We start from the raw sequence: 115,343 nt of genomic DNA on the forward strand, positions 1-115,343 counted from the left end.
TGGTGAAACTCTTTCCTACGGTATCATTCAAAAGCTGCGACAATTGATGCGCCGGCACATTGATCTCAACAGCTAAATCGTGAAGCTTAAGGTTCGCATTCTTGAAAACGGCTTTCTCTTCCATCACGCGCTCAAGTCTGAGTAACATGAATTGGGCGTCCTCTGCTTTGATTTTCTTGTTGGCATATTTCGCGGATTTTGATGAAGCGACATCATCTCCCTGGCGTTTACGCAACAAAATAAATCCACCAGCATAGACCACAACTGAAAAAATAACTGCGCTGCTGATGTACACTGCGCCTGAATGACCTAATAATGCCGTAAGGTAGCACGTGAAAATAATGACGTTTACGAGCAACGCCACCATCGGCCACTTTTCAGATAAATTCCACTGCTTAGATATAATGGCATCACGGATAGTATTCTTCAACGTCACTACTGACATCACCAAAAAAATTCCCCACTGGGCATAAATGATCTTTACCAGATATTGATTCCATACATCCGGACGCTGTTGATATGGAAACACTAAACCAACTGCTAGAATGGAAAGTGCGATCAACGAGATCGTCCATATCCACGATCGCGGAACGTTTTTGACTCGCTTCACCTCAGCTTTGATGTAAAAAAATAACGACGGCCCAATAAACCAACAAGCAGAGAGACCGACTTGCAAATAGATCAGCAGCAGACTCGTGTCAAAATAATACAGCACAGATTTCCCGATTCGCAGACTAAGGGAAATAAAAAGCGCCCCCAAGAAATAATTGGAAAGTTTCTTGGTCCTCGGAAAGAACAAAAAGTAAATCCCCAATACGATACCATTGAATGCCCCTAAGCAACTGATAAAAAACAACACTTTGTTACCCATGTCTACCTGTTGATAAATTCACTAAACTATTTTGCTTTACAAAACTCGACCACAATCCTTTGTCTACCGGAGAAACCAGGTATTTTACAGTTCGCTTCCGAAGTAAGAATTGAAGGCATTCTCATTTTTTAGTTGTCTAAACTCTTAGTAACCTTATAGTCTCTGCCTAAACTAAAGCGCTATGAATCAGGAACCAAGCAGTCCCTTTGTAACAAAAGTATTGTTACGGCTATCGATCGGATCTGTGCGTTTGGTCATTGCCCTGTTCACCGTTACGTCGGCGATCACCAAGCTTCTCTACAACCAGTTTCTCCCAACGATGAAGGATTTCGATGCCATTCGATGGACCATCATCATCCTTGGTGTTGTCCTTTTTATAGCGACCTTTTTCCATTTCAAGCGCAGGGTCATCGTCTCGTACTTTTCACTATTCCTTTATTTGTCTACGTTGTTGTACGTGATCGCGTTTGTTACGGTTAACCATTTCGATCCAAATGCCGTCGTGCTTTTAATTCTTGTCTACGGCGCAAGTTCGGTGATCATCAATAGCCTGTTTTATTATGGTGTGCAGAGCGCTATTACCATACTTGCTTGTATCGTCGCCTATTCGAGTTTGGGGGCCGGTGAGAAAAACATTATTGGGTTCTTAAATCTCTTGCTTGGCATCGGTGTATTTGGTGTCGTTATGACGATCAGATTGAAACTTATTTCGGATATTAAAAACTCCTACGCTAACCTGGAAAAACTCAATGTCCTCTCCATCGTGGCCAACAAATCCGGCGATATTGTCTTCGTAAGTCCTTCTGTAAAATCTTTGCTTGGATATGCTCCCCATGATTTAATGCGAGACGGTTGGTGGCTCACAAAAAATCTCCATGAAGGCTGGATCAGTCGTGAATATATTCTCGATTATCCCAACATCATTCCGAAGGAAATCGAGTCGATGGAAAGTTGTCTTATTGCAAAAGATGGCAGGAAACTTTGGTTCAGCTGGGTGAACTCCATGTTGCCTAATGGCAATTACATGGGTGTTGCGTTGGATATCACGAAGTACAAACAAGGCTGATTTTATCTCGCCCTTCGATATGGAACGAATCTTACAAGGACTTCGCCTGCCAGAACACATGGGCGTTAAGATACAATTCGGCAAATTTGTTTGATTGATGAACAACGATATGATGGCAATAAAAAACCCATCTCAAAATTGCTTTTGAGATGGGCTTCATATTTGACTATGACCAGATCTTAATCCTCTTCAGGAACAAATATCCAAGTCCAACCTGAAGTACAGCTAGCATCAGGAATATAGAGTACCAATCTTTCGGCAGTCAATTCAACAATTGTGAATTGTGCAAATGAGCCCAGTGATTTCGCACATCCGTTCACATCAGCCGTTCCATCAGCGCCGAGAATATTGATTCCCCCGCCGATATTAAACTTCGTGAAATCTCCATTAAAGCTAAACGTACCTGTGGCAGTAGGCTCTGCGTTGTCGGCATCAGTATAGTAGGAGTAGTTTGCGCCGCCATCTAAATCAAAAACCATTTTACCTGCTTGATCACTTGGCGCGCAACATTCGGAAGCATTCCACCATACACCGAACGGGTTTCCACCGTTAGCTGGGTTAGGCGACATATACCACCAGTTGGCGCTACCTCTATCGAACACCCAAGACTTACCTTGTAATTGAGCCCCTACGAGATCATAATAATCTGCTGGTAATTCCTGATCAAGCTCTTCGATGGTTACCTGAATCGTTTTGCTTACCACCTCACGGTCACTTGGATTACCACCTTTAATTAAGGGTGTTGTTACATGATAAGTAAAAGTATGCGTACCGGGAATCGGGAAAATTACTTTCACTTCGTCAGTGAACTTTTTATCGATCAGATAATCCCAGTATCCGATCACACCAGGTGTGTTCATCTTCAGGGTCAATCCATTTCCTTTTCCGTTCGCCGTCTGAATTACTTCCAGCTGAATATCATCGGCTTCATAAGTATTCTTTAGCTTATCCCTATCTTCGATTGGTTCGCAAGCGCCAATGAAAATCATGGCTCCCGCTACAATAAGCGTCGTTATATTTCTTATAGCTTTCATATCTGTTACTTTTTTAAAGTTTAGCCCATCTTACCAGCCCGGGTTCTGTTTATATACACCATTCGAAAGTCTGATTTCAGATTCAGGTATTGAAACCAGTCCTTTCGTAGCCGCCGGATAGTTAATTTTATAGGAGGCTGGTACGCCTGAATTACGCACCGCAACCGTATTATCGTAGAAGTTTTTAGCTGGATCATCTACATCTCCCCAACGTACGAGGTCAAACCAGCGTAACCCTTCAAATGCAAATTCATGAAGGCGCTCTTGTTTTAGTGCATCCAGTGAATACACAACATCATCCAAGCCAGCTCTATTTCTTACTTGATTCATGTATTGAGCATCTTCGGTAAGCTCTGAAAGCATCAATAGCACATCTGCGAATCTCATATAATAGAAATCCTGAGCGTGTCTGAGCTGCATGTCTGTGTCTGTCCAGCCATATATATAATTGAACAAACCTTTCATGTCTGGCCCAACAGTGTACTGAAGGTGCATGTATTTTTTATTGAAGAGACCAGTTTCGTTGTCACCTTTATCCTGCACATAGCCAGCGGTACCTTCTTCAGCAACGTTTGTTCTCAGAACCGAACCGAGTTTTCTTTCGTCATCATCATTCCATTGTTCGAAGAAATCTGGGTGAACAGTACCCCATCCCCATCCTTCGCCAAATGGCTGAAGCGAAGAGTTACCACGAAGACCGAAGAACAGGGATGCCCTGTTTGTCGTTCTTTGGCCTTTTACCCACTGCCAGTTACCGAACGTATATCGGAGAGAAAACATTACTTCTTTGTTTCCTGAGCCCACTGTACTGTTGAAGCCGTCTTGACCAGCCCACTGCAATCCTTCATCAGCAGCCCAAGGATATTTTTCCGTGCCTGCGCTTGTATTGACGTAGCTGTAGGGCCACAGATTACGGAAGTCGCTCTGTAATTCATAACCGCTGTTGTTTACGCAGTCAGTCAATTCATCGATTACATTTTGCTTCGTTAGGGAACCTCCTGTAGGAAGTGGCAATTCTGATGTAGACTGTCCTTCGATGTTCGTCATATAACCTGTATAGAACAGATAAACGCGCGCTAGGTAGGCCTGTGCAACCCAGTGATTAGTATGACCGAACTCTGATTCTGGGATAGATGCAGGGTCGATTTCAGGAAGGAGCTCAATAGCTTGCTTGATATCAGCAGCGATTTGCCCGAACGTCTCAGTAAAGGAGGCACGTGGCGTAGTCGTCGGCGTTGATGTAGTAATCATCAAAGGCATGCCGCCGAAAAACTTCGCACCGCGGAATAACAAAAAGCCACGCATAAAGTACATTTCACCCAAAACTTGGTTTTTGTAAGCAGCTTCGTCCTCTGCGTTAGCAAAATCCTCGGAGAGATCAGTTTCTGCCAGTCTTTCGATGATATTATTCGCACGGAACATACCTCTATACGTCTCCTTCCAAAGATCACCGTAAGTATCGTCGTTTGGATCAACGAAGTTATCCACGTTCTTCGCACCCTGGTCGTCAGGACCACCACCGCCGAGCATTACATCATCGAGCAACGATGCTGAAATATGCTCTTCACCAAACACGTTACCACCGGCCAAATACAGCGTATAGTAGACGCCACCAAGTGCTGCATCGTAATCGGCCTTCGTTTTGTAAAATGTATCGGTACTTGACCCGAAACGATTCGTCATATCAATGTAAGAGTCGTCGCAGCCAGCCATCGCCAAAAGCGACAGGGCTAATACTATAAATCTTATGCTTTTCATTGTTTTCATTGTTCAAACTTTTTAGAAAGTAAGGTTAACACCAAGCATTACAGTGCGTGGGAGCGGATAGAGACCAAGGTCAATTCCTGACGCCCAAGCTGCTTCTCCTCCGTATGCCACTTCAGGATCCATTCCATCATATTTCGTAAAAGTGTGAAGGTTATTAACGGTCATATAAACTTGCGCTCCTGAGAAGAACCCTACTTTTTTAGCAATTGCGCCAAAGTCATATCCCACAGTAAGATTGTTGATCCTTACAAAATCACCATCGTACATGTAGATATCGGATATGTACTGTTGGTTTCGGTGAGATGTTGCACTCAAACGTGGAATGCGGCTAGACGTTCCTTCACCATGCCAACGACCAAAGATTTCGGTAGTATAGTTTTGCTCAAATTGATCAGCGAACGATCTGTATGAACGCATGATCTGATGTCCGAATTTACCGGCGAAGGTAACATTCGCATAGACACCCTTCCACGACGCGTTAAGCTGTAAACCAAGTTCAAAATCGGGTATCGCGTTCCCTAGGAAAACCTTATCAGATTCGTCGATACGACCATCGTTGTTCTGGTCAACAAAACGGACGTCACCAGGACGAAGACCGTTATTGTCATCAAATTGCATTGGATCTCCTTCTGGCCCTACATAAGCATCTACTTCCGCTTGATTTTGAAGAATTCCCGCAGTTTCAAAGCCATAGAAGTAGCCTATTGGCTTACCTACCTGGACACGCGATACAAACGCTGTTCCTTGTGACAAAACGTTCGCGGGTCCGTTATAGGTTTTTTCCGCATTCGACAATTCCACTACTTCGTTTCTCGTAGTCGCACCGCTCAGGGTTACACCATATTGCACATCGCCTACCTTGTCTTTCCAAGCAAATGCGAATTCAACACCTGTGTTTTTCACTTCACCCCCGTTGATCCATGGCGCATCAGCTCCAGCAGTACCCAGGGCGGGTGCTTGAACCAACCAATCTTTCGTCAATTTTTGGTACCAATCTAATGTCACCGATAATCTTGAATTCAAGAAGGCAGCATCCAATCCTATGTCAAACTGTTCTGAAGTCTCCCAGCCAATATTCGGATTCGGGGTATTCTTCGGAATATAAGTCGTCGCTGAGCTGAGTTTGTTAGAACCGAAGTAGTAACCTTGAGCTACTGGTTCAATGTTCGTCTGGTAACTGAAAGGAACGCCAACATCTTCATTGCCGTTCTGTCCCCAACTCACACGTAGCTTACCATAATCGAAGATGTTATCAAGACTAGACATAAATTCTTCTTCCATAAAATTCCAACCTCCTGACACCGCGAAGAAGTTACCGTATTTCTTATCACCATAAAAATTCCCTGAACCGTCGCGTCGGGCTGTGAAATCCAACATATAACGTTCTTGGTAGTTGTAAGAGAGCCTTCCGAAGTATGAGAATATACCGCCTCCATTGGCCGCACCATCTCTACCCCACACGCTAAGATCTGATATAGAAGTCGCAGGAGCAGTGTTGTCCAAATATCCATAATCAGGATTGCTATATAATGGCTTCAGTCTGCTTCCACCAACATTGAATCCCAAGATATTTTTGATCTGCTCGTTACCAATCATCGCCTGCAAGTTATGGTCACCAAAACTTCTTCCGTACGATACCGTTGTTGTCCATGTTGAAGCAGCACCCTGGTAAGCGCTTTGTCCTACAGAGACCGCTGATTCGGGTCTATTGTATTGCGAGCTTAATCCATAGGCCGGCGCAAAAGAGCGACTATGTCCGAACCATGAATTAATACCGTACGAAGATCTAATTTTTAAACCTTTGATCGGCTCCAATTCAGCATAACCATTACCTATCAGATTGTTTCCCTTGCCCCAATTGAAATTATGTCTATAAAACATTGTGGCAATAGGATTCGCTTGTCCAAGATTGACGCCTTCTAATGTCGGTGCAAACTTGTATTCACTAGGAGAAAACTCATAGTATGCCGGCATCAAGGGATTAATTACTAAACCATCATGCAAGTCATTCCAATAGATAGTTCCGGTGCCTGTGCCGCGTACTTGAGAATTTGTAAGCGTAAAGTTTTCACCAATCTTTAAGATCTTACGACCGCCTATTTCCCAAAGCTTGATTTCAGTATTAATACGTGCTGTAAGCCTTTTCATACCGGCATCGATAATATCACCACCGATCATACCAGTTTGATCAATATAGGAGAAACCTGCACCATATGTAAAGTCCTCTGTTGCACCTGTGATGTTAAAGGCGTGGCTTGAAACAGGCGCATTCTTCTGCGTGATTTCGTCAACCCAGTCAGTGCCTTTCCAGCCACTTTGGAGCTTATCCCAAACGTATTGACCATATTGTGTGCCAAGGCCAGTTTGTTGGTTATTCAACCAAGTATTGTTCTTGATCTCTGCTTCCCAGTTTGTAGGCGTAAGTCCGTCGTTTGTACGTCCTTCGTCCATAATGAACATGTACTCCTGTGCATTCAGCGTAGGGGGCTTCTTATAGATATTCTGAACACCCACATAGCCATTATAACTAATCTGTGTTTTTGACCCCTGCTTGCCTCTACGGGTGGTAACAAGCACTACACCGTTTGCGCCACGCGCTCCGTAGATCGCAGCTGAAGCTGCGTCCTTAAGCACGTCAATAGATTCGATGTCCGATGGCGCTAGGTAATTGATATCGTAGCCAACAGGCACGCCGTCAACAATGTAAAGTGGGTTAGAATTACCAATGGTACCAATACCACGGATCCGCACTTTTGTACCGGCACCTGGCTGTCCACTATTTCTTTGGATACTTACACCTGGCGTGATACCTTGAAGCGCTTCCATCGCACTACTTGTATTAAGTGCTTGGAGTTGTGCACCATCTTGGTGGATGTTTGCGCCGGTGAGGAGCGCTTTCTTCTGCTCACCATATCCAATTACAACAACTTCGTCGAGTGACGTGATATCCGGGGTCATATCGACATCAACAACAGTACGCGAGCCAACGGTTACTTCTTTCGCCAAATATCCGATAAAACTGAAAACAAGCACAGAGTTATCGTTTACGCCTCCTAACGAGTAAGCCCCATCTCCATCTGATACAGTACCAGTTGAAGTTCCTTTGACTAACACGTTTACACCGGGCAAAGGCTGCCCGCTTTCATCGACAATTTTACCGGACACTGTTCGGTCCTGGGCCATCGCCATCGATGAGCAAAACCACAGCAGTAAAGCTGCGGAACTCAATTTTTTGTAGAGTTCTTTCATCATCATTCTTGGGTTTATTGTTTTGGTTTATTAGTGCGTACCGAACATTATTATGCACGAAACGCAAACGGAAGGTAAAAATTTTGCAAATCCGTTCAGCTATTTCCCCAATAAAACTTATCGCAATCGTTAACACAATCGTTTGTGATTGCGTTTGCGATGGCGTTTGTCGAGAACTTTTTCGCTAACCTGAATTTTCCGGTCGCCGCTCGGTTACCTTTTTTCGTAATCCTTTGAATTCAAGCGGCGTTCACGCCCACACATTTTTTAATCGTATCAACAACGATTATTTGAGCTTGTCCAATACGCGCGTTGACCGCTAGGTTTAATGTACACTTTCAAAATTTAAGATTTGCTACACCGAATAATCGTCGGCGCTAAACAAATTAGCTGCCAGCCCCACACCATAGAAAAGGTCCCAGAAAGATTTAGCTTTACCAGACGTTAACTCACGCGTATAAAGCCTTTCCCCGGTATGTCCGATTCGCCATCCAGCGATAGCCAATTCATCGCTCAGCTTAAAACAATCATTCAAAGTAACATTGCCAATGACTCATTCGGTGTCTCCGAATTGTCAGACATCATGAACATGAGCCGATCCAATTTGCTTCGAAAAGTGAAGAAAGAAACGTCACTCTCGGTAAGTCAATTCATCAGCCAGGTACGCTTGAGAAAGGCACATGAGATTTTACTACAGTCGCCATTGAACGTTTCTGAAGTGGCCACTCAGGTTGGATTCAATAGCCCGTCCTATTTCATCAAATGCTTTCGGGAATATTATGGCTATCCCCCGGGTGAAGTAAGTCAGCACGCCAATGAACAACCGCAACCAAATACCCTTCAAAAACAAAAGAGAAACCTTCCCCTACTGGTAAAAGCGATTGGCGCTACAATTTTACTCATCAGCAGCACTGCCGGGTACCTATACTTCTTCCCAGTAAAATCATTCCCTCAAGAAAAATCCATCGTAGTCTTACCTTTCAAAAATGAGAGTACCGACTCCGCAAATACTTACCTCGTCAACGGCCTGATGGAGTCGACATTAAATAAACTACAACTGATCAATGAGCTGAATGTGCTGAGTAGAACGACAGCAGAAAAATATAGAAACACGTTGATGTCTATACCTGAAATGGCAGCGGCGTTGAACGCACAATATTTTATTGAGGGAAGCGGTCAAAAAATCGGCGATCGAATCGTCCTAAACATCCAATTGATTGAAGGCTCAACAGATAAGAACCTTTGGGCTAAACAATATAGACGGGAAGCGAAAGACATCTTTCAACTCCAACAGGAAATCGCCAAAGATATTGCCGATGAAATCGAAGTTGTTATTTCGCCGGAGGCAGCGGAAAGTATGGATAAAGTACCGACGCGCGATTTAGCCGCCTATGATCTGTATTTAAAAGGAAGAGAATTGTTTCACCACTCGGGAACGCGAAATCTTAACGACGCAATTCCGTATTTCACGAAGGCAATTGAAAAGGATAACGAATTTTCGCTCGCCTACGCTAACCTTGTGATGATTTATTATTACCTCGATCTTTTTGCGTTCGAAAAAAAATACAGCAGTCAAATATCCCAATTCGCCGACAAGGCCATGTTGTATGATGCCAAGTCGGCAGAAAGTCTCATTGCAAAAGCATTATCATTTGCCGTTGAAAAGGATTTCAAATCAGCGACACTGTTCTTCGAACGTGCACTCACCTACAATAAAAATCATACGTTGGCGATCCACTTCCTGACAGAATTCCATAGTCTACACGTACATAACGCACGCAAGTATCTGAAGTATGCAATCCTCGGCGCGACCATCGACATCCATGCGTTAGATTCGATCGCGACAAGCACCAAGTATTTTCACCTCGCTAACGGCCTACTGCAAAACGGTTTCATCGATGACGCGCAACGCTACATGGAAGCTTCGCTCGCCTTCGACCCTAATAATTTCTTCGCCTGCTACGTAAATGCCTATGTACGCTTCGCGCAAACCCATGACTTTAAAGACGCTCAAGCTTTACTCAAGCAAGAAGTAAAGAAAAAACCGATGCGCTTCGACATCATTCAAGAGCTCGCCAAAGTAACTTTCTATCTTCACGACTATAAGGAAGCATACACCCATTACGAAAAATTCCTTCAATTAAGCACGCTATTTAAAATGGAAGTTTTTCAATCCGAAGAATTGAAGATCGCCTTTACATTAAACAAGCTAGGACGTCACGATGAGGCAATTCCGCATTTAAAAAACTATAAAGCGTTTGCAGAAAAAGATCAATCGATGTATCGCAGCCTTTACCTTGCGGCCTACCACGCCTATCAACATGAAAATAAAGCAGCACTGGACTACCTAAAACAATTTGCTACAGAAGACAGTTATCCATATTGGATTTTATTCCTGGACAACGATCCGATTTTTGAGAACGTCAAGCATCTTCCCGCTTTCAAGGATATCATGAACACCGTTCGCCATAAATTTCAAGACACACATGACGAATGGGCATTTATCTTTGATCGATCGCCACTTCCTGTGATCAGCACAGATGCACCGCGATAATGATTTCATTTTCGGCAATCGTTAATACGGTTATCATCATCAGAAAGTAAATTTTTGGTAAACGAAAAATACACATCTGATAGATGTAATAATAAAAAAACAGCCGCGCAAAAATACGCGACTGCTTAAAGTGCTTTTAGTTAATTCGAATGTCGTTTCAAGTAAAGCATGTGCGCTTGATTATGCACCAGCGGAATATATTCAACCACAACGTCGCTCTTATCCAATCCAAACGCTTTCTCATCGTTTAGACTTATAGATTTCAATGCAAAGTAACTGTTGAGTATGACACTTTCTCTCAAAGAAAAGTCATTTTCCACCGATATAAACTTTTCAATAACCACGAACTTAAAATCTGGCTCTGGATTATATTTCGTTGACCCATCGGGACGGATGTGAAGGTTCAATTCTTTATTCTCTACTAGTTGTTGTACTATCCTTTTAAAGAACATCTCAGATTTGGGGTGAATGCGAAATCCGACGTAAATATTCACCTTGATAATTTTATCATCGACAAGTTCCGAAACATTATAGTGAAGTGAATACGGTTCATCGGTGCGCTCGATATGTAAAAACCAATAAACATCAGCTCGCTTGGGCTTTTTCGAGAATATCGATTGAATAATTTTCTCTTCAACCTGCTCCCTATGATTTGCCTTCGTCAAGAAAATGAGGTGCGTCGAAAACTTAGGAATACTGTCATCGTTGCTCAAATCACGAATGAGTGAAGCATATTTTCCAAGCGCGACAAACTTAACAAATCGATTATTAATTTTCCGCGCGTAGTACCAAACATACATCACTGCAAAAATGATCACTTCAAAAAATAAAAACATCCACCGTTCTTTAATCTTGACCACATTGGTGACAAAGAATGATAATTCGATAATTCCAAAAACTAGCGCAAATAAGATCACCCATACGACATTCCATTTTAACCGGTAAATCATAAAATAGCATAACAAAATTGTGGTCATCATCATTGCGACGGTAATGGAAAATCCGTACGCGGCCTCCATGTGCGTTGAATTTTTGAAATACAATATCATTAACACACACCCAAGCCATAGAATGATATTGATACTTGGAATATAAATCTGTCCCTTCAAGTTTGTGGGCTGACGAACCGCTACCCGTGGCCAGAAATTTAGACTCATTGCTTCGCTAATCAACGTGTACGATCCACTGATTAACGCTTGAGACGCGATGATGGCTGCCCCCGTCGCGATGACAATTCCCGTTAGCAAAAACCATTGGGGCATCATTTCGAAAAATGGATTTCGCCCATCTAAAAATTGTTTTCCTTGGTGCATTAACCACGCTCCTTGTCCCATGTAATTTGTCATTAACGCAACTTTCACGAATACCCAAGTTATCCTGATATTTTTTCGACCGCAGTGACCGAGGTCAGAGTACAGGGCTTCCGCTCCAGTAGTCGCCAGGAACACCGCGCCCAACAACCAAAATCCGTGCGGATAGTTCGCCAACAACGCATATGCATATTTCGGATTCAGTGCTCTAAGTACGTCTGGAAAGAGAACGATTTGGCTCACACCGATCACCAATAGCATGGAAAACCACACCAGCATAACAGGACCGAAAGTAATACCCACAGCAGCTGTGCCAAATCGTTGAAAGAAAAACAACGCTGATAAAATCACTATCACAATGGGCACTGTTGGAAGTCCCGGAAAAACTAACTCCAATCCTTCTACAGCAGATGCGACAGAAATCGGCGGCGTAATAATTCCGTCTGCCAACAAAGTTGTAGCGCCAAGAATGGTAGGAATAATCAAACGCTTTCCGAATCTCCGAACAAGCGCGTAAAGTGAAAAAATTCCACCCTCACCTTCATTATCAGCGGTGAGTGTAATGATGATATACTTGACAGTCGTTTGCAATGCGAGTGTCCAAAAAATACAGGATATCCCACCAAGCACCAATGCTTCCGAGATGGGCCTATCACCGACAATTGCTTTTAACACATACAGTGGACTCGTACCAATATCGCCATAGATGATGCCAAGGGCTACGAGCAAAGAGGCAATAGTGATCCTGCTCGAATGATTATTCGATTTCATTTGAAATAAAATTGTTTATTAGTTTAGCTTCCTACGAATCTGTACCCAACACCAGACTCGGTGAGAATATATGCGGGTTTGTTCGCATCTTTCTCAATCTTCTTTCTAAGCTGTGCCACAAATACGCGTAGATATTGAGACTCATTGATGTAAGATGGTCCCCACACTTTTTGCAGCAAATATTGATGCGTGAGCACCTTACCTTCGTTGCTGGCCAACAAAATCAAGAGTGAATATTCCGTTGTGGTGAGTTTGACTAATTGACCGCTTCTTTTCACGGTACGCTGTGCAAAATCAATTTGAAGATCATTAAAACTCACGACGTGATTGTGATCATCCACAGCATTTTTTCTCATGGCAGCTCTAATGCGCGCCAACAACTCTCCCGTTCGAAAAGGTTTCACGAGATAATCGCTGGCGCCACGGTCTAACGCGAGCACGATTTCGCTTTCACTATCTTGAACGGAGAGAATAATAATGGGATTGCTATACCACTCTCGTAGATGCACGAGTACGTCTTGACCATTTTGGTCAGGCAACCCTAAATCTAACAAAATGAGATCAGGCGGATGATTGGCAACTTGCGCCAACGCGTCTTTACCGCTCTGAGCCTCGACAATGTTATATCCGTTGGACTGAAGTGTAATGGTCAGCATCCTTCTGATCTGCACTTCATCATCGACGATAAGAATTGTTCCTTTATTCATTTTTTAATCCGCTTAAATATGAAAGCTCGGTTGGAATATGAATTGTAAACTTTGCACCACAAACTGGTAGATTCTCTAATGTGATCGTACCACCATGAGCTTCCACAAAGCCTCTCGCGATAGAAAGTCCTAAACCAGTTCCTCCCGGCTTTGCATCTTTTAACCGATAAAATTTATCAAAGACCTTATCCATTTCATCTTGCGGAAATCCTGGACCATTATCGGCTACGATCATTACTAGCTGATCATTTTCAACCGCTGCTTGAATTGTGATCTTTGAATCTACCGGTGTATGATTGGCGGCATTGCTGATCAAATTAAAAAGCACATGCTCCATGATCCCGAAATCTAATTTTACTAGCGGTAGGGTTTCAGGAATAAAAACCGCGACTTTAAAATATTGCAATGGTATCTCAAGTTGCCCAATGGTTTTATACACCAAATCGTGAACATCGCACCAATCCTTTTTTAGTTGTAAAAATCCAGACTCAAGGCGCGACATACTCAATAAATTTTCAACCTGTTGATTGAGGCGCAAACCCGCGATCGAAATCTCACCAATGAGTTCTTGTTTATCTTTTTCGGTCAACTGCGTGTTCGCTGCCTGCAGGTTATCGGCCGCGCCTACAATTGTTGTTATGGGTGTCCGAAGCTCATGTGACAGCGAGTTGAATAAAGTGTTATAGAATTTCACGGCATCTGCCCTCGCTTCCTTTCGCCGTATCACTTTCTGCATCTCTCGGATCTTGTACGTTGCCACACCGTTAATAAGTGCGATAACAAAATACATCACAAATAACAAACGATCTTCTGCATCACCGACAGCGAGCGTAAATCGCGGCGGTATAAAAAGAAAATTCCAAAGGAGTGCGCTTAGTGATGCCGCAAGAAGAACGGGAACGATATCAAGAAAGATTGCCAACACAGACACAGCAAGCATCAACACCAACGCTATCACACGATATCCAACATAATCTTGAACCAAAAAGCCAATTCCAAGAAACAATACAATCGTGCCAATACTCACAAAATACTGAGTCCTACGATTGGGACGATGAAACAGGTATACTTTCAGTGCTCGATGGTCCATGGCTTCCCTTTGATGACGAAGCAAAGGTAGTTGTCGCTTCATAAAGAAAGTATCAAAGCATGGCCAGTACGCATAAAGATTTTATAAAGAATTGAGCGCTCATCAAAGAACATCCATGCAAACGTTGTATAACTTCATGAGCGGTTAAGGAAACTTATCGACGCATCGCCGTTGAATTACAGGAGGTGATTCCTAAATTTGTTAACTACCACTTGCCGACTATTGTTCTGTCACGCGCAAAACCAAAGGAATATGTTGCATCAATACCGATCACCACACAACGTCATTGTTTTCATTGCATTTCTAATATTAAATAATGTGATGTTACGCGCCCAGGATAGCCAAGATCTCGTGCGCCTAGCCTCCGTTAAGGTTGATAGCCTGCAGATCAATGAGTATAATCAGTTCTTAATGGAAGAAATTGAAGCCTCAATTCGCCTAGAAGCTGGTGTTATTACTTTATACGCCGTGGCCTCGAAAGAAAGCCCCAAGTTCGTTACCCTATTTGAAACATACGCAGACTCAATGCAATACAAAGCGCATCTCACGACGCCACATTTCCAAAAATATAAACAAGGCACAGCAACAATGGTAAAACATCTTGCGCTCATGGTGGCTAAGCCAATTATCTATGTTCGAAAGGATGCGCTTTCGAATGCACCTAGCCAAGATCTATTTCTTAAACTCGTTGAAATTGAAATTAAAGAGAAAGGGATCGATGATTTTTTAATGCTATCAAAGAACACCGTGCTCCCAGGCATTCGGAGTGAGCCCGGGCTACTGATGATGTACGCAATTTCCCTGAAGACAACGCCAACGCGTGTGTATGTTTTAGAAGTATACGCCAACGAAGATGCATATAAACGTCATCTCATAAGTAGTCATTTTTTGGAATTCAAAAGAAAATCAAAGAGAATCATCAAGCGCCTGAAGATGACGAACGTCACGCCGATCTTACTTGGATCAAAACCACAATAAATATGGCGAGAATATTCATAACAGGATCAGCAGACGGTCTTGGTCAAATGTCGGCACAACTTTTAATAACGCAAGGGCATGAAGTAGTACTTCACGCGCGGCATGCGCAACGCGCAAGAGAGGCTGAGGAGAGAATTGTAGGCGCAGTCGATGTACTCGTCGGCGATCTGTCGAACCTCGAACAAACAAAAGAATTAGCCCGAAAAGCAAACACGCTCGGAACATTTGACGCCGTGATTCATAATGCTGGCGTTTATCAAACAACGGCGGAACAAATTTTCTCCGTGAATACATTGGCACCGTACATTCTCACAAGTTTGATGTACACACCCAAGCGTTTAGTTTACCTAACATCCGGAATGCACCTTCAAGGGAGAGCAACCTTGTCGAGCTTAAAAAAAGATGACATCAAGCGCCTCACGTATTCGGATTCGAAGTTACATGTGATGATGCTTACAAAAGCCGTAGCCAGAAAATGGCCAGCCGTGTTTGCGAACGCTGTAGATCCGGGATGGGTGCCAACAAAAATGGGCGGACGTAATGCTCCAGATGATTTACAGAAAGGATATGAAACGCAATCATGGTTAGCAAGTAGCGATGATGCAACCGTAAAAGTTAGCGGTCAATATTTTCATCATCAACAAGCGCGCGTCTACAACGCGGCCGCCGACAGCGTCGAACTTCAGGAACAGCTATTGTCTACATTGGCGGATATTACTGGTGTGCCCCCGCTCGCAGCGCCGACATTTTATAATCATAATTTGTACCATTAAATCACTATTCTGTCCTGCACTCTTTTTTTACGGGTTGCGTTAATTTACAAAAACAACGTACGATATGAAAAACAGATCAGCTATTTCCGGCATATTGCAAATGAGATGTCCCCAATGCCGTGAGGGGAAGATGTTTCCTGCGAACACACTTTATACGACGCAATTCATGAAAATGAACGATCGATGCGCGTGTTGCGAGCAACCGTTTACGCCTGAACCAGGCTACTACTTTGGCGCCATGTTCGTAAGCTATGCGCTCAATGCCGCATTCTTTATCATCGTTTGGTTAGGCATGTATTTGCTCATGGACAACATTACTGTTACCGATATGATTATTGCGTTATTGATTGTCGTTCTCGGATTACTACCGATAACATTCAGACTTTCACGTGTGCTATGGATATACATTTTCGTTCGATATGACGAGCGCGAAAACTACAAGCACGAACTAAACTCCTAGGGTTTATTCAACATTTCATCGACGACCATCTAATAACTTATAGGCTACAGCAGCGGTAATTCCAAAAACGGCGTGGGCGGCGATTAGATGCAAGTAATATCTTGTATAGTCAATTTTCGGAGGATTGGGATGCACGTTAAAAACTGTTTTCCAGACGGCGGCGCCCGCAATACCGCTTGCACTGCCAATCAATGTTCCGTTCATCATTGAAGGTGACATCTCTGTATTTTTCCACACTTCACTATAAGCTGCCGTAAACAAAAGTCCGACCCCGTAGTGCAACGTCCATCCTGCAACTTCTGCTTTTGAATCGGTTGTCTGCGGGGCCACCCGCTTTAACAAATCTCTCAATAGCGCTGGCTCTCTGAACTGTTTGTTTTTCTTTTCCGATACAGCATAACTAAAAGCTGTCATCGCCGATGTCGCTGCAACACTCGTCAGCACTATTTTAAAAAAGTTATTCATGACGTTTTTTTTGTGTTTCGTCAAAAAGAAAATGCCAATGCATATCATTACTCCGGCATTTCGTCCATGGCCGAGGATAAAGTTCCTCAACGTAATCTGAGAACACCTCACTATGGATTGTGTCTACTATGGCACACGTTTCGTGCCTTCTGAAAAAATTCAACACTATGGCAAAGCAAGCGCAATCTAAACGCGGTCCGAAAGATCGGAACTACGTGAACAAAGAGCAGCAGCACGAAGTAAAGTACGAATCCAAACGGAAGACACCGGCAAAAAAATTTGGTAGCTCAAAGAGTAAATAAACGAGCCTCCGCAATTACCGAAACACATGCATCAATGTAGGAGACGTGAGAAGATCGAAAAGGTTAGCACGTCGTTAGAACTCGATGAACATATCGAGATGCAGAAGCGCGGATGGCGTGTGCAAGCTATCGGCATGATGCTCGTATTGACGCTCGTCGTGTTAGCTTCAATCGGTATGTTTGGCAACGGAATGATTAGCAAAGAAAATATTCGCATGAACGGTGTGATATTGAATATCAACGGTTCTACCGCTTCGAATCCCGCATGACGCTCACCATTGATATTGCGCAGACAACAGGGGGATCAACAATATCCTTCCCCAATGCGTATTTAAAGTTTTTTAAAATTGAATCCACAAACCCGACACCGATAACGAGTAGTTTTTCCAATGGCAGTGTCGCGTTCCAATTTAACGGAAAGGGTCCCGTAACCATTCAGTTTTATGTTATACCCCTCGAAATAGGTCGAACAGAAAGTGAAATTTATGTGAATAACGATCGCTTCATATTGAAACAATTTATCTTTCTTTGATATGAATCCAGTTGTGAGAGGTCTTGCAGTATATCATTTTCCGCATACTGGGAAAACGAAGCCTTGCAGAGATCACCACTTTCGACTTTGTATTATTGTTGATCATTAGCGAAGCCACAACAGACGCTTTGATTGGTGAAGACTACTCGCTCATATGGTGCTTCGTTATGGTAGGAACGTTGGTTGGTATCGACTATATTCTTTCGTTGTTAAAAGAAAAGTCTAAATGGTTCCAAGTTGTAAGCGAGGGCGCGCCGCTGGTGATTGTAGAAAAGGGTCGGCCTTTGGTGAAGCGAATGCAAAAATCGAAAGTAGATGAAGAGGACGTGCTCGAAGCTGCGCGCGTCACGCATGGGCTGGAGCGTATGGAACAGGTCAAATACGCAGTACTTGAACGTGACGGCAGTATCTCGATTATTCCTTCGGAAAAAAACGCTAATAAATAAAAAAGGAACCAGTAACCTGGTTCCAGATAAATCCCCTCAGCGAAGTCCGTTTACGCGAATAGGAAGCAGCGCGAGTCGCTTCTTTTTCTTTACCTGCCAATACGCTAATGCACCCACCGCTATGCAAACAGCCGTAACGGTAAGAATTTTCGCTAGCGACGGTGTCGTTGCTAAAGCCGGTGGAACATACACCACACCCCTATTATTTGTAACGGCAGGTTGATTCACGTAGCGACCTTGTTTAGGAACCGCTACATCGTCAAACTTGCTTAACAGTTGTTGTAATGTATTTGTAAGATGCTCACCTTCCATTGGATGACCATGGCCTGAAGCAACGATATTAGGATTCAACCCGGCAATTTTCATAACCGACATTTTCGCAGAGGCCCAATTGCAAGTCATATATTTGGGAGGCCCTGATAACTTTTCTTTATAGGAAAGTGCATCGATCGCCGACTCGGCCTGAGTTGTAACAATAGCATCACCGGCGATTAGGAGTTTGTCGCGTTCCCTGAACAAGCTAATATGTCCAGGGGAATGACCTGGCGTGTCAATCACAAGCCACTCTTCAAGCCCAGGTATTCGTCCACTAATCGGGATGGGACGAAGATTTTCTTTGATGTCGATCGGGCCTGTTGGATACATCCAAGACATGGTGGTCATCATGCCACCACCCGCTGTTGGGTCTGCCGGCGGATAAGAAGCCTCACCAGAGAGATACGGAATTTCCATTTCATGCGCATATACTGGAACATTCCATTCGCTTAACAACGCTTTCAATGCTCCCACATGATCAAAATGCCCATGTGTCAAAATGATACCAGCAGGTTTACTTCCAGCGCCGAATAGTTTCCTTGCCGTCATCCGGATTCTTGATGCTGACCACTTCAATCCTGCATCGACCAAAAACCAGGCATCGGACTCACCAGACTTTATAAAATAGTAGTTCACAAAAACATCCTTTTTTCCCCACACACCATCAGCGATGGGCTGCTTTTCTCCTAACTGTATATTATTCATAAGTCCCTAATTTTTGATATCGTAATTATCAGCTTTACTTGACACGCAAACTGAAAACTCGATGCCAGTGCACATATTGGAGAGCAAACACACGAGCACGCTCATGCATGTTATCGAGGCAGCACAACGCAAATACCCCATCTGGATCATCCAAACTCAAATAAAATCCATATATTGACGAGTAAACCTTTACTTTGCCAAAAACAGTTATCATAATTGATGATGATCAGGACGACCTCGACGTCATAAAGGATGTTATCAAACTCATTGATGATTCGATTTTGTGTATCACCTTTACGCATCCGGAAGAGGCACTTCGTGTGATTACGAAGGAATTAATCTTTAGTCCAGACATTATTCTTTCCGACATCAACATGCCGCGGATGCATGGTGCCGTGCTGCTCAAGAAGCTGCGAGAAACGCCAGCCTTAAACGACACCATCATTGCTATGTTAAGCACGTCGATGGCCAACCCGCTCGCAAACACGCTTACAGAATCAGGTGCTGACTTCGTACTGCAAAAGCCCGTGAAAATGGACGACTACCACGCCATGCTACACCGGATTTTCCTGATGCAACGAAGCTCCGCTCAAAATCAAACGCCACCTCATGATCGCGGCGTCGCGACAGCACCCATGAGTTTTGGCGACCTCATACTAGACGATCTCGTGCATGAAAAAGCCTCAATCTACATTATTGATTACGCATGGAATTACCTCTTTGCGAACACTACAGCGATCAAAAAAGTAAACGGTTATGGCATTGTAGGAAAAAACATTACCGACGTTTGGAAGGAGCTACCACAATTTAATTTCGAGCCAGTGTACCTGATGTTGAAGGATAAGGTGAATAATCGTGTTTCGATGGAGATCAACCAACGATCACCATTGACGCGTACGTCGATCAAAATTACAGGCAAGCCATTAGCGGATTGCTACCTCTTTAACATTTCTGAAGTACCGGAAGACAGCACGAAGTCTATATGATGACCACAACGGACTGACTATCCGCGCCGACGCATTCCAAAAGGTACGTTACCCTACACCGGACAACATCGTCCTATGATAGTTTTTAATCATTCCTTCTATCTTTGCCCAAGGATGAAAATTGAAGGACTCATAACGATTATAACGCTCATTGTTGCCGTTGCAAGCATAGCGTTGCTCTTCAGATACGTTGTCACCTTAAGGCAGCAGGTTAAAGACCAGGGACTCACGATAAAACAACTTCAAACGCAGCAGTACGACAAACTCAATCTCGTAGAGACTACGTTGAGTCCGCACCTCTTTAAAAACATTCTGAACTCGATACAGTCACACGCATACCAAACCTACTTTGCACTCGACAAATTAGGAAACGTACTGGACTACATCCTATATGATAGTCGTCAAGATTTTGTTACGCCGAAGGAAGAAATTGTTTTCATTCAGAATCTCATCGAGATCAACAAAATAAAACTCAGTCCGCTGTTTGAACTTCAGGTTAAAACGAAGATAGATGAGGACGAAGAATACTACACAAAAAAAATACTGGCACCATTAATCAGCATCGACTTGATTGAAAATGCATTTAAACATGCGGACATTCAGAGTGCCGACTCGTTTATCAAAGTGGTTATTGAATTGCACGGTGGCATGTTTTCACTTGTCGTTGCCAATAAAATATCACAGAAGCCACCGCTTCTCAAACAAAAAAGTGGCCTTGGTATTAAAACATTGGATCAGCGATTGCAACTCATCTACGGCGCTTATGCAACAATAGACCGAATACAAGAAGGCGATCAATATATTGCTCAACTTAAAATCAAACTGCGTGATTACAAAATTGAGATGCGTTCTGCTTGACGATGAGTTGCCAGGTCTGGCGTATTTAAAAATGCTTTGTGAGCAAATTGCAGAAGTTGAGATCGTCAAGGCATTTAATGATCCGCAAAAATTCATGACGGGCATTTCGTCGTTAGACTTCGATGTATGCATCCTTGACATTGAGATGCCTAAGATGAGTGGGATGCAGGTTGCTCAATTGCTGAAAGATAAATTAATCATCTTCGTTACGGCCCACAAACAATATGCTGCCGATGCATTTGATCTCGATGCTACCGACTTTGTTGGAAAGCCAGTAACGAAAGAACGGCTAGCAGTAGCCATAAAGAAAGCATACGAAAGAAAGAAGATAAGATCGCATGAACGACACATAATCCAGCTAAACACCGACAAAGGCAAAGCCCTGATCGACATTACAAACATTGCCTATATCACAACTTCGGAGGTTGATAGCCGCGACAAAGTTGCAGTAATGATCGATCAATCATCTACGGTATTGAAGAACATTTCTTTCGAAGCATTACACGATCAACTTCCGCGAAGTTTATTTTGCAGAATTAGCAAGAAGCAGCTCATCGCATTAAAAATCGTGACGTCATACACACACGCTGAAATTTCGACAAACTTAACACACGGCGGAGTTATTGTGACGCTTGCGCTTAGCGAATCTTATCGCCAGGACTTTCAACATGCCGCGAAGGGAATTTCGTAGCAAAAAAATTCCGTTTCATTACATTTAACCTTTGTAAGGCGAAATATGTCTCGCTGTGTTCATTATCATTGGATTTTCATTTTCAGACGATCAAAAAAATCGGGGGTAGCGGGGTCGGATTGAAAGAAATGATCCTGCTTTCACCCGGCCAATGTTATGGAGCGTAGCCTTTCAACGAACAGCAGTTACAAAAAAGCTGGATTTTACATCGCCGTAATCGGAGCATTTGCGTTTTTTATCTACTTCATCTTGCAGCGTGGATCCGCCCTCGAGGAAGGACGCGATATCGCGACGTCCGTTACAGACACAAATTACTGGACCGAGTTTATTGTTTCACTCAAGCATAGCTTCTCGCATCCACTTGCAATTCTTCTGGGGCAGATTGCAACCATCATTATCGTTGCAAGATTCTTCGGATACCTTGCCGGAAAAATTCGCCAGCCAGCCGTTGTTGGAGAAGTCATTGCCGGGATTATCCTCGGGCCATCGCTGCTCGGATTATACTTCCCCGAATTTACCGCTACCCTTTTCCCGAAACAATCGCTGGGCAATCTTCAATTTCTTAGTCAGATTGGACTAATCCTATTCATGTTTGTGGTTGGAATGGAGTTAGACCTAAAAGTACTCCGTAACAAAGCACACGATGCTGTAGTAATCAGCCACGCGAGTATCATCGTTCCTTTTGCACTCGGCGTTGGATTTGCCTTCTTCACGTACGAAACATTTTCACCGCCCGCCATAAACTTCACATCATTCGCTTTGTTTATGGGGATCGCGATGAGTATCACGGCATTTCCCGTGTTGGCGAGAATCGTGCAAGAACGCGGACTTCAAAAAACCAAACTCGGCACAATTGCGATTACATGCGCAGCAGCAGATGACATTACAGCTTGGTGCATCCTCGCCGCCGTTATCGCTATCGTAAAGGCCGGATCATTTGGCAGTGCCATCTTCAGCATCATCATGGCGGTAGGTTATGTTTTCGCGATGCTAAAAATTGTCAAGCCATTCTTAAAACGCATCGGCGACTTGCATAGCTCTCGTGAGAATCTCACGCAATCCATTGTCGGAATATTCTTCCTCACGTTAATCCTGTCAGCATACGTCACAGAAGTCATTGGCATCCACGCATTGTTCGGCGCATTTATGACGGGCGTGATCATCCCTGATAGCAGTAAATTCAGAAGCATCTTCATTGACAAGGTTGAAGATGTTGCCGTGGTACTTCTCCTTCCGTTGTTCTTTGTGTTCACCGGTCTTCGCACGCAGATCGGTTTACTCAACGATGTGTCATTGTGGGCCACCGCAGGAATTATTATCCTAATCGCCGTCACCGGAAAGTTTGTTGGCAGTGCGCTCGCAGCAAAAATGGTAGGTCAGAATTGGAAAGATAGCTTGTCTATTGGCGCACTGATGAATACTCGTGGCCTCGTGGAATTAGTAGTGCTAAACATCGGCTATGACTTAGGTGTACTAACACCAGAAGTATTCGCGATGCTTGTCATTATGGCGCTGGTCACAACGATGATGACTGGACCAGCACTCGACTTGATCAACAAAATATTTAAAGATCAACCAGAAACAACCGTGACACCAAACATAGCCAAAGCCGCGCAACATAAGATCCTGATTTCGTTCGGCAATCCTGAAACCGGAAGATCAATGTTCAGGCTTGCAAACTTCTTCACAAAAAACTTAAATGAAAATTCGCACATCACCACAATGCACTTGACGCCCGGAAGTGATTTGCATTCTTTCAACATTGACGAATACGAGAATGAAAGCTTTCATCCGATCATTGAAGAATCGCACGCTTTAACACGAAAGGTAAGTACGTTGTTCAAAGCATCAACCGACCTAGAGAGTGATATCGCAGAGGTTGCGAATAAGGGCGACTACGACCTTCTCCTTGTTGGGGTTGGTAAATCCATCTATCAGGGAACATTATTGGGTAAAATATTGGGCTTTTCAACCCGCATTCTTCACCCCGAAAAACTTTTCGAAAAAGTATCTGAAGCAAATCCTTTCGTTGATTCGGCGCTTGACGACCGAACCACAACCATACTCTCGAAGACAAAAATTTCAACGGGCGTCTTTATCGATAAAGATTTCACAAAAGCAGATCGGATTACAGTCGTGATGAATGGACAACAAGACGCGTTTTTATTAGACTATGCACAACGATTCATTTCCAACAACCAATCTCAAATTTTGCTTGTACAAAAACAGGACAGCACGGGTTCAGATAATAGCGTAAGAGAACGGATGCGTCTGATTAAACAAAATGCACCTAATCATTTATCAGATTATATAGCGAATGAATTATCCGTTTCACATTTCGAAGGTGTAGATCTGATGATTACGAGTTATCCAACGTGGACCGCGATGGTACGCAATCAAGAGAAAGCGCTCGTCGACGCTCCTTCAACGTTGATTATACGAAACACACGCATTTAGCTTTTCTAGGTTTACATCCACAGGTCTACTCATCATCACGAATAGACCTGTTTTTTCTTCTTGAAGCCGTGAAACATTAGTCGGCGTATTGCCTTACTTCTTTCTGATCAAACACTACAATTCGATCGTCGATGGTGAGGGGATCACCTCTGCCGTCTTGATTACTAACGGCAACATATATCTTTCCATCGGGACCTTCTGCCACATTACGAAGTCGTCCGAGCGCGCGATACAAGTATCGCTCCACTTTATCGATCTGAGTTGCATCGTCCGACTTAAACACAACACGATACAACGCTTGGCCACGTAGGCCAGTGAACAACATCGATCCTTTCCACTCGCCGTGCACAAGGAATATTCCACCAGTTGGTGCCCACGTAGTAGTATCTCCGCTATGATACACTGGCGTTTCTAAACCGGCTTGCTGCTGACTTCCGCGTATTAGCGGCCATCCATAGTTATGTCCTGCTTGTATTAAATTAATTTCATCCATGCAACATCCCTGTTGCTCCGACGGGCCATGCTCTGTCGAAAAGAGATTGCCCGTGCCCGGTTGAAAGGCAAGTCCTTGTGGGTTTCGATGTCCGAGTGAAAAGATGTAGGACCCGGCAATCGGATTATCGTCGGGTACGCCACCATCACGTGTCATGCGAAGGATTTTTCCATTGAGCGAAGATTTATCTTGTGCTAACGCTGGCGCAAACACCTCTCCGACTGTGACGTACAGCATTTCGTCGGGCCCGAATTCAAACGCACCAACGTTGTGTAAATGGTTACCGCGAATATTATCAAGCAACACTTTGTCAAACACAGGTTTTCCATCGTCGTTCTTGTAGCGAACTATCTTATTGGTCAGTTCTATCGGCGATATCTGACTTGCGTAGGTGTATCCAAAGTAGACATAGTGATTTGATTGATAATCCGGATCCAATGCAATTCCGAAAAGTCCCGACTCTCCCACTTCCTCAACAACAGAATCCAAACGTAGCCACGGTTTCGCGTTCCCGCTTGCATCTACGATGCTGATTATTCCTGGTCGTTGCGATAAAAACAAGCTGCCATCGGGCGCGAACTGCATTTCCCATGGCGTATCCAAACCCTTTGCAAACGTTCGACCGATGTTTTTAGTATCGTCGTGATCATCGTCATCATCATCGAACCAGTCGTCGCATGCACTTATTGCGAACGCAAACAAGATGAGGGCACACGGGTACTTGAGGCGTTTTAAAATATTTTTCATACGTGTGTATTTAATTGACTTACTGCACGAGCAACGTAACCTTCTATACCAACGATAATTCAATGCCATTGTCGTTGGGCTGTACATGAAGAGGTCATCAAAAAAAGTGGAAACATCTCGGGCATGTTCTTTTGCCACCTTTGAATTTAAACATGACTGAAATCCAACGGCGTCGCTATGCGTAAACAAAAATCGATTGGCAAATTTTTCGGCGGAATTAGCGGTTTAATCCTTCCAATGCCTAAATACAGATTTCCCGCTCCATTTCAACACAGTTCACGCCTGACTTATTACGCTTCGATTTTCAACAGTATCGAGATTAACCGTTCATTTTATATTCTGCCGAAGGGAAAGACAATGACGAAGTGGTCGCATGAAGTAGAACAAAATTTCAAATTTACGTTCAAGCTATGGAAGGAGATCACACACGCCAAGCACCTAAAGTTCCGAGAACAAGATGTCGTACAATTTATAGAGTCTATTGATCATGTCGGTGATAAAAAAGGATGCATATTGATCCAATTTCCTGCAAGCATTAACGCGCAATACCTCGATCAATTAGTGAAGCTTTTCAACGTCATCCAAAAACATAATCACAAAACAGCTTGGCGCATTGCTGTCGAATTTCGAGACATCACATGGTATGCGAAAGAAACTTATAAGCTCCTTAAAACTTACCATGCCGCGCTCGTCCTTCATGACAAATCAAAAGGAAGCTCCCCTCATATTACAACAGCCAAGGATGTATATGTGCGCTTTCATGGTCCGGGAGGAGACTATCGCGGTTCGTATCCAGATTCCTTCTTGCGTGAATATGCGACCTATATCGTCGAATGGTTAAACATCGGAAAGTCTGTCTACGTCTATTTCAACAATACCATGGGAGAAGCCTTTAACAATCTACAAAAGCTTAAGGAGTACATAGCGGAAGAAATGGAAATGGCTTAAGGGTTTAAAGCATTGAATACGTATGCCTCTTAACGACGATAGGGCAATCTCAAATTACTCTCTAACCAAAAACGTTTTGAATACATTTCTGCAAAAAAAATCCTTCTCATTCGCTGGCAAGAAGTAAAATAGCCGGTTGTCTCCGAAAATAGGATTAGAATGAGAAGGAATTAGTAAACTCACCGTCGTTTTTTTTACTTTGTTTGGGAAAACAGTGAATAAACCCTATTTAAGTAGAATGCAGGGACACGTGTTGCGTTTCTTTTGGAATTTTGAAGGTATGTATCAGTCAAAAAGAGAATTTTGGTGTATTTTCTTCGTTTTTAGCTTTATTTCGCTGCAAGCATCGCAACCAGGAGGCTTAAAATTTCATGGCAGTGAACAACCAATAAATCAGCGGACTTCATATAATGTTTTCGGCAACAAGACTGCAGAATTCGCCGACTATTACGCGATCGAATTTAAGCTATCACTTTATCCCACAACTGAATTCGGGTACATTTTACGTATCAAGAATAAAGAGAGCAATCGCATCTACAACTTATTTTACGATGGGCAGGGAGACCGACTCACTTTCAAATTCAACGAAGAAGGTAAGAATAACCTTATCGTGGCAAACCTAAACAGAGAAAAACTCTTAAACATGCATTGGTTTAAGATGAAAATTCTGTTCGATCAAAAGGGTGATTCGATAAAACTTACGATCAACGACCAAACATATAGTGTCGGTAATGAGAAGCTACCTGAGACTTATTACCCTGTCATTTTGTTTGGAAAAAGTGATCACATCATTGACGTACCATCATTCGCCATTCGAGATCTGTCGATTGGCAATCAGGAAAAGTATTTCTTTCCACTCAATGAAAGCAAGGGAAACGCTGTGCATGACGCCAGTGGAAATACTTTTGGGGAGGTCTCAAATCCTGAGTGGCTCGTGAACGATGCGTACCATTGGCGATACAAAACATCATTTAAATCGCAGTCCGTTGCTGGCGCGAATTACAATCCTGAAAAGAAAGTATTGTATTACTACAATCGCGATACATTGTATATCTATGATGTTCGCTCCGGAGAAACTACGTTCAAAATTTTTGATCAGCAGTGTCCCGTGAATCTCACACTCGGCATGAACTTCATCGATGCAAAAAAGAATAAACTGTATTCATACGAAACGTACTACGCCCCACCGAAAGACACCTATGAAGGCCCAACGATTGCAAGCTTAGATTTGGAGACCTTCCAATGGACAGCTGAAAACTATGAACAACTTCCAAGTCCATTACATCACCATGGTTCTTACTTCAATTCCGCGACCAATCAGTTTACGTTATTCGGTGGATTTGGAAAAATGCGCTACAGCAAAGATTTTTTCACCTACGACATCAGCACGAAGACATGGGATACGCTCTCAGGATTTACGGGAGATTTTTTATCACCACGCTACTTCTCGTCTGTGGGGTATCTAAAGAAGACTAACTCCATTTACATATTCGGTGGAATGGGTAATGATTCTGGTGAACAAACCGTTGGAAGAAAATACTACTACGATCTCTACAAAATAGATCTAAATACAAAGAACGTTACGAAGTTGTGGGAGATTCCGTGGGAACAAGACAACATGGTACCTGTTCGGGGAATGGTAATACTCGATGATTCATGCTTCTACACCCTGTGTTATCCAGAACACTTTTCAGAATCGCTTCTCAAGTTATACCGCTTTTCGTTGAAAGATGGTCAGTATGATATTTTAGGTGATTCAATTCCTATCCATTCTGACAAGATCACTACGAATGCAAATCTATACTATGACAGCACGCTCAATAACCTCTTTGCTGTTGTACAGGAATTTGATAACGACATCTCCTCCGATCTAAAAGTCTATTCATTAGCCTTCCCTCCGCTTACGGTTGAAGAATTAGCGACCTATTCAAAAGACAAAACCAGTTACGCTGCATTTGTGATCTTACTTTCTTTTTCTTTGGCTATTGGCATCGGCTATTTAATTTACAGAAAGAAGAAAACGGGCACTGCATCGCCGGAAGACACTTCAAAACAAGAGTACGTGCCGAACGCTAAGGCGGAAGTCGCGATGCGCGCGAATGCTATTTATCTTTTCGGTGAATTCACAGTGCGCGACCGAAACAACAAAAACATCACGTACATGTTCAGTGCGCAGCTGAAACAAATTTTCTGTCTGATCCTACAATACACCACCACAGAAGGCGGTATAGCATCTCAACGTCTTAGTAACATCTTGTGGCCCGACAAGGCTGCCGATAAAGTCAAAAACTCCCGCGGTGTTACAATCAACCATTTACGCAAGGCATTGAGTGAACTCGACGGTATAGAGCTCGTGTATGACAAAGGATACTTTAAGATTGAGCAAAGTGATGCATTCTATTGTGACTACGAGAGATGCATGTTCATCATTTCCACCAATGACATCGAAAAACACCGGGATGAGCTGATCGAAATACTTTCGCGTGGAAAATTCTTACAACTCTCCGACCACCCGCTATACGATTCACTTAAAGAAGAGTTAGAAAAGAAATTAGAACCGGTACTGCTCTTAGAAATGGAGAAAAGTTTCAACGCTGAACTCTATCCTACGACGATTGTATTTGCAGAAGCCATTTCAAACATCGACCCGCTCAATGACACAGCGCTGACCTTTCAAATTAAAGCGATGCAGCGATTAAAAATGACTGACGAAGCGCGGATCAGATATCAAACTTTCATTATTGAGTACAAAAAAATAATGGGGACTGATTATCCCCATCCTTATAAAAATATTATTGGCTAGATCATCATCTCCATTTCAAATCGAGAAGGGAGATGATGATGGTTAACGCTATTCTAACATCTTAATGTAGTATCCACCAACAACAGATCGCGCTTGAAATCCGACTTGCGTAGCGTCTGGTGTTTCATACCAGTCGCCCATAGGTACGCGATCCGGGGTTTCAGTAACATAACCGTAAAGCGGATCAATGAACTTTTTGAAAGTAGTTGAATCATTCGCCAAGGTTGCTGTCCAAATAATCCAATCTGACTTCGTATACGTTCTACGGTTGTCTAACGGCAAACCATACTTATTCTGTTTGGTCAAGTAGTAGGCAATTTCTTTCTGCGTTACTTCTTTTGGGAAGATATCAAGTTTCAAAAGTTTATCCCAAACAAGGTTATACTTCTGGCTCCATGTTCCTGTTTGATCGAAAGTCAACTTGAAGTGATCGCCATCATCCGCCATCTTGATCCACTCTTGCGCCATTTGTTTCGCTTGCGACGTATACTTTTCAGCGATGTCTTTTTTACCAAGCATTTCTGCAAGCTTACCATAACCGGCAATTCCCATAATAGCCTTTGCCGAGAGGTTCACATTGTGCGCAAAGTGTCCAGCGAAGTCATCTGTGCAAAGTTGGTTTTCGGGATCAAGTCCATTTTCAAGAAGATAGTTTGCCCATGTCGTCAACGCGTCCCAATGTTTTTCAGCATACTTAGCATTACCTTCAACATTGGCAATCGCTGTTGTCAGGATCAGCATATTTCCACATTCCTCTACTGGCATATCACCACCATATGTTTGACCATTAGCAAGTGGATATGTTCCTACATCATGAGCTGCAAATGGTTTTGTCCACTTTCCGCTTTCGGTGTAATAAAAGATGGGATTCAACATGCCCTTTAATAATTCAGGATTATACTTAAGGAAGAGCGGTGCCGATGGATAAGTGACATCAACGGTACCAATTGAGCCATTGCTGAAATTCTCCTTTGACAGGAACAATGTATTGCCTTGCGGATCCTTCACGAGTTTGTGCGCGGCAATCGCCTGACGATACGCCAACAAGCAAAGACGCGCGTAGTTCTCTCCGCCAGCACTGAGCGCTTCTTGATAGATTTTACTATCGAGTGCATCACAACGTTCGATAATCTTCTCATAGTCCGCAGCCGCAGAAGTCAACGCATTATCAAAACTCACTTGACCATCTTTTGTCCACCACGCTTTTAAATTCTTTCCGAAATATTGAATGGACTCAACATCATTATACGCTAACATCACATACCCCTTCGCTGGTGTTGACGATACTTTATGAAGATTATCGGTGTACGCAAGCACAGGCATTGCGTTAGACATCACGGCTGTGATCTCTTTATCCGAAGATGTTACCGATCCGCCTTCCACAAAAGATTTCTTCATTGCTGAGAAATCGCCAATAGCCACCGCGTTGTTTTCAGACGATGTTGCCGCCAAATAGAAATGCCCCCAATCAATACGCACGTTATCGCCCTTCTTTTGTAAAACCGGCTGTTCTGTAGTTCCTGCTTTCGCAAAGTTGACGTTATCGCTTTTACCCGTCGTCAATTCTACTTCCTGGTTTAATTCATTGACAGCCCACTCAGGTGTAGCGTCGAAATAAACTTCAACATCATGTGACTGACCATCTTTCGACACAACTTCATAGCTCACGTAATTCACAGGGCGTGAAAGTAAATCTAAGTCGTCCATAAGCAGTGGCGACGCAAATTCGACATGTAGATCTACTGGCCCACACGTGAAATCATATTTTGTTTGCGTCGCTGTAATCTTAGCACTTTTCTGAACCGCTGCTTGCGCAAATACAGGCTTGATGTCGCTATCCTTAAAAATACCAAAGTCAACATAAGCTAATCCACCGCGATCAAGACAATGTGCGGCAATCACATTTTGGCCATCGGACTTCAACAGACTTTTATCCAACTTCAATGTTACATTCGTCTTCGCACGGTTACCGGTGTTAACGATCTGCATTCCATTCAGGTACAATTCGAAATCGTCGTCGTGTGAATAAATCAGATATAGATCGCCTTCATTGTTAATGGTTGGCATCGTAAACGTACGGCGTACCCAAATCTCCTTGGTTGTCCAGGGCGTTTTAGTCTCTCCTGTATTCGGTGTGCCAAATGCAGCTTTGCTAGTTTTCCAAGACGCATCGTTGAATTCCGACTTCTCCCACCCCTTTGATGGCTGTTGTGTTACAAACTTCCCGTCCCAGGCTTCGTACTTCGCATTCGGCAACACTGGCTGCAACGGGATCTCTTCCTTTCCAAGAAAGCGATACGTTTTACCGTCAACACGAATAGCGCCGATCAAAGAATGGTTCTTTCCCGTCCAGTGTTTTACGGGAGAGTCGAACAGTTGATCTGATGTAGACCACGCGCTTGTATAGGGGTCTATAGTAATGAGCGGAAACGCAGGAGCGCGAAACGCAACGCCAGCCTCTTCTGTGCTTTTTCTCTCTTGTTGAGTACAAGAACCAAGAACGATTCCCACTACTACAAGTGACAATATTTTATTAAAGGATTTTGTGAACATATTATTAACGCTTAACATTTTTTGTTACCACTATTTTTCGTTCGAGAAAGAATACGGAAAGTCACTCTTCTCTATACCCCGTTTCTTATTTGGTACGGCACTCATCTTGAATTCAATTTTCGCACCTTTCATCAAATCATCGTGCGTTAAATAGTTTTTAGAATAAGGCTTTCCATTTACTTTCATCTCAGCAACGTAACGATTTTCTTTCGCATTATTTGCCGCGTTGATCGTGATTTCTTTTCCATTATCAAGTTTGATCTTTACAGACTTGAATAACGGAGATCCCAAGATATACTCATTGCTACCCGGACACAATGGATAAAAACCGAGCGCAGAGAAAACATACCACGCTGAAGTTTGGCCATTGTCTTCGTCACCGCAATATCCATCTGGCGTTGGCGCATAAAGTTTATCGACAATTTCGCGTGACCAATATTGCGCCTTCCACGGTTCGCCTGCGTAGTTGTATAAGTAAACCATGTGCTGAATCGGTTGATTACCATGCGCATATTGCCCCATATCCATTACCTGCATTTCACGCATTTCATGAATCATTGAACGACTCTTCATTCCTTCCGCGCCAGGAATTATAAACACAGAGTCTAGCATGTTTACAAATTGCTTTTGACCGCCCATCAATTGAATTAGTCCCGCGGGATCGTGAAAGACAGACCACGAATAGTGCCAGCTGTTACCTTCCGTAAAATCACGTCCCCAATCGGTTGGACTGAAAGCATTCGAATATGATCCTTGGCTAGATCTTCCGGCCATGAGCTTGCGTGGAGCATTATACAAATTCTTATAATTCATGGCGCGCTCCGCATAGATTGCTATTTCTTCCTGCGGCTTGTTCAATGCTTTACCCAATCGATAGATCGTCCAATCATCGTAAGCATACTCCAACGTACGCGCAACGTTTTGATCTACTTCAACATCATTCGGGATATAGCCATGCTTGTTGTAATATTCGAATCCTTTTCTACCCGATGCTGACACTTTCGGGTGCACACTGTTTGCTCCATGCTTGAGCGCCTCCCACAACGTTTCAATATCATACCCGCGCAAGCCTTTCAAATAAGCATCAGCTACAACCGATGCTGAGTTGTTTCCGACCATGATATCACGGTGCCCTGGACTTGCCCACTCTGGTAGAAAGCCACTCTCTTTGTACGCATTCGCGAGGCCTTCCTGCATTTTTGTATTCTCCGCTGGGTAGAGAAAATTTAAGAATGGAAAGAGGCTGCGGAAAGTATCCCAAAAACCAGTATCCGTAAACATATGGCCGGGCAACACGTTTCCATTATAAGGACTATAATGAACGACATTCCCCTTCGCATCTATCTCTGAAAAATTCCGCGGAAACAAAACCGATCTATAAAAACAAGAATAGAAAGTTCTCAGGTTATCAATATTATCATCCTCGACTTTGATTTTTCCAAGAACATCGTTCCACCGTTGCCTTCCTTTATTCACAACTTTATTGAAGTCAGCATCACCAAGTTCCTTTAAATTACGCAAAGCTTGTTCTTCGCTAATGAAAGACGACGCTACGCGTGCATGCACTTGCTCGTTGTTAGTCGTATGAAAGCCAATGATCGCGCCCGCGTGGTTTCCAGAAAATTCTTTCTCGCCGTCTACAATCTTTCCATCCTTCACAATAGAAAAACTTGCAAACGGTTTATCGAATACAATCACGAAATAGTTTTTAAAATTTGAAGGAACGCCGCCACTATTACGGGTTGTATACCCTACGATCTTCTTTTCTTCCGGGATTACCTTCACAAAAGATCCTCTATCAAATGCATCTGTCACGATGAATGCGTCCTTGCTTTCAGGAAAGGTAAAGCGAAACATAGCAGCGCGTTCTGTCGGTGTGATCTCCGTTGTTACATCGTGATCGGCCAAATGAACGCTGTAGTAGTATGGTTTTGCAACTTCCGCTTTATGTGAAAACCAACTTGCGCGTTCGTTCTCGTCAAATACAGCTTTGCCCGTGATTGGCATAATCGAGAATTGACCGTAGTCATTCATCCAAGGACTAGGCTGATGGGTTTGTTTAAATCCCCTGATCTTATCCGCGGTGTAGGTATACATCCAACCATCACCCATCTTTCCAGTTTGAGGTGACCAAAAATTCATACCCCATGGAAGTGCTATCGCGGGATATGTATTTCCTGTCGAAAGCTCATACTTAGAATTCGTCCCTACCAATGTGCTTACATAGCCAACAGGATCAGAAACCTGCGCGTGCACGTTCAGCATCAGAACCCACAAAAAAAACGTCGATGCTAATAATCCAATTTTCCTCTTCATTGTTCTTACTAATTTATTTCTATATCAATTCAAGTCTTTACCAGGTCAACTTTACAGTCACGCCATCCGGATCGTTCTCAAAACTTAGGAAGCAAGTTTTACTTGCTGCATCCCAAGATGTTTTCGTATCGATCATGTTTCCATGACCATTAACAACTTCAATTTTATTGGGTTTCGCCGGCATGTACACGCGCATAACATTCAGCGTATTTCGCGGACTCTTTACCACAAAAGCATACGTGTTTTTTGAAACCTTCTCTTCATAAACGCGTGATGCCGAGACGAGCACTTGTGGCGTCTTTACATTTTCTATGCGACCAATGTTATATAAAAACGCTTGTTCTCCTGGGTTCACTTTCTTTGTATCGAGTACAGGTATTTCCGGATCAAAAAGATCAATCAATTTTCCATCTAGCGTGTATGTACTTTGATCTGGGTTCTCATCGACAACGGAAATTATTTCATACGGTCCCCGCGTCAGCGTAAAGTGATTTTTAAACGTAAGCACACCACCTTGCTCCTCATAAAGCTTCTTCACCGTATTGATGTAAGCATGATCGCGATTTTGCGCAAGGACGAATTCTTTTGGATCGCTTCGGATGATACAAACCTTCCCTGCACCGATCTTATATTCGCCCTCAGAAAATGGTGCTTTCACACCAAGCTTCAAAAACAGATGTTCCGAAGGGGCATTAAATTTCTCCTCACCTGTATTCCACCACTCTTGCACGCGCTGAAACGCATCGTCATCTTTTCCACAGTATACCAAAACGCCACCTTTCTTCACCCACGCAGCAAGGAAATCGTGCGCCAACTTATCCATTGGCTTCATATTCGAATAAGACATCACCAATACCTTCACATCTTTCAATGTATTCTGAAAAGAAACATTCTCGATGTGAACTGTTTTTACAGGCACACCGCGTTTGATAAAAGGAAATGCTTGTCCATAGAAATTTGATAGCTGCGGATCATCGTATCCTTGGTGGGTAGGGAAACGCTGAAACATGAGCGTATTCGACATTAACACCCCAATACCATGCGCACCGCTCACTTTATTTTCAGAACGCGGCATCGTGTTCAACGCGTTGACCATGACTTGCATCTGCGTTGAGTAGAATCTCGGGATGCGCTCTTTTTTTTCGTCGTTTGCACGCGTACGATAAAGTCCTTCGTAGATGCGATCGGGCCAAGGCATTACTTCATAGTCGGCGATCATTGGATACAACAGTTGCGCTGTAAAAGTCGCCTGATAATTTCTTTTGTAATCAGCCCAATCACGTGGCCAATCTTCAATCGGATCCGTAAGAAAAAACATTTTCCTACCCGTCGGTGCTGTCATTGATTCCATCGAACCATATTCCAGAAATGCCGTTTCGAATACGCGTTCTTTCTTATTGCCATCAAAATAATTCGGTTCGCGCGATGTTCCTGTCCACACCTGTGCGATGTATCCATCAACACAAGGCAAAGACGCTAAACTTGCTTCTGGACTTACAATCATCCATTGCGCGTAATTCACAAGAGAATGCGTTGGCACATAGCAACGTATATTCATGCCTTTACTTTTGCCGTATGTTTTTGCAAAAGTGAAACACTCGTTCAGGGCACGATAGTAGAGATGGTACTTTAACTTGCTAGACAAATATGTATTCTCAGCGGATTCGTGCTGCGGTCTCCAATCGAAACCATAGTAGGAATTCCATTCTCTTTTGAATGCTTCGCTGTAACCAGCCCTAGCCCAGAATTCCGGTTCTTCCAAATAAATTGCATCGATACCTGCATCGATTACGCGTTTTATAATTTTCTCCTTCATGTACGCGATGAAGTTCATCGAAGGCACGATGTACGGAACCATATGCCCATGCCACAGCGTGTCGCCCTTTTGTGTTACTTGCCCTTCATCGAGGTGCATTTTACCATCCCACTTTCCTGTGAAGTAATCTTGATATCCTCCCCATGCTATGCCGGTCATGAAATGCGTTGTATAACCACGGTCACGCCAACTTTTAACGCGCTGTTCAAACGTCATGGTACCGCGATCTTCCACGCCATAAACAATCGCGACATCGGCCCGCACATCTGTTACTGGTTTCCATGGACCTGCGGTTTGAAAGGTCGTTTTTTCTGCTGCCACATTTTTAGCCTTTTCAACCTTTTGCTGTGCCAACGCCTCACAACACAGTAGCGTCAACATCGCTATACACAGTTTCTGCATTCGAATCAATATTGTTTTTAACAAGCGCCTTTACATGTTGCATCACAAGTATGCAACGGTTGGCCTACACTAAATTTGATACTGCCTAAATAAAAAAAGGAAAGGCTTAAAGCCGTCTCCGAAGAAACGACTCTAAACCCAACCTGTAATGATTTTTAAGGAATAAGAAGTTGCAGTGGTTCGTTGTAGTTCCATCTTCTAGTTCCACTACCCTTCGGGGTATCGTAATTTATGCGCGCTGCTGCACGAATAAACACGGCTCTACCTGGTGGTATAGTTCCACTTGACTCGATGTTGATCGTTTCACCCAACAATGCATTGAAAGCAGAACCTGTGTATTCGATCTTGTTCGACCAACGCTCATCACGCGCACGATACCCAACGGAAGAAGAATAACTCACGAACAATTGAATGTCGGTCACATTCAAGAAACTTCCGTTGTAACCACCCATCGGCTCAACCTTTGCACGGAATATTTCTGGTGATACCCCGCGTGTAACACGTACTTGTGCTTTTACTTTTCCGTTTACAACCTGAGGCTCGCCAACCCATTCTACATTAAGAAATGGTTGCACTTCGAACTTCACAGCCTTCACACCACTCACGTCCACGATTTGTGATTCATCGGCGAGCGGAACACCGCGCTCGTCTTCGCGCACAAGTGGAATAAATGGTCCATCAATTCGTACGTAGTATGTTCCTTTAAAAAGTTTAGTATTCTGAAATTTGCCATCGGGCATGCAAAAGAAGTCAGGGTTTGGCGTTGCATTTTCGCCCCAGCTGTCTTCAATCAAGCGTACGCGAATACCTTCGCTACCTTGATCTGTAAGCACAGGTTCTCCGGTGGCAACATCGACCACTTCGCCCTGCAATGTTTCACCTGGTTCCTCTTTGTTATCAATTTCAAACAGGCTGCATGAGGTGAAGGACGACAGCGCTACCAGTGCTATATAAAATGATACCTTCTTCATTTTCGTAATTTCTAAGTGTTAAATAATTCTTATCGATTCGGTTGTTGATCGATTACTGGGCTCTTCGATACCTCGCCACCAGGGATAGCAAAGTAGTAGTCCACCACGTTGTATTCGAATGTCTTCAAGCTTACCCATTGAAAACGGGCGTCGAAGAAATACTTTCCACTTTGTGTCGAGAAGAATGGATACAGTCCGCGGAAGCGATAGCGTGCACTGCTGCTGAAGGTATCTTTATTTCTAACTTCGCCCCAGAAGCCATCGCGTTCTTCATAGTGCTGCACTCTCCAGCGACGGAGGTCCCATTTCGTTTTATGCTCAAGCGCTAGCTCTTTACGACGTTCCTTACGAACGAGGTTACGTCCGGCAATCGTGCTTGTAATGTTTCCAACAAGTGGCTCCGCTCCTGCTCTTTCTCTGATTTCGGTAATCGCAGAAGTCGCTGTTTGCATCATGTCTGATCCATCGGGAGACGCTTCACCTGCTAACGATAACTCGACCGCTGCTTCCGCGGCATTGAGCAATACTTCGGCGTAACGCATCAACACAAACGGTTGTGCCGATCTTCCTTCTCCCGCTTGAAATGCTGGATCTGGATTCAACCACTTCCGACCATACAACCCTGTAAGACAACCTTCTCCGTTGTCGTAAAATGGACCGTTAGCCCCAGCTGCCGTGATGTTGTTCCCTTCATACGAAACAATCTCTTGACCATTACCTTCTCTTGGACTGAGATAAAGTGTTTTCGATGCTTGTTTGTAAGCGGTCAAATTCTGATAGCGATTTTCCGCATCAGCATAAGAATAGTTATTGAAGAGCGGACTGATTGGTGTCGCACCTGTGTATACACCCGCACGAATTTCCATTTCCTTGCCTTTGAAAACATCGCCAGGAAAAATCACGTAAGCACGAAGACGTGGTTCAGCATTCTCAAAGAAATCCATTGGAGAGTCATACATCAAATAGGTCCCTTCTGTGTTGGTAGAACCTGATGTGACCTTAATTGTTCCATCAGGATAACGATCGAATCCGTCGAACAATTCCAAGAAGTCAAGTGTAGGACAAGTACCAGACGCCAACGGTGCTTTAAACACGAACGGTGCGCTGTAGGCATCATACCCATGTGTAAATGTCGGATAGCCGTACTCTTTGATGTAGATACTTTCTGGACTAGTTAAATCACTAAACATGTCGACCATGTTCTGATACTGTGCTTGCGGGTCATTTGCAGCCCATCTTCTTTTATACAAAGAATATTGTCCGCTGTTTATTACAGCACGCGCAGCAAGGTAGGCTTCTCTGAAATATCTCTTCGACGCTATTGCGGCTGTTGTTTCCGAAAAACCAATCACACGTACACCAGTTTTTTGACCGAGGCCAGTAAGTCTACCGGGAACTGTTTCATTGTATTTCGCAACACTGCCTGCATACAACATCGCCTCCGACTTGAAAGACAGGGCTACATACTTATTTCCGTACCCTTTTTCTGGACTTATTGGTTGCATAAGCGAGGCAGCCTGATCAAAATCAGCGGCAACCTGATTCCATGTTTCTTCTTCTGACGCGCGTGCAACTTCGGCGTTATCTCGTTCTTGCGGATAACGAATCACACGTGTCACTAATGGGACACCACCGAAACGTTTTGCCATGGAGTAAAACACCATTGCTCGTGCGAAGTAAGCTTCACCTAAATAATGGTTATAGGTAACTTCAGGGAAATTGCTTTTGAAATCAGGAAGCGTCTCAATCAAATAATTTGCATCGCGAAGCAACACAAATGCCTCAGACCAATAGGGTGTACGCTCATTTGTGAACGCCGAACAAATACCGTCGCGATTCAACGCTTCTCCGGTTCCTTCAATGCCCATAGAGCCAAGCCATGAGTTATATTCGAAACCCCACTGCGCCATGTATTTAAAATCTTCAAACGGCATGCGGCTATACATGCGCGCCATATAAACACGCATCCCAGCTTCATTCGTGAAAAGCGTTTCATCGCCAATCACATTTGTCGGCGGAACATCCAGCTCCGCACAACTTGAGAAAGTGAATAAGCCGATCAGGAATAAGATATATATCCTTTTCATAGTGTAATCTAATTTGATACTGTAGTCTTCATTAAAACCTTGCGGAAACACCGACTGTATATGTCCTATTCAGCGGATACAATCTTCCAAGATCATCGTCTGGATGTTCCGGATCTACAAACTTCACACCGGTGATGGTAAACACATTGTACGCATTGGCAAATACACGCAAGTTCATGGCCGACAAAGCTTTGATTTTCTTCGGAAGTGTGTAGCCAACCTCGATGCTCTTCAAACGGAGGTAAGCGGTGCTTACGCGATTGAAATCCGAATTCTCACGTGGATATCTTCCTGTAAATCCATAGTAGCCGCCAGTCCATTCCGTGTTTACGTTGTATGGATCGGCCGTCGGATCTACGGGATGCCAACGGTCGGTATACTGCTCCAATGTACCACCACCGTTTGTTCCCCAGATGGCGTACAATGGTTCTTTATATTGCATTGATCCTAACGCTGTTCCTTGAAACAAGAAATTCAAATCAAAATTCTTGTAGGTCGCATCATATCCCAAGCTAAAGTTTAACCATGGTGTTTGATCGTATGCGTATGGATGTTCATCCAAACCGCTGATCTCTCCGTCACCATTCCAATCTTCGTACTTGTAATCACCAGGTAAAACGTCGCGGTCTTTATAGATTGGATAAGACCAGATATCTTCCCAGTTCTCGTAACGCCCCGCACCTTCATAACCAAATTGTACACCTTGATAGCGGTAGCTCAAGTTGTCATTACGCCACCGGTCGTAAGAGTTACCCCATGGACCTTTTTCACCGGCATACAAATATTTGTTACGCGTGATGGTAGCAATCGCTTTCACACGGTAAGCAAGTTCTCCGATTCTATTGCGATGTGATAGTTCGAGATCCAAACCGAATTGACGATCGCTATTGAGATTTTCGCGTGGTGCTTCTGTGCCGACAACAGTAGGTATTCCGCCTTGGAGACGCGCATGAAGTCCTTCACGATAACGCTCAAAGTAGTCTACCGAAAATCCGAAGAGGCCATTCCATCCTTCAAAGTCAACACCGACGTTAAAAGTAGAAGCCGTCCACCACGTGATCTGATCATTGGGAACGATCAGCGTAGCGCTATTGACGAACTGTCCGCCCAACACATAACCTGGCGCGTAGTGATTGTAATAACCTTGACTGGCGTTCGTACCCACTGCTGGATAGATGTATCCCGGATACCATTCATATCCAAGTTTATCATCATCTGCAGTTTGACCGTAGCTAGCACGGAATTTTAATTGATCTACAAACGAAAGCGCCGAAACTGATTTAAAGAAAGGCTCTTCTGAAATTCTCCATCCTATCGATCCTGAAGGGAAGAAACCCCACTGATCATTCTTCACAAATTTCGATGACCCATCATAACGAAACTGAAACTCTCCGATATAGCGATCTGCAAATGTGTAATTCAATCTTCCGAACACAGCTGTGTTGGAAATAGTATACAGATCATCTGTGCTTGATAACATCCCGCTCATTTGATTCTCGGTAACACCACCCAATAGATAATCTATTGCAAAAGCTAAATCACGCTGTGCATAATAGTTATCGCCTTGTTTTTTTTGTGTCTCACCGCCCAAAAGTGCCGTCACATTGTGAACACCGTTAAAAGTGCGTTTGTAATTCAATAGAAACTGCCCCAACAACTGTTGTCTATCGAACATTTCGCGGCGCAGCTGATTGGGTGAACTTGAATTATAAAGCTTGGATTCATAGACCTCCGTGATCGGATTAAAAGCGTATTGATAATACTCTCTTCTAAAAATCGTGTTGTCATCATGACGATAGTCGTAGCTGATCAACGCACGCGCCGACAAACCTTCAAGCGCAGGATTTAACGTTTCGAAATCGAAGTCTAATGCCGCCGATGACTGAAAATATTTTTGCTTAAACTTTCTATATCCAGAAATATCTGATGACATCTTTGCGATAGTATTCTCTTCAAGATCGAGGCCTTCGTAGCTCAACATCGTGTTTTCCGGATCTGCGTAAGCTGGGAATAGTACGCCTTGTCTCCAATAGTTTCTGATGATATCCACAGAACTTGAGTACGGCGTGTTACGCTGATCAGCGACACCGCTGAGGTTAACGTTGAACTTCAGCCCCTTTACAAGCTCTGTCGTGATGTTGGTTCTTAAATTATACTTGTTATAATTCAAATCGCCAGACTTGAAGATACCTTCCTGGAAGAGATATCCTCCAGCGATGTAGTACTGTGTTTTTTCCGTACCACCTGTGATGCTTAAATCGTGCTGCGTTTGAGGAGAAAAATCAGAGATGAGTAAATTATTCCAATCCGTTGAGCGGCGTGCACCCGTACGGAAAGCTTCGAAATCATCTTCTGTGTAGATGATACTTCCGCCGTTGATATTGTTCATCGAGCGCTCGTTGTAAAGCGTCATTGTCTGATATGGATCAGCCAGGCTCGGCAATCCTGCGGGACGTTGAAATGTAAACGATCCATTGTACGCAATTTCTGTTTTGCCTGCCTTACCTTTCTTCGTCGTTACAAGCACCACGCCATTCGCTGCGCGCACACCGTAGATTGCTGCTGCTGCATCTTTCAATGCAGAGATGTCTTCAATGTCGCTAGGATTCAAGCGTTGAAAATCGGCCATGGTACGCGGCACGCCATCAATTACAACGAGAGGGCTACCCATGCCGCGGATATCGAACGTGTTGTTGAATGTACCGGGCTCAGAACTCTTTTGCCATACACGCACACCGGCAACGCGACCTGTGAGCATGTTCTGCGGGTTCTCATTCTTCGTTCTCATCATCTCATCGCCTTTGATGGCTGCAACCGAACCCGTGAGCGTTACTTTCTGCTGCGTACCGTACGCAACAACTACGACTTCACTGAGTTCTTGAAAATCGGCAACCAATGAAACGTTAATGGATGTTTGCGCTGCGACTGGAATTTCCTGTGTTGTGTAACCAATAAAGGAAAACAACAACACCGCATTGGGATCCGATACGGCGAGTGAATAGTTTCCATTTGCATCCGTGGTTGTACCGCGGTTAGTACCTTTAATCACGACGCTTACGCCCGGTAGATCAGAGCCATCTTCTGAAGTGGTCACTTTACCGGTTACTGTTATCTCCTGCTGTTGTACTGCTCCAAACACCAAAGCGGGAGCAAAAACAAAGCACTGTATAATCATTCCGAATACGGAATATCTTATCAGGTTTAATAATTGCTTATGTGTATTCTGCATCATACTCAATGACTTTATCATTTTTGAAGTTCATATCGTGCGAGTACGGCGTACTCTGCTGCGAAAGCAAAGATGAACATGCCTTCGGTGTTATTCTTCCCTCTATCACGATTCCAACCCACGAGTAAATTTGTCGGAAGAAAACCTTTGTATAAAAAGTTATCATATCCGTAATCCAGATTCTTTTGGAATGAACTGATATAATCCGACACATTTTGATATGATGGATGCACATCCACATAGCCGCGCATCAACACACCATTAAACCAATTTCTAAAACCACTGATATCGTATGTATAATATCCTTCTTCTGTCTGACCGAGCTTGGCAAAGTATTGAAAGCTTGCATCCGACAATTTCTTATTGTCTTCATCATACATGTCGTCACCCGTTGCGCGCAACAGATCAGCACCACCTGAAAGCATTGAGCCGGTGTTGTACGTGATCGCTGGGCCCACGCGGTCCTGGCAAGAAATTCCTTTGCGATAAACAGTACCGTTAACGTTCTCCGTTTGCGGACTTCCCGGTGAGCAACCACCTCTCATGTCATCGTACACACCATCTGCGCGTAACAACTGGCTCTTTTGCCAATCATAAATTCGCTTTGCAAAATTAAGGTAGTAGTCGCTCTTCTTCACCACTTCGGTGAGTCGTGTTTGCTTATCAGCCGCATCAATATAGCGATGTGTTATTTCATCATTTTTACCTTTGTACAATTCATGAAGCCATACTAATGGGCTCACCATCGGTCCGTTGCTACAAGCGTGCTTCGTCACATAGCCTGGTCCCCATGTAATACCACCGCGTTCAGCGCCACTGCCGTCACGTGTGCAATCCCATCCGTCGAGAACATATTCTGTCAGATATTCAGCGCGCGCAAGATATGCTTGCTTGCCGGTGAGTTTGTATGATTCGAGTAGTTCGCGAATAAGCCACATCTGGTCATCGTAAACATTCTCGATTCCTGCCACCTGCGCAGTACCTTTTCCACCACCACGGTTAACACCATACACAGACCATTCTTTCGTTTGCGTGTAGGACACCAGTTGGAACGTTCCTTTGTAGAAGTCGGCGTTGTCGATCAATCGATCGAGTAGTTGCGTATACCTTGTGAAATGCTCATTGTGAAGTGTAGCATTCCCTTCTTCTTTCTGCACTTCAAGAGCATGAAGAATAGCATTGACCGCTTCAATTGCACTCGTGTACATCCACACACTTCCCTTTTCATCAGACCGCACGTTCGTGTAAGGATTATAGTAGCGGGCCATGGCCATCCCGTCTCCTGTGAAGTAAGACGCGATGGCGTTATCGGTAAGCGCGATAGCACGGCGAAGATTTTGATCTGCAACGTTGACTTCCCCAGGAGGATCAACAGGACCATTTTCAGATGAATCACTGCATGCTGCAATGATGGTCATCAAAATGAGAATGCAGGTTGTAATGGTTGTTCGAAATAAGATCATTGTATAATTCATTCGTTTAGTTCAAATCAATACGATGGAATACCAATTTATTTTCACCAGAGCTTGCCGCTCCGTTGTATACACCGATCGCAATTGTCACATCTTTACCATCAAACTGTGATAAGTCATAGACAAATTTCGCGTATTGCTCAGGTGTTCCTGCGCCGCCAGCGTCATGCTTAAACTTCCAGCATCCATCGTCGGCAGCACTCGCATCTTGTGCGGTATTCGACTGCGGCGCCACGTGTATAACATTACCGTCATTGTCTATCGCCGTGAGCTTGAAGAATGTATAGTTACCACCGAATGTGCGCGTGCTTAACGTGAGTTTGTTACTGCCTGCAGCGATTGAGAATTTCGAATAGAGATATGCTTCTGGCACCGTGGTGCTCACATCTGGTGTGTTACGTGTTTTGATCAAGTATCCTTCCGAAGGGAATACTTCCGGGTCTTTTTTCAATGGAACAAAAGACCACTCCGCCGCGATGTGCGCAACGTCACGCCATTTGCGATAGGCTCCCACATAGTTGCCACGATCTCCTGATTGCGGGCTAAGACCGGTGAAAGATTTTTTAGTGTGCGGCATCGTAGAGCGCGCTGTTTCATGCGTCAATTTCCATCCTGTAACCACTTCGTTACCAGGAAGCCAATCCCAGTTTTCAACTTTTTTATCCGCGAAGCGAATGGCACGGAGAACGAGTTGCTTCCAATAGTCGCCAGTTGCTTGGCGATATGTACCGATCGCAATAACAACCTCTTTGCCGACGTAGTTACTCAGATCGAATTCAAAATCAGTATAATTTTCTGATGCAAAAGTTTTGTTGTCGCCGATTTTCACAGCTGCTGGTTGCGCCGCAGAAAGGTCAACGACTTGTACACCGAAATGCACTGGGCTTCCAGCGTCAGCACTGTGTGTACGAATTCTCAACGACATGATTTTGTTGTCTTGTGTAATGCGCTTACTTCCGAATACGAAAGAGTCGAATACATTCAAGTCGGCAGGGTTACTACGATCGCCTGTGCTGTTACGAATCTGAAGTGTTGTACCTTCATTCTGTTCTTCCCACGCGCCGCGGAAATCAAGCGTCGACATGTAGTTACATGCCCAATCCCAGTGTGGATAGGCATCTGCATTACGACCTCCACGATATTCGTTGTAGTACCACTTCTCTGCACGTGCGAGATCATCGGCTGTAAGGCCACGTAGCAGTTCTTGTCCACCCATGGTTAAGTTGATGGTCACAACGCCGTCAACGAAGTCTGCTTTCGTTACATTTTTTGTAATCGTGACATAATTATCTTTCGTAAACGTTACGGTGTATGCGTCCGGCACTAGATTCTCGATCGCAAAAGTACCTTCGGCCGTTGTGGTTACTGTACCTGCAGCACCAATGGTGACCGTTACGCCCGAAAGCGGAGCCCCCGCAGCCTTGGCATCTGAAATAGTACCGACGATTTTTGCAGAAGCGTTTTGCAACGTGACGTCTACTGTCGTCGACTTATTCGCGTCGAAATCTGTGGCCGACACTGATTTGCTTACGGTTAACCAGCCAGTTTTGGAAAACGTAATGGCGTGCAACTTCACGGAAACATTGCCGACGGAGTATTTTCCGTCTGCGCCAGTCATTACGACAACATCTTCTTCATTCACGCCCGAAACGGTGACTTTTACATCGGCAATCGGTTCGCCTGAGTCGTCCGTGACGGTACCACTCACAGTACCGAAGTTGCTATTGGAGGGATCGTCATCTTTATCGCACGAATTAAGAGACACCAAGAAGGTGCCTAGCAAAACGATGAACGAGAGCATTCGTAGAATTTTAAACATTGGTTTTATGGTTTTTGGGTTTGACATGTTTAAGTCGTGTTGCGATGTTGAACTTGTCGGTCCGACCTCACAACTATCGATTGCAAATTCGACTGCAAACGTTAACGCCATTTGGTTAAATCGAGGGTTAGAACAGGGTTAATGAGAATAAAAAGTTATTAATCAGTCTAAAAAGGCGGTTTTTGACAGCGTTTAACAGGGAGCGGCCAAGAAAAAAAATTGGCGGAAACTCAGCTGCACCATTGGTTATTCCGTGTCCGTGTTCTTTTGCAAAAGGGAATTGGTGACAAATATTGAAGTATCAGTGTCCGCAAAGAGTTGTTTCATCTCGACCCCACAGCCAGACCGCTCTTTGTTATCAACTTGATGTTGTTTTTTACTCAGTCCGGCAAATCAATTCAGGCATCATCCTCTTCTTACTTTTCTTTTTGCGTCCCCAAATAGAAAAGTAACAAAAAGAAAAAGGGAAACTTAAACATGCTGCCCATCGTACATGCCGGGGCTCCCCCGCGTTTAAGTTGGGCCACCGCGCGCACGGTCTATTAAAATTTGTTTTTTTTCAACACGCCACCCCTTTTTACGCACTTTAAAAGGATCAATTAGCGATTAGACACGCTGGTAATTTGCAAAGCGAAAAATTCCCCAACACCAGTAATACTGAAAAAATTAACCGCTAAGCGAGCTCACCTGTTGGTGCCGTGCGTTTAGATGGGGTGATCAAAAACCAACAAACTTACGCCGAAGATTTTTTGCAAGCGAATAGAGACCAACGACTCGCGGCGGAAATGCGTGAGACTTCGATCAGTCCGTATTCAAGAAATACACGATCGTTACGCGTGTCGTTTCTCCATGCTGCTCGAATACAACTTCATTTCCATAATTTTTGTGTTGAAAGCTTATCGACGTGTCGCGTGAAAACACTGACGGCATCGAAGGAAGGTCGCAGGCTAATTTGCGCAATACCTTCGTTTTGTTTTTGGTGACATACGCCGCGCTATATGACACTAGAATACTGTCTGTGAAATTCAACTCCTCGTCAACGCGCCTTCCTTGCAGTTGGAAGAAACTTCTGTAAACCCTGTCTCCTTTAGGATCGTCGTGCGCACTGATATAAGGAAATTCTTCAACGACATAAAAATTAACATCCGACTTCCGCTTTGATAGAACAGTACGCAGTTTGTCGCCTAACCTTAAGTCGCGATCTGGCAAAAAGCAGATGCCTACCGAGATCGAGGGATCTATTACTAGCTTTTCATCCTCGGTTGTACTTGTTTGAGAGCAGGCACAACTCATTATGAGTAAACAAGCAATTATGAATCTCATCCGCAATGCTTTATATTTCATTTATCCGTTAAAATAAATAATGACACACACAAAAAGCACCTTCGCCGCAATACTATTGATGAGCATGACACAAGCCTGTTCACAGCGCCCAGATCAAAAATACTTTAATGAAACAACACCCGGTACGACACCGGCTATTTTTGCACCACGCAAAATATCAACCCCAGAGATTTTTGAATTCGGCGCTGTTTTCTCCGACGATCAACATGAATTTTACTACAGTACGGAAATCGATGGCAAAGCGGAGACGTGGGTGATGGAATTTGCCGCTGGCGAATGGAGCACACCCAGCAAGGTTCTCACGCACGAAACCTATAGCTTCAATGATCCGATGCTAACCCCTGATGGTAAAAAGTTATTTTTCATTTCGAACAGAACGCTGACCGGTACAGGCCCTAAGAAGGATTACGATATCTGGTATATCGAACGCGACGGCGGAAAATGGTCTGAACCCAAAAACGCAGGACCAAACATCAATTCTCCACAAAACGAGTATTACATTTCCTTTACACGCGCGGGAAAAATGTATTTCGGTTCTAACCGTGAACAAGACAACTACGACATCTATTCAGCGGACATTAAGAATGGAAAATTTGAGACCGCCACAAAGCTTGGACCTGGTGTGAACACATCTTCCTACGAAGCAGATGTTTTCGTATCACCGGACGAGTCTTATATCGTATTCGCTGCTAACCGCCCGGGAGGTCTTGGCGTTGGAGATCTTTATGTTTCTTTCCGACAAGAAGATGGCACATGGGGTAATGCGAAGAGCTTAGGAGATTCGATCAATACAGAAACCGACGACTTCTGTCCGTATGTAACGCCAGACGGAAAATATCTTATGTATGCGAGTCGCGGCGATATCTATTGGGTATCGACAGAAATTATTAAACAGCTACGATAACCCATTCGCGATCACATAAAAAAAAACGTGAGCATATTAAATACGCTCACGTTCATATCATTTGATTTACGGTTTGCTTCTAAAGTTTGATCCATTTCTCGTAAACCGTACTTGTTTTTCCGAGAGCCACCTTGATCAAATACACGCCCGATTTAAGTTTATGCGTATCGACCGGTACGGCAAGTGTTCTTGTATTCTTATGGCTATTTAACGTTTGATACACTTCGTTTCCAAGAACTGATTGAATTTGCAGCTGTACGTCGCCGGTATAAGCATTCTCGATCGAGATCGTTACACCATCTGTTCCAGGATTCGGATACATCGACACTGGCGATGCATTCAATTCTTCATCCGCACTCAAAACAATTTCATGTTTCAATGTCGCATAGGCCGTGTCGTAACAATTGGTAGTCTTGTCTTGTACCAGTACGGAATAAGTTCCCTCACCAAGTTCCGATAACGTATGACTCGTCCCGATAATATCACCGACAAGCACTTCTTCGCCATTGTACCACGCATAGGTAAAGTTGTTATGCGGATCCCCTACGCCATCATGATCTGCATCATTAACAATAACGGAAAGTTGTCCCGTTGGATTTTCGTCGTCGATGATTTGATCGATAATCATTTCCGCGTCGACTTCCGACTCTGTTTCAGGTAAGGCTATCGCAACTGAATCGGAACTACATTCGCGTGTTTTATGAAGTGCGTACACGGTGTAAACACCCGCAGGCAAGGCCGTGTAGTTAGCCCCAGTGTAATCAATTTCGGCAAGCGGTTTAGGCGTTGGGCCATTCGACCAATAGAAAGTAAAATTGGTTAAGTCAGGCGAACCATCTACTAATACCATTGCCTCTATCGCCCCAGTATTCGCAGTGGTCGGAACACCTGGCGCAATAATGCATTTGAGATTATTGGTGAAGTCAAAAACCAATGGAACAGCTTGTGGCACGAGGGCTGCGTTCATGATATTATCATTGTAGTCACATTCCGTTATTCGACTTAACTGTTGGATTATATCCAATGGCGCTGTAGTACCCGCATCGTTAATGACAATATATAAATCTATTGTACCACTGAGGTAATCAAGTTGTGCAGTGAACGTAGCCGTATCTCCCGGATTAATTTGAAGATCTGAAAACTCTTTTGTCGCGAGACGTGTCGCAGCAGGTGATGTTAGTCGTGGATCGCCATTGTAAAAGGTAATGTTGATTGGCGTATTCACTACAACGCTTCCAATATTCTTGTACTTAAAACTTACCTCCACCACATTGTCTGTACATACAAACGGCGTGTAGTCAATAACATTTTCCGCATCGAACGACACCGGCGTTAGATTGGCTACAGGATAAATTGGGCAACCTGATGAAGACAAGAACGTTGTTTGATTTAAGAACCCATTGAAAGGCCTGCTCAATCCACCCTGACGGCATTCGGCATTTTCTGCATACGGCAAATGATGAAGTTGTTGTACACGTGGGATTGTTAAATCATCATTGACATTGGTAACCATATATCCATGTTGGTTCCAAACTTTGCGTGCAGGCATCCAGGGAATATTGGCGGATTCATAAACGCGAATTTCACCAGCCGCAAACATCTGTTGATTTTTTCCTAACGTGGATTCATCAGCACTACAGGTTACGCAAATTTCTGCTGCGCCATCCCCATCAACATCAACGACAACAGGGTATTCGTAATGCGTTCGCGATGGACAACGAACAGGCGGACTCTTCACCACACCGATGTCGGTCGTATTAAAAATATAAAAGTAATCCTCATCACGGTAAATAACTTCTGCGTGGTTATCACCGTTGAGATCGAACGTTGTGCACCCAGTGTATCCTGAGGTTTCTTCAACCACATTCTCTCGCCACAGTAACTCCAAATTTCCGTTAGCTTCTTTTAACGCATACAAGTATTTACCGGATACGTAAACAGCGTTCATCAACGTGTCACCATCGATATCAGCAATATTGATTCGACCGGCGCCATTCTTCCAGCCGTTTTTGTAATCGCCAGTGCCTATAGGATCACTAAATGTTTTGACTACGTTGTTGTGTACATCCCAAAAGAAAATAGTTGTGTTTGCATTATAGGCACCCAATGATCCAACGGCCAGTACATCAAGATGACCATCTTGATTAAAATCGGCCACACTCGTTCCGCTACCGGTGGTCCGCGCCGTGCGCGTAGCATACCTAGGGTCTTGCTTGACCAACGTTAGCGTTGCAGACTTCGAAGCGCGATTAATCGAAACGGTGTATATCCGACAACCTGCCACAAGTTCCAAGTTATTATTGAGCGGTATAATATCAACGGCAACCGGGGCGTTGCTATTCATTCCCCAACCATTTACGCCCGCGTGTATGCCTGTGTTGTCGTTGTCAATATTATTCTCACCTAATACCGCCCCCGTTTGCGCATCATAAATTCGCGTTCTCCAATACAGTTCAACTATTCCATCACGATCAAAATCTGCAAGGCCCATTAAGCCAGGGTTACTCACGAAAGTAATTGGTGTTGCCCATATTGAATTACCTTCACAGTCAAATGCATGGGCGGTATATTGGGTTCCCTCTGTTTTTGTAGCCACTATAAAAATTTCAGCACAACCATCACCATTGATATCTGCAATAGCGATGTCTTCATAGGAAGCAAAGCCAAGCGCAGACAACGCATTAATCGATTTATTTAACACGAGATCGCTTCCAGATTGTGGCGCGTTAAAAGCATTGATCTTAACTAAGGGTGCCATCTTGATTAGTGTATGTCGCGACCAAGTCGTTAACACCATCGGAATTAATATCGCCCGCAACGATACGACTCACATGATTCGCTCCACCGGGTGCAGACTTGTACTTCAATTTTAATTCCAGGGGAGGAAACTGTATAGGTGATTCACTACATGCATCGCTACCAATAAAAAATCCATCGCAGACAGTATTCTGACTACAGTCTTTATCGTAACAGTCGATAAAACCGTCGCCATCATCATCAATACTATTGTTGCAAATTTCTTGTGCGCTCAGAGCATGCGCGAAAAGCGTGAGGCACAACGTGACAGGAATCATCAGTAGCCGTTTCATATTGGATAACAGTTTTTTGTATAGGGGATCGTAAACTCCTGTAAATATAAGTGTCACCTTCAACAAAAATGGAATTTCAAAACGAATCCACTCCGCCAAACCACCAGCATGTAAGATTTCGCGGAAGATTCAACTAAAAAAGTATCTATAGATAAGCGTAGAGGACTCTACCAGATCACTGCTCTGTTGGTAAGATCCGAAGCTTTGCATAAAACGTCAATGAAATCAATAGGAGTACGACATAAAATAGCGGCATCAGCACTGTACTGATGGAGTCGCCGACACATGCATGAGCAATGGCGGCAGACCCAAACGTAAAAAACAATCCAGCATAAACTGTTATCTTAAGGTAGATGTTGTCGCTGGGCATGATGAGCAACCAGCATGCAATCATTTGACAAATGGCCAACTCTATTCTGAAATAGTTCGGAAAACCAAGGTGTACAAATCCCTGCTTCATCTCGTCGTTTGTTAAGTACAATAACGCGCTATACAGCAACGAGCATCCTATAACAATCGTCGTGGCCCAATAAATAAGTTTGTCCTTTTTCATAAACTTTTTACTGCAAAGAAGGTCGGTTGTGATGGGATACAACAGGGCTATTTAGTACTAATATTTAAACATAGGCTGGCAAAGCATACATGACACTTTTTTTATGACGCGCTGCGTGGCCAGTACTATACGAGATTAGTACTTTAGTACTACGCATTCTACAAACCTAACCGCTCCTATTTCCGTATTTTTACAGCATAAACACGCCAACTACAATGAGCAATATTGCAAGCCAACAGGCCGACGCCAAAGAGTTCTTTCATGTTGAAACAGACCTGAACATGATTATGGAATACACGCAGATGCTCGAGCAATTCTATCCAGATAAGGTTGTGCAAATTTGCCGAAAACATCACCAAGGCGCGTTCTATGTGAGTGAAAACTGCAAAGACTTTTGGGGCGTACCTGCAAAACGGATGAAGTTCTTTACCATGGAAGAATACCTGGCTTTAATTCATCCCGATGACGTCGCCAGTTTGTCTAACATCTACGCATTGATCAATAGCCATACCGTTGATGTCGACGACCCTACGCAGATTCGGTTTACACTCGTTTATCGTATGAAAGGTGGCGATGGCGAATATCACACCATTGAAGATGAAAAAGTAGTATTGAAAACGAAGACCGGTAACTTCGCACACTTTTGTACATACACTAAAACAACAGATAAGCTCACCGTCGCCCTTGAAATCTACAGGATCGTAAACAATAAGAAGACGAAAGTAAAAAGCTATCTACAACGGTCTCAGACCAACACGCTCTCCGCACGGGAAGTCGAGATCATCAAACTTATCGACAAGGGCTATAGCAACGCGGAAATCTCGGCTCAGTTGTCGCTCAGTATCTTCACGATCAAAAACCACAAGCAACGACTCTTCAAGAAAACGCAAGTAAAGAACTCAATTGAGTTATTGCGTTTAGCGAGAGACAGAAACTTGATCTAACACGTTATTTGATTCTTTGGGGCTATAGCAAACGGGTCACATCTCTCCAATCTTTGGAAGAAAAACACGCTAGCCATGAAGAAATTTCACCATGTGTTGCCTATGTTTTGCGGCATCATTATCATCTGTATCTTCTTTTCTTTCACAGCCAATTTATTTACGATTCCCAAAACGTGGGATGTCGACGCACTTAAAGCCCATTCCCTTCCGCCACCCGACACCACAGCATTCGTCGATTACGCGCCTGAGTCTTATTACGATTCAATCCCCACGCATGTGATCTATAAGACTTTTCCTGTATACCTGCGTGAATATGAACGAAAAGGATACCTTGATTCACTAAGAAACCTCAAACCAGAAATAGCGTTCGATGAAACTCAATTTAAGACGCAAGCCGACTGGATACGCGCCGGTGAAATGGTTTTCAACTGGCCTGTAGCGTACACCGTTGTCAAGGATTCGATATCATCGCTCACCGCTCAAGACTTCAAAGGACAAACAAGAAAAATCACGGATGATGGTCGCTATCCCTTCAACCGTTATGTTATCCTTGAGAACGGAACACTACTAAAAGGGTCGCTCTCATGCGCTTCGTGTCACACGCGCGTGATGCCCGATGGAAAAGTAATCCAGGGGGCGCAAGGAAATATTTTCAATAACAGTCGGTTTGCGCAAGCTGTGAGAAGTGGTCGTGTTCCATTTGCATCTATCGTCGACGGAACGCAAAAGCTATACTTCACCCCTTGGGCACCATCAACGCACCAAATGACACCCGCAACATCTGATGAATTCGCTGACGCATTGGAGCTGGCATCAAACGGTGTCGCACATCGGCAAGGAGGATCATTCGAACGCGCCTTAAAAATACCATCGCTCTTCGGTGTGAAAGACTTAAAGTACCTTGATCACACAGGACAAATGATCAACAACGGTCCAGCAGATCTGATGCGCTATGCTGCACTAAATCAAGGTGCTGACATGCTCACGTCTTACAACGGATTTGTTCCTGCAGGTATTGATGGCCATACAAAACGTCCAGGGTCTGCGGAATGGAAACATCCTTTCGGGTATGCAGCCAAACGATACAATGATGCGCAGCTTTTTGCATTAACGCAATACATCTATTCACTGAAGGCCCCGCGTAACCCCGAACGAAGTTCCAAAGCTGTACTGAAAAAGGGAGCATCAATATTCAAGCGAGAAGGATGCGTCACCTGCCATACGCCGCCATTGTATACCAACAATAAACTGACACCGGCAAATGGATTCGAGCCGCCCGTAAATCATTTCAAGAAATACGACATCTTCAATGTATCGGTCGGCACCGATTCAACGAGCACATTATATACGCGTCGTGGTACGGGCTACTACAAGATTCCATCGCTCCGGAACATTTGGATGCACGATGCATTCTTTCACCACGGCGAGCTGTCTACGTTGGAAGATGTATTCAATCCTGTACGATTAAATCGCCAGGTTAGACCTGTCAAAGGACATCCCTTCGGACTTTCGCTCAGTGAGGAAGATAAAACAGCGCTGATCGCCTTTCTTAAAAGTTTATGATTGCCAGCATTTCCTTTTCATTCTATTGTGCCCTCTGTTTACTAAGTGCAACCATCAAAACACCAACGAAAGAAACGCGTGTACAATTCAGTATTAACAACGCCGGTTTGACAGTGACCGGAAGTATTGACTCGGTTATTGTGAATATTGCGTTTGATCCAGAGCATCTTTCGAACGCAACCATCGAGGGCATCGCGTTTGCATCATCTATCAACACAGGTATTGACATTCGCGATCGACATTTACAACGTGATGACTATCTGCACACTGCGTTATATCCTGAAATACGACTCGTTTCTAAAACATTAAAACGTGTTTCGAAACACCGATTCACAGGAACATTTGATTTGACCATCAAAAACACAACGAAGCCGATCACGATACCGTTCTCTGTCAGTTACCTGAATGGCCGCCAACGATTCAACGCGAATTTCAAGATTAACCGTCTTGATTACTTGCTTGGTGATCCGAGTCCAATCCTTGGCAACATCGTAACGATATCAATCACCAGTATCGCGGAGTAACAAAAAAAGCCGTGGCGTAAACCTACACCACGGCACACTCAATCATCCTATGACGGCCCGTTCCTACTGTTCTATGAGACCGCCATGCCTTTCATTACTCGTCCTTACCAGCCTTTATCATCATGACAAGCACAAGTACAGCCTGAGTAATTTCCAATACAATACGTCCCCAATTTGTCGTCATTACTTTTTCGATCAGCACCACATCTTTGCCATTGTTCAATTCCAGGTTCATCGGAATCTGCACAAAGATCGACGAAGCCCAATCGAGTAAAAGACAAGTCATTGATACCGCAACGATCGTCAATGTTACAGATTTCGGACGCTTCCAGAACAGCAAAGCATTCTGGATTGTGATTAGAAAAAACGGCAATACGCTTACAGGCAAAATCGCCGCTTCCAGCAAGGCATGATATTGGATGAACTCATCCTCACCAACAATCATTCGCGACGGATAGACAAGAAAGTAGTCCATCATGGCCGTGCCACAGCTGAAGAAAGACAACGCACAAAAGAGATGAAAATTTACTTTAACGAATCGATTCATATTTTTTATTACAAAGAACAAGCTGATCAGGTATTAGCTCAATAGCACTTTTGTGCCTATTCTTTAAACTTTCCTGGCAATAAAATCGATGAGCCACCTTTACGCCCAAAATGAATATTGAGCGCTCCCTGCTTTGCATCCTTGATACTTTCAGTGGACACATTTTTTCCGGAGCCATAATTCTTCTGAAATCCAGCCTCATTAATAATGCGCACAGTCACGCGAACAAACGATCCCTTCGCAATGCGCTTCGCCATGAAGTACGCATTATCGAAATGGAATTCACGTACGCGACCCTCATCCAACAATACACTTCGTTTGTCGTCGATTAAACTCAAGCGCTGCGCTACAACCGAAAGCTCATAACTTTTCCCTTCCGTGGTCACTTCATAATAACGAACCTCTACATCAGCATCCTTGATACCCTTCACACTCATATTCATGACACCAACAGGAGAACCGATCAGATCAAACGCTCGATCAAATTTTGGCGAATCAAAAACAAGGATGGGTGTTTGATTAAGATAATTTTCGTTTCCGTCAACCACCGTAGAAAACTCGTCGGTATGGTTAAATGGAGCTGCCGTTCTGTACGTAAGGCGCGACGTAAGGGTATCGTTGATTACACGTGAATCAAAAGGCAGTGCACTTTTCGACTTGCGCTGCACTTGTTTTGAAAGAACACCTTCTCCCAAATGAAAGCGAATTGTATCAGCGGCCAAATCCCCCAATGATTTTGCATATCGCCAACCATCGCCGATCACAAATACATTTACTTTGTCCTTGATTTGCTCGGGCAGCTTTTCATTTTTTAACACATGATTATACCACTTTGCCGCCAGCGCAACCTTGTTGACGTATGCCGTCGTGTCAAACCTGTAATAATGGTGTCGTGATAAGTGCTTCTGATTTTGGCCCGTTGCATGATCATAAGGACCTATCAACAAATAGTGATTATGCTGCGGATTACTTTTGGTATGCATGTTATAATAATACAGTGCGCCACGTTGATTGGAATCAAAGAAGCCTGTAATGGAAAGAATGGGAATGTTAATGTTCCTATACTCTGCAGCAGATGACGGCAACTTCGATGACCAAAATTCATCGAATGCGGGGTGTTGCAACCATTGCTGGAACACTTCACTGCGACGACCATGCAACGAATCTATACTCGTCGTTGGCAAGCCTGCACAATAAATGGTGTTGTATATTTTCCGCCAGCGCTCCGTATCATCGAACGAAGCATCATTGGCATAGGGAGAATCAAAAGTCGACATCCAACGCATCATATAATTGGGCATCATTCCGTTGAGCGACGGCATATCTTTTCCTGGCGCTGCAGCAACCATTGGAACAATCGTCTTTAACGCCGGATGAGGATTCTTCAGCGCCGCCCATTGCGTGTACCCCAAGTAAGATCCACCCCCCATCACAACAGCGCCATCACACCACGATTGTTTACTCAGCCAGTCAATGATATCGTAGCCGTCAGTTACATCGTGCTCAAATGGATGTCTTTCACCTTCCGATTTGCCAGTGCCCCTTATGTTGATTTCGGCATACGCATATCCCAAATTAGCCGCCAGTTGAAATACATATCTATTTGCGCTTAAATCTTTTTCCCGAGCATACGAATTGATCCTGAGTATCACCGGCACACGCCTATCAACTTTCGGACGCGACAGATGACCGCGGAGCACAATGCCATCGCGCATCGCTATCCGCACATCTTCATCCACTTCAAATGCCCGATGTTGCGCCACCGTTAGGTTTGTTAACATTGAGAATAACACAACCCATTTTAGTTTATTCATATCCAAAATATTTACACAGCAAAAAAATGATCAGCATTGCAAAAGGCTGTCCTTTTGAGACAGCCTCGCCCCCACGCCAACATCACCTACTATTAATTTATCTGTACACTTCTAAGGCATTTCTTTCAAGTCAACCTCAGCGTCTAAGCTATAATACTGTTACAAAACCTTTTTTTGGTCCCCCATTTCCAGATGCGTCGCGCGTGTAGTGCAGTTGAGTTACATCGCGCGATAGCTGCTTAATTTCTACGAGCTTGAAATGCGTTGGAAATGCAGGACGACTCGTCAGGAAGTTTCCGTTCGATGCGATCTCCGGACAAAGATTGATGATCAGCGCGTCGACCAAGCCTCGTTCTAAAAATGCATTATATACAATCGCACCACCGCCAATGAAGGCGGTATCAAATCCCGCAGACGCAAGTTGCGCCAATGCGTCCTCAGGAGAACGCGCGACAAGATGATCGGCGTCATGATTATGTGTAGGCAATGTTTCCGACACCACCACTATTTTCGCCGGCGATAAGGAAACACGCAACGTTTCACTAGACAAAATCGGCGATGCACTCACGCGACCGAGCACAAGATTTCCAGCACGCTTTACCCGCAGCATGAAGTCTTGCATTACCTCAACGGGTGGCGGTGTCGTTCTCCCCTCCTGAACCAACACCAGCCCGTTCATCGATAGCGAGGCATATAATATTTTTCGCATGTTGTAGCCTGTTAATGCTGATGCAAAAAACGTGAACGCCCACAGCCACGCCAATAGTGCTTTAGTGCTAATCGCCAGTTTCAACGTAAAAATGCCAACTTACTTTGTTTTTCAAAGTTCTTTTGAATACTTTTACTTTGCATATGATTAGCGCCGCGACAAGTCGATCTTCATGGTTTTACGACCGGTTAACATTTCTTTACCCCGTCGTCGACATCTTCCTTAAACCACAAAAGCAAAAGTTGTTTGAGGAAATCAATAAATACGCGCCTGGCCAACTGTTAGAAATCGGCGTCGGCAACGGAACCCATTTGAAATATTATACCCAACACCAGGTGATCGGAATTGACAGCGCTCAGAATATGCTAGCAAAGGCTGAAAAACATTTGAAACCGAATATTCAGTTGCACCATATGAATGGTGAAGCATTACAGTTTCCTGATCTGCATTTTGATTACATCGTCCTATCACACGTCATCGCCGTAGTCGACGACCCCGACAAACTTCTTCATGAAGCTCATCGTGTGTTAAAACCCAATGGAAAACTTTTTATCCTTAACCACGTCACTCCTAATAATTGGGTAAGGTTTATCGATAAGAGCTTCGAACGAATTTCAAAGTTCGCTTTCTTCAAATCAGTGTTCCATTTATCCGACTTGACGGCCATCAAAAGATTCAACCTCATACACGACATTAACGCTGGTTTTTTTTCTTACTTCAAAATCATGATCTATGAGAAGGCGTTATAGTATAACCATAGCGCTGCTGGTAAGTTTGTTTGTGTACGTTTTTTATCGTTCTGATAAAACGGTCGTGAACGAATTGATCACGCTTCTTTTGTCGCCTGCATCGTACAGTTACATGAAGCAAATTGTATTGACCACCGTTCCGTTACCCAAGCTTATCATCTATTCCCTTCCTGGAGGACTATGGATTTTTTGTGTCACATCGCTGGCGCAAGATTTCTACATCACGGTTAAAGCTTATGTGATAAACCTTTATCTTATTCCGATACTGTTTGCCATTGGTTTGGAGATTTGCCAACTCATGCATCTCACCAACGGAAGTTTCGATGTTTGGGACATCGTATCCTATGGGCTATTTTGGATGCTGGCTATGAATACGCGAAGAGCCGACGCAACGCAACAGAATCTCCTGGCGCCATTTACCGTAAGAGGTTTTACTTGCCTTGCTTGCTTTCTTTCCGTTTACCTTGCGCATGTAAATCACTGATTCAACCAACAAACAAATTGGGTATGCTAAGAAAACACCTGACCAGTTATAAATATGCGGCGCGTGGAATTTGGATTGCGCTGCGCCACGAACCTAACATGATCGTGCACGTGCTGGCTGCGATCGCTGTCGTGTTCGTCAACTACCTGCTGAACATAAGTCGTCAAGACTGGATCATTACATTGATGCTTATTGGCGTTGTGTTCACAGCAGAAATTTTCAACACGGCCATTGAAACGCTCGCAGACAGAATCACCAAGGATCAAGATCCAATGATCGGAAAAGCGAAAGACTTGGCGGCAGGCGCTGTACTGATGATCGGTCTGATTGCAGCGACGTGCGCGGTTATCGTCTACTGGCCGTACTTATTTTGATATACTCATTCTGCCAATAGTTTCTCGAAGCGCGGCTTCAAGTCTTTAGGAGCTCTGGGTGCATTCGGATCAACGACCTCTCCCTTCTTGTTGACAATTGCATAGTGTGGAATTCCTGTGATCTTAATTTCTCACAGAGATATCTCCATTGATCATTATCAACGCGAAAATGTTCCCCCGGAATGCCCGTGATCATATTGTTATAGGTACCCTCGGGTGAGGTTTCGTTAGTAATGTACACGAACACTACATCTTTTCCATCCTTGTGAAGCTCAGCTTTCATGGGCTTTTGCGTATTCATACTACTTCTGCAAGGGCCACACCACGTTGCCCAAAAATCAATGTACACTACCTTACCTTTGAAACGCTCCACGATTTCTTCAAATATGCGATCTCCTTTTTATCATACTTTATAGCCGAGGTTAACGAGTTGTTCTTCGCTGTCAATCTGCCGTAACCGCCCTGATGACAAGTAGTACAAACGATCCGAACATTGTGTTACATCGCGATACCTGTGGTCCGTCACAACGATTCCCTTTTCCTTTTTCGCATGCTGCATCAACGCTATTGCGCGCTCGATCATGACCGGTGAAAGCCCGGTGAAGGGCTCGTCGAGTAAACAAAACTTGGCGTCGCTACACAAGATCAACACCAACTCCAGAAACCGGAGCTCACCACCTGAAAACCGCGCTGGTGTCTGTTCGAGAAAGGGTACACTTTCTGGAAATACTGCGGCTACAACTTTACGTTCAACACTAAGCAGCCTCATGGCATCGCGAATGGTAATGTTGGCTGGAATCAATGTATCCTGCGGAAGAAACTTAATGTTAGAATTTTTATAGCCCGCTGATAAGTATTCGCCGTTGATGCGTATGGACTTCTGCGCCGCGATTCTACTTCCAAAAATAATCTGCAACAGCGTGGATTTTCCACAACCGTTCCGCCCCAGCAATCCAACGATCTCCCCTTGATCACACCGTAAGTAAATATCCGACAGGAACGACACGACACCATAATCCACCATGATGCTATCGGCCTCGAGTACGTTCATCATACTCCTTGCTTGATGAATAACACAACAACAGTAGACACGATGAACAGCAACAGGTCGATGCACACCATACTGAAATAAAATCCATTTCTTCCGATACCAATGTTCATGAAGAAAATGATTTGCGCTCCGCGGAAAAAGTGGATATAAGTAAGAAGGCCTATTAGTGCAATAACTTTACACCAGATGAGATAGAAGATAACAGAAAGCGTAGGATGTTGCCACAACGTAAGACAAGCCATTGTGGTAACGGCGCTGGCAGGTAAAGCGATGTTCCGATAGGGGTAAAGGTATTTCATAGGTCAAGTCGTGGACTTGACGGTTGCAAGGATCATGCCTGTTATGGCTGCTTCCTACGAGGATAAGCTGAGACGTTAAGCTGTCTCCAGTGCTTTGCTCACTTTACGATAAACAAACTCATGGTAGATGTGGCGTCGTGCAAAGCGATCAGGGGTGTTTGAATTGATCAACTTGTTATAAACACTTTTCGGGATGCCGAAATACTCGTAACAACTGCCGTCGATAAAATCAATGGTGAGCGTTTGTCCCTTGTACTGAAAATTTTCGATGCGCGATGCCGTAATCACTTCCGTGTATTTCTCCAACTGTTGTGCATGGGTTTCAGGAGCGATGCTTACCAGCAAGTGATAAGCTTCAATGAATTCCTTGCTTTTCTCCTCTGCAGCCAATTTTGCCGCTTCATCGTTAACGATCTTATCAGGGTGGAATTCTTTCATGAAGTTCCTGTAGATAGTCTTTAACTCTTTCAATTCAGCGTCTTTGGTTACACCGAGTAGTTTACGCGCGTCGATAATCTTTTTCATGCGGCGCAAAGGTAGCGATTTTATCACGGAAAAGTGCAGCCCGTACAAACATCACCAAGCATCAAACAAATTCATGTTATTCACACAGCAAGTAGAAGAAACATGAAGTGTTTTCATACAAAACAATCGAATGTACTGGCGAATATGCCGCCTTGATCGCTCCAACATTGCGAAGTCGCCTAAGATTACAGTTCGATTAAAGTGGCTCGTAGGCCTTCACGCCGTCTGGTATTAAATTTTATCTTTGCAACCGTTCGAGGATAGCATAAATATGGCATCAGGTTTTTTTTCGATTTTAGATGACGTAGCAGCATTGATGGACGATGTTGCCATTGCCAGTAAAATTGCAACGCGTAAAACGGCGGGCATATTAGGCGACGACTTGGCGGTGAACGCCGAGAAGGCTACTGGCTTTATGGCCACGCGCGAATTGCCTGTGTTATGGGCTATCTCCAAAGGTTCGTTGATCAACAAACTCATCATCGTTCCCGTTGCGCTCTTGCTCACCGCATTTTTTCCGGTCGCCATAAAGGTTGTGTTGGTGCTCGGCGCATTCTACCTCGCGTATGAAGCCGCCGAAAAAATAGTGGAGTTTCTTTTTCATCGTGCAAAAACTGGAGAGGAAGTAATCGAAGAACCAAAAGAAAATGGCGTCGACGTGGAGAAGTCAAAGATAAAATCTGCGATCACCACCGACTTCATTCTTTCTGTTGAAATTGTCATCATCGCACTGGGAACGGTGATGGAAGAAAGTTTAACAATTCAAATCATAACAGTTTCCGTCGTTTCGTTATTGGCTACAGTCGGCGTGTATGGCATTGTAGCGCTCATCGTTCGCATGGATGACATCGGCTATAGAATGATAAAACGCGCTGGCGATCGCGGAATCATTGCTAAGATTGGACACCTGCTGGTCAAGTCTCTCCCACTAATCATTAAATTCTTTGGCTTCGTTGGCACCATCGCGTTACTACTCGTTTCGGGTGGAATCTTCGAACACAGCATACCTTTTATACATCACAACTTTAACATCGTACCCTTAATGGTGAAGGAGTTCTTCACCGGACTTATTGCCGGTCTTATCGCAGTCGGCGCTGTGACGATCGTAAAAAGAATGTTCTTCAAGAAAAAGTAATCTCACTCAGATAACTTCACGCTCAAATCATTCGTAATTCCAACTGAACGGTTGACTACAAAAACACATAATAGGAATTGTGCTTTTATATTGTATCTTTGATGAGTCAATTGCGGACAATTAAGTTCCTGCCCTCGTAGCCTCTTAAAATCTCCCCAGTTAATAGCTGCTTCACGCATTACAGTATCATCGTTAACACTGATGCTGCTTCGATTGTGATTGTAAACTTCGTTCCTAATTAAATCAACTTCGACCATTCGCGAAAGCATCGTGAAATGTCTAACAAAAACCCCGGTAGAGTGACATCTATCGACAATAAATTGATGAATTGGCGCCGGATGATTATGAAACGGACTACGCATACGTGGCCCGGATGCGCTAATTGACATGGCCATTATCAGAACATTATTATTAAACTTTTTTTATGAACATCTATGTAGCAAACATCCCCTTTAAAGCATCTGAGGGTGAATTGAGAGAAATATTCGAACAACACGGCGAAGTGTCGTCAGTGAAAATTGTAATGGATAGAGAAACCAATCGGAGTCGCGGTTTCGGTTTCATCGAAATGCCCGAAACAGATTCTGCAAAGACGGCAATCAATGAACTAAATGGATACAGCTTCCTTGGAAAAGACCTAGTCGTTAATGAAGCACGTCCCAAGACAGATAATGATCGTAGTGGATTCGGTAACCGCGGTGGTTACGGCAACCGCGATTTCAATAAAAAATGGTAACATTTGTTTAGTTGTTGAATGAGAGCTCCCACGTGGGAGCATTCATTTTTTCTACTACAATCAAACGTCAACGGCGGAGTTTAACCTCGCCTGACTTCGATGTTCTTCCGCACGCGAAGGAGCATCTTAACAACATTACGGCGCAGTCGTCATTACAGCAATGCTCAACAGCATCATCATCGGCACAGGATCATGCATTCCTGAAATGAAGGTTCCTAATGCCTTCTTTAAGGACAGTCACTTCTTCGAGAATGAAACAAAGGTTTACAAGAGCGTTACGAGTGTTATTGAAAAATTCTCGACGATCACCGGTATTTCTGAAAGACGTTACGCCTCGCATTTCCAAGTGGCATCTGATCTCGGCCATCACGCCGCAGAAGCCGCCATTGCCCATGCTCAAATAGATCGAGAAACACTTGATTACATAATCGTCGCTCACAACTTTGGCGACGTTAAGGCGGACACAAATCGAGTCGACCTTGTTCCCACGCTGGCATCGCGCATTAAAGCGCTACTTCAAATTAAAAACCCCACATGCGTTGCTTACGATTTACCCTTCGGATGTCCAGGGTGGATAGAAGGATTGATACAAGCAAACTATTTTATTCGGTCGGGAGACGTGAAACGATGTCTCGTAATCGGCACCGAAACGCTCTCACGTGTAATCGATCCACATGACAAAGACTCGATGCTATTCAGCGATGGAGCCGGCGCCCTTATTCTTGAAGGCGCTAATTCAAATAGGGGTATCTTGGCTCATAAAACAGAAACGCATGCTTTGCACCATCATGAATTGCTCAGCATGAAGGCGTCGAATTCACCATATAATGGAAACAAGTCTGACCTCTTTTTAAAAATGAGTGGACGAAAGGTGTATGAATTTGCGCTGACGCATGTTCCTCCCCTACTACAAGCGACGCTGGAAAAAGCCCACGTTCCGCTTTCTGAAATCAAGAAAATAATAATTCATCAAGCCAACGCGAAGATGGATCATGCTATCGCAGAACGACTATTTAATCTATACAACCTTAAGGATGTTCCAGACAACATCATGCCGATGACGATCAGTTATCTCGGCAACAGCTCGGTTGCAACCGTGCCAACCCTACTGGATTTAATCCTAAAAGGTAAAATGAAAGATCACACCATACAAGAGAATGATAAAGTGCTGTTTGCGTCCGTCGGCGCAGGGATGAATATCAACGCAGTGCTGTATCAGTTCTAACGCAGTGATTCGCCTATCCTAAAAAAGACTGTAAAGCTTTTCCCTTCACCGAACGACGGATACGCAATGTGGCTTTCTCTTTAATCTGTCGCACTCTTTCGCGGGTTAAATTCAGTTTCTCGCCCAACTCTTCGAGTGTCATTGGCGGATGGCCATTCAAGCCAAAAAAAAGCGTCAACACTTCAGACTCGCGAAAAGTCAATATTGACAATGTTCGTTGTATCTCGGTCTTGAGAGAATCCAAAACCAAATCAGCATCTGGCATCTGGTTGCCTCCGTCATGAAGAACATCTAACAACGAATTACTCTCACCATCTTGAAAAGGAGCATCGACAGAAACGTGTCTACCTGCGTTCTTCTGGATCAAATTAATCTCATCGGCCGTAACCCCCATCGAAGTAGCAATTTCGTCTGTCGTCGGTTCACGTTGAAACTCCTGCTCCAAGGCAGAAAATGTTTTAAGAACTTTATTTAACCCTGCGACCCTGTTCAATGGAAGGCGAACGATGCGAGAACGTTCAACCAGTCCCTGCATGATAGATTGGCGAATCCACCACACAGCATACGAAATAAACTTAAAGCCACGCGTCTCATCAAACCGTTTTGCAGCTTTGATCAAACCGAGATTCCCTTCATTGATCAAATCGCCAAGCGTGAGGCCATGATGTTGGTATTGCTTAGCAACAGACACAACAAAACGCAAATTCGCCTTCGTCAATTTTTCCAAGGCAACATCGTCTCCTTCTCGAATACGTTTCGCTAGATTTACTTCCTCGTCGGCAGTAATCAAATCCAACTTCCCGATCTCTTGCAAGTATTTATCGAGTGATTGGTTCTCGCGATTGGTAATCTGCTTCAGTATTTTTAACTGTCTCATGGCCATAATTTAGCGGCTGGGTTCAAATGATTAAGGAATTCTACTCACGAATAAGAGAAGTACGCCACATGAAGTGCTTCAATAAGACCTGAAGAAAGCTCAACTACTTATTCCTTACATTTGGTCTGGCTTTCGATACCAACAGTCTTCTACCAAAAAACTCTGCATTCTCAAGCCGCTTAATGGCAATTAGCGCCTGTGTGTCGCTAAGCATGTTAACAAAACCGAATCCCCTAGATTCACCTGTGTATTTATCACCGATAATTTTAACAGACGCTACTTCTCCAAATTCAGAGAAGAGGGCTCTTAGTGCATTTTCATTTACGGTCCGGCTGATATTTGAAACAAAAAGATTCATTCAATAAAAATTAGTTTTAAAATTAGTAAGCAAGGATGTCATCGACTTACTGGTCGTGCTCTTAACCAGGATGTGCGCTTTTTTATTCTTTAGCAACGGCATAGTTGCGTCGCCAGAGTTCATAGATCATAAACTCCGCCATGGGATTGATCGGGACTAAATTTTCCGTGACAAAGATTTTACCTTTCAACACATGCGCATTTCCACCTTCGTCTTCCCAATGAATTTCGCAGGAAGCTTCTTCCCCTAGAATTTTAGTCGGAACAACGAGTGTTCTTTCTGGGAGTATGTTATAGTGCGCGGCATAACGTTTCGCCCTCTCTGGATCAATCTTATACGGCTTTCCAATTTTTACCATAACGTCAAGTCTTTATTCGAATGATGATCTCTTAAGCGAACGGATGCTCCACAACGGTTAAATTACCGCGTGAGATCCGATTTATATTTTTTAGCTTTCCGCGCTCTTCACGATCGCAGAACGATAACGCCGAGCCACTTTGACCCGCTCTTCCTGTTCTACCGATGCGGTGTGTATACGTTTCCGTCGATTGCGGCAATTCATAATTGATTACGAAAGGGAGATCCGCGATGTCAATGCCGCGTGCTGCAATATCAGTCGCCACCAAAACGCGGGTGGTATTTCGTTTAAAGTTCGTTAGTGCACGTTGACGTGCATGCTGCGTTTTGTCGCCATGAAAAGATTCCGCTGTGATCCCCGATCGATTTAAATCCTTGGCTATTTTATCTGCACCGTATTTAGTACGAGCGAATACAATAACCGTATTCATGGCATGCTCATCAATTACATACTTCAACAAAGCTCGTTTACTTTCTCGTTCAACGTAATAGACAGATTGTTGTATAGTAGTTTTTGTTTCGTCAGATTTCACATTGATATACACTGGTGAAGTCGCGTGCTGTTCAACAAAGCCCCTAACATCACTCGACATCGTGGCCGAGAAAAAAATATTCTGACGTGTTGTAGGCATAGCACGCACAAGCCGGTTGATGTCGTTAATAAATCCCATATCAAGCATTCTATCAGCTTCATCAAGAACAAGTACTTCCACTTGTCTCAACGAAACCAAGCCTTGATCCAATAGATCCACAAGACGCCCCGGTGTTGCAACCAGAATATCAATCCCGCTGCGAAGCTCCTTCACCTGATTCACCTGTGCGACACCGCCTACAATCACAGCACATTTCAGTGAAAGATGCTTACCATAAAAAGCAAGATTATCAGAAACTTGTATGGCTAGTTCCCGGGTTGGTGTAAGAATCAATGCGCGTATACCAGCACCGCTTTTATGCACCGATAATCTTTGCAGGATGGGAATACAAAAAGACGCCGTCTTGCCTGTGCCTGTTGAGGCTGATGCAACAATATCCTTTCCGTCGAGAAGATGGGGAATCGCTTGCTGCTGAATTGCAGTCGGACGTTGATATCCTTTTTCTGTAAGTGCGTCAACAATAGCACTCGAAAGGTCGAGACCTTTAAATGTCATTTAAATTATATTTAATAAAAAAATAAGAAGGGGCACGCGACAATCGCGACCTATTAGCGGCAATAGACCTAAGCTATTTGATTAATTAAAGATCAACTGCCTATTAACTGAGGAGATTTTAAGAAACCACGGCCGTAGCAGCCTGGTGCAGTGAATTAAGTGTCCACAATCGATAACCAAAGGTAGACCTAATCTATCACAATTCCTATTTATTTTATCTGGAGCTCCATGTTGAATACATTCCTCCGTATGAATTTTCACTACCATTCATACAATACATCGCCAAGCACTACAAAACCGTTAACCAGACAACAATAAAAAAACCTTCTTCCGAACGTCTATATATGTTCTTTGCCCATTGTCATTTATCGGTGTTCACTTCCAATTCATACTTTCCGCTCGACCGTGTTGCCAATACGACGGAGAGTTCCCTTATGTTCCACTGTTCAAATTGCCGTTTATGCATTTGACTTTTATAACACTGCCTAATCACAGTCGCCAATAATATACTCCTCGCTTTCGTCGTTATATTCGAGACATTCTTTCTCAACCAATACCATTTTATTGTCCACTACTTGTACGTCGCTGTCATTACACTTCTTCCAGCACAGCATTGGTTACGTTCAATGTATATATTGTATATAATTCTAAGTATAGTACTCGCCATCCCAAGGCCAACTAAATGAAATGGTAGAACTCGGCTCCAAATCCACTACGCGAGACGCTTCGTCAGGTATCAGTCCAAAAACAAAACCATCGATCATTGTTTGAAACGGCTTTACACATATGTCTTTGTAGACCGTTGGCCCAAGCTCTTTTATGAATGCCTCAAGTTTATCTTTTGTTATTGCATCATTTGTTTCCGCCGTCGTACCTGCAAACCAGTGCTTCGTCTCTAAATAATTGCCGTCACTGTCAAATATATACAACACCACATACTCTCTTCGGCTCTTTGTCCAATCTCCCGATATCGGAACGCCATCAGGAAATATGAACGTTTGATAACCAAAAAATTGCCTACCATCATTCACCTGCCCGATGTAATGCGTATGATAGTCTTCTTCTCGGTTTATCTTAATTCGCTTCGGAATTCCTTTCGTGAACCATTTCGAATATATTTTCCCACATATATCAAATAAAATTTTGAATGGTTTATCTATCTCTTTGAAAAAGTTATCATGAATAAGATTAGCACAAGAATATTCACTGAAGTCGTATCGTTCATTTTAGTCTGTCGAGGTAGCGCTCAAACAGTTTGGTGAATTTGTACTCGAACTTGGGTAAACGCTCAGAGCTCGCTACTCTTACAGCACCAATATCCTTTACAAGGCCGGTCACCCTCGACCCCGTGGGTGATAGTTCTCGGGAACTATCATCAAATTCATCACTATACTTACCAAAATTGGGATAGCCAACCTTAAAATTAAAAGTCGTCTGTTGAACTGTATCGGTGAATGTCAATGAGCCATCAGTCAAGCTAATCTCAAAGTGAATGGAAGGGCTATCTGAAAATACTTTGTTGTCCTTAATAAAATAATTGAACGTTTTCAAAAAAGTATCGCAGCGTCCAGATGTATCCGTGAGGCAGTAGTCGACAGTGTAAGTCTCTTTCGGCAGTTCGAATTTATGATACAAAGCTGTAATCATGAGAAAATCTCTCTTTTCCGTTGCTTCAAAAATATCGGTTGGTTTTAGCGCCGCATATTGAGCTACAACTCTCCTTGCCGCTGAAATTTGGTTTGTTGGAAAAAATTCGCCCTTGGGATAAAAATATGTAAGAACTAAAATATCGACGGCCAATATTAAAATTATCTGAATCCATTTACGCAATCTAATCTTGTCATTGAACTTATAGTAAGCCCATCCGCTAATTAGTCCAACAAAAACTATGATCGGATAATACAAGGGAAGACAAAGGCCAAATCCACAAGGAATCGGAAAGAAACTTAAGACCCACATGGGTACAAATACACAAAAAACGAAAATAAAAATTGCTGATACACTACGGCTTGTCATTGGAGCTTCTAATTCAATGATTGTTATATTTTACCCATGATATTACACACGAATTCCTATCTAGTTTAATGATAATCCCGATCAATCTTCACATCGAAAAAAAGTGATCAATATTCCCTTGTTCGAGTCAGTACTCCGTGTCAAAATGATTCCCTTCACTATCAAATATAGACAACATCACATATTCTCTTCGGCTCTTTGTATAATGTTCCGATATCGGAACACTGTAGAGGTTGACACTAAAAATTGCAGCTGCGCTCATTCAATCACCAAAACTCCTTCGTCTTCATATTTATCCAGGTCATCAACCCTATACTTGTCGTCACAGCTTGATCTAATCATGTAAAACCTGACAACGCAGCCCCCATAGGTATTAATTTCTTCGTTTTCATAAATTGTTTCGGAGTAAGAAACAATTATTCGAAACTGATTACGAAATAACGAATCGAGTTTTGCGTAAATCCTTTTAGCAAATTCAAGTCCGACTTTTAAATATTCAAATTCGTCTATTACGTCTAAACTATTATTGTCTATATGAATGTGATTTTCAAAATCCTCGTACGCTGTTTTTCCAAAATCGGAATCAAGTATTCCAATACCAAAATAGTCAACGTTTTTAAACAGAATGCAGTCCCTCTCGGCCCTGAAACCTAAAGTCACAAGATTCTCCAATTCAGCCGGCAACATCACGATCTCCTTGACAAACTCGTAGCTCTTTTGGCCAAGAATCCGCTCCATTATTTTATTCGTTCGAATCTTCATGTGAATAATTGCCTAGGCTTTATTGTGAAACGTAGTAGCAGCCAAAATAAGAAATTAGCATGAACCACACGAAACCAACATTTCATTACGTATTTGCCGACAATATCGAAACCATTTTTGCAGTTATCACATTTGAAGTCAAAGAAATTGTGCAACTGTTCTTTTTTTAATCAGCTAAACCAAATTGATTTTTGGCCTGCATGTAAATTATCACGTCCATACGTTGATGTCCATTCCAAGCGCTTAGTCAAACCATTTTCTTCCATCGTTCATTCTTTTTAAGAAATCTGTGAAAGAGTCTCCAATTACTATTTCTTTCTCTCTCATGGATCCAAACGGAATCAAAATAATTTGAAAGCGATGATCCTCACAGTGCTGCAATGCAATCATCTCCCCACCGCCATTGCTTCCGATCGCCAAAGTATTCGCAAGGTAGTGTTGAACTTCATATCCCTCGTTCAAGGATAGGAGTTCCGCTTCGTCCCAAAGAACAAAATAATTCTCCTTTAAAAACGACTCATGGCCGGCGTAGTTTGACAAGAAAAATACATAGTCAGCAGGAAGAGCAAAACCCATTTTCGCCTCAATAGATTCTTTTGAAGAAAATTGCATGTTTCTTCTCGGCCATTTTATCGCGTCCAAAATTAATTCAATATCAGTCATCGTTGTTAGGATAGATCAAGGTAAAGATTGGGATTGCTTTCCGAGACTGAGATATCAACTGGAAACATGTTTGCTTATTGATGGAAGCTTTTGTTAGCAGCTGCCCTGTATCTGTCACTTTGTTTTCAATACTTGTCGTCCAAATACTGGACTACTATATTCAATTCTATCATCGTATTCCTTACGCTCTGTTGGAGGATCAATTGGCACCGAGTCAATTCTCTCTCCATTAAGTCTAGTTGACTCCGCCAATAAGTCGTCCTCAACCAAAATGAAACAGCCTTTTCTTTCAATAAATGGTTTCCAATGAGAACACTCGTGTCGCTTTAACATCTTGGCCTGTACGTCAATGGCACCCCATTGATTTTCGCACCTAAAAAACATTGTCGCAGATTCTGCTATGTAAAGAAAGTCTGACTCATCAATTCCTTCATCTTCTTTCCAGTCAAATCTTATTCTAATTTTAAAGGTGTCGACTTGAATTGTTACGAGAGAATAATTATTAACCTTGTGCAAATAGTCAATTTTTTCCACGCACAGTAAGTCAAACGTAGTCGGTTCGCATCCTTCGTCAAAGTTCTCGATATCAATCTTGATTCCGTTCATTGCTTTTCTGCCGAGGGGCATCGTGACTTAATATACTGTATCATGTCATAAATTTCCTCCTCAGTCAATTCGCTAAAAGTGTGTTCATAGTCAGACCCATAGTGTATGTCTAAATATCGGGCATACTCGTCACCACTTTTCTTCAGCTTCTTACTGTCTCTTACGAATTTTGCAAAATAAGAATCACTTGGCTGAGGTAATCGGTCAAAAATTTCCAAAAACATGCTCTCATCTCTCCGATTCATTTTGTGACAAGATTGGCAGTTTTCTTGAAATACTGTTTGCCCGATCCTCACTTGTTCTATGTGAATAGCTTGTTCACTAACTTTTTTTCCTGTTCGTTCACATGAAGTTAAAACAAGAGCCAACAATAAAATCAAGAATGCCCTTGGCTCCTTATTCAACATTTGGTAATTCCAAAGATTAAATATTGACCGTACCGCCATGAGTTATAACTTTATTGTGGTAAGATGCCATCTTTATAAATAATCAAAGTACCTAATCCACCAACTTGGCTTGGTACCACCCAATATCTCATTGAATTTATCAAATGAGCCGTCATAGTCCTCATCTAAGTCGTCTGAATAAATAAATACAAAATTCATCTCGGCGAGTACGCTTTTGATTGTTCCTTTGACATCTTCTGAATATTCCTCATCAAAAGTTAGTGTTACTAGTCCTCCGAAATTACTGATTCGAATACTATATTCCACGTTACTTCTCGGCCTTGTCACGAGCTGAAAAGGAATTTTAACATCACAAAAGAAACTAGCATCCTGAACTTGATCGTCAATAGCAAATTTGAGTCGAAAGACATTTTCAAGTCTGTCGACCAGATTAATTACGCGTGATTTGAGTTGGTCGTAGTTAAAATTGGAAGGCCTCTCGTACCTATCCGCCTCGTCAAACTTTAATAATATGTCCCTGATTTGCTTGTCCATATTCAACGTTAGCTACAGTCGAGTCACCCGAGGAAGTTTCACGCGTCGTTCTCACAAGCATAAAGGTATCCCCTTCATATGCTTACGCCGAAGCCGCTTCAGCATAGGCGCTAACGGATGTTCCTGTTTAATCTCAAAGGTAGATAATCCTGAACGGATCCACCAAGCTCACGGACGTACCAATTTCCGGTGTGCAAATAAGTTAAGGCGCACGACACACTTTTACTGCAGCGATGAGTCACACGTGGTGTGACTCAAGCGAATTAAGCAACCACCATTGACAGAGCGTTCATTTTTTTTAATACATTATTGTAGAAGAACGAGCTTTGGTGAGTATGTTGCGCGAAAAGGCAAATGGTCCGAGCAGGGATAGAATTCTTCGCGATCCAAAGTTTAAGCGTACACGCGAAAATATGAGTGAGTTATGGCATGTCGCTGGCCTCCGGATTATTCTCGCTAACTTTGCGCCCCTGGCCTTTGATTTCTTTGCTGCACTTGCTAGAATTGATAAGTTTGAAATGTATTTTTTGCTACGAGTTTTATAAAATAAAGTGTGTCGGCGCAAATTTGCTGTCTTTAATATGTTTAAAAAATGAGCTTATGAAAACATCCTGCATTCTATTAGTTCTTATTTGCGTTTTGTCATGCGGTGCACCAAAATCTACTGACCAAGCAAACTTACAGGGATCTTGGTTGGCGCAATCTGAAAGCCAAAACGGCAAGACATGGAATGTATCTTACCTATATGTCTTCAACGGAGATAAACTTTTTTTCACAGACGAGACCGGCAAGGAGGTGACGTATTCTTACAAGTTGGACACTACTGGCAGCCTCAAGTTCATTATTATCCAGCCAGATGAGACGCTTAACATTTCGGCACCTGTCAGCATTGCTTATAAGTTGGACGGAGATTCGTTGAAGATTGTGATCGCACCACCTGGTTTGCGCCCTACAGAAATATCAGACAAAAACGATCAAGAGTTGATTATCTGCAAGCGAAAGGGTTCATGAAAATATCTAATCAAATTGTGATATTTTAATTTTATTGTTAGTTGGGGCGCACTCCTGTTGTAGCAACAAGTCATGTGTGTGGAGACGAAAACTTACTACAGTAGTTGGATCACACCTCAAGCACTACCAGATTCGTCACCCCATATCGCCAAGGTGAATTACGCGTCGACCCTTTACAGAGCGTTCATTTTTTCGAATACAGCATTTGTAGAAAAATGAATTTTAATATGCATCCTGAGAATAGAAACACTAAATCCGTCTCAACGTTAGCAAAAGGGATTATTCATGGAAGCTATTGTTGCCAGTAGTGGGGCCCTAATCCATACTTCATTCGTAGCCTTGTCTTTTGTCCCCCATCCATATTACTCCAATCTTCATTTGTCAGTAGTGCGGTGGGGCATTTTTTATTGACATTTTTCTCCGCTGACACTAGACTGAGCACACTTATTGGCTGGCTTTGGTTTGTGTGTTGGCCCGTGCGGCAAGCCAATGGGCGTGCGGTTTTAGATACTGAAATTTATTAGTATTCCAATTTATCTCGTTCGGCACTTTCGTCCATTCGTTTTGCATCTGCTAAATAACCTTGTTGCATTCGTTTAAATATATCTGCAACATTTGGGTATTTATTCTTAAAATCAATTGCTAATTTCTCAAAGTAAGCCGCTTTTTCTCTTTCAATATCTCCTCCGTCAAAAGCACCTCTTGTCGATAAACCTCGCTTATTAAACATAGCGGAAGAATAACCACTCTTCAAATTGTCAGTATTTATTTCCTCAATAACCTGAAATATTTTTTCTTGTGGCCACTCTTGAACATTTTCTGGATATTCTGCCAATACTTTTCCGATTTCCGAATCAGCAACTTCTAATCTGCTTACCGCTTTTGCCAATGTTCTTGCTTTTATAATCCATTCTTTTAATTCCACTTCGTTAATGGAATTATCCTCTTTCATTCCAGGGATTTTTTTCCAAGAGTGAAGTAGATGATACGCTTGTTTTGCCCTGCTTTGTTTTGCTGTGTCAGAAATTTCCTCTTGTTCTTTTTCTAACAAAGTTTTATCCTTTGGAATGTATATCCATTTTAAGACTTCGACAAAAAATTCAGGATTACTCGCCAATTCGTCTTCTAGTGTCTTTGGATTTCTTCTTGTCCCGTATGAATCTAAAAGAGGAAGATATATCCACTCCAAATGAATAAGTGTTGATTTTTCAATATCTGTTCTCTTGTCAAGTTCCTCAAAAATTCGTTCAATCCCATAACCTCTGTATCGTGGCGTCTCACTTGCTTCTTCTGTTCCTGCTTTTCTAAGCATTTCCGAAAGTAAATTACTTGGAATTGCATTTGCAAAATGAGACGCGATGTCTATCGCAGAAAAAAACCTTTTATACTTCAAAAGCATTTCTATTCCGATTACTTTCTCTTTATCGGTAATATGATAGAAATGGGGGTTGATGTTTTGCCAATATTCATTTTGTATTTCTGTATTTAATGAAGAAACAAAATCCCATAATTCTTGATTTTGATTTAATGGAATTAGAACATTAGAAAGTGCTATGTTACTAAACTTTCTTTTTTGAAGTTCATTGAATAATGACTTTATCCAATCAAGGTTTTCAATGAGTGATTTACGATAAATGAAATTGTGAGAAAACCCAATGAGATTCTTTTCATCATTTAAACATTCACAAATGGTATAAATTTCGTCCTTATCCGTAACCACATCTGCTAAAGAACCCCCTAAAATCCAAAATTCTTTTACTTGTGTTCTAAGTTCAATAGTTTTATGTAATCCTAATTCTTTAAGAAAAATCGATACAGCATTCTTTCTTGCTTCGTCAATTCGCTTTTGTTGTTGCTCGTGTCGTTTCTCAAATTCATTATCTACATATTTAAATCCTTCGGGAAACTCTGGCCAATGGTCATTAAAAAGCCAGATGTATTTGTTTACAATATCTGTTGGTTGAAGGTTATTGTATAAGGTTTCCAACTTTACTAATTCACCTTCAGGCAAAGCCCAATTTGCCTCTGGATGCGACCGATGATGATTTAAAATTTTTCTGATTGATTCCCATGTTGTAAATTTTTTCTGTTGAACTTTAGCGTAAATCGTATTAGCCCAATCCAATACTATTTTCCTGTCGTTTGGTCTAAGATTGGTTGTTTCTTTAATGAGTTGGGAAAACTTTTCCTCATCGTTATCAAACAGATTTATCAGCAGTTCTATGACTGCTGAATGGGTGTTCCATATTTCTTGATAAGAATATGTGAGGTTAGTGTTCTTATCAAACATCCGCCAACGCATTTTATGTGTCGGGTGTGCAATGCCATGATGGTCGGGTAACATTCTAATCAAAAGATTCCAACCCGACTCTTTTTCTTTTTCTGTAACGTACTTCAGAATCTCAATCCTTTCATCGAAAGATGCTAGGGTTTGATAATGCCAAGGCTTGAAGATTTCCGAAATACTATTTATTGGTCTATTGGCTAAACTTCCACCTGGGTCAAGTCGTGAAAGTTTTAGTAAAATCAAACTAACATCTCTTAAATGCTCGGGCAACCAAGCCAAGTTTTCAAGTGCCCACAATAAACCTGTATGACGGCTTGTTTTGTGCATAAAACCATCTTCTTCTTTGAACATATCCATTATCTCAGGCTGTTCTTTTGCTAAAGAATTTTGTACAGTTTTTAAAAAACTTTCGGGCGATGCTTCTGAAATAAGTGGCAATTCATGGTCAACGGAAATCCACATTTCACCGCTTGCGTTGTTGAGTAAATCAAGAATGATATTGTCGACCCAATTTTGCGGATTATTGAGGTTAGGGATTTTTATTCCACTCAATTTTCCAACTAAAATTAGAGATTGTGTTAGTCCTTCTCTTGACCAATTCGAAAATTTCTTCTTTTTACTGAAGTAAGCTGTGAAACTGTCTTTATCTTCCGGTTCAATTATTGGATTACCATTTTTAAATGCCAATAGAAAACACTCTTGAATGTTTTGAAAATCTTTTGAGGTAAGTTGAGAAGAAAGGTTTGTCCACAAGTCTAAAGGCGAAGTTAGTCTCCAAGTTTCACCAATTTGAATGATTGGCGATTCTTCAAAAGTTTTCCATTTGTTTAGTGTAATTAAATAGTCGGAATATTTTTGTCCGGAGAGTTTTTCAATCAGCTCAATATCACCAACAAAAGTTTCATTCCATCTACCTAACAAAAGTGCTGGAATTATTTCGCGGATATTTTCTTTAGCGAACCACTTTGCTTTATACTGGGGGAAACCAAGTAACTTCTTTAGAATTGTGATGTTTCGCGCAGATTCTCTAGAATACTTTTCAGCATCATCTCTTGATACACCGCTTTCTATTAGCGATTTGACTAATCCGTCTCTATCAAGTGTTGGTAACGTGATAGTTTCTTGATTAAAATTGTCATCAGCGCCTAATGGAACTAAGACGTGATGCCCTTTTGCAACAGCCGCATAAAGCGGTTGAGCTTCATCAAATCTTGGAATTAGATTTAAAGCTGTATTTGTGTTAATTCGTATTCCACGAAAATTTCCTTCCGTATCCACGATTAGTGCTTTTGAAAAAAATCTATCCGATTCTTCAGGTTGAAAAGTTTTAGCTGATGCAATAATGAAAGCTATTGCTTCATTTTTTGTAGAGGCTTTTATTCCTTTGATGGTGGGGTCGCCTTGTAATGTCGATAACAATAGACCTTTTTCAAATTCTCTCCCCGCAATTATACTTTCAGGAGCAAGAACCAACCCTTTTGCACCGATTGACCACTCTTCCCAAAATTCGTCAGCGGTCATTATTCCGTCAAATGGATATGTTCCAACTCCTTCTTGGGCGGCAAGCCAACGGGAAACAGAAAGTGCATTATCAAGCCATTGTTCTAAATCTACGGAGTCATATACTTTAACATCTTTCCAATGCTTTTCTGCCTTCTTTTCTACAATCCACTCATCTTTCTTTGTCCAAAGTCTTGGTGTGACAAATATGAAAACTGAATCGCTTGGCGTAAATCCTATTGGATTGTTTTTTCTTTTGTCATAATCATCATCTGCCTTTCCTTTACAATCAGACGAAGTGCCAAATTCCCACAAAGAGGTTCCTTGAGGCACGTAAGCTGTTTCGGTTTCACAATTAACAATACCGTCCCAACCTCCAATATATGTAGCACTGCCAGATGGAAGATTTGCTTTTGTACTTGCAGGTGTTGTTGCTCTTACCAATCTTGAAATGAGATAAGGCAGAGCGGCCTTTGAAAAGGTGGTGTTCGCCCAACTTTCAAGATTATTTCTTGTTACAAGTTTCAATTTGTTAAACGGCTAAGTGAAATTTATAATATGCTAATATAACTTTTATCTAAGTTATGATGGTCCTTTTGTGTAGGGGGGATTTGGCTCTTGCCATGGCTTTGGTGTCGCGGTGGGTTGTGCGGCTATGGCATGTGCCAAATGCGCGGGGACGTTCGGAGCACAATCTTTTTAAAAATGCGAAGGGTCCGCTGTATTATTTTTTAGTCCGTCCTATGTTTAAATTTTCCAAAGTCCAAGTTGTCTGCGAAAGCGTTCACTTGTCCCCGTGGGAAATCTGTGTTAGAAAATTGTCGTCCGTTTTTTTGGAACACAAATTTGTCCGGGCTCTATTACTGCCAACGTCCCGAATATATACAATTGCATGCAATTTCCTTATAGCACCATTGGCGTCTGTAAGTTTCAAAAATTCGCCTAAAAATCACGATTCCCCTTCAAAAATCATTGATACTGTTTTATGATACTTCCTCGCCGCGTCACTACCGGTGATGCGACGCTATTACTTTCCGCGCCGTCTTCAACTTAAGCGTCGCGAAGCGCGCCAGTCTTCGAGTTACCGATTTTAGATGTCGCTTCACCCCTGGCCCCTAAAGGGGGAAACTATTTCAATTAATGTTCATGTGTGATGGCTCTTTAGGGATAAAGGGTGCGCTGAGGTTAACATTTTGAACACTGTGAAACGCACTCAACACCAACACGTCAACACGTTACCCTGTTAGAAAGCTGCGAGTTATGAGCTACGAGAAAATGCGTTAGACGTCAGGAAAGCTGCAAGCTCCTTGGCTTACACGCCTCAGGGTGAACATTTTTTTTACCGCAAAGTCGCGAAAGCGCGGAGGTGCGCGGAGGTTAACATTTAAACACCGTGAAACGCATTCAACACCCAACACACCAACACATCAACACATCAACACGTCAGTTGCTCAGCGGTTTCAGGTTCAAGGCCAAAGCATTCAAGGTAAAAGGTTAATGCAATATTGATAAACACCTGCATTCCTTGAACACTTGAACACTTGAACACTCGAACACTTGAATCCCTATTCTATCATCACCTTTCTACTCCGCTGTCTTTCTCCTGTATTGATTTTCATGATGTAAAGTCCGGGCGGTGAAGATGGAACAACAATCGATAGCTCGCGTGTTTTTATTTCTTCAAAGTTCCAGGTTGAGATGGCAATTCCAGAAGCGTTATGCATCTTAATTTCTGCACGATCAATGGCCTGATCAAAATGCAAAGTTAGCGCATTGCTATTTCGCAGTGGATTCGGTGCGACGCTCAAGCCATCGCTTTCAGCTGCAGAATGTTCTTGTGTGGCCACTCTCGCCGTACAGCTACCGAGGAGAATCCAGGCATCTTGCCAATATGTTCCGACACCGGGCGCATAAGCCCATGCGGCACCATTACACCAACCGGTAAAGGGATGTGGTTTACATTCATAACGACTGCCACCATTCTTCACCACACTGCCTGCAACGTAACCACCGTTCTCTACATATGCCGCTACAGTCGAGCAATTATCACCTGAGGCTGTGACGATAACCGTAACAATATTGCTAGTAGCCGTACCGTTGGCATTGTCTGTTGTCTTTGCCGTTAGTTGATACGTTCCTGCGGCAATACCGCTCCAACTAAAACTGAATGGGCTCGATGTATCTGTATTCAACAGTGTACCGCCCTGAAAAAATTCAACTTTGCTAATGGTACCATCGCTATCAGAAGCCGAAGCGCTAATGGCAACCGTAGCGGGTGCTGTGTAAGAAGCATTATTAGCAGGCGCAGTTATCGTTACACTTGGATTCACGTTATCGGGTGCATTCACAATGGCCGTTACAATCGAAGAAGTCGTTGTCGCACCGGCGTTATCGGCGGCACGCGCTGTAAGCTGATAAGTACCTGCGTTGACGTTGGCCCAACTGAAACTAAATGGCGATGATGTGTCTTCTCCGAGTTTCGTCGCACCGTTGAAGAACTCAACCTTCGTGATTGTACCATCACTATCCGTTGCTGTCGCGTTGATAGTGATTGTTGCCGGCGCAGTATAGGTTGCATTGTTAGCGGGTGAGGTAACGCTTACCACGGGCGATACATTCGAAGTTCCTGTTGTTACTGTTACATTGCTAAAGACACCTGATGAAAGCGTCCCATTCGCATGTGACGTTACCACCATACCGACGTAAACTGTTGACGCCATGTTTACCGTGGTTGTGCCGATCGTCGTCCACGCAGTGCCATCGGTAGAGCGTGAAGCTGTAAATGTATTTCCGGTGCGTTTTAATCGAAGCCAAATCGGTGCTGCGCCAATAGATGCGATGTGCTCACTCTCGCCGCCTGCATTTGCTCGCCGTTGTAATCCGGTGCCGTTCACCGGCGTTACGACTGCTGTTGCATGGGCGGAGTTTGCATCCAACGATTGACGAATCATGATACCCGCCTTCGCCCATTCATTTGTATTGGTTAAACTATTTACGCGCGTTGTAATTTCAACATCGCCCGTCACCGTGCGATAAACATAGCGGAATGCATCCGCGGTGCCCCATATGTCGGCACCTGCCCCACTTAATGTAAAAGTTCCTGACGCATGACTCGCGCCTCCTGCGGGTGAAACACTTCCGATGTCTGAAGTAATCCATGGTGATGGTAACGTAGACGGTGGATTAACGGTAATATTGATTATGGATGACACACCTTCTGCAGCTTGATTATCGATTGCCTTTGCCGTAAGGGCGTAGCTTCCGGCACTAACGTTGGTCCAATTAAAACTATACGGTGATGATGTATCTTCACCGATCTTGTTACCATTCTGATAGAATTCAACTTTCGACACCACACCATTTGGATCTGAAGCGCTTGCCGTAATGGTTATCGAAGCCGGTGCTGTAAACACGGCGCCATTGGCCGGTGCGGATAGACTAGCCGTTGGCGGAAGATTACCTTCTCCTGGAAAGTCATCTGCAGGTGATAGCATACGTTCGCGAATCCATACACCGGCGGGTTTTAATTGTGCTGTCGTCCATGTACTTCCGCCACAAGTTCCAGTATTCCAAACGGCACCAGAACGAAAATCGTCAGAGAAATTCCAGTTTGTCCACCCGATCTTCTTCGTGCGCATCAGGTCCATGTACCGTTGCGCCATGGTGAAATTATTCGTGCCATCACCAGATGCTGTCTGTGTTCCAAACTCGGTAACAAAAATCGGAAGTCTATCAGAAGCCCAATCTAACTCTTGCAGGTAACGATCACCATGTGATGCTGCATAAAAGTGAAACGTGTACATGATGTTTGTAAAATTCAGGGGAAGATTTACAATATCTTGTGCTGTTCTGCCATCCGAAATCCCGAGTGATCCCCAACCATGCGTTCCGATAAAAATTGGTGCATCACCATCGATGGCGCGTATCACGGGAATGATCTGCTCAGCGTAATTCTTAATTGCCGACCATACTACACCATTGGGTTCATTGCAGATATCATAGATGATGTTGACTTTATTCTTGTGAGCGTTGGTAATGTCAGTAAAGAAACGTCTGGCGTTCTCCAAGTTCGCATTCGGATCTCCAGGTGTTAGTTGATGCCAATCAACCAATGCATACATACCACGTTCTGTAGCTTCGTTGATCAGGGTAGTAACTTTCGCGGTGTATCCGGCGGGATCGGTTTCATAGCCACCTTCTTGTACATAGAGTGATATTCTCAGAATATCGGCGCCCCAGTTATAAGCCAGTGCGTCAAGCGAAGCATCGGTAAGACACTGATAGTACCATTGAATACCGTGTGTACTCATGCCGCGTAGCTGAATTGGGTTGCTGTATTGATTACAAAGTTTATTGCCGATCACACGAAGCTGTCCGTTTCGTTGCACCGGTGTCTGTGCAATTGTTGCACTACCAATTAGCATGCAAACACATACAATCAAAACATTAAAGATGATTTTCATAGGGTACTTGTTTTTAGTTGGATGATTTGGTGTGGGAATGACTGAATATCACGATAACCATCATCACTTGCAGGATGTACTTATTGAATGGCCACCCCTAATTATTGAATGGCAGCCGTGTAGCCTAACCGTTAACAATGTATCCGAGAAATCAGGTATAAGAAAACGCTACGGACGTGACCATCACAACGGGTTCACCGTTTTCAACTATAACAACTCATTAACATTCCGGCGCTTCTTTCGATCTGTGTAATGATCTAGTTTTAAGAAAATAATAACCCCAATGAATATCCGAAACAATTCTCAGTACAAGCATGGACTAACACTGTACTTTGTAATCTTACTTTTTGCTTCCCTATCCGTTTCTGCACAACAGGTAAAGACAGCCATCGAACATGTTAACGTCATTCCGCTGACAGAAAATGTAATCGTGCCAGACCAAACGGTACTGATCGAAAATGGAACGATCAAGGCTATTGGTAAAAACATTGTGATACCGAAAGGATATCATAAAATTGATGGCACAAACAAATACTTGACACCTGGTTATGCTGATATGCATGCCCATCTTCCAGGCCACCAATCGCAACCCTACTCAGAAGAGCGCTATTTTTTACTGAACTTACTCAACGGTGTCACTACACTACGCGGCATGCGCGGACATCCGTCACAATTAGAAATGCGCAAAAATGCCTTGCTGTCTAAAAAGCAAGCGCCAACGATCTATGTAAGCAGTCCGCCCATCACCAAACAAGACAAATCACTAAGCGTCGACAACGGCGAAGCTACATTTCGGGACTATATGAATCAGGGATATGATTTCATTAAAATACTATCAATCGATACAGTGCTGTATGATCAACTGATGCCGATGTTCACAAAAAATAAATGGGCTGTTGTGGGGCATGCGCCTGATGGAAAATTATCGCGTGCCATTCGTAGTGGACAAAAAGGGATCGAACATATTGAACCGTTCGTAAACAGTTACGAACAGGATTCAGCACTAACGTTCAAGTTATTTTCGGAGATGCATCAGCGCGGCGTATCGCATTGCCCGGATGTATTTTGGTATTCCGTTTTTGGCTATCAGCGCACATTAGAGGAACTTCAAGCGACATCGGGAATGGAATATGTAAGACCAATCATGAAGCAAGCCTGGGTTGAGAAGTGGCAACAGAGATTAAACACCACGACCAATCTAGAAGCGCAACGCACTACAACTGCAGCACGCATTGCAACTTACCTCAACCTAATCAGCAAGATCAACAAAGCAGGTGTGCTATTACTGATTAGTCCAGGTGACGGCGAGTTTATTATTCCGGGTTTTGGATTCCATGAGGAAATGAAAATTTTCGCACAAGCTGGAATAAAACCCTACGACATCTTGCGTGCCGCGACAGTAAATGCCGCAACCAGCTTAGGGCAATCGAGCCAATGGGGTACGGTTGAAGTTGGTAAGCATGCAGACCTTGTTCTGCTCAGTCAAAATCCGCTCACAAATATCGAGAACGCAAACAAGATCGAAGGCGTGATGGTAAAAGGGACATGGATCACACGCGTCGACATTGAAAAGTCATTGCAAACAGCGCCTTAACAGGCAATAAAAAGCGTTACCATCTGAGTAGAAATGCTCAGGTGGCAACGCGCTGCGCGATGAATTGTTCACGTACTGTCAGCGTATGCCAGTGAAGCACTGGACTAACCATGCGATTTGAAAACGCAAAGGCAGTAACATCTCGCATTGACAATCCTACGGCAGGCGGTGGTGCTTATTTTTTTAGTATATTCGGCCCATGCGGCTAACCCCATTGCTTCTATTATTCCTAGCATTCCATGCTATTGGCCAAGACGTTCAAAGCTTGCGTTTTATTCAAAACAAAGGTCAGTGGAATCCTGATATTGATTTTCAAGCACAAGTTCCAGGAGGACGATTAGGCGTCTCCCCAAAAGGATTTTCCATTCAACTTCTTGATGTTGAGGAAATGGAACACCGTCATTTAGACAGTCATAACCACAGTGCGATCAACGAATTCGATGGTCATGCCGAGCCAATTCAGGGCCATTATTTTCAAATCAACCTGATTGGATCTAACGTACAAGCTAAGCCTGTGCTTGAAAAACCGTTAGACGGCCATCACAATTATTTCTTGGGAAGTGACCAACGTCGATGGGCCACACATGCACTTGCTTATGCGTCAATCTTATACAAGGATGTATATGATGGAATTGATTTTCGCGTGTCTTCTCTGGGACAAAATTTAAAGTATGACTTCATCGTCAGACCTGGTGCTGATCCATCGCAAATTAAAATTGAATACGCCGGTGTTGACCGCATCGAAAAGGTAGAGAGCGATTTGAAGATCGAAACATCAGTAGGATCACTCAGCGAATTGAAACCTTTTTCTTATCAATTCACCAACACTAAAAAAGATGCAGTATCAAGTGCGTATAAACTTATTGACAATACTGTTTCTTTTTCATTTCCAGACGGCTACGATGATACACGCGAACTGACCATTGACCCGCTCTTAATTTTCTCAACATACTCAGGTTCCACTGCCGACAACTGGGGAAGCACGGCCACGCCCGGCGAACATGGTACGCTTTACTCCGCTGGCGTTACCCGTCAAGATCTCGGTGGATTCTTTCCGGCGACGACTGGTGCTTTCCAAACCAGCAATCGTGGAAGCTTCGACATGGGTATTATCAAGTATGATTCGCTTGGAACGAAGTTCTTGTATGCTACACACCTCGGCGGCGTGAATAACGATTCGCCTGAGAGTCTTGTTGTCGATAAAGCATCAGGAGATCTACTTGTGCTCGGCATCTCCAGCTCACCCGACTATCCCACGAGTAGCAATGCTATTGATGCAACGTTTAATCCTGGCGCATTGGTTTTTAATCGCGTATTGAACACCAATGACCATTGGGATATTGTTGTTACACGATTGTCTCCCAATGGCGATCAATTGATTGGATCGACATTCCTTGGCGGCTCCGGCAATGATGGATTAAATACACCGAAACAGATTGGTGGACCACTGGTGGTAAATTACGGTGACGAGATGCGTGGTGACATCATCACGGATGAGACCGGACATGTTTACCTCACCTCCGTTACAGCGTCTAGTGATTTCCCAATCGTAAATGGCTTTGACAATTCGCTCGAAGGAGATACCGATGGCGTGGTTATCAAAATGTCTCCCGACCTATCATCCATTGTTTGGTCTACGTATGTAGGCGGTTCCGGATTCGATGCAGCATACTCCATAAAATTCGATGGTAACAAAAACGTAGTCGTGGCGGGAGGCACCAGTAGCTTTGATTTTCCGACAACAACCGGCGCATATCAACAGGCTTTCAATGGTATCGTTGATGGTTGGATCGCGCGAATCGCTGCTAACGGAAGTGCAATCCTGAATGCTACTGTGACAGGCACAAACTCATTCGATCAGATTTATTTTGTCGATCTGAATTCCAGTGGCAATATCTATTGCTATGGCCAAACTGCAGGCCAGATGCCGATCACCGCAGGCGTTTTTCACAACGAAAACACGGGACAATTCTTACAGAAATTTTCATCCGACTTAAGTACACTGGAGTACTCAACAGTATTCGGTGCACCCTCGCCGAGCGGATTAATAATCCCCAACATCTCTCCCACAGCGTTTCTTGTGAACGACTGCGACAACATCTACATGGCAGGCTGGGGAGGCTTCGTAAACTCAAGCTCACAAACAGGATTCTGGCAGAGTTCGACACACAACATGCCCATCACCAACGATGCTTTTCAAAAAACGACGTCGGGCTCAGATTTCTATTTCATGGTTTTAAATGGCGACGCTACAGAACTGGTGTATTCAACTTACCTCGGCGGTGGTTCATCCAAAACACACGTCGATGGTGGCACTTCGCGATTCGACAAGTATGGTATTGTGTACCATGCGGTATGTTCGGGTTGTACCTTTGGCAACGAAGCTGGAAACGTGGCAACGTCAGACTTCCCGACGACGCCTAATGCTAAGTCACGACTCAACAAAAGTGCAAATTGCAACAACGCGGCATTCAAGTTCGACTTATCATCACTGCGCGCCATCTTCGATACCAACAACCTGGCTTTGACCATGCCGGGTTACAACAATGTTTGTTATCCAGAACAGATTGTGTTTCAGAATCAAAGTACAGGAGGAAGAACAATCATTTGGGATTTCGACGATGGTACCATTGTTACGAAGCGTAACACTGATCCACGCGACATCGTCCATCAATATAAAGAGGCAGGACAGTACCACGTGAAGCTTAAAATCACAGACCTTAGCACGTGCAGTCAAAGCGATTCAATCACCAAAGTAATTACGTATTTCAAAGACAAAATTATTGTTGGCAATGACGATGTGGTTTGTGAAGGTGGCAGTTATCAACTCAAGGCGAGTGGTGGCGTGACGTACAGTTGGACAAGTGAAGATGGAACGTTTACTTCCACTGATCCGTCACCCGTTGTATCACCGACTGTGCCCACCAAATACACGGTGACTGTGATCGATGAAAATGGTTGCACCAAAACAGATGACGTTCTACTCGGGATCACGCCCTATGTCTCTGCCGACTTCAAAACATACAACTTGGATTTCACCATCGATGACTATAACAACGTATGCTTTCCAGGAAGTATAAGATTCAAAAATCAAAGCATAAACGGCGAGACCTTTGTGTGGGATTTCGACGATGGAACGAAAGTTAATCGAACGAAACAAGATACAACCTCCATCATACACAATTTTCAAGACGGTGGCATTTACAGCGTTCAATTAAAAGCAATGAATCCCAATTCATGTAACAAAGCCGATTCGGTTGTAAAACTCATCAACTACTTTAAAGACAAGATCGTTATTGGTAATGACGACTTGGTTTGCGAAGGCGGTACCTATCAACTTACGGCGAGTGGCGGCGTGTCGTACAGTTGGAGCAGCGAAGACGGAACATTCACATCGTCCGAGCCATCACCTACAGTATCGCCATCGGAGCCAACAACATACATTGTAACCGTTATCGACGAGAATGGATGCTCCAAGACCGGGCGTGTCGGACTTGGCATAAAGCCCTACGTTCGCGCTGCCTTTCAAACGTATAACGAAGACTTTTCGATCACCAACGTCGAGAAAGCATGTTTCCCTGCCGGGATACGATTTAAAAATTTGAGCATCAATGGAGAGCAGTTCGTTTGGGATTTTAACGACGGCACGAAATTCAACACCACAAAACAAGACACCGTATCGACACTCCATCATTTCGTAGATGAAGGCGTCTATCATGTTAAACTGAAAGCAATCAACATCAACACTTGTAATCAAGCTGATTCTGTAACCAAGACGATTACCTATTTCAAAGATAATATCGCGGTCATTGATGATGGTCGGATATGTGAAGGCGAAACGTTTGAGTTGTCAGCCAGCGGTGGCGTTACCTACGCATGGACAAGTGATGATCTTTCAATAGATGCACCAACGCCACGGCTAACAGTTCAGCCAACGCGTACAACCAATTATTTCGTTACCGTAATCGATGAGCATGATTGCATGAAAAATGAAGCGGTAACGGTAACGGTCTTAAATAGCGTCGACTTCCAATGGGAGCACCGCTATTTAGCGAATTGTGAAGGAAGGCCAACGCTCCTTCTTCAGAATATGACACCATCGGAAGAAGGCGTAACCTATCATTTTGATTTCGGTGATGGCGCAACCTCCGATCTTTCAGAAGTAGAACACATGTATGAACGCGATGGCATTTACACCATCAAAGTTGTAATGAATAAAGAAAGGTGTTCTTATGAGGAGACTGCCGAAATATCAATATATAGTCTTCGCATCCCGAATGTTTTCACGCCTGATAAATCGCCAGGGTACAACGATCAATTTAAGATTGGTTTCGGTCCGGAATCAATTGCACCATCAGATTTGGGAATACCCGTGCAACTACTTGTGGTTGACCGATGGGGTAAGAAAGTCTATGAGTCCTCGAATTACAAGAATGACTGGGAAGCGAAGGACCTCGTAAGCGGCGTATACTTCTTTCATATGAAGGTTGGTGACATCGCCACATGCAAAAGTTGGGTGAACGTTATCAAGTAAGCGATCAAAAAATTATAAGAACGAGTGCGAAGCATCTACAACCAGTAGTGTACATCTCAAAAAATTGTTTTATGTGTAAAAAATTTATACCGTTAATTTTGATCACGCTTCTTCTGGCAGGGGAAACATTCTCACAGCAGATTCTCAGTACAGCGGTAAATGCAAAGAGTTTGTCAACGGGAAATCAAGCCCCTGCGAAAATACATTACGCCAATACGAATGAACCGCCGCGTGCCATTGAATTTGAAGACGGCGCGGTAACAACAGCGTCGTTCATGGGCAATATCAATCGATATTTCGCCATTCCAAACGCATTCACTTTTTCAGAAGTAGAATCGAGTACGGATAAAATTGGCATGAACCATTACGCCTTGCAGCAATACTATCAAGGTATCCCAGTGGAGGGGCTGGGCTATCGCGTGCATACCCGTGGTGGTTTTGTGCGATCTGCAAATGGAAAGGGTGTAAAACATCTCGATGTTAACACTGAAACAATAATCAGTGAACAACAGGCATTTCATACGGCCATCACATTACTCAACACCAAGGACACCATATTCAGACAAGCAAAAAAATTAATCACGTCGAAAGATTTCACCTATCAACCTGGGAGTTTTTCAGTAGTCTTTCAATTTGATATTCGTGTATCACTTGTCGAACATTGGAGGATGTCTATTGATGCGCGCACGGGGCAATTGGTCAACAAAGTAAGCTTGGTGAACAGTTGCACACACGATCCGAAGCCGAAGCCAACGCCACTCCCCTACGTGGTTGGAACTGGACTTACAAACTACTACGGGAAGCAAAACATTCGTATTGAACAAATCGATGAAAACCACACGGCATTATCTGGAAAGACTGAGCACGGCGGGATAATCAGCACCTACAGCTACAACAATCGATCGCTATTCCTTTTATTGATGGGCATTCCGGTTCCAGTTTCATCCATAACATCGACGAACACGACCTACAACCTTGCGTATCAAAAACCTGCAGTTTCCGTACAATGGGCGGCCGAAAAAACGTATGAATATTATTTCAAGAAACACAATCGCAATAGTTTTGATAACCAGGGTGCGGCAATCATGTCGTATGTGAATGTCGACGTAAACCTTAACAACGCTTTTTGGACAGGTGAACTTCTCGCCTTTGGTGATGGAAGCAATAACAATCCGCTTGTTGAACTTGATATCGTTGGACATGAATTCACACACGGTGTTACTCAGTACGAAGCGAGACTTCAATATCTTTACGAACCGGGCGCACTCAACGAATCATTCTCCGACATTCTTGGCAAAGCGATCGAGTTTGATGCATTCGGCGACACTGCAACGTGGCAACTTGGAAGACATTATCGCAGCGGCGGTCTTCGAGATTTCGTGAATCCAAATTCAAAAAATCAACCCGACACTTACGAAGGCGACTTGTGGTATACCGGCTATGACGACAATGGTGGAGTACACTACAACTCTGGTGTTCAAAATTACTGGTTCTATTTACTGTGTAAAGGTGGTAGCGGTGTTAATGATCACGACTTCAGTTACGCGGTAAATCCGATTGGAATGGATGCTGCTGTTAATATAGCTTACAGAAACCTGACCGATTACCTAGGAAACACTTCAGACTACCTAGACGCGCGAATAGGTTCCATGTTAGCTGCGGCAGATTTGTACGGTAAGAATTCAACGGAATACCAAGAAGTCGACAAAGCTTGGGACGCAGTCGGTGTAATTGATGAACCCATCATTAAAAGTTTAGAAGTCTATGACATCACAGCGACTACCGTTAAGCTTCGCGGAAATTTTATACCGCGTGCTGACACCGCGTCGTATCATTTTGAGTATGGTACCACACCCGCATTAGGAAGCTCCACACAGGAGTATCCATACGATGGGAAGGTCGAGGGAATTATCACAGGTTTACAAAGTAACACGAAGTATTATGTGAGCCTGGTTGCCTCGAATAAAAACGGAAATACAATTTCAACGCTTACATTCACAACGCTGCCGCTAACACCGCTCGTGAGAATTAAGCGCACCGTAGACGTTACTGAAACAACCGCTGTGCTTCATGGCGCGGTTAATCCCAACAGTTTGTTTACTTCATTTCGCTTTGAATACGGACCGACATCAGCGTTAGGAATGGTCACACCAACGTATCCCCTATCCGACACAACGGAATTTGTGAATGCATCAGCGCCGATCGAAAATCTGCAGCCAAGAAAGACATACTATTATAAACTGATTGCAACCAATGCGCATTCATCGGCAGCAACTGGAATTGTTACATTCTATACCGCCGTGAAGCCGGTCATTAACTCATTTGCGCCAATGAAGGCCGACATCAAAACAGCCGTGACGATCACTGGAGAAAACTTTAATCCTACCCCAACCAAAAACATTGTGAGTTTCGGCGCCACCCGCGCAAAAGTACTGCAGGCAAGTTCTACGGAACTAAAGGTTGAAGTCCCTCCTGGCGCGTCACTTGCACCGGTGTCTATTGTCGATGAAGAATCTGGTTTACGAGCCCAATCGGTTCACTATTTTACACCAACGTTCACCGGTGATTTTAAAATCGACAACATGCAACTCCGTGTTGGAAACAATGAATATATCTATCAGACGATTGTAGAAGATATGGACGGCGACAAGAAACCTGATATTGTAACACGAAACTATCTGGGTTTTTCGATTTTCTTGAACGTGAATCAAGGCGGTGACATTACGGAACAGTCATTTGTCAGAAGTTTATTCAATGGGACATCGACGCCAGGTGAGTTATCGCTGGTTGATTTCGACGGTAACGGATTGAAAGACGTTGTTGGGCGATTCGAAAATGGACTCAGGATCTATCCAAACCAATCCGCGCCGGGATATATTTTCTTTGGCGCACCAGTCGATGTGCCTTCTACGATTAAACTGAACAACGCCGCCTTCGGCGACTTCGACCAGGATGGCCACATCGATATTGTTGGAAGTACGTCCCTTGAATATCAAAAGACACATGTCATTGCAATCCGGAACGAAAACCCGAAAGGACAATTATCGGCAGCAAACTTCGAACATCGCTATCAGATCCTTGTGCCCTATGCTATATCGGACATCCTTGTAAACGATATGGACAACAACGGTTCATCGGACATGCTTGTCGCTACTGACGATGAAGTTTCTTTCTTGCTCATGAAGAACATGAGCACAGGCGGAAGTTTTCAATTCGATACAATTCGCGCCGATGATCCACATAGAAAACACATGGTAGATTACATCAGCTGCGACTTCAATGACGATTTGTGGAAAGATGTTGCATCCCATACTGTCTTGCAAGAGGGCGTGATGACTATTTTGGAAAATAGGCAATCACCCAATATGCTTTTCACGACACCCACAGTGATGCTAAGCGATCCTCGAGCGGACGTTGAACCCGCAGATATCAACGGAGATGGCAAAATTGATCTGATTGCCGGCTCGCTCCGTCGAGATTTTTCTATTCTTGTAAATAAGCTGTACCCTGGGGAACCAATTACGACCAACGCATTTGAAAATTTAGGAACCATTGGATTGACGGTTGCAAACAACGCATACACGTACATCTCAGTCAATGACTTAAACGGCGATGGAAGACCAGAGATTATCACCAACTACGACTATTATTATGGTCCACATGATGGATATCAAATGGAGATCTGGCAAAACTCGACAGAAGATTGTTTAGACGCCGCCAATGTACGCATCGAAACGTATCAAAACTCAGCTAAGATCATTCTCCCCCCGAATACCACATTTGAAGACTTCGAAATCGACTATTCTCATGAAGAAACTGATCAATGGTATCGCGTTTACAGTACAACACTTTACAGCCTTTACGCCGGGTACCAATATAAGCTAAGGGTGCGCACCAAATGCCATCTTGCGTACACTGCCTATCACTACACATCATTCTCTACAGAATGTCTGGATGCGACGTCGTTTTCACTCGGCACCATTACCGCTAATAGTGTATCACTCAATACAAATAATATTTATGCGTATGACATCCAATACTCACTCGCGGGAAAGAAGCAGTGGGTTCAGCATTCGGGCTATCAAATTTTTAATCTTGCTCCTGGCACTGAATATGATGTGCGCTATCGCGGAAACTGTAGCCCTTACACACAGTTTAAATATCTCACGTTCACAACATCATGCCCATCATTGACAACAATTGAAATTTCCGAATTAAACTACAACAGCGCCGTTGCTATTCCGAAGCGAAACTTTACAGGGAGCGTGCTTCTTGAATACAGTGAAGGCAACGAAAATTGGATTACAATCGATGCATCCGGTACGATGTATCTACTCATTCCTGGAAAGCGATACACTGTTCGCGGAAAATTCACTTGCGCAAACGACGCAGCATACACTACCGTATCCTTTACAACGCCTTGCCCAAGCGTTTCGAACCTGCATGTTAATGACATCACACCATTCACGGCAACTGCCTCCTGGTTTGATCAATCCCAAACCAATAGCTATACGATTACCTATAAAAATAACTTTACCGGAAAGACAAGTTCATTGGAAACAACTTCTACTTCCGTAACACTAACAGATTTGACACCCGGCACAGCGTACAGCCTATCCGTTGCGCCGCATTGCCTCGGCCAACAGAGCTTCACGAACCTTAGCTTCACGACGGTTTGTTTTTCACCTGAAACACTCACCGCTACCGCTATAACACACACGGCAGCAAAACTTGCGTGGCATGACGACTTCGGTGGATCGCCATATATCGTGCGCTACGCCGCCACCGGAAGCGATGAGTGGATCATGAATACTACAGCAGCGACCTCGATGTCTCTTTCAGATCTACGTCCCGGCACCAGCTATGACATTCGCGTGCATATTGAGTGCCCGAGCGTAACACCACCGTTCGCATCGTTGAGGATAAAGACAGCGCTTTACGACGAAACTACTATCAGTCCCAATCCGACAACTGGTGTATTTACAATTTACCCTGCAAGCTCGCTCATTGGAAATCAATTTGTTATGTACGATAATGTAGGAAGAATTGTAGCACGCGGGATACTAACAGATTACACCTTAGATCTTTCCAACTATTTGCCGGGAATGTATTCACTCAAGATCGATGGAGAAAAACTTATGCGTGTAGTGAAGTATTGACAACAGTCTTTTTACATTTCGTTTACACTCTTTTACAATATTTTAGGAAATTCAAAACACGTCCATCGTTATGTTTGCTGAAAACAAAAACGATGTACGTTACGAATACGATTGCTTTCATCTTATTGATGCTGCCAACGATTGGCTTTGCGCAAACTAACGACTGGGTAAAACGATCAAAAGAAACATGGCCACCAATAGCCATGATCAACGAAGTGTGGTTTCGTAACGGTGAACGATACGTTCATCCTTCCTTTGACTATGTCGCCACGGGATTTCTCATTGACACAGGCAGCGACACCGTAGCCGCAACGGTCAAGCACGCACTATGGGTAGCGAAGACAAAATCCATGCGTACGGTAAGCGTACCTGATTTAGCGCGATGGATCATGCATCCAAAAGGTAATCTGAAAGACTCCGTTGTTATTGACAAGTTAATCAATGCCGACACCACTGAAATTCTGAGCGGACCACAATCAACAATAACGCAACGAGATTGGCTGGTTTTCACCACCAAGTATAGGTCTACCAACATCCAACCACTGAAAGCAAGATACACGGCAGTGAAGCGTGGTGAGCGAATCTATTTTACGGGTTGTCCTTATAGCTCCAGCACCTGCACGACACAAGAAGCAACGGTACTCTACACCGAAGGCGATCGCATCATCTTCACCGCGCCTGAAAACCTGAACGTTGGCGGATACAGCGGATCACCCTTAATCGATCAATCTGGATTTTTAATTGGCATCCTTGGAGGCTCTTCGTTCGACAAAAGAAATGGTCAAGCTGCCCTTTATGGAATATCTACACGATACCTCTCCGATGTGCTCTCCAAGAAATCTCAACTGAATGTTCCGTTGATACCGATCGAGAGCGTCATACAACCAATGATTCATACGCAAGGGATCAATGCAAGCATAAGAAAACTCGATGCCATGTTAAGCGATAGTATCAGTTACTTCACCTACACATTCTCGATGGAAAATATCAGCAACATCGGCGACGAACTCGCGAAGACTGGAAAGATTAAATCGGCAATCAAATTCTATGCATTAAATCGAAAACACTTCGTTACACCCTATACGTATTTAAAACTAGCTCAGGCTCACGCGTTACAGGGAGACAAGAAAAAATCCCGTAGCGTTTACAAGGAGATCCTCGAAAAATGGCCCGACAATAAGGAAGCGCGAGAAGCGCTGGAGAAATTAAAATAGAGGTCAATGCCCATCACGTAAGTTTTTTATCTTTGCGTTGATGAACCCCTATGCCATACTTGGTGTGTCCAGCAATGCGTCGGCACATGAAATTAAAAGTGCGTACCGTCGTTTGGTGAAACAGTATCATCCCGACCGACAAACATCCGATGCATCACACGATCAAATTGCTGCAATCAATCACGCATACGATATATTATCCGATCCTATTAGACGAGCGCAATACGATCGCGGATTTTCCACGATCTTCATTGAACAACCGGAGGATCCTGTAGAGGTTTACAAGCGCGAGTTTAAACGAAAGCGCTTTGAAAACGATAAGCGTGAGCGAGAAGAGAAACTCGCACGCAGAACGCGTATCTATAGGATTGTACGCTGGATACACATGCCGATCACAGCGTTTATGGTTGCATTACTGCTCCACGAACTTTTTACAACAGGAGGCACAACCTTCTTTCGCTGTGCGCTCCTCTTCAATGCTGGCTACGTGTGTTATTATAAAGATTACCGGGAAGGAACCTATAAACTATCGTTCTTTAACCTCTTCATCTTTGTAATCTTCTTCCTGGTGTGGTGGGATAATCTATGACTACAATAAAAACCTAGTTTGTCTCCACAACAATACGGCCGCCATTCTTAAATACACGATGTGGTACAAAATAACCGTTTAGTTTTTTTCCATCGAGTTGAATCGAAGACAACTTACGCGTTTTACCCAGCTTTTGAATCGTCACCGTTTTTCCTTCACCCGACATCCACTTCACTTCGTCAAATAATGGAACCGTAACGAGGTACTCAGGATCTGTTGCCGAATAGGTGTATAAACCGAGAGCACTGAAAACATACCACGCCGACATCTCTCCCGCATCGTCCATACCGCTTAGTGTCAATCCCTTCGGATCAATTCCATACAGACTGTTTAAGATGTAATCAATGCGCTCTTGAGACTTCCATGGCTTGTCTATAAAATAGTAAGCAAACGGTGCTTCATGGTCAGGCTGATTACCATGACAATACTGTCCAACCATCGTTTCAACGTTTCGCGCAATATGATTTGGATTCCATGGTAACGTGAACAATGAATCTAGCTTTTGCTCAAACTTACGCGGCCCGCCATACAACTCGATTAAACCTTTTGTATCGTGTGGCGCGAAGAACGAGACCTGCCAAGCATTTGCCTCGCGGTACATGTATTCGTAATATGGATACTGTGGGTCGAAATTTTTAATCCAACTGCCATCAGCAAGCCTGCCGCGCATGAATCGTGTTGACGGATCGAATACGTTTTTATAGTTTTTTGAACGCGCCATTAAAATTCTATAGTTACTGGTATCACCCAATGCTTTTGCAAGCTGTGCTACAGAATAATCATCGTAAGCATATTCCAAAGTCTTCGAAACGCCCGCCTTAGCTTTTGTCTCAACGTGAGGTTTCTCGATGTCTGGATCAGCGATGTAACCCTTTTCAATATACTCTTTGATATGCGGTCTTGTGCCGCCTTCGACATTGGCATTTTTCAACAACAATTGATACGCACCATGCACATCAAAATCATTGATGCCGCGTAAGTAAGCGCCAGCAATCGTGGATGCCGCGTGATCACCATGAAAAAAGGTTGGAATAAATCCATTTTTATCACCAATATCTTTCATCGATTTGATAACATCCAAAGCAATCTTTGGAGACATGATGCTCAGCAATACATCCTTGTTACGATAGGTATCCCACAACGACGGAATGGTATAATAATTAAAATCGGCCTTTATGACACTCTTCTTCGCGTCGGTATACTCACCATTAACATCACTGCGCAAGGCAGGCCATAGCAATGAACGATATAAGCATGAATAGAGCATTCTCTTCTGCTGTGGAGTACCTCCTTTCACTTGAATTTTCGAAAGCATGGCTTCCCATGTTGCTTTCCCAGCTTGATGGATTTGCTCGAAGGATTTATCGCCAATTTCTGCCTCCAGGTTTTGTTTGGCATTCTGCGCACTCACAAACGACAATGCAATTTTAACTTCAACAGGTTTATCACTATCATCAGAAATCTGCAACAGTGCATAGCCTGACTTCGCTCCCTCTTCCTTTTCTACCAGTTTACTGATCTTATGATTCAACTTTGCATAGAAGTAGATACGTTCGCCAGTTTGTTGAAATCCCTGAACGGTGTAATCATCAATCTTTTCAATTTCCCAACCATTGATGCGTTCATTTGATTTCGCGAGATCGAATAAAATTCGTCTGTTCGATTTTTCTTCGAAATCATATTGATGAAAGCCGCAACGCAACGTAGAGGTTAGGCGCACGTTAACATGATAGTCTTCCAAATAAACTTGGTAATACGCAGGAGAAGCCTTCTCTCTTTCATGGACAAAACGAGAGCCGAAATCAGTTCCTGTATACGTTGTAGAAACCGGAAAAACCGGCACATGACAAAGGTTCCAATGGCCTTTATTCGTATGAGCAAAACCTTTGATCACTTGATCTTCATACTCGTATCCTGCGCCTGAACCATATTCCGTAATGGGACTCAACTGAACCATCGCATTAGGCAAAGACGAGCCCGGATAAGTTAGACCTGCCCACGAGCGCCATCCATCTGGTAATGTGTAACCGAGAATTTTCGGGTCCGTCAGCGGCATGGTGCCAATTAACGGATCGACATAGTCGACAAGTTTCTCAACTTTATTCTGCGCTGTCACCACCGATAACACGCTTGTAAAAAATAATGCAGCCAGCGTGAGTACATTTCGTCGCTGTCTTGCTCTATAATATTTGCTCATTGTCAAAATGATAAATTAACGTTATCAATGATCACCTTTTATTTGTGTTCGACGAAGTTAATGATCTATCACGAAAATACTAAAACGATTTAGCTTTTTTACCTAAAATTAGATCACGCTCGTACAGCATATTTATTCAAGTCACAACCCTCGGACTAAGCGCACAGATCTAAAAGAAAATTCATTTGCGCGTGCATCGACTTTGACCGATTAATGGCTATTTTCAGCATTATTTCATTTCTATCTCCTTTATGCAGTTCCCCTTTTCCGATCGATCGAAGGCTCTTTTGAAAAGAAGTGATGACTTTGTAAAACAACGAGGCCTTACTACTTCCCTGACGTTACTGCAAGCCTATTTGGAGGACGACGACAATATCCTCCAGTCATTCTTTACATATGTCGGTATCGCACCGGCATCTGTTGCAGCGGAAACTTTTGGTAATCCGGAACCGCCTGGCGAGTACCTCAAAATATTTGGCGAAGCCTCAAAAGAATCAGCGTACCATAAACATACCCTTATCGAACCGGTGCATCTTATTGCAGCGGCGTTAGAAGTAGTTACTTGTCATATCAGTTTCTTCTTTACTCGGCGCTATATCGGTTACCACCAATTCCAGCAATTTCTACTTGAGAGAAAATTGATCGATCAAGCGCGGCGTCCGTGGACACCTGAAAATGACTTGGAACGTTTTATGGCAGCATCTCTTTATGATAGCGCTTTTCGTCCCCTGTTTACTAAAACACTCATGATGTCTGAGGTCTTCGTAGTGAGCAATGTCGATTTCACTAAGATTCCAAACACATTTTTCCTGGCACCAGACGAAAATTCCATCGCAATCTTCACCTCCGACAGGCGGGTTCGGGATAACGGTGGTTATGGCGCGACACCTATCGAAGTGAACCGTGCTAAATTCACAGACGTTATCCGTGCCTTCAAGGACCAGGACAGACCTTTCCAACTTAATCCCCACTCCGGTTTTAATTGGAATTTCTCCGCTGAATGGGTTCGATCGATCGCAGCTGGTAAACCGAAGCATACCCCTGCGTCATCAGCGTTCCTGGAAAACACATCCTTTCACAGCGTCATGCACGCATCACAACTGGTACAGTCCATTATTCAATACTGTTCGTATAGGAAGGAGATTGACGTCCTACACTTGGCCGGCATTGTGGGACCACCTCCCGCCAAGGAAACATTTGGCCTCTGCATTGGTTACAAGATTCGCAGGCACAAAGATGAAATCCTTGACGAGTTACACGAGGTGATTTCTCCGTTTCTGGAAAGTGACGTTAACGCCCAACTCTTGTTCACACTATTAAAACCAGATCTCGTGATCAACAACCCAATGTTTGAGATCTATCGCGCCGAGAGAAATTTTCTTGACAAATTTTCAGATTTCTTCAGCGCCAAAGACAGCTAGAATTCAGCCGAACAATTCTTTTATATTTTTGACTAACGTGAATTTGCGCCAATGCGGATCAACCCGTAGCTTGGGCCATGGTATCCAAAGTCCTTTCGTTTATTCTCACGCCAATATTTCGGCCGATCTTCAGATTCTTGTCGCCCCTCGGACCTTGTGTTAACAAAAGCGTATCCGACTCATATTATTTCAGTAAAAAGTCAAAGCAAGAACTCATTTATTCGTCCATGGGAAATTGGTTTGAACTAGGAAAACACAAATTCCCTGCGGATGCGCTAACATTTATTCCGCTAGCCAATGACATTGGAAAAGATAAAGACCATATATTCTTTCAATATCAACCACAGCAAGTCGACTATACTTCCTTCAACATTAAAGATAAAACAATCTTACGCGACAAAGATCACGTTTACTATCGACCCTATGAGTACAGCCACCAACTCTTAGTTGTGGAACAAGCCAATCCAGAAACATTTACATATCTAACAGTAGACGATAACAATTACAGTTGGTCACGCGATGCACATCATTACTTTTATTACCACAAAAAAGTTGATGTCCACTACCCTTCCTTTAAGTTTTTAACGGCAGCATTGGTTGCTGATCATCATCACATTTACCTTGCTTACGGACACGAGCTACTCATCAAAGAATACGTGACCGCGCCAATTGAAAAACTAGCAAGATGTTATGCGCGTATGGGGCATACGTTGCTTTATCACCACTCCTATCATGGCTATGCAAGTTTCAAATTTGATAAAATTGACCGTATCAAAATCACCGACGACGAATACATCTTGGTGAATAACCAACCGATTATAAAAGGCGTAATGTTAAATACGCCCGTCGATACCGAAACGTTCGAAACCTTCCCGGATTGGAATTACATTTACGCCCGCGATAAAAATAACGTGTACTTTGAGGGTGAACGCTTTGCAAGTGCTGATTTAGATACGTTTGAAATTGTGGGACACCGGTACAGCAAGGACAAAAATCATGTGTACTACGAGAAAGAAATCGTACTTGATGTGGATGTTACGAAATTTCGCATCGACGATAACATGACCGCAACCGATGGAAAAACAAAGTTCTATCAAGGTAAGCCCGAAGATAAATCCAACCGCTGAAAAACACCATCACTAGAAGTAGTGATTTCCGCATATCGCCACTTGGGCTGATGTATTTGTGAAGCTCCGTCTTCATTTTTACATCATTATTTAACCCAATATGCGCGCAACGTACATTACACTATTTCTGGCTGCCATTTTCGTGGCACGTACGGCCCAACCATTGTTTGCTCAAGAAGTGGGAACTAAAATTGAGATCTTCTACGGAAACTTTGAAGGAAAAGACGTCCGTGTTAAAATACTGCGCGTTAACGAGGTCGAGAAAGAAGAATTCCTGATACAGGTTTCAGGCGTTGATGACCCAATAAACAACATCATCTACAAATACAAAAAGGAATGGCAAAACGCCGATAAGCGCCTTAACCGATACCTCTACGCAACGCGCGATATACCAGGCCACGCGCACTATGCATTATTCCATTCTGAAAATACAAATCATCAGGTCTACAAAGTATTTCTTATCAACATGCCCATGAAACCCATTCTTGTGGAGCCCTCGGGCTACGACGAAAACCTTGATCCGGTGTTCATGTACAACCAGTACATCGATCAACAGCAAACGCTTAAAGAAAAACATTAGCAACGCAACAAATAAGGGACATATGCCAGAACTGTTACTCGAAACCATTCATGAAATTAGATGTCCATACTGTTTTGTGTGGAATCAAAAGGGAGAAAGTGTTTGCGTTGATTGCCACGGACCGATCGTTGAAATTGAAAATCTCGGCGCAGCACGCGCGTTAGCAGACTGGGAGAACTTCAACACAAAACAGCTTCAGGCTTCCCTCCGAAATGAGCCCACACACCGCATTGAATATTGGAACGACCTATTTAAAATTCAATTCGAACTGATTCAAAAAATTGCGGTAGAACTTTCCACGGTAACGCTACACGCCATTCAAGACGTTCGTGACGAAGCAGAACGCCATCTTATGAGTATCTTCCCGATCTCAAAGGATGTATTTCAAGAATATAAAAGCTACGCCCCTGCCAGCACACAGCTGCCAGAGACCCAACAGCTTTTACACATCTTTCAACAACACCCTTCAAAGTTATTGAAGACACTTGCCGGGGCATCACTTATTCAACTCGGACAAGGAAACGCATACATCATTCAGCAACTACTCAGTTGGAATGCTCACTACAAAAAACTCCATCTCGAACGACTCCTTCACTTTGGACATTGGAGCATCCAGCTAAATAATGTCAGCGGGTTTTCATACGCGTCGTACACCAGCGATATGTTGCCGTTGTTAAATAAACCCGGTGCCGTTGGTGCTTGGGCTAAAATATTTTTATACAAAGCAAACTACAACGTACAAGAGCTCAAATTTGATGTCGAAGATCTCATGCGTCAAAACGACCTCAACATCGCGATATCGGCCGCATTAGTATTACGGAAAACAAAATCGATTCAAGATCTACTGGTAAATCAAATTCACGAAAAGACGATAGACATCGCTGTTCGATTTTGTGATGAGCGCCATATCACGGGTATGCTGTTGTACCTCAGTCGCGCTCCGCGTAAAAAACAAGAGGGCATCATCAATCGTTGCATTGCCTTAAAGCCTGGCGACACGAAAGTCAAAACACAAATCGTGCAGTGGCTCTTACAAACAGAACAAATTTCATTTTTTGAAAACATATTTTCATGGACGTCGATTCCAAGCCTAAAAGAAATCATCACCGCGTTACTTGGATCTGGTGAAGGCATAGAACTATTGTTTCAGAACTTTCTACCATGGCTTCGCGAAAATCACCAAGAAGTCGATGCCCAAAACGCAGTGCAACAAATTTTAGCACATCAAGATACGATGCTGGAAAGCCATGAGCAGAAACGATTGACAAGTCTTCAAACCGAAGTGTCAGAAATCTACTTCAACGCCAAGTGCCTATCGGTTCGAAATAATCCATCAGAACAACAGGTTCGCTCATTGATGGCCGACATTTTTCATGCTCACAGCAGTCGCACCGATCGACAAATCAACGACGGGCTCTATTCATTGACAAAGGTCGACAGCGCCCTGGCATTTTCGCCTGCGCACATTCTGCTTGGCAATAGTATCGACATCGGGAACCTCTCGCTAGACAATTTTCACCAATCAATGAACACGATATTGAGCAATCCGGATACATTGAACGGTGGTGCAAACTGGTTGTACTCGTTTTACCAAACATTGGCAAAAGTTACACCAGACACGGCGAAGCTTATCGCACACACACGTTGGATGGGCGAACAAATTGAGTCGGGAAAAATCAATGTCGGGACCGTGAGTCAATTCTACAAATGTTGCAAACATCATCGCGCCATTGTGCAGCGCGACGAAAGCATCATGCGTCACTTCAAATCACAATTTGATCAAACAAACGATCAGGAAACAAAATTCTGGTTGGAGCAACTCGTTCAATCATAATGGATCTCATTTTGAAATTGGTTGCTGGCGCCGCTATTCTTGCGATCGTAATTGAGCTGACTCTCCCGTTCAATCTATTTCGTAATAAACGGCAAGAAGCTTTTCCGTTCCTCAAGAATGGTATCTCGTCAGCAACATTTGAGATCTACCCGCTTCGTGGAATCATTCACGCGATTACATACGACACACGTGCGCGATATTTCATCGTTTCAAGGAACACGGATATTTTAAAGCTCGACCATGATGGCCAAATCGTATTTCAAATACAACGCCAGCCGTCATTCGAAATACCTACGTTTAGTCCCTATATCATTGCCAGCAATGGCATTTATGACCTTTCTCAAACATCGCCAACACTTGCGCCATTCGCACGCAGCATCAACGACGATCGGATGACCGATCCAATGTATGTTCACGAAACTATAAAAAAACATTACGACATAGCCTCCGTCGTACTTTTCAGCAAAGAACTTTCCTTTGCCGAAGGTAGAGGGTACTGCGTCTACTTTTATGTGAACAACGAATGGATTAGAATCTATACAGAGAAATCTAGAAGTGAGCTGAACTACGCTGACTTCTTTCCAGAAGAAAAGAAGGCAACAAGTTATTTTTCAAGATATCAGCGGCTGGTTCCTTTAAAAGACGAGAAAGAAAAGGTGTACTCCGATCATCAACGAGAAGGCGATTGGTATCGCGTAAATCCGGATGACTATCGAATGAAGTACAGTCGCAGCGTAGAACTCAAAGCACTCTCCTACAAACGCGAGAACGCCTTTAGCACCATTGCCTTCACCGACATTCCGCTGAGTTGGATTGCTCATGCTTATTATAAGTTGTCGTATCAGCAGGAAACATTTTACTTTCAAGAAAAAACAATTAAACCAATACTGCGCCCCCTCCAACAATACTACCACATGCTAGAGCTTCCTGTCGATTATAAACATCAATCCTCTGTTTGGTTTTTAGTTCTCGACGATCCATTTAACGTCACAGAAAGCGACAGCAAAGGAACGTATATTGTCCGCAAAAAAGCTTATTAGTATTCCATGCAACTCCGAAAAAATGAAATAGACCGTTGTGTCTATGTATTAGAAAAAGGTTATGTTCCAGAAGAAATTGTCTGGACGATCGTGGTATGGGCAATCGTATCGGCGATACAATACTTACTCATTTCCGTTTTCCATTGGACCGCCGCCATCATCGTAAGCCTCATCGCTGCGCTATTGGTTTCAGCGTTAGTCCAGGGATTAAAAGGGTTTGGAGGCAACGGTGTGAATAGACGCAGCGGTCCTTCCCTAGACATTACGATTTTGCTTTTCGGCGTCGCGATCGTAACACTAAACTGTTTAGGTGTGAACGAACTCGTGCATCGCTGGACCGGTCAAGCATGGAATCCATATTTGCTTTATGGGTGGCTCATTGTTGCAATCGGTGGCCCTATTACATTCGGACTTATTCAGCGTGCTCGCGCCTACCAGACTTTGCGTAAACATTCAAAAGAATACGTTTCGATACATCTCGACGTTTACCATTATCAGGAACTTTTCATTTACCTTGAAAAGGTAGAATTTTTAGATCCAAAGACTGGTGCATACGAGGAAATCGTAGATCTCATGCGGCACTTCGATTATCACCCGTATGGAGAACTGAAACAAGAAGAACTCAGTAGCCAGATCGGACGGTCAATGAACAACCACTGCCAACAGTCGATCTACATTCCTAAAGACACAAATAAATTCATTCTTTCATGGTACTCCGCAACGGAAGACAAATACTTCTCCGATGAATTCGTTTTTAAGTACGAGCGATTTGCGCCTCATCTAAAAAAACTCCCATACGGTACAATGAACACCTTCCATGGCATCGATGTCACTGAACTCAACGCGATCGACATACACATCAAGTCAGCCGGTCGCGTAGATCTTTATACCAACCAATGGCTCACCTTCTTTTATTGGGATGTCGCTGAAGTAGCCATCACAGAAGAGGCGAAGGAACGCTACATGAATACAATACGACAACGTTTACCTATACCAGGAGATAAGCAGAACTTCCTGAACGAAATCAATAAGATCGTCAAATCAAATCGAATTGAAAAAAGATTTGAAGCACAGGGAAAGCGTTTTTTATGGAGTATGAGTTTAGAGGGTCTTGGGGAGCTTACGCATAGCATAGACATTGACGATACAGAATTTAAACACCACAGAAAATCAATAGACATGCTGGCTACCCCGACAAGCGAATGTCTACCAGAAAAAATCACAATATTCAAACGCCTTAGCGACGAGCTCTACTTCTACTTTTACGTCTACATCGACCGCGATCAACTCTACGATTGCGTGCAAGCGATATCTAGAGGCTCAGCAGAAACTCCAATTCACTTCGACCTAAGTGTAGGAAATCGGATGAAGAAAGAGATGACATTCACCGTGACCGGCAACAACAATCGCATTGAATTTAAATATTGGCAGGTAAACACCACAGGCACATAAAGCCACTATCGCAAACCAAATATTGATTACCAAACTTATCCAGCATGTTAGCAATTAAAGCAGTCGAAGATTCATTTAAAAGAATTGTAGAAAATGCGATTCATGAAGAAAAAATAAACACGCAATTGTTGCGCATGCTCATCATCAAACCGAATTCGACGTTCGATGCATTGCATGTTTACCATTCCAACCATTGGGATGCCGACTACGATTATTCTGACTACAGTAAAATTGCACCGCTTGGGCAAATAGACATCAATGATTGGTTAAAAGAGTCGATGTTGACATACGAATCAAAAGATGTGTCGTCGGATTTTATCGCAAAGGCGGCCGATGTCACCGAGCATTACGGTTACAACGTGCCTCAGTTGGGGTTTGATCATGTTCTCGACGAAAATTTTCGCGCATACCTTATTTGTCGACGAGAGTTACTGATTTCAAACATTACGACAGCAATCCGAAATGCTGCCAAGTTCTTTGAGGGAGCATTTACGCATGTTGTCGGCTTCATACTTCACGAGATGGTTCTGTACAAGACGGGAAAAAGAGACAACCAGCTCCTTGCCTTTTCGAATGTCAATGTTACGGCACCCTTCTTCCGTGTGGATCTATTCATTCAAAAATTTGGTAGTACGTCACCCTATCTTGGTTTCCATGAGGACGGCTTTACACTAATTTTCCCGACAGGCGATTTGAATGGAATGACGGATGATGATGACGCAATCAAGAGTTCCGTGTACACCTTCTCATTAGCGTCACTTAAATTTATAAACGTGTTAGAGAACGATTCTGACATTTTCTTCAGACCTAATGACGAATTTGAAAGCTGGAAGATATCGCCCGATTACGACGAGTCACCGGCATCGAAACAGGCCTTGCGTGAGGCGTTCAATCGGTTAGCTGAAAGACATCCAGAGAAAGCATTAACATTAGATAAGATTTCTCACCCCTTACACGAGCCCGACGCTTTTGCAGAATGGATCCAATTCTTCATTGACCACGACATCAAGTTAAAAGATCACCATGAAAAGCAGATTATAGCGTTTGGAGATGATGCTGTCAATCATACGCTTACTTTAATACCGAAAGCGCAGATTAAATATCAGAATCTACGCAAGGCATGGATCGACGATCACATCAAGTCTCACCATTTTGAAAAGGCAATTCAAGCAATGATTGCCGATGAAATCTTCTTCGACACCGAAAAGACCAAACTGCTATTGCTGTACTATTACGTAGGAGATTACACTAATTTTCAAAAACACTTACAGAACCTTCCAGAAGGTACCGAAAAACGAAATGCAACCGCCATACAATTTCTGTTTGAAATCGAAAACGTAAAAAAAGACATCACCGCTTTAACGAACCTAGACGAAGAAATCGAAAAACACATCACTGCTGCAAAAAACAGCTTAAGTGCAGAACTCGCGAAAGCGGCGCGCGTTAAATTGTCTTTAGTGCAAGACAATATTCAAAAGGCAAGAGAACTTTTTAATACTATTGATCTAGACTACTATGTTATTCCGTCCTTCCTCGAAATAACGTTTAAAGATTTTCAATTTGCGCAAGAATGCCTGCGGCGATATCACTTTAGGACTGAACAAAAGAAAACAGTATCCGATTGGATCGATACACATGCACTCACCATTCCCGATGTTGAAGAAACAAAAACTACGATCCACACCCACCCGTTCTATTTCGAAGAAGCCGAAACGATCACGCTCGATCAGCGAATGGATGCCGTTTTCCCGATCGATGAACAAACGTGTATCATCAAGTACCGCGACAACAAAATCAAATATTGCCGAGTAACGAGACGCGCAATCGAAACACTCGACAGCTACGACCTCAACAGCAGTAAACTTGCCTACATCAAATTTGGTAGTAACACGATCTACGTTTCATTGCAAGACCGAGGAGTACTCACCTTCACAGTAATGAACGAAAAGTTCGTTCAAGGTGAGACTATTGGAAATATAAATGCACGTTGGCAATATTCAACCATCGCAATTCAAGAAAACTTCCTCTTCGCTGAGAATGAAATGTGTCTTGAGATATTTGATCTGAATAAGTCAACGACAAAACCCATTAACGCTAACATCTTCATCGATGACGCCACGAGCATTACGCCACATGGAGATCTACTGATCATCGCCGGAAGGACGACAAAGTTAATTGACATCAGCAACAAACATGAGCCGCGACTTATTTCGGCGCTCAAGAATTTCCACGAAGGGCACAACGGTCATCTTCAATTAATTGAAAATTTCCTTATCAGCAGTGCGATCATCGACATCAGTAATCCACACAAGCCGCGATTCGTTGGTGCCGTTCACGAACGACCTGCACCGCTTCACAACTTCAGTCGCGAAGAACTTAGCTCGGTTTATGCCACTACCGGCGATGCCCTGCTAAAACAATTCGACGCTAGCACGCAAACACTAAAGCATTGGCTTTTGTGCCGCATGGCAGGAAGTGAATACGGCCTATCGCTATACCGTTGCTTGGGTGTAGTGTATACAGGCGCAACATTGATCGCCTTTTCTGAAGATGAAATTAAATTCCTTAACAAAGTAGAAAACCAACAATACACAGCACCCGCCATTAACTTGCAAGAACCGATCTCAAAAATGGTTTTCGATACGCTATCAAAATTATATGAAACGCATCCTGACTTTCTCATCGGGAAAGTGATACTCGCTCCACCATTTGAGCATCCATCCACACAAAACGACGCATGGCCTATCATTAATATTGAATTTCATTACTGCAATGCGCCATTCATCACAGCAAGCGTAGAAGACAAACAAAGGTCTCTTCCGATCTTCCATGCTTCATTGAACTTGTACTTGTATTTCGCTACCGAATATCCAGATGTAGTGTATCAGCCTGGCAAAACAAGAATTAAATTCAATACTGCCGAAATCTTCAACGCAATTAAGGCAGACCAACGATTCCAAGGAATGGCTGCAAAACACGTAGCGTTTATCTCGCAGCAAAAGGCAGAATGGTTACATTATCCCCACAACCGTTGGACGCCATTTCAGGAAACGCATGTCGACGATCGCAAAACCGTGAAAGAAATTATTCTCAGTAATAACGAAAACCTCATTGAAAAATTAAAGAAGGAAATTGAAAGCGATCCCGAAATTTTAGATCAAGTACTTGCATTACTACCGGTGAATAATACCGCAAGCGCACCCTTACCGACCAACGACATCGCGACGTTCACCAACCGGGATACGTCAATTCCATTACCAAGAAAGGTCACCTATGTTGAAGGACCGAGATACTCACCTTCACCAGACGAAGCGAGTGAATCAATCGATCACCATCGCTTGCATGATACCGCCTTATACTTGTTGTCTGCACATCCGGATCGGGCATTGGTTAAAAATACGATCCTGAATGGAGCACGTTACAACATCCCAAGGCCAATTGCGTCAACAGCATCCGAGCTGAGCATTAACCAACGCTACCTCAATTACATCGCCCGTAACGATCATCGTTTCTTCGATGAATTTAAAGACGACAGCGATGTAAAGGATTTCCTGACGCACGTGATCGCTACATCAACGATCGTTGTCCAATCGGCGCAACTTGCGTATCGCTACGGCTGGCATGATCATATTGCGTTGCAACGGTATATTGAATCCGTATTGAACTTTGACGATTTTGATTTCTACACCTATCGCGGAAACCACTTTGATTATGTTATCGATCTTGCTGCCCTACCGGGCGAATCCTTTGAACCCTTCATCCATCACCTTCTAGAATTACTCGACGAATATCAGTACAACGATGAAGCCCACCAAAGTGTAGAAAGTAGCGCCGTTGCCGTCGTTGATATGCTTTCCAAAGCAGGGCACCTTTCCATACCACCCAAGATTTATGCGCGTGTAAAAAAATTAAAAGGCCTCTACGAAAAATACGATGTTGCCGCACTTGATATCGATTCTGACGACGAGGAGCATTACCTTCTCCGAATGGTTCGCGGATATCATGTCCGTAAAGTCATTTCGAATGTTCATATCCCAGGAAGAACGCCGCTTTATGAAACCGCATTTGACGTTGAACCATACCCCGCTTCATGGTTTAATTTCTTCACGACGCTATGGCATGAAGGGCTAGCATACGCTCCATCGTTCCCGAAGACTTTTATTGCACGTCTTTGCGAAAATGTAAGTGGCAACGAAAAATACAATCATGATCGTAATATGGCTTTTCATTTCGTTCAGTACGGATACAAGCAGATCATCGAAAAGCCTCACCTTGCAGAACACATTGTTAAAGTAGCGGTAGCGATTTCACAGCATCAAAACTTATTTGACGCAGCGATAGATTTCTCAAAACTCCAAGAGAAAGCAAAGTTCGCATTACTCCAAAGTGCCTGGAACGACGTAAAAGAAAAGAACTTAAATGACGCCGAAGAAAAGTGTGACGCGCTGTTAGATCTAGATTCCAACTTTGGTCAAGCCTATTTTTTGAAAGCGCGCTTACTTTGGTTACAGCATGGTGTAGAAGCCTATCTCAAACAACACGATACGTTCATTGATAAAGCCCATCATGACAAAGCCGCCGTTGCACGCCTATACAATCTAAGCGGCTGCGCACTCGACGACCAAAAGCGTTACAACGAAGCACTTCCCTACTTTGAGAAAGCTGCACTCACATCGCCCCAAGAAGCCATGTACCTCGCTAACATTGCGGAGATCCATCACAAAATGGGTCAAGCCAAAGAAGCAAAAAGTTATGCACGCAAAGCCAAGCTGCTGCAATACGATTCAGATATGATCAGAAAAATATTGGGAGAATAATTTTAAGTGCATTTATACGTGAAGTGCGCCGCGAAAGCCACGCACACCGTAGTAGGATTCTGCGCCATTGTGGTATAGAAATACACGATCATATCGGCGATCACAGAATAAAGCACCGCCGAGTTCGCGAACTTCAGAAGGCGTTAGCACCCAGCTTGACGTCTTCAAATCAAACTCACCCAATGTCTGCAAGAAGCGGTATTCCTCTTCGGTAAGCATGTCGATCCCCATTTCGGCTGCCATTTCGATCGCACTGTTTTTCGGCTTATGCTCCTTCCGAGATTGGAGCGCCTCATCATCGTAACAAATGCTTCTCCTACCCTTCGGGGTTTCTGGAGAACAGTCCATAAATGTGAAGGTTCCGGCGGACTTGTCATAACCCACTACATCGGGTTCTCCACCAGAAATTTCCATTTCGTGCAGTGACCATAGTTTCGCTGGATGAGATTCCAATCTGGCCTGAACTTTCAACCAATCCATGCTCTTATGACGCTTCATATTTTTTTCAAAGCGTTCTTGAAGTGTCGCTAGCAATTCCTCCGATTGCTCGGCCGTGAGTTTCTTTTTGCTATTTTTCATTCTTACGTCGATGTTAACGTGTTACGCTTTCAATCTTCCAAACCTCGTCCTTCTAAAATCTGTGGCGCATATTTCTCGACACGCGCCTCTCGTGTTTTCGCCTGTTTCGCTTGCGAAAAATATAATAGATAGCCCCGCTGACGTCCAGGTGTGAGTGAATAAAAAGCCTTCTTTAGCGCAGCACTCCTATTCAGTCGCTTTTGAAATTCAGCCGGCACTTCAAACTCAGCCGCTTTTTTCATTGGCACTTTCAGACCAGCTTCCTCAGCTTCGATAGCCTCGTACACATATTTCTTGATGACACTTTTAAGTTTCGTGATTTCGGGCAGAGTAGTGAAACGAATTTGTCTGGCAGCTTGTACGTTCTTGGTTTGCTGAATCAGAATTCCCCTCGGATCTTTTAAGAGCGCACCTTTCATAAAGAGTAACGCACAATAATCTTTAAATCCGTGTATCAATACGATGTTATTTTTCTCAAATGTATAACACGGACATCCCCACTTCAACTCTTCGTTGAGGCCACAATCGAGAATAATCTCTCTTAACCTGGCATACTCATTTTGCCACTTTGTATCCTTATCAAAAAACCAATCGACGCGTGGATTCATACTTGTATTGATTTTAAGGGTTAACGGAACTAACTTTTCTTTCAGCAGGTCTAAAGTACCAAGATATTACGGTGAGAAGCAACAAAAGCGACGGACCGAAGAATTCTTTCGCTGCATCGCCGTGTGCAAAGTGCGAGTATACAGCGCCTGACATAGCAAAGAAAAAGCCGGCGTATGCCCATTCTTTCACCAGCGGAAACCTTGGAAGGAGTATAGCCACTACACCGAGCAACTTCCACACACCAAGCAATGGAAGGATATATGCAGGGTAACCTAGATTAGCAATGAAATCGATTTCTTGATTTCGCATGATTAGCTGAAATACACCCGTTGACACCATGCCTAGCGAGAGCCATCCTGTGGCAATCCAATAAATGATTTTATCTCTCTTCTTCAGAACATGCTATTTTAGTTTGTGAACAATTTCCTGTAGTCTATTGTGGGCCATATTCATGCCTTGCGAGAATGGCATTTTTAACATTTGATCACGAAGCTCAATCGACTTGTAAATCACATGAATCGTGAGTTTACTTGTATCTTCTGTTAATTCAGAAAAATCCAAGAACTCCAGTTGCACGGGAAAGGGTGTATTGTTCATTTCGAAAGTTCTCGTGATTTTTTTGTTTGGCTCGAAATCGTGAAAAACACCATTCGCTTGAAACACTACATTTCCTTGTAGATCGCTTGTCTGAAATAACCAACCGCCGTGTGCTCTCGCTTCTAATTTCTTCACTTTTGTCGTTCCATAGTCATGCGACATCCATTGCTCAAAAATATCAGGCTCAACATGCGCTCTAAAAAGTAGCTCTACGGGAAGGTCGAACTCGCGCGTAATCAGTAAGTCATGCTTCCCTTCTTCTGCTGTAATTTTTGTTTTACGTTCCATACAACTTATTTTTTTGTCTTATACTTTTTCATGATACTCTCGAGTTTATTAAAGCGATCATCCCACATTTTGCGGAACGGCTCAATGAAGTCTGCAATCTCTTTCATCTTCTGTGGATTTAAGTGATAATACATTTCGCGTCCCTGCTGTTCTTGTCCCAGCAGTTCACACTCAGTTAAGATTTGCAAATGCTTCGAAACCGTTGGTCTCGCGGTATCAAAGTTCGAGGCGATTGCCCCCGCTGTCATAGATTGCGACGCTACCAACAAGAGTATAGCCCTTCTGGTCGGATCTGCAATGGCCTGAAATACATCTCTTCTTAAATTCATTATGTAGCTATTTGACTACACGAAATAACATGTAGTTATTTAGCTACGCAAATTTTCAGCAGATTTTTTTCTCATTTTTTTCATTTTAAAACCAAAACCATCTTTATTACGCTCATAGAAGGGGTTTTACCGACCACTCAAGTATTCGTACTGAAGCGACTAAAGCTGTACGATCAGTTATGAAGAAACTGCACACCATAAACTAACCGTTGACTATGAAAACCGAAAAAGAAAAAATGATTGCTGGCGAATTGTATAATGCGCTCGATAAAGTATTAAGCGACGAAAGAGTAGCAACGCGTCTTTTACTACAGCAGTTGAATGAATCCAGAGAAGATGCGCCACAACGTCGTAGCGATATTATAAAAACACTACTCCCCCATGCTGCCACCGATGTTTGGATACAACCACCATTCTACTGCGACTATGGCTATAATATAAAGATCGGTGAAAAGGTATTCTTCAATTTCAATTGTGTCGTGCTGGACGTCACACACGTTACAATCGGAAATCGAACCTTGATGGGCCCGAACGTACAAATCTATACTGCCACGCATCCCATCGATTTTCGCGAACGTGCCACAGGGCTGGAGTACGCCAAACCGATCACGATTGGTGAAGATGTGTGGATTGGTGGAAGTTCCATACTTTGCCCAGGTATTACAATTGGCGACAGATCTGTAATTGGCGCCGGAAGTGTTGTCACCAAAGACATCCCAGCCGATGTATTCGCTGCCGGCAATCCCTGCCGCGTAATTCGTTCGCTCAAGTCATGACACCACAGGACAGTCGAAGGATGTAATCGGAGTTATTTTATGCCCATTCGAGATAATGTAAACACACGATGACGCTCCGACTCCTTACACTTTGTCTATTCGCGCACTTCACCCTAAACGCGCAAGATTTTGTCATCACCAAATTCGGTGTGGCAAGTGATAGTACACAACTTAGCACCAAAACAATTCAAGATGTAATTGACCGTGCACATGAGGTCGGAGGCGGAACAGTTGTTATTCCGAAAGGCGTTTTCCTGACTGGCGCGCTATTCTTTAAGCCAAAAACAAATCTTCGTCTTGAAGAAGGCGCCGTACTGAAGGGTTCGGATAACATTGATGACTATCCGCTCATCCCGTCGCGCATGGAAGGTCGGAGCATTCTCTACTATGCCGCACTCATCAATGCCTATTATGTTGACAATTTTTCTGTTGCTGGTCCTGGCAAGATTGATGGCAACGGGCTGAAATATTGGAAGAAATTCTGGTCACATCGCGATTCGTTAAAAAGTCTTGGAAAAGAAAGTACAAACTTAGAAGTACACCGTCCGCGACTTGTCTTTATATGGGGCTGCAATAATATCAAGTTACAAGGCGTAAAACTTCACAACGCGGGGTTCTGGACAACGCACCTCTATCAGTGCAACAATATTCTGATTGAAGGTTGTGACATCAGAGCGCCTTATCGACCTGTACCTGCACCTAGTAGTGATGGTATTGACCTTGATGTTTGCAAAAAAGTCGTTATTAGAAATTGTTATATCTCGGTGCACGACGATGCTATTTGCATTAAAGGAGGAAAAGGGCCGGATGCACACCTTCTTCCGCAAAACGGGATGATCGATGATGTGCTAATTGAAAACTGTACAATCGGCGAAGCACATGCGACGCTGACATTCGGCAGCGAATGTGTTCACGGACGAAATGTAACCATGCGTAATTGTAAGATCAATAACAACTCGCCCCTGCTCAAATTCAAAATGCGTCCCGATACGTACCAAGTTTATGAAAACATTACCGTCGACAATATCACGGGAAAAGTCGGCTCCATTATCAATATGAATCCATGGAAGCAGTTTTTTAATCTAGACGGATCGACTGCAAAACCATTTGGAACCGTACGGAACATCACCCTGTCGAATATTAATGTTTCCTGCAACAAGGTTGGCGACATCGAAGGAAACCCAAATGATGTTGTGCAAAATTTCAAGATTATATCAAGTGACATCAAAGCAGAAAATCCAACGCTAAGAAATATTTACAAAGATGTCACCATTCTCAATGTTACAGTGAACAATAAGCCGTTAGTGTTAGACAAGTCAAAGAAATAAAGTCAAATCGATTCTCAAATTTATTGCTACCGCGTATGGATAACATACAAAAATATATCATAGCCTGTTTGATTGTATCTACACAAGCATTCGCGTCTACGATCTTCGCGCAAACCGTAAATGCATTAACCGAGATTCAATATTTGTCAGGCCGAGATAATCGTTCATCAACAACTTGGGACTTTTGGTGCACTGGAGGGCGCAACAGCGGCAAGTGGACAAAGATCATTGTGCCTTCGCATTGGGAGCAACAAGGTTTTGGCGAATACAATTATGGTCGCGACTATGTTACTTATGGCAAGAACTTCAAGTTTGAAGAAGAAAAAGGAATCTATCGCCATACGTTTACGGTACCGAAAACATGGAAGAACAAACTCATCAGCATCGTATTTGAAGGATCGATGACTGACACAGAAGTAAAGATCAACGGAAAACTCGCGGGACCAATTCATCAGGGTTCGTTCTATAGATTCTCATACGACATCACTGATAAGCTCAAACCATCAGGAAATAATATATTGGAAGTGACGGTTAGTAAGATGTCTACAGACAAGTCCGTAAACAACGCAGAGCGCCTTGCGGACTACTGGATCTTCGGTGGAATTTTCAGGCCTGTATATCTTCAAGCCGTTCCGCGTGAACATATTGAATGGACATCGATTGACGCCAAAGCAGATGGAACGTTCGCCATGCGTGCTTACGTAAACAATCTTGATGCAAACACAAATGCTACAGCCGAAATCATAGACAAGCGAGGAAAGATCCTTACAACAGTCACTGCTACGAGAACAGACTCTACCCTCCATTTCAAAGACAAAATTTCAAACCCACTATGTTGGACAGCCGAAACACCAAATCTCTATACTATACGTGTAACGCTGCAAAAAGGAAGTCGAATGATCCACCAGGTCACTGACAAATTTGGATTTCGCACCATTGCAATACGCAGTGGGGATGGCATCTATGTGAACGATGTTAAAATCAAAATGAAAGGTGTTAACCGTCATGTGTGGTGGCCCGAAACCGGAAGAACTATTAATCGCAACATTGACCTTAACGATGTGCTGCTGATGAAAGAGATGAACATGAATGCGGTTCGTTGTTCGCACTATCCACCCGACAAAAGTTTTCTACGCATCTGTGATTCGCTCGGCTTGTATGTTATTGATGAACTCGCTGGCTGGCAAAAAGCATATAGCACTGAAACAGGATTGAAACTTGTCAAGGAGATGGTAATACGGGATGTGAATCATCCGAGCATAATATTTTGGAGCAATGGCAATGAGGGTGGACATAACAAAGAACTCGATGACGATTACCATTTGTATGATCTCTCCAAACGTCCTGTGATTCATGCGCATCATCGGCCGGGAAATCATTTCAATGGAATTGATTGCAACCACTATGAAGATTATTACAGTACCAAGAAAATACTGAACGACTCATTAATCTACATGCCAACCGAATTTCTACATGCACAAGACGACGGTGGTGGCGCGGCAGCACTCGAAGATTTCTGGGAGCTCCATTGGCAAGAGAAGCGTGGTGCCGGTGGATTCCTATGGGCACTCGTGGATGAAGGGCTTGTACGAACTGACTTTCCAGGTGTTGTGGATGTAAATGGCGTGAACGCACCCGACGGAATTTTGGGACCACATCGACAGAAAGAAGGAAGCTT

At 43.4% G+C, this 115,343-nt stretch carries 88 protein-coding genes (2 of these 88 cut by a window edge); 40 read left to right on the plus strand and 48 right to left on the minus strand.

The window, feature by feature from the left end; translation table 11 throughout:
* Positions 1-871 carry the 5' portion of a helix-turn-helix domain-containing protein gene (locus DQQ10_RS06265; protein ID WP_112745973.1) on the minus strand. 188 nt of this gene lie to the left of the window's left edge, so the window shows 871 of its 1,059 coding nt (coding positions 1-871); the start codon lies at positions 869-871; its stop codon lies beyond the left edge, outside the window.
* 181 nt (positions 872-1,052) lie between these two features.
* Between DQQ10_RS06265 and DQQ10_RS06270 the strand changes: the two genes are divergently transcribed.
* On the plus strand, positions 1,053-1,937 hold the full coding sequence (locus DQQ10_RS06270; RefSeq protein ID WP_112745974.1) for a PAS domain S-box protein: 885 nt from the start codon (positions 1,053-1,055) through the stop codon (positions 1,935-1,937).
* Positions 1,938-2,116: 179 nt separating this feature from the next.
* Here DQQ10_RS06270 and DQQ10_RS06275 read toward each other — a convergent pair whose 3' ends face one another.
* From DQQ10_RS06275 to DQQ10_RS06285, 3 genes are read right to left on the minus strand one after another with little or no spacing between them, the layout of a single operon-like run.
* The gene (locus DQQ10_RS06275) at positions 2,117-2,971 is read right to left on the minus strand and encodes a hypothetical protein (protein ID WP_112745975.1); all 855 of its coding nucleotides are present in this window, start codon (positions 2,969-2,971) and stop codon (positions 2,117-2,119) included.
* A 30-nt stretch (positions 2,972-3,001) separates the two neighbouring features.
* Positions 3,002-4,738, minus strand: coding sequence for a RagB/SusD family nutrient uptake outer membrane protein (locus DQQ10_RS06280; RefSeq protein ID WP_221409683.1), 1,737 nt, complete (start codon positions 4,736-4,738; stop codon positions 3,002-3,004).
* Between the two features lie 12 nt (positions 4,739-4,750).
* Complete coding sequence (locus DQQ10_RS06285) at positions 4,751-7,993, minus strand: SusC/RagA family TonB-linked outer membrane protein (protein ID WP_112745976.1); 3,243 nt, start codon at positions 7,991-7,993, stop codon at positions 4,751-4,753.
* 469 nt (positions 7,994-8,462) lie between these two features.
* Between DQQ10_RS06285 and DQQ10_RS06290 the strand changes: the two genes are divergently transcribed.
* The gene (locus DQQ10_RS06290; RefSeq protein WP_112745977.1) at positions 8,463-10,541 is read left to right on the plus strand and encodes a helix-turn-helix domain-containing protein; all 2,079 of its coding nucleotides are present in this window, start codon (positions 8,463-8,465) and stop codon (positions 10,539-10,541) included.
* 140 nt (positions 10,542-10,681) lie between these two features.
* Here DQQ10_RS06290 and DQQ10_RS06295 read toward each other — a convergent pair whose 3' ends face one another.
* The 3 genes from DQQ10_RS06295 to DQQ10_RS06305 are packed head-to-tail and all read right to left on the minus strand — an operon-like array spanning position 10,682 to position 14,461.
* Complete coding sequence (locus tag DQQ10_RS06295) at positions 10,682-12,622, minus strand: KUP/HAK/KT family potassium transporter (protein ID WP_112745978.1); 1,941 nt, start codon at positions 12,620-12,622, stop codon at positions 10,682-10,684.
* Positions 12,623-12,645: 23 nt separating this feature from the next.
* Entirely contained in the window at positions 12,646-13,329 is a 684-nt protein-coding gene (locus DQQ10_RS06300) for a response regulator (RefSeq protein WP_112745979.1), read from the minus strand.
* The gene (locus tag DQQ10_RS06305; RefSeq protein ID WP_245970305.1) at positions 13,322-14,461 is read right to left on the minus strand and encodes a sensor histidine kinase; all 1,140 of its coding nucleotides are present in this window, start codon (positions 14,459-14,461) and stop codon (positions 13,322-13,324) included. Before DQQ10_RS06305 ends, DQQ10_RS06300 begins: the two co-directional genes overlap by 8 nt.
* 210 nt (positions 14,462-14,671) lie before the next feature.
* Between DQQ10_RS06305 and DQQ10_RS06310 the strand changes: the two genes are divergently transcribed.
* The 3 genes from DQQ10_RS06310 (at position 14,672) to DQQ10_RS06320 (ending at position 16,630) form a co-directional block, all read left to right on the plus strand.
* Positions 14,672-15,397, plus strand: a complete 726-nt coding sequence (locus tag DQQ10_RS06310) for a putative quinol monooxygenase (protein WP_112745981.1) — start codon at positions 14,672-14,674, stop codon at positions 15,395-15,397.
* A 2-nt stretch (positions 15,398-15,399) separates the two neighbouring features.
* On the plus strand, positions 15,400-16,170 hold the full coding sequence (locus tag DQQ10_RS06315; protein WP_112745982.1) for an SDR family NAD(P)-dependent oxidoreductase: 771 nt from the start codon (positions 15,400-15,402) through the stop codon (positions 16,168-16,170).
* A gap of 64 nt (positions 16,171-16,234) precedes the next feature.
* Entirely contained in the window at positions 16,235-16,630 is a 396-nt protein-coding gene (locus DQQ10_RS06320; RefSeq protein ID WP_112745983.1) for a DUF983 domain-containing protein, read from the plus strand.
* 15 nt (positions 16,631-16,645) lie between these two features.
* On the opposite strand, the gene DQQ10_RS06325 is transcribed toward DQQ10_RS06320, so the two are convergent.
* Positions 16,646-17,095 (minus strand): hypothetical protein, encoded by a 450-nt coding sequence (locus DQQ10_RS06325; protein WP_133259555.1) that lies wholly within the window; start codon positions 17,093-17,095, stop codon positions 16,646-16,648.
* 167 nt (positions 17,096-17,262) lie between these two features.
* Between DQQ10_RS06325 and DQQ10_RS27715 the strand changes: the two genes are divergently transcribed.
* The 3 genes from DQQ10_RS27715 to DQQ10_RS06340 all read left to right on the plus strand — a co-directional run bounded on the left by DQQ10_RS27715 (position 17,263) and on the right by DQQ10_RS06340 (position 18,375).
* Positions 17,263-17,397 (plus strand): DUF3606 domain-containing protein, encoded by a 135-nt coding sequence (locus DQQ10_RS27715; RefSeq protein WP_133259556.1) that lies wholly within the window; start codon positions 17,263-17,265, stop codon positions 17,395-17,397.
* Positions 17,398-17,423: 26 nt separating this feature from the next.
* Entirely contained in the window at positions 17,424-17,666 is a 243-nt protein-coding gene (locus DQQ10_RS06330) for a hypothetical protein (RefSeq protein ID WP_112745985.1), read from the plus strand.
* Between the two features lie 286 nt (positions 17,667-17,952).
* Positions 17,953-18,375, plus strand: a complete 423-nt coding sequence (locus DQQ10_RS06340; RefSeq protein WP_112745987.1) for a DUF421 domain-containing protein — start codon at positions 17,953-17,955, stop codon at positions 18,373-18,375.
* Between the two features lie 36 nt (positions 18,376-18,411).
* On the opposite strand, the gene DQQ10_RS06345 is transcribed toward DQQ10_RS06340, so the two are convergent.
* Positions 18,412-19,395 (minus strand): MBL fold metallo-hydrolase, encoded by a 984-nt coding sequence (locus tag DQQ10_RS06345; protein WP_112745988.1) that lies wholly within the window; start codon positions 19,393-19,395, stop codon positions 18,412-18,414.
* Between the two features lie 194 nt (positions 19,396-19,589).
* On the opposite strand from DQQ10_RS06345, the gene DQQ10_RS06350 reads away from it, so the two are divergent.
* From DQQ10_RS06350 to DQQ10_RS06365, 4 genes are all read left to right on the plus strand, one after another.
* Entirely contained in the window at positions 19,590-20,381 is a 792-nt protein-coding gene (locus tag DQQ10_RS06350; protein ID WP_112745989.1) for a response regulator, read from the plus strand.
* Positions 20,382-20,495: 114 nt separating this feature from the next.
* Complete coding sequence (locus tag DQQ10_RS06355; RefSeq protein ID WP_112745990.1) at positions 20,496-21,239, plus strand: sensor histidine kinase; 744 nt, start codon at positions 20,496-20,498, stop codon at positions 21,237-21,239.
* On the plus strand, positions 21,208-21,930 hold the full coding sequence (locus DQQ10_RS06360; RefSeq protein ID WP_112745991.1) for a LytR/AlgR family response regulator transcription factor: 723 nt from the start codon (positions 21,208-21,210) through the stop codon (positions 21,928-21,930). The genes DQQ10_RS06355 and DQQ10_RS06360 overlap by 32 nt, the downstream gene beginning before the upstream one ends.
* 156 nt (positions 21,931-22,086) lie before the next feature.
* Positions 22,087-24,387, plus strand: a complete 2,301-nt coding sequence (locus DQQ10_RS06365; protein WP_112745992.1) for a cation:proton antiporter — start codon at positions 22,087-22,089, stop codon at positions 24,385-24,387.
* A gap of 76 nt (positions 24,388-24,463) precedes the next feature.
* On the opposite strand, the gene DQQ10_RS06370 is transcribed toward DQQ10_RS06365, so the two are convergent.
* Entirely contained in the window at positions 24,464-25,627 is a 1,164-nt protein-coding gene (locus DQQ10_RS06370) for a PQQ-dependent sugar dehydrogenase (protein ID WP_165823814.1), read from the minus strand.
* Between the two features lie 177 nt (positions 25,628-25,804).
* Here DQQ10_RS06370 and DQQ10_RS06375 point away from each other — a divergent pair, with 177 nt between their 5' ends.
* A complete protein-coding gene (locus DQQ10_RS06375) occupies positions 25,805-26,575 on the plus strand; it encodes a DUF72 domain-containing protein (protein ID WP_112745994.1) in 771 nt (256 codons plus the stop codon).
* Positions 26,576-26,789: 214 nt separating this feature from the next.
* A complete protein-coding gene (locus DQQ10_RS06380) occupies positions 26,790-29,378 on the plus strand; it encodes a Kelch repeat-containing protein (RefSeq protein WP_245970306.1) in 2,589 nt (862 codons plus the stop codon).
* Positions 29,379-29,426: 48 nt separating this feature from the next.
* Here DQQ10_RS06380 and DQQ10_RS06385 read toward each other — a convergent pair whose 3' ends face one another.
* The 9 genes from DQQ10_RS06385 to DQQ10_RS06425 form a co-directional block, all read right to left on the minus strand.
* The gene (locus tag DQQ10_RS06385) at positions 29,427-31,931 is read right to left on the minus strand and encodes a glutaminase domain-containing protein (RefSeq protein ID WP_112746238.1); all 2,505 of its coding nucleotides are present in this window, start codon (positions 31,929-31,931) and stop codon (positions 29,427-29,429) included.
* Positions 31,932-31,961: 30 nt separating this feature from the next.
* Complete coding sequence (locus tag DQQ10_RS06390; protein WP_112745995.1) at positions 31,962-34,247, minus strand: GH92 family glycosyl hydrolase; 2,286 nt, start codon at positions 34,245-34,247, stop codon at positions 31,962-31,964.
* A gap of 37 nt (positions 34,248-34,284) precedes the next feature.
* The gene (locus DQQ10_RS06395; protein ID WP_112745996.1) at positions 34,285-36,465 is read right to left on the minus strand and encodes a hypothetical protein; all 2,181 of its coding nucleotides are present in this window, start codon (positions 36,463-36,465) and stop codon (positions 34,285-34,287) included.
* Between the two features lie 155 nt (positions 36,466-36,620).
* Positions 36,621-37,436 (minus strand): DUF3823 domain-containing protein, encoded by an 816-nt coding sequence (locus DQQ10_RS06400; RefSeq protein WP_112745997.1) that lies wholly within the window; start codon positions 37,434-37,436, stop codon positions 36,621-36,623.
* A 29-nt stretch (positions 37,437-37,465) separates the two neighbouring features.
* A complete protein-coding gene (locus tag DQQ10_RS06405) occupies positions 37,466-39,523 on the minus strand; it encodes a RagB/SusD family nutrient uptake outer membrane protein (protein WP_112746239.1) in 2,058 nt (685 codons plus the stop codon).
* Between the two features lie 31 nt (positions 39,524-39,554).
* Positions 39,555-42,755 (minus strand): SusC/RagA family TonB-linked outer membrane protein, encoded by a 3,201-nt coding sequence (locus tag DQQ10_RS06410; protein ID WP_245970307.1) that lies wholly within the window; start codon positions 42,753-42,755, stop codon positions 39,555-39,557.
* A 14-nt stretch (positions 42,756-42,769) separates the two neighbouring features.
* Positions 42,770-44,227 carry a glycoside hydrolase family 76 protein gene (locus tag DQQ10_RS06415; protein WP_245970308.1) on the minus strand — a complete coding sequence of 486 codons (1,458 nt, stop codon included), beginning with the start codon at positions 44,225-44,227 and terminating at the stop codon, positions 42,770-42,772.
* Between the two features lie 4 nt (positions 44,228-44,231).
* Entirely contained in the window at positions 44,232-46,043 is a 1,812-nt protein-coding gene (locus DQQ10_RS06420) for a carboxypeptidase-like regulatory domain-containing protein (protein ID WP_221409684.1), read from the minus strand.
* An 801-nt stretch (positions 46,044-46,844) separates the two neighbouring features.
* Positions 46,845-47,366, minus strand: coding sequence for a hypothetical protein (locus DQQ10_RS06425; RefSeq protein WP_133259558.1), 522 nt, complete (start codon positions 47,364-47,366; stop codon positions 46,845-46,847).
* A gap of 40 nt (positions 47,367-47,406) precedes the next feature.
* On the opposite strand from DQQ10_RS06425, the gene DQQ10_RS06430 reads away from it, so the two are divergent.
* On the plus strand, positions 47,407-48,291 hold the full coding sequence (locus DQQ10_RS06430) for a TolB-like translocation protein (protein WP_245970309.1): 885 nt from the start codon (positions 47,407-47,409) through the stop codon (positions 48,289-48,291).
* A gap of 79 nt (positions 48,292-48,370) precedes the next feature.
* Here DQQ10_RS06430 and DQQ10_RS06435 read toward each other — a convergent pair whose 3' ends face one another.
* The 3 genes from DQQ10_RS06435 to DQQ10_RS06445 all read right to left on the minus strand — a co-directional run bounded on the left by DQQ10_RS06435 (position 48,371) and on the right by DQQ10_RS06445 (position 51,933).
* Complete coding sequence (locus DQQ10_RS06435; protein ID WP_165823815.1) at positions 48,371-51,049, minus strand: T9SS type A sorting domain-containing protein; 2,679 nt, start codon at positions 51,047-51,049, stop codon at positions 48,371-48,373.
* The gene (locus tag DQQ10_RS06440; RefSeq protein WP_133259559.1) at positions 51,033-51,380 is read right to left on the minus strand and encodes a hypothetical protein; all 348 of its coding nucleotides are present in this window, start codon (positions 51,378-51,380) and stop codon (positions 51,033-51,035) included. The genes DQQ10_RS06435 and DQQ10_RS06440 overlap by 17 nt, the downstream gene beginning before the upstream one ends.
* 175 nt (positions 51,381-51,555) lie before the next feature.
* A complete protein-coding gene (locus DQQ10_RS06445) occupies positions 51,556-51,933 on the minus strand; it encodes a DoxX family protein (RefSeq protein WP_112746002.1) in 378 nt (125 codons plus the stop codon).
* 215 nt (positions 51,934-52,148) lie between these two features.
* On the opposite strand from DQQ10_RS06445, the gene DQQ10_RS06450 reads away from it, so the two are divergent.
* The 3 genes from DQQ10_RS06450 to DQQ10_RS06460 all read left to right on the plus strand — a co-directional run bounded on the left by DQQ10_RS06450 (position 52,149) and on the right by DQQ10_RS06460 (position 54,964).
* Entirely contained in the window at positions 52,149-52,877 is a 729-nt protein-coding gene (locus DQQ10_RS06450; RefSeq protein WP_112746003.1) for a LuxR C-terminal-related transcriptional regulator, read from the plus strand.
* A gap of 75 nt (positions 52,878-52,952) precedes the next feature.
* A complete protein-coding gene (locus DQQ10_RS06455; RefSeq protein WP_133259560.1) occupies positions 52,953-54,440 on the plus strand; it encodes a hypothetical protein in 1,488 nt (495 codons plus the stop codon).
* Positions 54,437-54,964: a YceI family protein gene (locus tag DQQ10_RS06460; protein WP_112746005.1), complete on the plus strand. Its 528-nt coding sequence runs from the start codon at positions 54,437-54,439 to the stop codon at positions 54,962-54,964. Before DQQ10_RS06455 ends, DQQ10_RS06460 begins: the two co-directional genes overlap by 4 nt.
* 94 nt (positions 54,965-55,058) lie before the next feature.
* On the opposite strand, the gene DQQ10_RS06465 is transcribed toward DQQ10_RS06460, so the two are convergent.
* The 3 genes from DQQ10_RS06465 to DQQ10_RS06475 all read right to left on the minus strand — a co-directional run bounded on the left by DQQ10_RS06465 (position 55,059) and on the right by DQQ10_RS06475 (position 58,034).
* Positions 55,059-55,511: a hypothetical protein gene (locus tag DQQ10_RS06465; protein ID WP_112746006.1), complete on the minus strand. Its 453-nt coding sequence runs from the start codon at positions 55,509-55,511 to the stop codon at positions 55,059-55,061.
* 56 nt (positions 55,512-55,567) lie between these two features.
* Positions 55,568-57,325 (minus strand): CocE/NonD family hydrolase, encoded by a 1,758-nt coding sequence (locus DQQ10_RS06470; protein ID WP_112746007.1) that lies wholly within the window; start codon positions 57,323-57,325, stop codon positions 55,568-55,570.
* A 148-nt stretch (positions 57,326-57,473) separates the two neighbouring features.
* On the minus strand, positions 57,474-58,034 hold the full coding sequence (locus DQQ10_RS06475) for a dihydrofolate reductase family protein (protein ID WP_133259561.1): 561 nt from the start codon (positions 58,032-58,034) through the stop codon (positions 57,474-57,476).
* 143 nt (positions 58,035-58,177) lie between these two features.
* Between DQQ10_RS06475 and DQQ10_RS06480 the strand changes: the two genes are divergently transcribed.
* The 3 genes from DQQ10_RS06480 to DQQ10_RS06490 are packed head-to-tail and all read left to right on the plus strand — an operon-like array spanning position 58,178 to position 59,641.
* The gene (locus DQQ10_RS06480; RefSeq protein ID WP_112746009.1) at positions 58,178-58,783 is read left to right on the plus strand and encodes a class I SAM-dependent methyltransferase; all 606 of its coding nucleotides are present in this window, start codon (positions 58,178-58,180) and stop codon (positions 58,781-58,783) included.
* Entirely contained in the window at positions 58,767-59,267 is a 501-nt protein-coding gene (locus tag DQQ10_RS06485) for a hypothetical protein (RefSeq protein ID WP_112746010.1), read from the plus strand. The genes DQQ10_RS06480 and DQQ10_RS06485 overlap by 17 nt, the downstream gene beginning before the upstream one ends.
* A gap of 23 nt (positions 59,268-59,290) precedes the next feature.
* Positions 59,291-59,641, plus strand: a complete 351-nt coding sequence (locus tag DQQ10_RS06490) for a diacylglycerol kinase family protein (protein ID WP_112746011.1) — start codon at positions 59,291-59,293, stop codon at positions 59,639-59,641.
* Positions 59,642-59,678: 37 nt separating this feature from the next.
* Here the strand turns inward: DQQ10_RS06490 and DQQ10_RS06495 are convergent, their stop codons facing one another.
* The 4 genes from DQQ10_RS06495 to DQQ10_RS06510 form a co-directional block, all read right to left on the minus strand.
* Positions 59,679-60,014 carry a TlpA family protein disulfide reductase gene (locus DQQ10_RS06495; protein WP_165823816.1) on the minus strand — a complete coding sequence of 112 codons (336 nt, stop codon included), beginning with the start codon at positions 60,012-60,014 and terminating at the stop codon, positions 59,679-59,681.
* A gap of 30 nt (positions 60,015-60,044) precedes the next feature.
* Positions 60,045-60,695 (minus strand): ATP-binding cassette domain-containing protein, encoded by a 651-nt coding sequence (locus DQQ10_RS06500; protein ID WP_112746013.1) that lies wholly within the window; start codon positions 60,693-60,695, stop codon positions 60,045-60,047.
* Positions 60,692-60,991, minus strand: coding sequence for a hypothetical protein (locus tag DQQ10_RS06505; RefSeq protein WP_112746014.1), 300 nt, complete (start codon positions 60,989-60,991; stop codon positions 60,692-60,694). Before DQQ10_RS06505 ends, DQQ10_RS06500 begins: the two co-directional genes overlap by 4 nt.
* A gap of 75 nt (positions 60,992-61,066) precedes the next feature.
* Positions 61,067-61,516 carry a KTSC domain-containing protein gene (locus DQQ10_RS06510; protein WP_112746015.1) on the minus strand — a complete coding sequence of 150 codons (450 nt, stop codon included), beginning with the start codon at positions 61,514-61,516 and terminating at the stop codon, positions 61,067-61,069.
* A 271-nt stretch (positions 61,517-61,787) separates the two neighbouring features.
* Here DQQ10_RS06510 and DQQ10_RS06515 point away from each other — a divergent pair, with 271 nt between their 5' ends.
* The 3 genes from DQQ10_RS06515 to DQQ10_RS06530 all read left to right on the plus strand — a co-directional run bounded on the left by DQQ10_RS06515 (position 61,788) and on the right by DQQ10_RS06530 (position 64,612).
* Complete coding sequence (locus DQQ10_RS06515; RefSeq protein ID WP_112746016.1) at positions 61,788-62,651, plus strand: DUF808 domain-containing protein; 864 nt, start codon at positions 61,788-61,790, stop codon at positions 62,649-62,651.
* A 424-nt stretch (positions 62,652-63,075) separates the two neighbouring features.
* Complete coding sequence (locus DQQ10_RS06525; RefSeq protein ID WP_112746018.1) at positions 63,076-63,387, plus strand: RNA recognition motif domain-containing protein; 312 nt, start codon at positions 63,076-63,078, stop codon at positions 63,385-63,387.
* A 160-nt stretch (positions 63,388-63,547) separates the two neighbouring features.
* Entirely contained in the window at positions 63,548-64,612 is a 1,065-nt protein-coding gene (locus DQQ10_RS06530) for a 3-oxoacyl-ACP synthase III family protein (protein ID WP_112746019.1), read from the plus strand.
* A 13-nt stretch (positions 64,613-64,625) separates the two neighbouring features.
* On the opposite strand, the gene DQQ10_RS06535 is transcribed toward DQQ10_RS06530, so the two are convergent.
* The 11 genes from DQQ10_RS06535 to DQQ10_RS06585 form a co-directional block, all read right to left on the minus strand.
* On the minus strand, positions 64,626-65,489 hold the full coding sequence (locus DQQ10_RS06535) for a sigma-70 family RNA polymerase sigma factor (protein WP_112746243.1): 864 nt from the start codon (positions 65,487-65,489) through the stop codon (positions 64,626-64,628).
* A gap of 103 nt (positions 65,490-65,592) precedes the next feature.
* Positions 65,593-65,847, minus strand: coding sequence for an RNA recognition motif domain-containing protein (locus DQQ10_RS06540; RefSeq protein WP_112746020.1), 255 nt, complete (start codon positions 65,845-65,847; stop codon positions 65,593-65,595).
* Between the two features lie 82 nt (positions 65,848-65,929).
* Positions 65,930-66,205 (minus strand): hypothetical protein, encoded by a 276-nt coding sequence (locus DQQ10_RS06545; protein ID WP_112746021.1) that lies wholly within the window; start codon positions 66,203-66,205, stop codon positions 65,930-65,932.
* 31 nt (positions 66,206-66,236) lie between these two features.
* The gene (locus DQQ10_RS06550) at positions 66,237-67,352 is read right to left on the minus strand and encodes a DEAD/DEAH box helicase (protein WP_112746022.1); all 1,116 of its coding nucleotides are present in this window, start codon (positions 67,350-67,352) and stop codon (positions 66,237-66,239) included.
* 647 nt (positions 67,353-67,999) lie between these two features.
* On the minus strand, positions 68,000-68,383 hold the full coding sequence (locus DQQ10_RS06555; protein WP_112746023.1) for a hypothetical protein: 384 nt from the start codon (positions 68,381-68,383) through the stop codon (positions 68,000-68,002).
* Between the two features lie 190 nt (positions 68,384-68,573).
* Positions 68,574-69,311 carry a hypothetical protein gene (locus DQQ10_RS06560; RefSeq protein ID WP_112746024.1) on the minus strand — a complete coding sequence of 246 codons (738 nt, stop codon included), beginning with the start codon at positions 69,309-69,311 and terminating at the stop codon, positions 68,574-68,576.
* Between the two features lie 315 nt (positions 69,312-69,626).
* Positions 69,627-70,106, minus strand: a complete 480-nt coding sequence (locus DQQ10_RS06565) for a hypothetical protein (protein WP_133259562.1) — start codon at positions 70,104-70,106, stop codon at positions 69,627-69,629.
* Between the two features lie 267 nt (positions 70,107-70,373).
* The gene (locus DQQ10_RS06570) at positions 70,374-70,742 is read right to left on the minus strand and encodes an SMI1/KNR4 family protein (protein WP_165823817.1); all 369 of its coding nucleotides are present in this window, start codon (positions 70,740-70,742) and stop codon (positions 70,374-70,376) included.
* A gap of 165 nt (positions 70,743-70,907) precedes the next feature.
* Positions 70,908-71,399, minus strand: coding sequence for a hypothetical protein (locus DQQ10_RS06575; RefSeq protein WP_112746027.1), 492 nt, complete (start codon positions 71,397-71,399; stop codon positions 70,908-70,910).
* Positions 71,396-71,845, minus strand: a complete 450-nt coding sequence (locus DQQ10_RS28375) for a c-type cytochrome (RefSeq protein WP_112746028.1) — start codon at positions 71,843-71,845, stop codon at positions 71,396-71,398. The genes DQQ10_RS06575 and DQQ10_RS28375 overlap by 4 nt, the downstream gene beginning before the upstream one ends.
* Before the next feature lie 33 nt (positions 71,846-71,878).
* Positions 71,879-72,340, minus strand: a complete 462-nt coding sequence (locus DQQ10_RS06585) for a hypothetical protein (RefSeq protein WP_112746029.1) — start codon at positions 72,338-72,340, stop codon at positions 71,879-71,881.
* Between the two features lie 600 nt (positions 72,341-72,940).
* On the opposite strand from DQQ10_RS06585, the gene DQQ10_RS06590 reads away from it, so the two are divergent.
* The gene (locus tag DQQ10_RS06590; RefSeq protein WP_165823818.1) at positions 72,941-73,351 is read left to right on the plus strand and encodes a TIGR03067 domain-containing protein; all 411 of its coding nucleotides are present in this window, start codon (positions 72,941-72,943) and stop codon (positions 73,349-73,351) included.
* Between the two features lie 520 nt (positions 73,352-73,871).
* On the opposite strand, the gene DQQ10_RS06595 is transcribed toward DQQ10_RS06590, so the two are convergent.
* On the minus strand, positions 73,872-77,666 hold the full coding sequence (locus tag DQQ10_RS06595) for a hypothetical protein (RefSeq protein ID WP_112746031.1): 3,795 nt from the start codon (positions 77,664-77,666) through the stop codon (positions 73,872-73,874).
* A gap of 1,037 nt (positions 77,667-78,703) precedes the next feature.
* Positions 78,704-81,601, minus strand: coding sequence for an Ig-like domain-containing protein (locus DQQ10_RS06600; RefSeq protein ID WP_112746032.1), 2,898 nt, complete (start codon positions 81,599-81,601; stop codon positions 78,704-78,706).
* Between the two features lie 283 nt (positions 81,602-81,884).
* On the opposite strand from DQQ10_RS06600, the gene DQQ10_RS06605 reads away from it, so the two are divergent.
* The 5 genes from DQQ10_RS06605 (at position 81,885) to DQQ10_RS06625 (ending at position 94,691) form a co-directional block, all read left to right on the plus strand.
* Positions 81,885-83,195, plus strand: a complete 1,311-nt coding sequence (locus DQQ10_RS06605; RefSeq protein ID WP_112746033.1) for an amidohydrolase family protein — start codon at positions 81,885-81,887, stop codon at positions 83,193-83,195.
* A 199-nt stretch (positions 83,196-83,394) separates the two neighbouring features.
* The gene (locus tag DQQ10_RS06610; protein ID WP_112746034.1) at positions 83,395-87,729 is read left to right on the plus strand and encodes a DUF7948 domain-containing protein; all 4,335 of its coding nucleotides are present in this window, start codon (positions 83,395-83,397) and stop codon (positions 87,727-87,729) included.
* A 71-nt stretch (positions 87,730-87,800) separates the two neighbouring features.
* Positions 87,801-92,888 carry a M4 family metallopeptidase gene (locus DQQ10_RS06615; RefSeq protein ID WP_165823819.1) on the plus strand — a complete coding sequence of 1,696 codons (5,088 nt, stop codon included), beginning with the start codon at positions 87,801-87,803 and terminating at the stop codon, positions 92,886-92,888.
* 92 nt (positions 92,889-92,980) lie between these two features.
* Positions 92,981-94,102, plus strand: coding sequence for a trypsin-like peptidase domain-containing protein (locus DQQ10_RS06620; RefSeq protein ID WP_112746036.1), 1,122 nt, complete (start codon positions 92,981-92,983; stop codon positions 94,100-94,102).
* Between the two features lie 40 nt (positions 94,103-94,142).
* Positions 94,143-94,691: a J domain-containing protein gene (locus DQQ10_RS06625; RefSeq protein WP_112746037.1), complete on the plus strand. Its 549-nt coding sequence runs from the start codon at positions 94,143-94,145 to the stop codon at positions 94,689-94,691.
* 13 nt (positions 94,692-94,704) lie between these two features.
* On the opposite strand, the gene DQQ10_RS06630 is transcribed toward DQQ10_RS06625, so the two are convergent.
* Positions 94,705-96,888 carry a GH92 family glycosyl hydrolase gene (locus tag DQQ10_RS06630; protein ID WP_112746038.1) on the minus strand — a complete coding sequence of 728 codons (2,184 nt, stop codon included), beginning with the start codon at positions 96,886-96,888 and terminating at the stop codon, positions 94,705-94,707.
* Positions 96,889-97,175: 287 nt separating this feature from the next.
* Between DQQ10_RS06630 and DQQ10_RS06635 the strand changes: the two genes are divergently transcribed.
* From DQQ10_RS06635 to DQQ10_RS06665, 7 genes are all read left to right on the plus strand, one after another.
* Positions 97,176-98,309, plus strand: a complete 1,134-nt coding sequence (locus DQQ10_RS06635; RefSeq protein ID WP_133259564.1) for a hypothetical protein — start codon at positions 97,176-97,178, stop codon at positions 98,307-98,309.
* A 77-nt stretch (positions 98,310-98,386) separates the two neighbouring features.
* Positions 98,387-99,436: a DKNYY domain-containing protein gene (locus DQQ10_RS06640; RefSeq protein ID WP_112746040.1), complete on the plus strand. Its 1,050-nt coding sequence runs from the start codon at positions 98,387-98,389 to the stop codon at positions 99,434-99,436.
* 100 nt (positions 99,437-99,536) lie between these two features.
* Positions 99,537-100,016 carry a hypothetical protein gene (locus DQQ10_RS06645; protein WP_112746041.1) on the plus strand — a complete coding sequence of 160 codons (480 nt, stop codon included), beginning with the start codon at positions 99,537-99,539 and terminating at the stop codon, positions 100,014-100,016.
* 22 nt (positions 100,017-100,038) lie between these two features.
* Positions 100,039-101,850: a hypothetical protein gene (locus tag DQQ10_RS06650; protein WP_112746042.1), complete on the plus strand. Its 1,812-nt coding sequence runs from the start codon at positions 100,039-100,041 to the stop codon at positions 101,848-101,850.
* Entirely contained in the window at positions 101,850-102,890 is a 1,041-nt protein-coding gene (locus DQQ10_RS06655; RefSeq protein ID WP_112746043.1) for a hypothetical protein, read from the plus strand. Before DQQ10_RS06650 ends, DQQ10_RS06655 begins: the two co-directional genes overlap by 1 nt.
* 6 nt (positions 102,891-102,896) lie before the next feature.
* Positions 102,897-104,342: an MFS transporter gene (locus tag DQQ10_RS06660; RefSeq protein WP_112746044.1), complete on the plus strand. Its 1,446-nt coding sequence runs from the start codon at positions 102,897-102,899 to the stop codon at positions 104,340-104,342.
* Positions 104,343-104,386: 44 nt separating this feature from the next.
* Positions 104,387-109,159: a tetratricopeptide repeat protein gene (locus tag DQQ10_RS06665; RefSeq protein WP_112746045.1), complete on the plus strand. Its 4,773-nt coding sequence runs from the start codon at positions 104,387-104,389 to the stop codon at positions 109,157-109,159.
* A gap of 12 nt (positions 109,160-109,171) precedes the next feature.
* Here the strand turns inward: DQQ10_RS06665 and DQQ10_RS06670 are convergent, their stop codons facing one another.
* The 5 genes from DQQ10_RS06670 to DQQ10_RS06690 are packed head-to-tail and all read right to left on the minus strand — an operon-like array spanning position 109,172 to position 111,561.
* Complete coding sequence (locus DQQ10_RS06670; RefSeq protein WP_112746046.1) at positions 109,172-109,738, minus strand: DUF4256 domain-containing protein; 567 nt, start codon at positions 109,736-109,738, stop codon at positions 109,172-109,174.
* Between the two features lie 29 nt (positions 109,739-109,767).
* Positions 109,768-110,346 (minus strand): YdeI/OmpD-associated family protein, encoded by a 579-nt coding sequence (locus DQQ10_RS06675; protein WP_112746047.1) that lies wholly within the window; start codon positions 110,344-110,346, stop codon positions 109,768-109,770.
* A 13-nt stretch (positions 110,347-110,359) separates the two neighbouring features.
* Positions 110,360-110,743: a DoxX family protein gene (locus tag DQQ10_RS06680; RefSeq protein ID WP_112746048.1), complete on the minus strand. Its 384-nt coding sequence runs from the start codon at positions 110,741-110,743 to the stop codon at positions 110,360-110,362.
* A 6-nt stretch (positions 110,744-110,749) separates the two neighbouring features.
* Positions 110,750-111,232: an SRPBCC domain-containing protein gene (locus tag DQQ10_RS06685; RefSeq protein WP_112746049.1), complete on the minus strand. Its 483-nt coding sequence runs from the start codon at positions 111,230-111,232 to the stop codon at positions 110,750-110,752.
* 5 nt (positions 111,233-111,237) lie between these two features.
* Positions 111,238-111,561 (minus strand): ArsR/SmtB family transcription factor, encoded by a 324-nt coding sequence (locus DQQ10_RS06690; protein ID WP_112746050.1) that lies wholly within the window; start codon positions 111,559-111,561, stop codon positions 111,238-111,240.
* A gap of 215 nt (positions 111,562-111,776) precedes the next feature.
* Here DQQ10_RS06690 and DQQ10_RS06695 point away from each other — a divergent pair, with 215 nt between their 5' ends.
* The 3 genes from DQQ10_RS06695 to DQQ10_RS06705 all read left to right on the plus strand — a co-directional run.
* Entirely contained in the window at positions 111,777-112,337 is a 561-nt protein-coding gene (locus DQQ10_RS06695) for a sugar O-acetyltransferase (protein WP_112746051.1), read from the plus strand.
* Positions 112,338-112,405: 68 nt separating this feature from the next.
* The gene (locus DQQ10_RS06700; RefSeq protein ID WP_112746052.1) at positions 112,406-113,665 is read left to right on the plus strand and encodes a glycoside hydrolase family 28 protein; all 1,260 of its coding nucleotides are present in this window, start codon (positions 112,406-112,408) and stop codon (positions 113,663-113,665) included.
* 35 nt (positions 113,666-113,700) lie between these two features.
* Positions 113,701-115,343, plus strand: the 5' portion of a protein-coding gene (locus DQQ10_RS06705) for a glycoside hydrolase family 2 TIM barrel-domain containing protein (RefSeq protein WP_112746053.1). Its footprint extends 1,225 nt past the window's final position; 1,643 of the gene's 2,868 nt are visible here — the first part of the coding sequence; its start codon is at positions 113,701-113,703; its stop codon lies beyond the right edge, outside the window.

It is taken from the genome of Pseudochryseolinea flava (assembly GCF_003286915.1).
GTDB lineage: Bacteria > Bacteroidota > Bacteroidia > Cytophagales > Cyclobacteriaceae > Ohtaekwangia > Ohtaekwangia flava.

Excerpts from the sequence above, each read along its gene's own strand:
- DQQ10_RS06270 (WP_112745974.1), top strand. The coding sequence starts at position 1,053 with ATGAATCAGGAACCAAGCAGTCCCTTTGTAACAAAAGTATTGTTACGG.
- DQQ10_RS06275 (WP_112745975.1), bottom strand. The coding sequence starts at position 2,971 with ATGAAAGCTATAAGAAATATAACGACGCTTATTGTAGCGGGAGCCATG.
- DQQ10_RS06280 (WP_221409683.1), bottom strand. The coding sequence starts at position 4,738 with ATGAAAACAATGAAAAGCATAAGATTTATAGTATTAGCCCTGTCGCTT.
- DQQ10_RS06285 (WP_112745976.1), bottom strand. The coding sequence starts at position 7,993 with ATGATGATGAAAGAACTCTACAAAAAATTGAGTTCCGCAGCTTTACTG.
- DQQ10_RS06290 (WP_112745977.1), top strand. The coding sequence starts at position 8,463 with ATGTCCGATTCGCCATCCAGCGATAGCCAATTCATCGCTCAGCTTAAA.
- DQQ10_RS06295 (WP_112745978.1), bottom strand. The coding sequence starts at position 12,622 with ATGAAATCGAATAATCATTCGAGCAGGATCACTATTGCCTCTTTGCTC.
- DQQ10_RS06300 (WP_112745979.1), bottom strand. The coding sequence starts at position 13,329 with ATGAATAAAGGAACAATTCTTATCGTCGATGATGAAGTGCAGATCAGA.
- DQQ10_RS06305 (WP_245970305.1), bottom strand. The coding sequence starts at position 14,461 with ATGAAGCGACAACTACCTTTGCTTCGTCATCAAAGGGAAGCCATGGAC.
- DQQ10_RS06310 (WP_112745981.1), top strand. The coding sequence starts at position 14,672 with ATGTTGCATCAATACCGATCACCACACAACGTCATTGTTTTCATTGCA.
- DQQ10_RS06315 (WP_112745982.1), top strand. The coding sequence starts at position 15,400 with ATGGCGAGAATATTCATAACAGGATCAGCAGACGGTCTTGGTCAAATG.
- DQQ10_RS06320 (WP_112745983.1), top strand. The coding sequence starts at position 16,235 with ATGAAAAACAGATCAGCTATTTCCGGCATATTGCAAATGAGATGTCCC.
- DQQ10_RS06325 (WP_133259555.1), bottom strand. The coding sequence starts at position 17,095 with ATGAATAACTTTTTTAAAATAGTGCTGACGAGTGTTGCAGCGACATCG.
- DQQ10_RS27715 (WP_133259556.1), top strand. The coding sequence starts at position 17,263 with ATGGCAAAGCAAGCGCAATCTAAACGCGGTCCGAAAGATCGGAACTAC.
- DQQ10_RS06330 (WP_112745985.1), top strand. The coding sequence starts at position 17,424 with ATGCATCAATGTAGGAGACGTGAGAAGATCGAAAAGGTTAGCACGTCG.
- DQQ10_RS06345 (WP_112745988.1), bottom strand. The coding sequence starts at position 19,395 with ATGAATAATATACAGTTAGGAGAAAAGCAGCCCATCGCTGATGGTGTG.
- DQQ10_RS06355 (WP_112745990.1), top strand. The coding sequence starts at position 20,496 with ATGAAAATTGAAGGACTCATAACGATTATAACGCTCATTGTTGCCGTT.
- DQQ10_RS06365 (WP_112745992.1), top strand. The coding sequence starts at position 22,087 with ATGGAGCGTAGCCTTTCAACGAACAGCAGTTACAAAAAAGCTGGATTT.
- DQQ10_RS06370 (WP_165823814.1), bottom strand. The coding sequence starts at position 25,627 with ATGAAAAATATTTTAAAACGCCTCAAGTACCCGTGTGCCCTCATCTTG.
- DQQ10_RS06375 (WP_112745994.1), top strand. The coding sequence starts at position 25,805 with ATGCGTAAACAAAAATCGATTGGCAAATTTTTCGGCGGAATTAGCGGT.
- DQQ10_RS06385 (WP_112746238.1), bottom strand. The coding sequence starts at position 31,931 with ATGTTCACAAAATCCTTTAATAAAATATTGTCACTTGTAGTAGTGGGA.
- DQQ10_RS06390 (WP_112745995.1), bottom strand. The coding sequence starts at position 34,247 with ATGAAGAGGAAAATTGGATTATTAGCATCGACGTTTTTTTTGTGGGTT.
- DQQ10_RS06395 (WP_112745996.1), bottom strand. The coding sequence starts at position 36,465 with ATGCAGAAACTGTGTATAGCGATGTTGACGCTACTGTGTTGTGAGGCG.
- DQQ10_RS06400 (WP_112745997.1), bottom strand. The coding sequence starts at position 37,436 with ATGAAGAAGGTATCATTTTATATAGCACTGGTAGCGCTGTCGTCCTTC.
- DQQ10_RS06405 (WP_112746239.1), bottom strand. The coding sequence starts at position 39,523 with ATGAAAAGGATATATATCTTATTCCTGATCGGCTTATTCACTTTCTCA.
- DQQ10_RS06410 (WP_245970307.1), bottom strand. The coding sequence starts at position 42,755 with ATGATGCAGAATACACATAAGCAATTATTAAACCTGATAAGATATTCC.
- DQQ10_RS06415 (WP_245970308.1), bottom strand. The coding sequence starts at position 44,227 with ATGAATTATACAATGATCTTATTTCGAACAACCATTACAACCTGCATT.
- DQQ10_RS06420 (WP_221409684.1), bottom strand. The coding sequence starts at position 46,043 with ATGTTTAAAATTCTACGAATGCTCTCGTTCATCGTTTTGCTAGGCACC.
- DQQ10_RS06425 (WP_133259558.1), bottom strand. The coding sequence starts at position 47,366 with ATGAGATTCATAATTGCTTGTTTACTCATAATGAGTTGTGCCTGCTCT.
- DQQ10_RS06430 (WP_245970309.1), top strand. The coding sequence starts at position 47,407 with ATGACACACACAAAAAGCACCTTCGCCGCAATACTATTGATGAGCATG.
- DQQ10_RS06435 (WP_165823815.1), bottom strand. The coding sequence starts at position 51,049 with ATGGCACCCTTAGTTAAGATCAATGCTTTTAACGCGCCACAATCTGGA.
- DQQ10_RS06440 (WP_133259559.1), bottom strand. The coding sequence starts at position 51,380 with ATGAAACGGCTACTGATGATTCCTGTCACGTTGTGCCTCACGCTTTTC.
- DQQ10_RS06445 (WP_112746002.1), bottom strand. The coding sequence starts at position 51,933 with ATGAAAAAGGACAAACTTATTTATTGGGCCACGACGATTGTTATAGGA.
- DQQ10_RS06450 (WP_112746003.1), top strand. The coding sequence starts at position 52,149 with ATGAGCAATATTGCAAGCCAACAGGCCGACGCCAAAGAGTTCTTTCAT.
- DQQ10_RS06455 (WP_133259560.1), top strand. The coding sequence starts at position 52,953 with ATGAAGAAATTTCACCATGTGTTGCCTATGTTTTGCGGCATCATTATC.
- DQQ10_RS06460 (WP_112746005.1), top strand. The coding sequence starts at position 54,437 with ATGATTGCCAGCATTTCCTTTTCATTCTATTGTGCCCTCTGTTTACTA.
- DQQ10_RS06465 (WP_112746006.1), bottom strand. The coding sequence starts at position 55,511 with ATGAATCGATTCGTTAAAGTAAATTTTCATCTCTTTTGTGCGTTGTCT.
- DQQ10_RS06470 (WP_112746007.1), bottom strand. The coding sequence starts at position 57,325 with ATGAATAAACTAAAATGGGTTGTGTTATTCTCAATGTTAACAAACCTA.
- DQQ10_RS06475 (WP_133259561.1), bottom strand. The coding sequence starts at position 58,034 with ATGCGAAAAATATTATATGCCTCGCTATCGATGAACGGGCTGGTGTTG.
- DQQ10_RS06480 (WP_112746009.1), top strand. The coding sequence starts at position 58,178 with ATGATTAGCGCCGCGACAAGTCGATCTTCATGGTTTTACGACCGGTTA.
- DQQ10_RS06485 (WP_112746010.1), top strand. The coding sequence starts at position 58,767 with ATGAGAAGGCGTTATAGTATAACCATAGCGCTGCTGGTAAGTTTGTTT.
- DQQ10_RS06490 (WP_112746011.1), top strand. The coding sequence starts at position 59,291 with ATGCTAAGAAAACACCTGACCAGTTATAAATATGCGGCGCGTGGAATT.
- DQQ10_RS06500 (WP_112746013.1), bottom strand. The coding sequence starts at position 60,695 with ATGATGAACGTACTCGAGGCCGATAGCATCATGGTGGATTATGGTGTC.
- DQQ10_RS06505 (WP_112746014.1), bottom strand. The coding sequence starts at position 60,991 with ATGAAATACCTTTACCCCTATCGGAACATCGCTTTACCTGCCAGCGCC.
- DQQ10_RS06510 (WP_112746015.1), bottom strand. The coding sequence starts at position 61,516 with ATGAAAAAGATTATCGACGCGCGTAAACTACTCGGTGTAACCAAAGAC.
- DQQ10_RS06515 (WP_112746016.1), top strand. The coding sequence starts at position 61,788 with ATGGCATCAGGTTTTTTTTCGATTTTAGATGACGTAGCAGCATTGATG.
- DQQ10_RS06525 (WP_112746018.1), top strand. The coding sequence starts at position 63,076 with ATGAACATCTATGTAGCAAACATCCCCTTTAAAGCATCTGAGGGTGAA.
- DQQ10_RS06530 (WP_112746019.1), top strand. The coding sequence starts at position 63,548 with ATGCTCAACAGCATCATCATCGGCACAGGATCATGCATTCCTGAAATG.
- DQQ10_RS06535 (WP_112746243.1), bottom strand. The coding sequence starts at position 65,489 with ATGAGACAGTTAAAAATACTGAAGCAGATTACCAATCGCGAGAACCAA.
- DQQ10_RS06540 (WP_112746020.1), bottom strand. The coding sequence starts at position 65,847 with ATGAATCTTTTTGTTTCAAATATCAGCCGGACCGTAAATGAAAATGCA.
- DQQ10_RS06545 (WP_112746021.1), bottom strand. The coding sequence starts at position 66,205 with ATGGTAAAAATTGGAAAGCCGTATAAGATTGATCCAGAGAGGGCGAAA.
- DQQ10_RS06550 (WP_112746022.1), bottom strand. The coding sequence starts at position 67,352 with ATGACATTTAAAGGTCTCGACCTTTCGAGTGCTATTGTTGACGCACTT.
- DQQ10_RS06560 (WP_112746024.1), bottom strand. The coding sequence starts at position 69,311 with ATGTGGGTCTTAAGTTTCTTTCCGATTCCTTGTGGATTTGGCCTTTGT.
- DQQ10_RS06565 (WP_133259562.1), bottom strand. The coding sequence starts at position 70,106 with ATGGAGCGGATTCTTGGCCAAAAGAGCTACGAGTTTGTCAAGGAGATC.
- DQQ10_RS06570 (WP_165823817.1), bottom strand. The coding sequence starts at position 70,742 with ATGCAATTTTCTTCAAAAGAATCTATTGAGGCGAAAATGGGTTTTGCT.
- DQQ10_RS06575 (WP_112746027.1), bottom strand. The coding sequence starts at position 71,399 with ATGAACGGAATCAAGATTGATATCGAGAACTTTGACGAAGGATGCGAA.
- DQQ10_RS28375 (WP_112746028.1), bottom strand. The coding sequence starts at position 71,845 with ATGGCGGTACGGTCAATATTTAATCTTTGGAATTACCAAATGTTGAAT.
- DQQ10_RS06585 (WP_112746029.1), bottom strand. The coding sequence starts at position 72,340 with ATGGACAAGCAAATCAGGGACATATTATTAAAGTTTGACGAGGCGGAT.
- DQQ10_RS06590 (WP_165823818.1), top strand. The coding sequence starts at position 72,941 with ATGAAAACATCCTGCATTCTATTAGTTCTTATTTGCGTTTTGTCATGC.
- DQQ10_RS06600 (WP_112746032.1), bottom strand. The coding sequence starts at position 81,601 with ATGAAAATCATCTTTAATGTTTTGATTGTATGTGTTTGCATGCTAATT.
- DQQ10_RS06605 (WP_112746033.1), top strand. The coding sequence starts at position 81,885 with ATGAATATCCGAAACAATTCTCAGTACAAGCATGGACTAACACTGTAC.
- DQQ10_RS06610 (WP_112746034.1), top strand. The coding sequence starts at position 83,395 with ATGCGGCTAACCCCATTGCTTCTATTATTCCTAGCATTCCATGCTATT.
- DQQ10_RS06615 (WP_165823819.1), top strand. The coding sequence starts at position 87,801 with ATGTGTAAAAAATTTATACCGTTAATTTTGATCACGCTTCTTCTGGCA.
- DQQ10_RS06620 (WP_112746036.1), top strand. The coding sequence starts at position 92,981 with ATGTACGTTACGAATACGATTGCTTTCATCTTATTGATGCTGCCAACG.
- DQQ10_RS06625 (WP_112746037.1), top strand. The coding sequence starts at position 94,143 with ATGAACCCCTATGCCATACTTGGTGTGTCCAGCAATGCGTCGGCACAT.
- DQQ10_RS06630 (WP_112746038.1), bottom strand. The coding sequence starts at position 96,888 with ATGAGCAAATATTATAGAGCAAGACAGCGACGAAATGTACTCACGCTG.
- DQQ10_RS06640 (WP_112746040.1), top strand. The coding sequence starts at position 98,387 with ATGGTATCCAAAGTCCTTTCGTTTATTCTCACGCCAATATTTCGGCCG.
- DQQ10_RS06645 (WP_112746041.1), top strand. The coding sequence starts at position 99,537 with ATGCGCGCAACGTACATTACACTATTTCTGGCTGCCATTTTCGTGGCA.
- DQQ10_RS06650 (WP_112746042.1), top strand. The coding sequence starts at position 100,039 with ATGCCAGAACTGTTACTCGAAACCATTCATGAAATTAGATGTCCATAC.
- DQQ10_RS06655 (WP_112746043.1), top strand. The coding sequence starts at position 101,850 with ATGGATCTCATTTTGAAATTGGTTGCTGGCGCCGCTATTCTTGCGATC.
- DQQ10_RS06660 (WP_112746044.1), top strand. The coding sequence starts at position 102,897 with ATGCAACTCCGAAAAAATGAAATAGACCGTTGTGTCTATGTATTAGAA.
- DQQ10_RS06665 (WP_112746045.1), top strand. The coding sequence starts at position 104,387 with ATGTTAGCAATTAAAGCAGTCGAAGATTCATTTAAAAGAATTGTAGAA.
- DQQ10_RS06670 (WP_112746046.1), bottom strand. The coding sequence starts at position 109,738 with ATGAAAAATAGCAAAAAGAAACTCACGGCCGAGCAATCGGAGGAATTG.
- DQQ10_RS06675 (WP_112746047.1), bottom strand. The coding sequence starts at position 110,346 with ATGAATCCACGCGTCGATTGGTTTTTTGATAAGGATACAAAGTGGCAA.
- DQQ10_RS06685 (WP_112746049.1), bottom strand. The coding sequence starts at position 111,232 with ATGGAACGTAAAACAAAAATTACAGCAGAAGAAGGGAAGCATGACTTA.
- DQQ10_RS06690 (WP_112746050.1), bottom strand. The coding sequence starts at position 111,561 with ATGAATTTAAGAAGAGATGTATTTCAGGCCATTGCAGATCCGACCAGA.
- DQQ10_RS06695 (WP_112746051.1), top strand. The coding sequence starts at position 111,777 with ATGAAAACCGAAAAAGAAAAAATGATTGCTGGCGAATTGTATAATGCG.
- DQQ10_RS06700 (WP_112746052.1), top strand. The coding sequence starts at position 112,406 with ATGACGCTCCGACTCCTTACACTTTGTCTATTCGCGCACTTCACCCTA.